At 66.9% G+C, this 99793-nt stretch carries 104 protein-coding genes and 1 tRNA gene (1 of these 105 cut by a window edge); 52 read left to right on the top strand and 53 right to left on the bottom strand.

The features are described from left to right. Positions 1-110: 110 nt before the first annotated feature. The 6 genes from BM113_RS14935 to BM113_RS14910 all read left to right on the top strand — a co-directional run bounded on the left by BM113_RS14935 (position 111) and on the right by BM113_RS14910 (position 5935). A complete protein-coding gene (locus tag BM113_RS14935) occupies positions 111-842 on the top strand; it encodes a hypothetical protein (RefSeq protein ID WP_245758068.1) in 732 nt (243 codons plus the stop codon). 92 nt (positions 843-934) lie between these two features. Next, on the top strand, positions 935-1924 hold the full coding sequence (locus BM113_RS14930) for a DUF7983 family protein (protein WP_089788849.1): 990 nt from the start codon (positions 935-937) through the stop codon (positions 1922-1924). A gap of 184 nt (positions 1925-2108) precedes the next feature. Beyond that, positions 2109-3803 (top strand): DUF262 domain-containing protein, encoded by a 1695-nt coding sequence (locus tag BM113_RS14925; RefSeq protein WP_089788848.1) that lies wholly within the window; start codon positions 2109-2111, stop codon positions 3801-3803. 134 nt (positions 3804-3937) lie between these two features. Then, positions 3938-4018 (top strand) — tRNA-Leu (locus BM113_RS14920). Between the two features lie 338 nt (positions 4019-4356). Next, positions 4357-5169, top strand: a complete 813-nt coding sequence (gene dacZ / locus BM113_RS14915) for a diadenylate cyclase DacZ (protein ID WP_089788847.1) — start codon at positions 4357-4359, stop codon at positions 5167-5169. Between the two features lies 1 nt (position 5170). Further along, positions 5171-5935, top strand: a complete 765-nt coding sequence (locus BM113_RS14910) for a mechanosensitive ion channel family protein (protein ID WP_007141683.1) — start codon at positions 5171-5173, stop codon at positions 5933-5935. A 101-nt stretch (positions 5936-6036) separates the two neighbouring features. Here the strand turns inward: BM113_RS14910 and BM113_RS14905 are convergent, their stop codons facing one another. After that, positions 6037-6870 carry a nucleoside phosphorylase gene (locus BM113_RS14905; protein WP_089788846.1) on the bottom strand — a complete coding sequence of 278 codons (834 nt, stop codon included), beginning with the start codon at positions 6868-6870 and terminating at the stop codon, positions 6037-6039. Positions 6871-6928: 58 nt separating this feature from the next. On the opposite strand from BM113_RS14905, the gene BM113_RS14900 reads away from it, so the two are divergent. Next, entirely contained in the window at positions 6929-7381 is a 453-nt protein-coding gene (locus BM113_RS14900; RefSeq protein WP_089788845.1) for a DUF488 domain-containing protein, read from the top strand. Positions 7382-7393: 12 nt separating this feature from the next. Here the strand turns inward: BM113_RS14900 and cdd are convergent, their stop codons facing one another. The 7 genes from cdd to BM113_RS14865 form a co-directional block, all read right to left on the bottom strand. Beyond that, positions 7394-7867 (bottom strand): cytidine deaminase, encoded by a 474-nt coding sequence (gene cdd, locus BM113_RS14895; protein ID WP_281244027.1) that lies wholly within the window; start codon positions 7865-7867, stop codon positions 7394-7396. 37 nt (positions 7868-7904) lie between these two features. Beyond that, on the bottom strand, positions 7905-8906 hold the full coding sequence (locus BM113_RS14890) for an ABC transporter permease (RefSeq protein ID WP_245758070.1): 1002 nt from the start codon (positions 8904-8906) through the stop codon (positions 7905-7907). Positions 8907-8934: 28 nt separating this feature from the next. Further along, positions 8935-10185 carry an ABC transporter permease gene (locus tag BM113_RS14885; protein WP_089788842.1) on the bottom strand — a complete coding sequence of 417 codons (1251 nt, stop codon included), beginning with the start codon at positions 10183-10185 and terminating at the stop codon, positions 8935-8937. Next, complete coding sequence (locus BM113_RS14880; RefSeq protein WP_089788841.1) at positions 10182-11879, bottom strand: ABC transporter ATP-binding protein; 1698 nt, start codon at positions 11877-11879, stop codon at positions 10182-10184. The genes BM113_RS14885 and BM113_RS14880 overlap by 4 nt, the downstream gene beginning before the upstream one ends. 4 nt (positions 11880-11883) lie before the next feature. Further along, entirely contained in the window at positions 11884-12939 is a 1056-nt protein-coding gene (locus tag BM113_RS14875; protein ID WP_089788840.1) for a BMP family lipoprotein, read from the bottom strand. Between the two features lie 129 nt (positions 12940-13068). Beyond that, the gene (locus BM113_RS14870; protein ID WP_089788839.1) at positions 13069-14454 is read right to left on the bottom strand and encodes a phosphohexomutase domain-containing protein; all 1386 of its coding nucleotides are present in this window, start codon (positions 14452-14454) and stop codon (positions 13069-13071) included. 162 nt (positions 14455-14616) lie between these two features. Then, positions 14617-15288, bottom strand: a complete 672-nt coding sequence (locus BM113_RS14865; protein ID WP_089788838.1) for a MaoC family dehydratase — start codon at positions 15286-15288, stop codon at positions 14617-14619. Between the two features lie 236 nt (positions 15289-15524). Between BM113_RS14865 and BM113_RS14860 the strand changes: the two genes are divergently transcribed. From BM113_RS14860 to BM113_RS14830, 7 genes are all read left to right on the top strand, one after another. Next, positions 15525-15854, top strand: a complete 330-nt coding sequence (locus BM113_RS14860; protein ID WP_007141692.1) for an AbrB/MazE/SpoVT family DNA-binding domain-containing protein — start codon at positions 15525-15527, stop codon at positions 15852-15854. Between the two features lie 81 nt (positions 15855-15935). Beyond that, on the top strand, positions 15936-16421 hold the full coding sequence (locus BM113_RS14855) for a hypothetical protein (RefSeq protein ID WP_089788837.1): 486 nt from the start codon (positions 15936-15938) through the stop codon (positions 16419-16421). Between the two features lie 43 nt (positions 16422-16464). Continuing rightward, positions 16465-17055, top strand: coding sequence for a poly(R)-hydroxyalkanoic acid synthase subunit PhaE (locus BM113_RS14850; protein ID WP_089788836.1), 591 nt, complete (start codon positions 16465-16467; stop codon positions 17053-17055). After that, the gene (gene phaC, locus BM113_RS14845; RefSeq protein WP_089788835.1) at positions 17052-18491 is read left to right on the top strand and encodes a class III poly(R)-hydroxyalkanoic acid synthase subunit PhaC; all 1440 of its coding nucleotides are present in this window, start codon (positions 17052-17054) and stop codon (positions 18489-18491) included. Before BM113_RS14850 ends, phaC begins: the two co-directional genes overlap by 4 nt. A gap of 84 nt (positions 18492-18575) precedes the next feature. Then, positions 18576-19319, top strand: coding sequence for a beta-ketoacyl-ACP reductase (locus BM113_RS14840; RefSeq protein WP_089788834.1), 744 nt, complete (start codon positions 18576-18578; stop codon positions 19317-19319). 112 nt (positions 19320-19431) lie between these two features. Further along, positions 19432-20172, top strand: coding sequence for an Ntn hydrolase family protein (locus BM113_RS14835; RefSeq protein ID WP_177209183.1), 741 nt, complete (start codon positions 19432-19434; stop codon positions 20170-20172). A gap of 1 nt (position 20173) precedes the next feature. After that, on the top strand, positions 20174-20944 hold the full coding sequence (locus BM113_RS14830) for an archaeal proteasome endopeptidase complex subunit alpha (protein WP_089788833.1): 771 nt from the start codon (positions 20174-20176) through the stop codon (positions 20942-20944). Positions 20945-20950: 6 nt separating this feature from the next. Here BM113_RS14830 and BM113_RS14825 read toward each other — a convergent pair whose 3' ends face one another. From BM113_RS14825 to BM113_RS14815, 3 genes are all read right to left on the bottom strand, one after another. Next, positions 20951-21931 (bottom strand): DUF7351 domain-containing protein, encoded by a 981-nt coding sequence (locus BM113_RS14825; RefSeq protein WP_089788832.1) that lies wholly within the window; start codon positions 21929-21931, stop codon positions 20951-20953. Positions 21932-22013: 82 nt separating this feature from the next. Next, positions 22014-22529, bottom strand: a complete 516-nt coding sequence (moaC, locus tag BM113_RS14820) for a cyclic pyranopterin monophosphate synthase MoaC (protein WP_177209182.1) — start codon at positions 22527-22529, stop codon at positions 22014-22016. Further along, on the bottom strand, positions 22522-24000 hold the full coding sequence (locus BM113_RS14815; RefSeq protein WP_177209185.1) for an NAD(P)H-hydrate dehydratase: 1479 nt from the start codon (positions 23998-24000) through the stop codon (positions 22522-22524). The genes moaC and BM113_RS14815 overlap by 8 nt, the downstream gene beginning before the upstream one ends. 75 nt (positions 24001-24075) lie before the next feature. Here BM113_RS14815 and BM113_RS14810 point away from each other — a divergent pair, with 75 nt between their 5' ends. Next, the gene (locus tag BM113_RS14810; protein ID WP_089788829.1) at positions 24076-24591 is read left to right on the top strand and encodes a hypothetical protein; all 516 of its coding nucleotides are present in this window, start codon (positions 24076-24078) and stop codon (positions 24589-24591) included. Here the strand turns inward: BM113_RS14810 and BM113_RS14805 are convergent. After that, a complete protein-coding gene (locus BM113_RS14805) occupies positions 24588-24866 on the bottom strand; it encodes an acylphosphatase (RefSeq protein WP_089788828.1) in 279 nt (92 codons plus the stop codon). The two genes, BM113_RS14810 and BM113_RS14805, sit on opposite strands and share 4 nt — an antisense overlap. Before the next feature lie 104 nt (positions 24867-24970). Here BM113_RS14805 and BM113_RS14800 point away from each other — a divergent pair, with 104 nt between their 5' ends. Beyond that, positions 24971-26011 carry an MBL fold metallo-hydrolase gene (locus tag BM113_RS14800; RefSeq protein ID WP_089788827.1) on the top strand — a complete coding sequence of 347 codons (1041 nt, stop codon included), beginning with the start codon at positions 24971-24973 and terminating at the stop codon, positions 26009-26011. Continuing rightward, positions 26011-26259 (top strand): hypothetical protein, encoded by a 249-nt coding sequence (locus BM113_RS14795; RefSeq protein ID WP_089788826.1) that lies wholly within the window; start codon positions 26011-26013, stop codon positions 26257-26259. Before BM113_RS14800 ends, BM113_RS14795 begins: the two co-directional genes overlap by 1 nt. Before the next feature lie 11 nt (positions 26260-26270). On the opposite strand, the gene BM113_RS14790 is transcribed toward BM113_RS14795, so the two are convergent. Beyond that, positions 26271-27176 (bottom strand): DNA-3-methyladenine glycosylase family protein, encoded by a 906-nt coding sequence (locus BM113_RS14790; protein ID WP_089788825.1) that lies wholly within the window; start codon positions 27174-27176, stop codon positions 26271-26273. Positions 27177-27382: 206 nt separating this feature from the next. Here BM113_RS14790 and BM113_RS14785 point away from each other — a divergent pair, with 206 nt between their 5' ends. Beyond that, positions 27383-27889 carry a DUF555 domain-containing protein gene (locus BM113_RS14785; RefSeq protein WP_089788824.1) on the top strand — a complete coding sequence of 169 codons (507 nt, stop codon included), beginning with the start codon at positions 27383-27385 and terminating at the stop codon, positions 27887-27889. A 297-nt stretch (positions 27890-28186) separates the two neighbouring features. Here the strand turns inward: BM113_RS14785 and BM113_RS14780 are convergent, their stop codons facing one another. From BM113_RS14780 to BM113_RS14770, 3 genes are all read right to left on the bottom strand, one after another. Then, complete coding sequence (locus BM113_RS14780; protein WP_007141708.1) at positions 28187-28423, bottom strand: UPF0058 family protein; 237 nt, start codon at positions 28421-28423, stop codon at positions 28187-28189. 361 nt (positions 28424-28784) lie between these two features. Then, positions 28785-28964, bottom strand: coding sequence for a DUF7836 family putative zinc-binding protein (locus BM113_RS14775; RefSeq protein ID WP_029601642.1), 180 nt, complete (start codon positions 28962-28964; stop codon positions 28785-28787). A gap of 125 nt (positions 28965-29089) precedes the next feature. After that, complete coding sequence (locus tag BM113_RS14770) at positions 29090-30067, bottom strand: transcription initiation factor IIB (protein ID WP_089788823.1); 978 nt, start codon at positions 30065-30067, stop codon at positions 29090-29092. 240 nt (positions 30068-30307) lie between these two features. On the opposite strand from BM113_RS14770, the gene BM113_RS14765 reads away from it, so the two are divergent. Then, positions 30308-31015 (top strand): MBL fold metallo-hydrolase, encoded by a 708-nt coding sequence (locus tag BM113_RS14765; protein ID WP_089788822.1) that lies wholly within the window; start codon positions 30308-30310, stop codon positions 31013-31015. Between the two features lie 186 nt (positions 31016-31201). Next, positions 31202-32548, top strand: coding sequence for an Nramp family divalent metal transporter (locus BM113_RS14760; protein ID WP_089788821.1), 1347 nt, complete (start codon positions 31202-31204; stop codon positions 32546-32548). A gap of 165 nt (positions 32549-32713) precedes the next feature. Here the strand turns inward: BM113_RS14760 and BM113_RS14755 are convergent, their stop codons facing one another. After that, the gene (locus BM113_RS14755; protein WP_089788820.1) at positions 32714-33805 is read right to left on the bottom strand and encodes a DNA topoisomerase IV subunit A; all 1092 of its coding nucleotides are present in this window, start codon (positions 33803-33805) and stop codon (positions 32714-32716) included. Further along, positions 33802-36279, bottom strand: coding sequence for a DNA topoisomerase VI subunit B (locus BM113_RS14750; protein ID WP_089788819.1), 2478 nt, complete (start codon positions 36277-36279; stop codon positions 33802-33804). Before BM113_RS14750 ends, BM113_RS14755 begins: the two co-directional genes overlap by 4 nt. 143 nt (positions 36280-36422) lie before the next feature. Here BM113_RS14750 and BM113_RS14745 point away from each other — a divergent pair, with 143 nt between their 5' ends. Beyond that, a complete protein-coding gene (locus tag BM113_RS14745; protein ID WP_089788818.1) occupies positions 36423-37154 on the top strand; it encodes a helix-turn-helix domain-containing protein in 732 nt (243 codons plus the stop codon). Between the two features lies 1 nt (position 37155). On the opposite strand, the gene BM113_RS14740 is transcribed toward BM113_RS14745, so the two are convergent. Continuing rightward, positions 37156-38385, bottom strand: coding sequence for a M24 family metallopeptidase (locus tag BM113_RS14740; protein WP_089788817.1), 1230 nt, complete (start codon positions 38383-38385; stop codon positions 37156-37158). A 226-nt stretch (positions 38386-38611) separates the two neighbouring features. Here BM113_RS14740 and BM113_RS14735 point away from each other — a divergent pair, with 226 nt between their 5' ends. Further along, the gene (locus tag BM113_RS14735; RefSeq protein ID WP_245758067.1) at positions 38612-39475 is read left to right on the top strand and encodes a COX15/CtaA family protein; all 864 of its coding nucleotides are present in this window, start codon (positions 38612-38614) and stop codon (positions 39473-39475) included. 24 nt (positions 39476-39499) lie between these two features. On the opposite strand, the gene BM113_RS14730 is transcribed toward BM113_RS14735, so the two are convergent. Next, positions 39500-39991 carry a metal-dependent hydrolase gene (locus BM113_RS14730; RefSeq protein ID WP_089788816.1) on the bottom strand — a complete coding sequence of 164 codons (492 nt, stop codon included), beginning with the start codon at positions 39989-39991 and terminating at the stop codon, positions 39500-39502. A 98-nt stretch (positions 39992-40089) separates the two neighbouring features. Between BM113_RS14730 and BM113_RS14725 the strand changes: the two genes are divergently transcribed. The 3 genes from BM113_RS14725 (at position 40090) to BM113_RS14715 (ending at position 42097) form a co-directional block, all read left to right on the top strand. Continuing rightward, positions 40090-40485 carry a CopG family ribbon-helix-helix protein gene (locus BM113_RS14725; RefSeq protein WP_089788815.1) on the top strand — a complete coding sequence of 132 codons (396 nt, stop codon included), beginning with the start codon at positions 40090-40092 and terminating at the stop codon, positions 40483-40485. A gap of 190 nt (positions 40486-40675) precedes the next feature. Continuing rightward, entirely contained in the window at positions 40676-41392 is a 717-nt protein-coding gene (locus BM113_RS14720; RefSeq protein ID WP_089788814.1) for a helix-turn-helix domain-containing protein, read from the top strand. Between the two features lie 66 nt (positions 41393-41458). Beyond that, positions 41459-42097: a uracil-DNA glycosylase family protein gene (locus tag BM113_RS14715; RefSeq protein WP_089788813.1), complete on the top strand. Its 639-nt coding sequence runs from the start codon at positions 41459-41461 to the stop codon at positions 42095-42097. Positions 42098-42113: 16 nt separating this feature from the next. On the opposite strand, the gene BM113_RS14710 is transcribed toward BM113_RS14715, so the two are convergent. From BM113_RS14710 to BM113_RS14675, 8 genes are all read right to left on the bottom strand, one after another. After that, entirely contained in the window at positions 42114-43520 is a 1407-nt protein-coding gene (locus tag BM113_RS14710; RefSeq protein WP_089788812.1) for a J domain-containing protein, read from the bottom strand. A gap of 139 nt (positions 43521-43659) precedes the next feature. Beyond that, a complete protein-coding gene (locus BM113_RS14705; RefSeq protein WP_089788811.1) occupies positions 43660-45015 on the bottom strand; it encodes a DNA polymerase Y family protein in 1356 nt (451 codons plus the stop codon). A gap of 299 nt (positions 45016-45314) precedes the next feature. Then, positions 45315-45644, bottom strand: a complete 330-nt coding sequence (locus tag BM113_RS14700) for a transcription factor S (RefSeq protein WP_007141724.1) — start codon at positions 45642-45644, stop codon at positions 45315-45317. A 51-nt stretch (positions 45645-45695) separates the two neighbouring features. Further along, a complete protein-coding gene (locus tag BM113_RS14695) occupies positions 45696-46286 on the bottom strand; it encodes a DUF8135 domain-containing protein (RefSeq protein WP_089788810.1) in 591 nt (196 codons plus the stop codon). Positions 46287-46336: 50 nt separating this feature from the next. Next, positions 46337-47272, bottom strand: coding sequence for a hypothetical protein (locus BM113_RS14690; RefSeq protein WP_089788809.1), 936 nt, complete (start codon positions 47270-47272; stop codon positions 46337-46339). 92 nt (positions 47273-47364) lie between these two features. Next, positions 47365-48201, bottom strand: coding sequence for an RAD55 family ATPase (locus tag BM113_RS14685; RefSeq protein WP_089788808.1), 837 nt, complete (start codon positions 48199-48201; stop codon positions 47365-47367). Positions 48202-48264: 63 nt separating this feature from the next. Next, positions 48265-49368: a beta-ribofuranosylaminobenzene 5'-phosphate synthase family protein gene (locus BM113_RS14680; RefSeq protein WP_089788807.1), complete on the bottom strand. Its 1104-nt coding sequence runs from the start codon at positions 49366-49368 to the stop codon at positions 48265-48267. 107 nt (positions 49369-49475) lie between these two features. Continuing rightward, positions 49476-49835, bottom strand: a complete 360-nt coding sequence (locus tag BM113_RS14675; protein WP_089788806.1) for a hypothetical protein — start codon at positions 49833-49835, stop codon at positions 49476-49478. 241 nt (positions 49836-50076) lie between these two features. On the opposite strand from BM113_RS14675, the gene mobA reads away from it, so the two are divergent. The 3 genes from mobA to BM113_RS22365 all read left to right on the top strand — a co-directional run bounded on the left by mobA (position 50077) and on the right by BM113_RS22365 (position 52932). Then, positions 50077-50706 (top strand): molybdenum cofactor guanylyltransferase, encoded by a 630-nt coding sequence (mobA, locus tag BM113_RS14670; protein WP_089788805.1) that lies wholly within the window; start codon positions 50077-50079, stop codon positions 50704-50706. Between the two features lie 84 nt (positions 50707-50790). Continuing rightward, a complete protein-coding gene (ilvD, locus tag BM113_RS14665) occupies positions 50791-52527 on the top strand; it encodes a dihydroxy-acid dehydratase (protein ID WP_089788804.1) in 1737 nt (578 codons plus the stop codon). A gap of 249 nt (positions 52528-52776) precedes the next feature. Continuing rightward, positions 52777-52932 (top strand): hypothetical protein, encoded by a 156-nt coding sequence (locus BM113_RS22365; protein WP_177209181.1) that lies wholly within the window; start codon positions 52777-52779, stop codon positions 52930-52932. 19 nt (positions 52933-52951) lie between these two features. On the opposite strand, the gene BM113_RS14660 is transcribed toward BM113_RS22365, so the two are convergent. Together BM113_RS14660 and BM113_RS14655 are read right to left on the bottom strand one after the other, a co-directional pair. Continuing rightward, complete coding sequence (locus tag BM113_RS14660) at positions 52952-53389, bottom strand: FAD synthase family protein (protein ID WP_089788803.1); 438 nt, start codon at positions 53387-53389, stop codon at positions 52952-52954. 103 nt (positions 53390-53492) lie between these two features. Next, on the bottom strand, positions 53493-53990 hold the full coding sequence (locus tag BM113_RS14655) for a Mov34/MPN/PAD-1 family protein (protein ID WP_089788802.1): 498 nt from the start codon (positions 53988-53990) through the stop codon (positions 53493-53495). A gap of 249 nt (positions 53991-54239) precedes the next feature. Here BM113_RS14655 and BM113_RS14650 point away from each other — a divergent pair, with 249 nt between their 5' ends. Both BM113_RS14650 and BM113_RS14645 read left to right on the top strand, forming a co-directional pair. Then, the gene (locus tag BM113_RS14650; RefSeq protein ID WP_143095845.1) at positions 54240-54917 is read left to right on the top strand and encodes a hypothetical protein; all 678 of its coding nucleotides are present in this window, start codon (positions 54240-54242) and stop codon (positions 54915-54917) included. 118 nt (positions 54918-55035) lie between these two features. Next, complete coding sequence (locus BM113_RS14645; protein WP_089788800.1) at positions 55036-56952, top strand: Hef-associated nuclease; 1917 nt, start codon at positions 55036-55038, stop codon at positions 56950-56952. Positions 56953-57056: 104 nt separating this feature from the next. Here BM113_RS14645 and BM113_RS22885 read toward each other — a convergent pair whose 3' ends face one another. The 8 genes from BM113_RS22885 to BM113_RS14610 form a co-directional block, all read right to left on the bottom strand. Then, entirely contained in the window at positions 57057-57185 is a 129-nt protein-coding gene (locus tag BM113_RS22885; RefSeq protein WP_281244025.1) for a hypothetical protein, read from the bottom strand. A gap of 138 nt (positions 57186-57323) precedes the next feature. Next, the gene (locus BM113_RS14640) at positions 57324-57647 is read right to left on the bottom strand and encodes a ribbon-helix-helix protein (RefSeq protein WP_089788799.1); all 324 of its coding nucleotides are present in this window, start codon (positions 57645-57647) and stop codon (positions 57324-57326) included. 172 nt (positions 57648-57819) lie between these two features. Continuing rightward, on the bottom strand, positions 57820-58827 hold the full coding sequence (locus tag BM113_RS14635) for an arsenic resistance protein (protein ID WP_089788798.1): 1008 nt from the start codon (positions 58825-58827) through the stop codon (positions 57820-57822). Positions 58828-59047: 220 nt separating this feature from the next. Further along, positions 59048-59791: a tRNA-dihydrouridine synthase gene (locus BM113_RS14630; RefSeq protein ID WP_089788797.1), complete on the bottom strand. Its 744-nt coding sequence runs from the start codon at positions 59789-59791 to the stop codon at positions 59048-59050. 9 nt (positions 59792-59800) lie between these two features. After that, positions 59801-60799, bottom strand: coding sequence for a 2-phospho-L-lactate transferase (gene cofD / locus BM113_RS14625; protein ID WP_089788796.1), 999 nt, complete (start codon positions 60797-60799; stop codon positions 59801-59803). Positions 60800-60863: 64 nt separating this feature from the next. After that, a complete protein-coding gene (locus BM113_RS14620; protein WP_089788795.1) occupies positions 60864-61658 on the bottom strand; it encodes an aldo/keto reductase in 795 nt (264 codons plus the stop codon). Between the two features lie 58 nt (positions 61659-61716). Then, complete coding sequence (locus tag BM113_RS14615; protein WP_089788794.1) at positions 61717-63285, bottom strand: glutamate-cysteine ligase family protein; 1569 nt, start codon at positions 63283-63285, stop codon at positions 61717-61719. A 93-nt stretch (positions 63286-63378) separates the two neighbouring features. Beyond that, positions 63379-64056, bottom strand: a complete 678-nt coding sequence (locus BM113_RS14610; RefSeq protein ID WP_089788793.1) for a proteasome subunit beta — start codon at positions 64054-64056, stop codon at positions 63379-63381. Positions 64057-64166: 110 nt separating this feature from the next. On the opposite strand from BM113_RS14610, the gene BM113_RS14605 reads away from it, so the two are divergent. After that, the gene (locus BM113_RS14605) at positions 64167-64796 is read left to right on the top strand and encodes a class I SAM-dependent methyltransferase (protein ID WP_089788792.1); all 630 of its coding nucleotides are present in this window, start codon (positions 64167-64169) and stop codon (positions 64794-64796) included. A gap of 82 nt (positions 64797-64878) precedes the next feature. Beyond that, complete coding sequence (ligA, locus tag BM113_RS14600; RefSeq protein WP_089788791.1) at positions 64879-66642, top strand: ATP-dependent DNA ligase LigA; 1764 nt, start codon at positions 64879-64881, stop codon at positions 66640-66642. Positions 66643-66682: 40 nt separating this feature from the next. Here ligA and BM113_RS14595 read toward each other — a convergent pair whose 3' ends face one another. The 3 genes from BM113_RS14595 to BM113_RS14585 all read right to left on the bottom strand — a co-directional run bounded on the left by BM113_RS14595 (position 66683) and on the right by BM113_RS14585 (position 69233). Beyond that, positions 66683-68104, bottom strand: coding sequence for an FAD-binding oxidoreductase (locus BM113_RS14595; RefSeq protein WP_089788790.1), 1422 nt, complete (start codon positions 68102-68104; stop codon positions 66683-66685). A 371-nt stretch (positions 68105-68475) separates the two neighbouring features. Next, entirely contained in the window at positions 68476-68670 is a 195-nt protein-coding gene (locus BM113_RS14590) for a cold-shock protein (RefSeq protein ID WP_007141746.1), read from the bottom strand. A 98-nt stretch (positions 68671-68768) separates the two neighbouring features. Further along, positions 68769-69233, bottom strand: coding sequence for a pyridoxamine 5'-phosphate oxidase family protein (locus BM113_RS14585; RefSeq protein WP_089788789.1), 465 nt, complete (start codon positions 69231-69233; stop codon positions 68769-68771). Between the two features lie 119 nt (positions 69234-69352). On the opposite strand from BM113_RS14585, the gene hisC reads away from it, so the two are divergent. From hisC to BM113_RS14550, 7 genes are all read left to right on the top strand, one after another. Then, positions 69353-70513, top strand: a complete 1161-nt coding sequence (gene hisC / locus BM113_RS14580) for a histidinol-phosphate transaminase (RefSeq protein WP_089788788.1) — start codon at positions 69353-69355, stop codon at positions 70511-70513. Continuing rightward, the gene (locus BM113_RS14575; RefSeq protein ID WP_089788787.1) at positions 70510-71043 is read left to right on the top strand and encodes an adenylate kinase family protein; all 534 of its coding nucleotides are present in this window, start codon (positions 70510-70512) and stop codon (positions 71041-71043) included. The genes hisC and BM113_RS14575 overlap by 4 nt, the downstream gene beginning before the upstream one ends. Continuing rightward, a complete protein-coding gene (locus tag BM113_RS14570; RefSeq protein WP_089788786.1) occupies positions 71040-71651 on the top strand; it encodes a CDP-alcohol phosphatidyltransferase family protein in 612 nt (203 codons plus the stop codon). Before BM113_RS14575 ends, BM113_RS14570 begins: the two co-directional genes overlap by 4 nt. Before the next feature lie 67 nt (positions 71652-71718). Further along, a complete protein-coding gene (locus BM113_RS14565) occupies positions 71719-72285 on the top strand; it encodes a multiprotein bridging factor aMBF1 (RefSeq protein ID WP_089788785.1) in 567 nt (188 codons plus the stop codon). Positions 72286-72406: 121 nt separating this feature from the next. After that, positions 72407-73051, top strand: a complete 645-nt coding sequence (gene tpiA, locus BM113_RS14560) for a triose-phosphate isomerase (RefSeq protein WP_089788784.1) — start codon at positions 72407-72409, stop codon at positions 73049-73051. Between the two features lie 67 nt (positions 73052-73118). Further along, the gene (locus BM113_RS14555; RefSeq protein ID WP_089788783.1) at positions 73119-73550 is read left to right on the top strand and encodes a DUF8159 domain-containing protein; all 432 of its coding nucleotides are present in this window, start codon (positions 73119-73121) and stop codon (positions 73548-73550) included. A 27-nt stretch (positions 73551-73577) separates the two neighbouring features. Next, entirely contained in the window at positions 73578-74198 is a 621-nt protein-coding gene (locus tag BM113_RS14550) for a toll/interleukin-1 receptor domain-containing protein (protein ID WP_089788782.1), read from the top strand. Between the two features lie 111 nt (positions 74199-74309). Here the strand turns inward: BM113_RS14550 and BM113_RS14545 are convergent, their stop codons facing one another. Further along, positions 74310-75299 carry a J domain-containing protein gene (locus BM113_RS14545; RefSeq protein ID WP_089788781.1) on the bottom strand — a complete coding sequence of 330 codons (990 nt, stop codon included), beginning with the start codon at positions 75297-75299 and terminating at the stop codon, positions 74310-74312. 342 nt (positions 75300-75641) lie between these two features. Between BM113_RS14545 and BM113_RS14535 the strand changes: the two genes are divergently transcribed. From BM113_RS14535 to BM113_RS14525, 3 genes are all read left to right on the top strand, one after another. Beyond that, positions 75642-76070 (top strand): DUF3054 domain-containing protein, encoded by a 429-nt coding sequence (locus BM113_RS14535; RefSeq protein WP_089788779.1) that lies wholly within the window; start codon positions 75642-75644, stop codon positions 76068-76070. A 369-nt stretch (positions 76071-76439) separates the two neighbouring features. Then, positions 76440-76655 (top strand): DUF8015 family protein, encoded by a 216-nt coding sequence (locus tag BM113_RS14530; protein WP_089788778.1) that lies wholly within the window; start codon positions 76440-76442, stop codon positions 76653-76655. Positions 76656-76838: 183 nt separating this feature from the next. Continuing rightward, complete coding sequence (locus BM113_RS14525; RefSeq protein ID WP_089788777.1) at positions 76839-77528, top strand: helix-turn-helix domain-containing protein; 690 nt, start codon at positions 76839-76841, stop codon at positions 77526-77528. A 157-nt stretch (positions 77529-77685) separates the two neighbouring features. On the opposite strand, the gene BM113_RS14520 is transcribed toward BM113_RS14525, so the two are convergent. Next, on the bottom strand, positions 77686-78069 hold the full coding sequence (locus BM113_RS14520) for a helix-turn-helix domain-containing protein (RefSeq protein ID WP_089788776.1): 384 nt from the start codon (positions 78067-78069) through the stop codon (positions 77686-77688). A 352-nt stretch (positions 78070-78421) separates the two neighbouring features. Between BM113_RS14520 and BM113_RS14515 the strand changes: the two genes are divergently transcribed. Next, positions 78422-80902 (top strand): heavy metal translocating P-type ATPase, encoded by a 2481-nt coding sequence (locus BM113_RS14515; protein WP_089788775.1) that lies wholly within the window; start codon positions 78422-78424, stop codon positions 80900-80902. Positions 80903-80930: 28 nt separating this feature from the next. Here BM113_RS14515 and BM113_RS14510 read toward each other — a convergent pair whose 3' ends face one another. The 6 genes from BM113_RS14510 to BM113_RS14490 form a co-directional block, all read right to left on the bottom strand. Beyond that, positions 80931-81656: an alanyl-tRNA editing protein gene (locus BM113_RS14510; protein ID WP_177209180.1), complete on the bottom strand. Its 726-nt coding sequence runs from the start codon at positions 81654-81656 to the stop codon at positions 80931-80933. A gap of 217 nt (positions 81657-81873) precedes the next feature. Beyond that, on the bottom strand, positions 81874-82581 hold the full coding sequence (locus tag BM113_RS14505; RefSeq protein WP_089788773.1) for a hypothetical protein: 708 nt from the start codon (positions 82579-82581) through the stop codon (positions 81874-81876). 307 nt (positions 82582-82888) lie between these two features. Beyond that, positions 82889-84637, bottom strand: a complete 1749-nt coding sequence (locus BM113_RS14500; protein WP_089788772.1) for a cytochrome c oxidase subunit I — start codon at positions 84635-84637, stop codon at positions 82889-82891. Further along, positions 84634-85185 (bottom strand): cupredoxin domain-containing protein, encoded by a 552-nt coding sequence (locus tag BM113_RS14495; RefSeq protein ID WP_089788771.1) that lies wholly within the window; start codon positions 85183-85185, stop codon positions 84634-84636. The genes BM113_RS14500 and BM113_RS14495 overlap by 4 nt, the downstream gene beginning before the upstream one ends. Positions 85186-85470: 285 nt before the next feature. Next, positions 85471-85599, bottom strand: a complete 129-nt coding sequence (locus BM113_RS22880) for a hypothetical protein (protein WP_281244024.1) — start codon at positions 85597-85599, stop codon at positions 85471-85473. A 40-nt stretch (positions 85600-85639) separates the two neighbouring features. Continuing rightward, entirely contained in the window at positions 85640-86359 is a 720-nt protein-coding gene (locus BM113_RS14490; protein WP_089788770.1) for an SCO family protein, read from the bottom strand. 402 nt (positions 86360-86761) lie between these two features. Between BM113_RS14490 and BM113_RS14485 the strand changes: the two genes are divergently transcribed. The 6 genes from BM113_RS14485 to BM113_RS14460 all read left to right on the top strand — a co-directional run bounded on the left by BM113_RS14485 (position 86762) and on the right by BM113_RS14460 (position 94132). Then, positions 86762-88612, top strand: coding sequence for a cytochrome D1 domain-containing protein (locus BM113_RS14485; RefSeq protein ID WP_089788769.1), 1851 nt, complete (start codon positions 86762-86764; stop codon positions 88610-88612). Positions 88613-88685: 73 nt separating this feature from the next. Beyond that, entirely contained in the window at positions 88686-89858 is a 1173-nt protein-coding gene (locus tag BM113_RS14480) for a beta-propeller fold lactonase family protein (RefSeq protein WP_089788768.1), read from the top strand. Continuing rightward, positions 89855-91033: a YncE family protein gene (locus tag BM113_RS14475; RefSeq protein WP_089788767.1), complete on the top strand. Its 1179-nt coding sequence runs from the start codon at positions 89855-89857 to the stop codon at positions 91031-91033. The genes BM113_RS14480 and BM113_RS14475 overlap by 4 nt, the downstream gene beginning before the upstream one ends. Further along, positions 91030-92316, top strand: a complete 1287-nt coding sequence (locus BM113_RS14470) for a radical SAM/SPASM domain-containing protein (RefSeq protein WP_089788766.1) — start codon at positions 91030-91032, stop codon at positions 92314-92316. Before BM113_RS14475 ends, BM113_RS14470 begins: the two co-directional genes overlap by 4 nt. Positions 92317-92321: 5 nt before the next feature. Next, the gene (gene hemA / locus BM113_RS14465; RefSeq protein WP_089788765.1) at positions 92322-93782 is read left to right on the top strand and encodes a glutamyl-tRNA reductase; all 1461 of its coding nucleotides are present in this window, start codon (positions 92322-92324) and stop codon (positions 93780-93782) included. An 11-nt stretch (positions 93783-93793) separates the two neighbouring features. Next, entirely contained in the window at positions 93794-94132 is a 339-nt protein-coding gene (locus BM113_RS14460; RefSeq protein ID WP_089788764.1) for a 2Fe-2S iron-sulfur cluster-binding protein, read from the top strand. 108 nt (positions 94133-94240) lie between these two features. On the opposite strand, the gene BM113_RS14455 is transcribed toward BM113_RS14460, so the two are convergent. The 3 genes from BM113_RS14455 to BM113_RS14445 form a co-directional block, all read right to left on the bottom strand. Beyond that, positions 94241-94612 (bottom strand): ArsR/SmtB family transcription factor, encoded by a 372-nt coding sequence (locus tag BM113_RS14455; RefSeq protein ID WP_245758066.1) that lies wholly within the window; start codon positions 94610-94612, stop codon positions 94241-94243. Between the two features lie 140 nt (positions 94613-94752). After that, a complete protein-coding gene (gene cyoE / locus BM113_RS14450; RefSeq protein WP_089788762.1) occupies positions 94753-96219 on the bottom strand; it encodes a heme o synthase in 1467 nt (488 codons plus the stop codon). Between the two features lie 315 nt (positions 96220-96534). Next, a complete protein-coding gene (locus BM113_RS14445; RefSeq protein ID WP_218149964.1) occupies positions 96535-97095 on the bottom strand; it encodes a GNAT family N-acetyltransferase in 561 nt (186 codons plus the stop codon). Positions 97096-97149: 54 nt separating this feature from the next. Between BM113_RS14445 and BM113_RS14440 the strand changes: the two genes are divergently transcribed. Continuing rightward, positions 97150-98163, top strand: a complete 1014-nt coding sequence (locus BM113_RS14440; protein WP_089788761.1) for a DHH family phosphoesterase — start codon at positions 97150-97152, stop codon at positions 98161-98163. Between the two features lie 56 nt (positions 98164-98219). Here BM113_RS14440 and BM113_RS14435 read toward each other — a convergent pair whose 3' ends face one another. Next, positions 98220-98723 (bottom strand): Hsp20/alpha crystallin family protein, encoded by a 504-nt coding sequence (locus BM113_RS14435; RefSeq protein WP_089788760.1) that lies wholly within the window; start codon positions 98721-98723, stop codon positions 98220-98222. Positions 98724-98888: 165 nt separating this feature from the next. Between BM113_RS14435 and BM113_RS14430 the strand changes: the two genes are divergently transcribed. Then, a complete protein-coding gene (locus BM113_RS14430) occupies positions 98889-99569 on the top strand; it encodes a type 1 glutamine amidotransferase domain-containing protein (protein WP_089788759.1) in 681 nt (226 codons plus the stop codon). Positions 99570-99683: 114 nt separating this feature from the next. Next, on the top strand, positions 99684-99793 hold the 5' portion of the coding sequence (locus BM113_RS14425) for a hypothetical protein (protein WP_007141782.1). Its footprint extends 85 nt past the window's final position; the window shows 110 of its 195 coding nt (coding positions 1-110); the start codon lies at positions 99684-99686; the stop codon falls past the right edge of the window.

Below are 99793 nucleotides of genomic sequence, written 5' to 3'. Positions count from 1 at the left end.
CGAGGATATCGATTTCCATAGACAGAATCGAATTCCTCGGCTTCATCCTTCTAAGCTAGTGATATCGGCGGATTAGATCGCTATTCAACAGAGCACAAGATGCTACTTTCATGCTTGACGAGGTCGGGACATGGTACTTCTCGACAGCATATTCAGTCCTCCTCTCAGACGATTATCGGGACCTTACGGAGGAGATGGTTTGCCAACTCAACTCCAAGGCTCTCGACTTCTACTTCAAGCACATCACGACGGTCAAGATGGGAGGCTACTACGAGTATCGCTCCCAGTACGTCGAGAAGCTCCCTTGTGTGACCGAAGACAACGCAGATGTCTTCGGAACGATGCGTGAGACTGCTGGAGAAATCGTTGACACCATCGACCTCGACAGCAAGACCGACCGCTTCCCCGAGGCGTACCTCGGCGACTACGACGGTGAACTCGATTACATCACCTACGAGTGGCAGACGCGACGGTATCCGGTCAACGCCGATGTACAAGCTGACGTGGACGACAACTTCACGGTCCAGGCCGGCCGGTCGGACACCATCAACGACCCGGCGATGTACTCCGATGACCGGGAGGCACGGAAGCGTCGTGCCGAGTACGTCCACGCAGCCGTCGATGGGCGGAACGTCAAGAGTGGAGAGGAGATGACTATCCCGATTCCGCGAAGCGATGCCGGCGTCGAGGAACTGCTCGACCGGCTCGAAGCAGACCGTAACGAGGTCCAGCAGACCGACATCGAAGAACTTGAGGCCGAGATTGACGACGCAGTGTACGACCTGTTCGACCTGACTGCGGACGAGCGCGAGGTCGTGGAAGACTACCTCGAAGTGTTCTGACGACCACCGGCCTCATCGGAGAATTTCCCTTCGTATTCGTCGCCACAGCAGCCGTCCGCAACCTTTTGCCACGAGAGCGCCAATAGACCGGTATGCCGTTCAACACGAGCTGGCACACGCTTCTCGATAATCTTGAGGACCTGTCCTCGGACGCGACGCTCGTGACGCCACTCTCTCGGAAGCCGTTCCAGGTCACGGACGTGCAGGAACACCGCGTCCTCATCGAGTATCGAGACGACGATGGAACGATTCCACTGCAACGCGACCAGTTCGAGACGCTGTTTCAGCGCGTGCAGGACGCCCACGGGGAGTTCGACCTCGACCGGCTGCCTCCCGAGGCCGAACCCTACGCGACGGTTCTCAGCCTCCACCCACGGTTCGAGGTTGACGACCGCGAAGGGACGCTAACCGAAAACGAAACGCCGACCGGCTCCCCACTGGTCGATGCGTCCCTTGGCTTCGACGCCGATGAGGATAGCCGCGAAGAACCGGACATTGCGGTCTACGCCGATGCACTGCTCCTGATTGATGCTCTGGAGCGTCACGACCCGACCGACCTCGACGGGATGGAAACGGCGGCACTCGTGAACCTCTACACGCTCCTGTCGGACGTGCAGCGCAACGCCAACGACCTTCGCCAGGACGTGAGCAGCGTTCTCCTCGACCGTCTGCACCACGACCAACCCGTCAGCGGACAGTACGGCTCGGTGCAGCGGACGGCCCGGCGGAACCGGTCGCTCAAAGACGACGACGAGGTGCTGACTATGTTGGAGGAGGCGGGCATCGACCGTGAACGCGTGACCAGCGTCGATTCCAGCAAAGTAGATGAGGCGCTCGAAGTCACGGAACTCGCCGAGTCCGACGTGTATGAAGTTGAACAGAGAGAGTACATTCGAAAGGCAGAGGTGGACGAGGACGTGAAGGAGTCGCGGCTCCAGGGACTGAAAGACCAACTCGCCGCGACGGACGAAGATACCGAGGACCTGCAACAGGAAGTCGAGGAATTAGAGGCGCGGATTGACGACCTCACGAGCTTCGACTCCGGGACATCCCTTCGTACTCCTTCGGGAAGTGAATCGTAGCTATCGAGGTTCTTCGCACTGTGCGATTATCCACCGTTCTGTTGAAACAGGTGTTACGGCTCCTGGGTATCCGAACTCGAAGCGTCTTTGACCTGCCCACCTCATCGGCGCGAAAGGCATCTAATAGATTCTGTGGGGTAATTGAACAGAAATACCTATTAATATCTCTTGTCTCCGAAAACGTATGAGCGGTAACCTCGGTATCTCTGCTAACGAAGATACCATCGAGAGTGTCCTTTCCCGGAACTATCGGTACACCGTTCCGGACTACCAGCGTCAATACTCGTGGGGCGAAGAACAGTGGCGAGCGTTGTGGGAAGACCTACAGTCGTTGGAAGACGGACAAACCCACTTTCTCGGCTCGATAGTGGTGATTGAGCGTTCAGCGGGACTCAACGAGTTAGACCGTCTGGAGGTGGTTGACGGACAACAGCGCTTAGCGACTATCCTGACGATGCTATCCGTGATGCGTCAGAAGTACCTCGATGAGGGAGAAAGCGCCCAAGCGGATGCAATCCGCGATGAGTATCTCTTTGAGCAAGACCTCGACCAGCGGGAATATCAGAACCTCTCTCTGAGCAAGTACGACAACGACTCGTTCTCCTCTATCTTGGACTGCGATTTCGGACAGGTCGATAAGGAAAACCTGACCGAAGCCCTCGAATTCTACGGCTCGCGGATTCACAGTCTCAGCGTAGATGAAACAGACACGCTCAGGAAGAAACTGTTGAGTTCCGTCACGCTCGTCACTATCGAGTGTACCGAGGAGCAGTCGGCGTTCCGACTTTTCGAGACGCTAAACGAACGCGGACTGGAACTATCTTCGGTTGACTTGATGAAAAACCACGTCTTCAGCATTGCTGCCCAAGATGACGAAGTGGATTATGAGGCAGTACGGCAGTCATGGCAGACGACTATTGACAACACGGTTCCGAACCTAAACAAACCGAGCCGCTTCTTCCGACACTACATTATGTCCGCTCCCGAGCCGGACTTCTCCGATGCCGTTTCCGATTACAAGCTCTACGACATCTTCCAAGATATCATCGAGGAGGTGCGCTCCTCACCCGACATCACTCTGGAATCCTATCTGACGGATGTCACAGAACAGTCCGAACTGTACATGCGGATAGTGAACGCAGACATCAACCGGTTTGACCGCAGTGGCAATGAAGCAATCAACGAGAAACTGACGCACCTTCACTACGTCAAGTCCGTTCAGGCCCGTACGCTACTGCTGCGCATCTTCCGCGAGTTTGACAACCCGAACAAAGTGATGGAAGCGCTCGGCGTCCTCGAACGCTTCCTGGTTCGCTGGAAAGTCGCCAACTATGCCACTGGTAGCCAGTTGGACCGCATCTATTCCGAACTTTGCTCCACTGTTTTCGACGGAAGCGAACCGGTGGAACAGATGGCAGACTACCTACGAGAAAAGTACCCGAGCGACGCCGAGTTCAAAGCGGGTATTGAGAACAAGCGCGTCAAGTTGAACAACCGGACGAAGTATATGCTAAAGCGCATTGAGGAAGTCCACTACAACGGGAACATTGACCGAATGGACGACTACGAGTTAGAACACATCGCTCCTCGGTCCGCTTACACCGCGACAAAACACAGTGCTTGGGTCACCACGCTGGATACTACTCAGGCAACGTTTGAACAGCACCGTGACAGGCTCGGGAATCTAACCCTCCTCGAAACGGACAAGAACATCCGAGCGAGCAATAACCCGTTTGAGACGAAAAAGAGTGAGTACGCCACCTCAGATGTCGTTATGACTCAGCGGCTCGCTGACGACTACAACGACTGGAACCTCGACTCTATCCAGGAGCGTACGTCTGAACTCGCAGATATTGCCGCGAACACTTGGTCGCTGTAGGTTCGTGAGATAGTAACACCTTCCCCGCGTCATCGGTGCGAGAACGAAGGTAGCGGCTGGCGCTGTAACTCAGGTACTTTTATAATTCTTGCCCCCATTTTGCACCCTGTCGGAAGCAGAAACGGGCGAAATTCGGGGTCTTAGCCGGTCTGTGAACCGCGACGCTTAGGACGCTGTCCCGTAGGGGTCCGCCGGTTCGAATCCGGTCCCGCGCATGAGCGAACGAAGTGAGCGAAGAGCAGGACCGGTTCGAACGAGAGAAGACGCGCACAACGGAGTGAGCACGTCTTCGCGTTGTTCGAATCCGGTCCGCGCCTTTTCCAGTCGAAGGGGTTCCCTCGAGCGTGCCGGCACCCTCACCACCCTCACCACCCTCACCACCCGGGACACCATCCGTCTCGTCTACTCGAGTCCGAACCAGCGGGATCACGTTGTCAACAACGTATCACGACCGGCACGAGATCAATAAACGCAGCCTACGGGAGAGAAAAGCGACAGACGAACGTCAGACGTCCCAAAACGCTTATTCGCGCGGAACCAACTTGTAAAAGCAATGGACGGGTTAGACGACGTGTTCGGGGATCTCTTCTCGAGTGTCGACGGCGTGTTGTTGTTCTCGCCGAGCGGATCCTACTACGAGCGGTTCGCGACGATCGACGACGTCGACGTCATCGTCGTCGGCACCGACAACGACGTCGGTGCGGATACATTCGTCGAACTTCCGCTCGCGTTCGACGACGTCTCCGACCGGATCAAGTTCGGCCTCGAGGGTGCGTTCGAAGAGGGGGTGATCGAGGACGGCGACGAACTCGCCTGCGCGACGCGGCTTTTCGACAACGAGATCGATACCGTCTCCCGCGTGCGGGCGAGCGCCGACGACCACACGGGGATCTACGATCTCTTCGCCAAGTCGCGGGCCGAACCCGACGTCATCAAGGCCGTCCTCGAGTTGGCGATCGAACTCGGCAAGAAGGGCCAGAAGGGCAAACCCGTCGGCGCGCTGTTCGTCGTCGGCGACGCGGGCAAGGTGATGAACAAGTCCCGACCGCTGTCGTACAACCCCTTCGAGAAGTCCCACGTCCACGTCGGTGATCCGATCGTCAACGTAATGTTGAAGGAGTTCTCCCGGCTCGACGGCGCGTTCGTCATCTCCGACGCGGGCAAGATCGTCTCGGCGTATCGCTACCTCGAGCCGTCGGCGGAGGGGGTCGACATTCCGAAGGGGCTGGGTGCGCGCCACATGGCCGGCGGCGCGATCACCAGGGACACGAACGCGATCGCGATCGTACTCTCGGAGAGCGACGGGCTCGTCCGGGCGTTCAAGGGCGGCGAGATGATCCTGGAGGTCGACCCGGAGGCCTACTGACATGGACTGGCAGACGTTCATCGAGGAGCCGGCGGTCATCGCCGCCGCAGTCCTCGCGCTCGGCCTCGTCGTCGGCTACCTCGTCGGGCGGCTCAACAAGGAGTTGCTCACGGCGGCGGGAGTGCCCGACGCGGTCGAGGGGACGCCGTTCGAGCGGACGGCCCAGTCGCTCGGTACGTCCACCGTCGAGATCGTCGCTCGACTGAGTTCGTGGTTCATCTACGGGATCGCGATCCTGACGGCGATCCACATCGCCCAGTTGCTGAACACCGACGCGTTCTGGTTCCGGGTGACGGAGTTCATCCCGCAGGTCTTCGTCGCCGTCCTGGTGCTCATCCTCGGGTTCATCATCGCGGACAAGTCCGAACTCGCGGTCAGCGAGTATCTACGGGGGGTCAAGCTCCCCGAAATTTCACTGCTTCCGCGACTGATCAAGTACTCCGTTCTCTACGTCACGTTCATCATCGCACTGGGACAGATCGGCGTCCACGTTCTCGCGCTGTTGATCCTACTGACGGTGTACGCCGTCGGCGTCGTAATCGTCTTCACGGTCGCGTTCAAGGACTTCCTCGTCTCGAGTGCTGCAGGGATCTACCTCCTGTTGAACCAGCCCTACGGGATCGGCGACGAGGTCCGGATCGGCGACCAGTCGGGGATCGTCCAGGAGGTCGATCTGTTCGTCACGAAGATCGAGAACGACTCCGAGGAGTACATCGTGCCGAACCGGAAGGTCCTGGACGAAGGCGTCGTTCGAAATCGAGAGTAGGGACGGCGTCGTTCTCGGGCCGCCCGCTCGACGTGTTTCACGTAGTGGCGGCCGCGGGGCCGCTTCCTTCCCGGCGTCGGGGTCGATTTCGACCGTCCGGTTCAGACGTCCTCGAGATCCAGCGAGAGTCCCGCGTGCCAGCGGTCGACGCCGGCCTCGCGCTTGGCCTCGTCCATCTTCGCCAGCAGGTGCGTCGCGAGCGTCGCCGTCTCGGCGGCCCGGGACTCGCCTTTGGTGCGGAACTCGCCGCCGTCGCGGTCGGCGTAGACCGTACAGACCGCGCCGCCGCGCAGCCCGTAGAGGTTCGCGAGCGTGAGGATGGCGCTTGCCTCCATCTCGATGTTCTTGACGTTTGCCTCCACGAGCTGGTCGACGAGGTCTTCGGAGCTGGCTGCCTCGAAGCCGTCGTAGCCGGACCGGCCCTGGCCCGCGTAGAAGGAGTCGGCGCTCATGGTGACGCCGGTGTGGTAGTCGTAGCCCAGTCGCTCGGCTGCGGCGACGAGCGCGCTGACGACCTCGTGGTCGGCGACGGCCGGGTAGTCCTCACGGACGTACTCGTCGCTGGTGCCCTCCTGGCGGACCCCGCCGGTCGTGATGACGAGGTCGCCGACCTCCATCTCGGGCTGGAGCGCGCCACAGGACCCGACCCGGATGAACGTGTCCGTGCCCACGCGGGCCAGTTCCTCGACCGCGATGGCGGCCGAGGGGCTGCCGATCCCCGTCGAGGTGACCGAGATCGGCGTCCCTTCGTAGCTGCCCGTCGCGGTCCGGTACTCGCGGTGGTGGGCGCGGATCTCGTGGTCGTCCCAGTGGGCGACGATCTTCTCGAGGCGCTCCGGGTTCCCGGGCAGGAGGACGGTGTCCGCGACGTCCTCGGGGGCGACCTCGAGGTGGTACTGTACGTCCGCGTTCGGATCTTCGCTGTCGGCTGGCATTCGACGCGGGGGTTCGGGCCGGCACCGTATATAAATGCGGGGCACGCGTACCGCCGGTATGGCACGCGGTACCGAATCCGGATCGCTCGCTGACACCTACGTCGCCGCCCTCCAGCACGACCGGGCCGACCTGCCGCCGGAGACGACGCTCGTCGGGGTCGTCCGAACGCCCGCGCCGTGGTTTCACGCCGCGGTCGACGAGAACCGCCCCGCGCTGGGGCCGCCCGCCGACCTCCTCGAGGCCGCCAAGGCGGCCGAGGAGGAGTTCAAGATGCAAGGACTGTGCGAGGAAGGAGCCCACGACGCGGCCTGGGATCGGGTCGACTTCGCCGACGCGTACCGCGATCACATCGAGACGGACCCGAAGGCACGGGCGGCCCTGGCGGACCTCGAGGCACGCATCGAGTCCGGCGAGTCGCTCGCGCTGGTCTGTTACGAGAACACCGACAAGAAGCGGTGTCACCGGACGATCCTCCGGGAACGGCTCGAGGAACGGATCGAGGCGGAATAGGGCCGAAACGCGCTACTCGAGCGTCTCCTCGCTGATCGTGTTCGGGAGGAGCTCTCCCAGCGCGTACTCCGTCGGTTCCACTCCCTCGCCCTCGCCCTCGCCCTCGTCACAGATGACCCGCAGGTCGTCGTCGCAGAACTCCGCGAGCGTCTGGCGACACATCCCGCAGGGGGTGACGCCGTCCCGGCGGTCCGAACTGACCGCGAGCCGCGTGAACTCGCCGTGGCCGTTCTTGACCGCCTCGGCGATCGCCACCTCCTCGGCGTGGAGGCTGTTGCTGAAGTTCGCGTTCTCGAGGTTGCAGCCGACGAACACCTCGCCGTCTACGGTCTCGATCGCCGCGCCGACCGCGTACTCGGAGTAGGGAACGTGAGCCTGCGACTGGATCTCGCGGGCGCGCTCGATGAGGGCCCGGTCGTCGCGGTCGCCGGCGTCGTTCGATTTTTCGCCACTCATGGTGACCTGTACTGCCTCGAGGAGGGGCAAGAAGGCATCGACCGGCGATCGCCTCGCCGGAAGGCAGTCAGTCCTCGCCGGACTCGTAGTTCTCGCCGGCCGCCTCGGGCAGTCTGGTCTTGCCGACGAAGACCAGGACGATGATCACCGTCACGTACGGGATCGTCCGGATCAGCTCCGTCGGCACGGCGTAGCCGGCCGCCTGGAGCCGGACCTGGATCGCGTCGAGGCCGGCAAAGAGGAACGAGCCCGCAAGCGCGCCGATCGGGTGGTAGTTCGCGAACAGGTAGGTCGCGATGGCGATGAACCCTCGCCCGCCGATGTCGGTCTCGCCGCCGCCGGCGAACGTGCCCAGCTGGCCGAGCGCGAAGCCGGCCCCGCCGAGCCCGGCGAACACGCCCGAGAGGAGGACCGCCGCGTAGCGGACCTTCCGGACGTCGACGCCGGCGGTGTCCAGCGCCTTCGGGTTCTCGCCGCTCGCGACGACCCACCGGCCGAAGCTCGTCCGCGAGAGCAGGTACCAGCCGAGGACGGCCGAGATCAGCATGATCCAGACCTGCGGCGGGGTGTCGAACAGCAGGTAGCCCACGAGCGGGAGCTCGGAGAGCACCGGTACCGTCACGTTGTCGAACGTCCCGACGGTGGCCGTGTTGGGGCTCTCGAAGACGATCCGCGAGACGAACGGCGCGAGCCCGAGCGCGATCAGCCAGACCGCCAGGCCGGCGATGATCTGGTCGGCCTTGAACTCGATGCAGACGACCGCGAACACGAGCGCGAACAGCGTGCTCACGAGCACGCCCGCGAGCAGCCCCCACCAGTGGTGAGAGATCAGCAGCGTGGATTCGCCGGAGCCGAGCCGGAACGTGACCACGACGCCGGTAAACGCCGAGACGATCAGCAGCCCCTCGATACCGATGTTGATGACCCCGCTTTTCTCGGCGAAGATGCCGCCGATGGCCGCCAGCGCGATCGGGACCGCCAGCCGCAGCGTCGCCGTGTGCGTGCTCGGACTGGCGAGCGCGAGGAAGAGGACGGTCGCGACCAGCCCGCCGCCGACGACTGCCTGCATGTAGCCCGATTCGGGGATCGGCAGTCGATCACGCATCGGCATCACCTCCGTCGTCGCTTCCGGCTTCCCCGCCGTCCGCTCGAGCGGGCCGCTCCCGCTCGACGCCGACGTACCGCGAGCCGATCATCCGGAAGAACTCCGGCATCGCCACGAAGAGGATGATGAGCCCGCTGAGCACGCCGACCAGTTCCGGCGGCACGTCCGTCGCGGTACCGATCGACCGGCTCCCGCTCTGGAGGATGCCAAACAGGAACGCCGCGGCGCCGACCCCGAGCGGGTTGTTCCCCGCCAGGATCGAGACGGCGATCCCGTCGAACCCGAGTTCCGGTACGTTCTCGAGCCAGCGCCCGTGGACCATCAGCACCCAGAAGGCGCCGCCGATCCCGCCGAGCGCGCCCGAGAGCGTCATGCTCGAGACGACCATGCGCTTGTCGTCGACGCCGCCGTAGGCGGCGGCCTCGGGCTGGACGCCGCTTGTCCGGAGTTCGTACCCGAACGAGGTGCGGGCGAGCAGCCAGGCGACGCCGACCATGAGCGCGACCGCGAAGGCAAACGCTAGCAGCGAGAAGTCCATCCGGCCCCCGAAGCCGACGTACGGGATGGTCGGAATCTCGGCGTACTCCGGCACGGGCTGAGTCTGGGGATTGCTGCTGTTGGGGTCCTGGAACTGCCAGGACAGCAGCGTCGAGGTGACCCCGACCGCGACGAAGTTGAGCATGATCGTCGTGATCACCTCGTTCGCGTCGGCGTAAGCTTTCAGCGCGCCGGGAATCGCCCCGAACAGGCCGCCGAAGATCGCGCCGACGAGGACGCCAATCGGAATGAGGACGATCGTCCCGACGAGCCCGCCGGGGACGATCGCCGCCGCGTAGACGACGCTGACGGCCGTCGCGAGCCCACCGACGACTAACTGTCCCTGCGTCCCGATGTTGAACAGTCCCGCGCGGAAGGCCACGGCGACCGACAGCCCCGTGAAGATCAGCAGCGTCGTCTGCTGGAGCGTCGTCGCCAGGCTGTAGTTCATCGGCGACCAGCCGCCCTGAAGCGGGTGGCCCATCGCGCCGAGGAACAGCTCGTAGTAGACCTGGACCGGGTTGTAACAGAACGTCCAGCCGGCCAGTTCGAGCCCCGTTCGGCACGAGGCGAACCCGCCGGAGACGAACACGAGGACGGCGCCGACGAGGATCGAGGCGAACAGCGCGGCGACGCTGACCGCGATCCGTTCGACGGCCGAGGCGCGAACGAGTCGCTCGAGCAGCCGTTCGACCCGGTCCCTCATGCCGAATCACCCGTAGGTTCGTCGCGTCCGTCGCCCCCACGGCCTCCGGAAGCGCCGGACCCGTCGCCGCGGAAGCTCGCATCCGCGTCGGCGTTCTCCGACGGGCGCTGGCCCGCCATCAGCAGTCCCAGTTCCTCCTCGGTGAGATCGTCGGGATCGGTCACGTCCATGAACTCGCCCTCGTAGATAACTCCCAGTCGGTCCGAGAGGCTCCGCACCTCGTCGAGTTTGGAGGAGACGAGCAGGATGGCGACCCCCTCCTGGCGGAGTTCGAGCAGTCGGTCGTGGATGAACTCCGTCGAACCGATGTCGACCCCTCGAGTGGGGTGAGTCGCGACCACGAGGTCGGGATCGCGTTCGAACTCGCGGCCGACGATGAACTTCTGCTGGTTGCCGCCCGACAGCGACACCGCGTCGGCATCCGGGTTGGGCGGCCGCACGTCGTAGGTTTCGATGATCTCTTCGGAGTGATCGCGGACGGCGTTCCAGTCGATCCGCCCGGAGTTGGCGAACTCCTCGGAGCGCTGACTGCCGAGCACGCCGTTCTCGACGAGATCGAACGGCATGACCAGTCCCTGTTTGTGGCGATCCTCGGGAACGTACGCCATCCCGGCGTCGATCCGCTCGCGGCGGGACCAGTCAGTCACGTCCTCGCCGTCGAAGGTGATCGTCCCCTCGTCGGGGGTCCGGAGTCCGGTGATGGCTTCGATCAGTTCCCCCTGGCCGTTGCCGTCGACGCCCGCGATGCCGAAGATCTCGCCGCTCCGGATCTCGAGATCGATCCCGGAGACGACCTCGACGTCGCGTTCGTCTTCGACGACGACGTCGTCCGCCGACAGGACCACGTCGCCCGTCTCGCAGGGGTCGGCCTCGGCTTCCAGCAGCACCTCGCGGCCGACCATGTACTCGGCGAGTTCGTCCTGGGTCGTCCCCTCGGGGTCGACCGTGCCGACGGATTTCCCGTCCCGGAGGACCGTGATCTCGTCGGCCGCGTGGGTCGCCTCGCCGAGTTTGTGCGTGATGAAGATGATCGTCTTCCCCTGGGCCGTAAGCTCCTCGAGGACGTCGTACAGCCCCTCGACCTCCTGGGGCGTGAGGACGGCCGTCGGCTCGTCGAGGATGAGCACGTCCGCCCCGCGGTACAGCGCCTTGAGGATCTCGACGCGTTGCTGTGCGCCGACGCTGAGGTCGGCGACCGTCGCTCCCGGATCGACGTCGAACCCGTACCGGTCGCAGAGGTCACGGATCTCGCGGTTGATCCGTTTGCGGTCGACCGCGAGTCCGAACCACTTCCGGGGTTCGTTGCCGAGCGCGATGTTCTCCGCGACGGTCATCGTGTCGACCAGCATGAAGTGCTGGTGGATCATCCCGATCCCCGCGTCGATGGCGTCCCGCGGGGAGTCGAAGGAGCGTTCCTCGCCGTCGACGACGACCCGCCCCCCTTCGGGCTGATAGAGCCCGTAGAGGACGTTCATCAGCGTCGTCTTCCCTGCCCCGTTCTCCCCGAGTAACGCGTGGACGGACCCCCGTTCGACGCGGAGGTCGACGTCGTCGTTGGCAACGACGCCCGGGAACCGCTTCGTGATCCCGTCGAGGTGGACGGCCAGATCGGCCGTCCGCCTCGAGCCGGGATCGGTGCCCCCTCGAGCGGCTTCCCCTTCCTCGGTAGTGGTGCCTGTGCCGGAGTCGGTCATGCGATTACAGTTCCTGTGGGACGTCGATCTCGCCGTCGATGATCGCCTGCCTGGACTCGTCGAGTGCGCCCTTGACGTCGTCGGGGATCTCGTCCCCGATCGTGTCACCGTAGACTGCCCTGACGCCCTCTTCCTCGAGGCCGAGGCGTTCGGTTTCCCCGCCCTCGAACTCGTCGTTGACGACGGATTCGACCGCGGAGTAGACCGCGGTGTCGACCTGCTTGACCATGCTCGCGAGGATGACGTCAGCGTAGTCGGGTTCGGTCAGCGACTGGTCGGCGTCGACGCCGATCGCGAACCGACCCTCGGACTGTGCGGCCTGGAGCACGCCGACGCCGGTTCGGCCCGCCGCGTGGAAGACGATGTCGGCGTCCTGGTCCTGGTACATCGACAGCGCGGCCTCCTGACCGCCGGCGGTGTCGTTGAAGTCGCCGACGTAGGAGGTGACGACCTCCGCGTCCTCGTTCGCGTACTCGACGCCGGCTTTGAATCCGGCCTCGAACGACTCGATCAGCGGCGATTCGACGCCGCCGACGAACCCGACCGTGTTCGCGTCGGGGTTCGTCTCGCTTTCGGCCGCGGCGAACTCCATGTCCGTCAGCAGTCCAGCGAGGTGACCGACCTGGAACGACCCCTCCGGCTCGCCGAAGATGTAGCTTCGGACGTTGTCCACTTCGAGGACCTCGTCGATGATGATGAAGTCCTGTTCGGGGTAGGCATCCGCGTTCTCCTCGAGCGCATCGAGCTGTGCGAAGCCGATACAGGAGACGAGGTCGTAGTCGCCGGACTCGGCGAAGTCCCGCTGTGCACCGGTGAACTCGCCTTCCGTCTCCGGCTCACGTTCGTCGAACGCGATGTCGAAGTCGTCCTCGGCGTCCAACAGCCCCTGCTGGGCCATGTCGTTGAACGAGTTGTCGCCGAGGCCGCCGGTTGCGTACACCATGCCGATCCGTGCTTCGGAATCGCCGCCGTCGTCGCCGAATCCACCGACGCAGCCAGCCAGCCCCGCGAGCCCAGCGGCACCAGCACCTGTCAAGAACGTCCGCCTGTTTCGTGGCATTAGACACGGCTAGTGAGGAGACAGGGTTTATAGCCGTCGGAATCGACGGACGTCCTCACGCGAACCGGCGCGTGGGCTCTCGGAACACCGATTTACTACGAGCGAAGGAACGGATCGTCGCTCGAGCGGTTAGCTCCGGTCGGCGACGGTCGCCTCGACGACCTCACGAGCGTCCCCGATCAGGGTATCGACGTCGTCGCTCTCGGCGTAGATGCGTACGTACGGCTCCGTCCCGCTGGGCCGGACGAGCACCCAGAACGCGTCCTCGAACGTGAGGCGGACCCCGTAGTCGGTGTCGACGGCGGCTTCGGGGAACGCGGCCGGCAGTTCGGACTCGAGGCCGGCCATGACGTCGGCTTTGGCGTCGTCGGGGCAGTCGACGCTGACCTTCCGGTAGGGGCGTTCGGTGACGGGTTCGCGCAGCCGATCGGTGTCGCCGGCCTCGGCGACGAGTGCGGAGACGGCCGCGGCGCTGGCGACGCCGTCGATCCAGCCGCCGAAGGCGGTGTGGATGTGCTTCCAGGGTTCGGCCGCGAAGACGACTTCGGTGTCCGCGTCGCCGGCGCGGCGTTCGCGGGCGATTCCCTCGTGGAGCGCGCCCAGTCGGACGCGTTCGACGCGACCGCCGGCCTCCCGGACCTGCTCGTCGATCCGTGCGGAGGCGTTCGGCGTCGTGACCACGACCGGATCGTCGGCGTCGCTCTCGGCCGCGTAGTGTGCCGCCACGACCGCGAGGACGGTATCCTCGTGGATCACGTCGCCGTCTGGGCCGAGGACCACGAGGCGGTCGGCGTCGCCGTCGTGGGCGAGTCCCAGGTCGAACGCGGAGCCGTCCTCGCGCGCGGCCGAAAGAAAGGTCGAGAAGTCCGAGAGCGTCTCCGGCGTCGGCTTGCTCTCGCGGGCCGGGAAGTGGCCGTCGACGCTTGCGTTGACCGCGACGACCTCCGCGCCCAGTCGCTCGAGCACCTGCGGCGTCGCCACCGAGGCCATGCCGTTGCCACAGTCGACGGCAACGGAGAGTCCTTCGAGAGGTGCTCCATCGGCGTCGCCGAACCGCGCGGCGACGTAGTCGGCGACCGCGTCGCGGTAGTCGTCGAGGACCTCGACCCGTTCGGAATCGCCCCACTGCTCCCAGGAAGCGAGAGGGGCACCCTCGGCGACCCCGTCTTCGATCCCGCGTTCGGCCTCTCGGTCGTACTCGACGCCGTCGGCGAACAGTTTGATCCCGTTGTCCGTCGGCGGGTTGTGACTCGCGGTAATCATCGCGCCGCGGCGGCCCTGCGAGGCGAACGCCAGCGCGGGCGTCGGCACCTGGCCGAGGCGGTAGACGTCGGCTCCGGCGCTCTCGAGGCCGGCCTCCATCGCGGCGGCCAGCGCCGCACCGGTTTCGCGGCCGTCACGGCCGACGACGAACGTTTCTCCCGGCCGGCCCGCGGCCTGGCCGACCTCGAGCGCGAGCGCGGGCGTGATCTCTTCGACCGGGCCGCGGATCCCGGCTGTCCCGAACAGTGACATGGCCGTCCCTTTCCGGAGGACGCACTTATACTATCTGAGACGGACTCGCGGGTCGTCCTCGGCGGGGTCGACGAGAAAGAGAGACAGGACTGGGATCGGGATCGGAACCGCAGGCCGTGAACGGACACTGCGTTTCGAACCGGGCGGACGACGGAACGGGCGTTACGACCCGTCGGGCATTTCGTCGATCAGGACGACCGCTTCGCCGTCAATGACGGTCGCATCGTCGTCCTCGTCGCGGATGACCGTCTCGAGGCGGTACTGGTCGTTGCCAAGCGCTTCGACGATTTCGACGCGCGCGGAGACGCGGTCGCCGATCCCGACCGGACCGCTGAACTCGAGGTCCTGGGAAAGGTAGATCGTCAGCCCCGGAAGGCGCGCGAGCGCGGCGCTGATGAGCCCGGAGACGAGCGTCCCGTGAACGATTCGCTCGCCGAACCGGGTGCCGGCGGCGAACTCGTCGTCGAGGTGGAGTCGGTTGGTGTCGCCGCTGATCGTCGCGAACGCGCGAACGTCCTCGTCGGTCAGGGACTTCTCGAACGTGACGGTATCCCCGACGGAGATCTCGTCGCGGTCGTCGACCGTGCGGTCGAACTCCCAGTCGAGGTCGGAGTGATCGACCGATGGGATCGACGCGGGGACGGTTTCGTCACCCGAGCGGCCGCTCGAGGGCGACGCGGACGCCGACGAACGCTGGTCGTCGGTCGTGGGCATCATCGCCGATACTGCCGCCCGGTTTGCAGCGGTCGCACTCTGGAAGAAGCTCTGCGTCATCGTCGTCCAGGCGTCCGTCACGGCGGCGAAATCGGGTGTCCCGGAGTTCTGGTGAGACATCTACGACCGAACTAGGGTGGGGGAGGTTATCACTTCTTTGGCTCATCCAATCGGTTTTTACTATCCCTCGGATGCCGTAAGATCTGGTTACACCCCGTTTCGATGTGTGGGAATCGGAAGCATGAGGGAATCGAGAGCGTCGGTCACCGTCGGTATCGTCCCGACCGACCCATCTGATGCCATCAAATGGTATCTAGTGGAAACGCTTATTAGCGACGCCGTCGTTGGTACGGGTGATGACGGACGACTCCGACCGCTCGCCGTGGTTTCCGCCCGCGATGTTCACCCAGGGAATGCAGGAAGCCGGCGAGCAGGTTGCTCAGTCCCAGCAGGAGATGATGAAGCAGTTGCTGGAGGCGACCTCCGCGTCGTCGAACCCCTTCGAGGAACTGTCGGCGTTCGGGCCGATGAACATGGGGACGGCGACGTTCAAGGCTCGCGTCCAGAGCGGCGGTCGGATCAGCATTCCCGGCCCCGAACGGGAAGCCCTCGACATCGAAGAGGGCGATATCGTCCAGACGATCGTCGTGCCGGTCAAACGCGACCGGGACGATGACGACGAGTAACGTCGCGATCCCGTTACCCACCCGACACACGGCAGACCCCGAATCCGATCACACCCGACACACCACGACACCACACCAACCATGACCCAGAACCCACTCACCGCCGTCTTCGACGCACAGCGCACCGCCCTCGAACAATCCCAGCGTTTCGCCCACGACGCCCTCGAGGCCCAGAAGACCTCGATGAGCGCGATGGCCGACGCCCTCGAGACCTCCGAATCGCTGGCCGAGTCCAACGCCGAGTTTACTCGCAGCGCGCTCCACGCGTACTTCGACGCGCTCGAGTCCACGATGCCCGAGGAGGCCGCCGAGTTCGACGACATGCGCGACCTCGTCGACGAGGGCGTCGACTCCGCGACGGAAGCCCAGATGCAGTCGATGGAGGCCATGATCGAGGCGGTCCACGAGTCCGAGGACGCCTACGACGAGTTCGCCGACAACTACGCCGAGATGATCGACACGTCCTTCGACACCGCGCTCGAGGCCCACGAGCAGATGGAACGCAACGTCTCGGCCGTCGCCGAGAACGTCGAGGAGACCGCCGACGAGTTCGACGTGTCGGCCTGACGCCGGGGCCAGACTTTTTACACTACTTACACAATTTTCGCCAATGTCGGACTCACAACCTCCCCAGGCGGGGAACTGGAACGCGTTCGTCGAACAGTGGAACGAACAGTTCCTCGAGGCGCTCGAGGACAACATGGAGGCCCAGGCCCAGTTCGTCGAGAGCTGGTCGGACGCGGTCGGCGAGATGAGCGAGGAAGAGGAGATCTCGGACGGCGTCGAGGGGTACGCGCGGGCCTACGAGTCCTGGATGGGGGCCTCCGAGCAGATGGTCGAGCGGATGAACGACGTGCTCGAGGGCGAGGACGTCGACGTCGAGGAGTTCCGCGACATCTGGCTCAACACGGCCAACGAGGCGTTCAAGGAGGTCATGTCGACGACCGCCTTCGCGAAGATGACCGGCGAGACCGTCGGCGACGTCCTCGAACTCCAGCAGCAGGCCGACGAGGCCTCCCAGGAGACGCTGCGGTCGCTCGGTTTCGCGACCGAGGAGGACGTCGTCGAGGTCGGCGACCGACTCGTCGAACTCGAGCGCCGCCAGCACGACGTCGAGCGGAAACTCGACCGCGTACTCGAGCACCTCGAGCACCTCGAGCACCTCGAGGGAAGCGAGACGGAGGGCGATAGCGAGCAATGAACAACCCGTACGCAACCGCACTGGACTTCCAGCGGAAAGCCTGGGAAGCGACGGCCGACCTGGCCGAGAAGAGCCAGGTCGCGCCCGAGCGGACCGAGACCCTCGAGAACGTCGACGTCGGGAAGACGCCCAGCGAGGTCGTCTACGAGGAGAACAAGCTCGAACTGCTCCACTACGAGTCCCGGACCGACGAGCAGTACGACGTCCCGATCCTCATCGTCTACGCGCTGATCAACAAGCCGTACATCCTCGACCTGCAGCCGGACCGCTCGGTCGTCCAGACGCTGCTCGAGGCCGGGTTCGACGTCTACCTGATCGACTGGGGCGAGCCCTCGAAGCTCGATCGCTCCCTCGGACTCGAGGACTACGTCGACCGGTACATCGACAACTGCGTCGACGTCGTCCGCGACCGCTCCGGCCAGGACGCGATCAACGTCCTCGGCTACTGTATGGGCGGGACGATGTCCGCGATGTACACCGCCCTCCACCCCGAGAAGGTCCGTAACCTCGGGCTGATGGCCGCCGGGCTCTGTTTCGCCGGCGACGGCGGCGTCCTCGAACTGTGGGGTGCCGAGGACTACTACGACCCCGAGAAGGTCACGGAGACGTTCGACAACGTCCCCGCGGAGTTCCTGGACGTCGGGTTCGCGCTGATGGACCCCGTCGCGAACAACGTGACGAAGTACGTCCGGTTCTACGACAACGTCGAGGACGAGGACTTCGTCGAGAACTTCGCCCGGATGGAACGGTGGCTCTCGGAGGGGATCGACGTCGCGGGCCGGGCCTACGAGCAGTTCATCGAGGACATCTACCAGGAGAACAAGCTGATCGACAACGAACTCCACCTGGACGGGAAACACGTCGACATCGAGAACATCGACGTGCCGGTCCTCCAGATCGTCGCGGAGTACGACCACCTCATCCCGCCGGGGGCCTCGAAGCCGTTCAACGAGGCCATCCCGGCCGAGGACACCGAGATCATGGAGTTCGCGACGGGCCACATCGGCATGTCGGTCTCCTCGCGGAGCCACGACGAACTCTGGCCGGACGTCTGCGAGTGGTTCGAGGAGCGATCCCGGGTCGACGAAGACCTCGAGGCGGAAGCCGAGACCGTCACCCGATCGGACGAGGAGATCGAGGCCCGCGGCGAAGACGACGTTCAGGAAACGCCCGCGGAGCCGGGCGAAATGACGGTCGACGAGGAGGTCGTCGACGAGGTCACCGAGGGCGACGGCGGGGAAACCGCCCTCGAGGCCGAACCCGACGATCTCACGGAACTGAACGGCGTTGGACAGGCTTACGCCGAGGACCTCTCGGCGGCCGGCATCGAGACGTTCGACGACCTCGCGGACGCGGACGCCGCGGAACTCGCCGCCGAGACGGGAATCTCGCCGAGCCGAATCGAGAACTGGATCGACCAGGCTGCCGAACGGTAAGGCTCGCCCGCCCCCCGACGCTCGTCTTGTTAGTTCATTCCACATGTCGTTATTTATCAGTGGCCGTAGAACATGTCACCGAACATGTCTATGGAGGGACGAACCTGCGTCATAACGGGCTCAGCGCGCGGTATCGGTCGGGGGATCGCGGAACGTCTCGGCAGCGAGGGTGCGAGCGTGGTCATCAACTACCGGTCCTCAGAGGAAGCGGCCCGGGAGGCGGTCGACGCCGTCGAGACTGCCGGCGGGTCGGCGGTCGCCGCCCAGGCCGACGTCTCGGACCGCGAGGACGTCGAGCGGCTGCGCGAGATCTGTCACGAGGCGTTCGGCCCGGCGGACGTGCTGGTGAACAACGCGGGCATCACGGCCGACAAGCAGTTTACCGAGATGAGCCGCGAGGAGTGGGATCGCGTCATGGACGTCAACCTCGGCGGGATGTTCAACTGCACTCAGGAGTTCTACGACGACATCTGGAACGCCGAGGAGGGCCGGCTGATCAACATCTCGAGCGTCGTCGGCAAACAGGGGAACTTCGGGCAGGCGAACTACGCCACCGCAAAGAGCGGCATGTTCGGGTTCACGCGAACGATCGCGCTCGAGTTCGCCCAGGGCGGGTCGACGGCCAACTGCGTCGCACCCGGGTTCACGCGGACGGACATGGTCGAGAGCGTCCCCGACGAAGTCCTCGACCGGATCGTCTCGGGGATTCCGCTCGAGCGGCTGGCGGAGGTCGAGGACATCGCCTCTGTCGTCCGGTTCCTCGCGAGCGAGGAGTCGTCGTACGTGACGGGCGAAGTGATCGACGTCAACGGCGGGATGGACCTCTAAGGTCGCTCGTTGCGGGTCCGATTCACAGCAGCGCCGAGCCGGGTTCGTACGCACCCGCAGCTAAAATATATTTTAGCTAACAGTTAATCCGGCGGGGCCGCTCGTACGGTGTATGCGACGAACAACCGACGATCGGTTCCGTCCCGGACGCGAGCCGGAATCGATCAGTCCTGCGACTGACGGGTTTCAGGCCCCTCTCGGGGAAGGAACGGCGGACGACTCGAGTAGAATCGTCGAAACTGGCACGACGACAGTCGGCGTCGTCGGACCGAACGGTGTCGTTCTCGCCGCCGACAGGCGAGCGAGCCTGGGTGGTCGCTTCGTAACCAGCAAACGGGCTCGAAAGATCGAGCCTGTCGCCGACCGGACGGCCCTCACGTTCTCGGGCAGCGTCGGCGAGGCCCAGACGTTCGTCCGACAGCTTCGGTCCGAGCGACGACTGTACGAACTGCGCGGCGAGCGGGCCGCGTCGGTCGAGACGATAGCGACGGTCGCCGGCGACCTGATTCAGCAGGGGCCATACCGCGCGCTCGAGCTCGTGCTCGCGGGCGTCGACGACGAGCCGTCGCTGTACCAGATCGGTCGCGGTGGCGGGGTCATGCGTGCGGACTACGCGGCGAGCGGAAGCGGGATGCAACTGGCCTATGGCAACCTCGAGGACGCCTACGAGCCCGACCTCCCGCTGTCGGCGCTCCGGGAAGCTGCGGCCGTTGCGGTCCACAGCGCGACCGAGCGGGACACTGCGAGCGGCGACGGCGCGACCCTCGCGACGATCACGGACGACGGCATCGACCTCGAGACGTTCGACACCCCGAACGCAGCGGTCGCCGCGACGACCGAGGAGGTGGCCTGAGATGGACTCGACCGCCCACCAGGGAGCCTACGACCGCGGGAGCACGATTTTCTCGCCGGACGGCCGGCTCTACCAGGTCGAGTACGCACGGGAGGCCGTCGACCGGGGTGCGCCGAGCGTCGGCGTCGTCGCCGACGACTGCACTGTCCTCGCGGCACGAAAACGCGTCCGGTCGCCGCTGCTCGAGCCGACATCGGTCGAGAAAGTCCACGCCGTCGACGACCAGCTCGCAATCGCGTCCGCGGGACACGCGGCCGACGCCAGACAGCTCGTCGACGTCGCCCGTCGGGCGAGCCAGCACCACCGGCTGCGATACGACGAACAGATCGGCGTCGAAACGCTGGCGAAGCGGCTGGCCGATCACGTCCAGGAACGCACACAGAACGGCGGGTCACGGCCGTACGGGGCTGCGCTGCTGGTCGGCGGGGCCGATCCCATTGGTGGGGCAACTCGACCGCGGCTGTTCGAGGTCGACCCGAGCGGAACGCCGTACGGCTGGAACGCGACTGCGGTCGGCGACGGGGCAAACGACGTCAGGCGGTTCTTCGAAGCGCAGTTCGCCGATGGGGACGAGGACCGAGACCGAGACCGGGACCGGGACGGGAGCGGACGCCGGTGGGCGATCGAGACCGCACTCGAGGGACTCGAGGCGACGACCGGTGACGACCTCGAACCCGAAACGCTGGAAGTCCGAACGATCGACTCCCGCGACGGCGTCGAGGCGCTTTCCTCGGCCCGCATCGGGGACGCCCTCGCCGAAATCGGCTCGTAGCGACCGTCACTCGTCGGCCGACGAACGCTGTACGTCGACGACCGATGCGTGCTCGTCGACGTAGAGCGCGAGCACGTCCCCCTCGAGTTCGGCGACGACGCGAACGGCGAGTGGCTCCTCCGAGAGGATCGTCTCGGCCCACTCGTGGCCGACGTTCCAGATCGGCCGCTCCGAGACGTCTTCACCGTGTTCGTGATAGAAGGAGACGATGGCTGGATGATCGAGAACGGCGAGCGTCACGGGACACCGCAACTCGATGCCGCAACTGTGACACGAGAACTCCACCTGGACGTGCTCGGCGTACTCCGTGGGGAGTTCGTCGGCGACGGCGGCCCTCGGGGTTACGAGCCGTCCGGAGACGTCGCCGCTACAGTCGGGACAGACCCCGTCGGCGGCGAGTCCGAGTCGGTGGCGATGATATCGGTCGAACGCGGCGGGGAACTCGTCGCCGTGGGCCTCGGCGCCTGCAGGCGGGACGCCGAGTCGCAACAGCGATCGGCCACAGTCGCCACAGGTAATCGTCACGACGTTGTCGGCCGACCGGGCCTCGAGGTCCCGCCGATCACAGAACGGGCAGGGGCCCTCGAGTTCGACCGGCGGTTGATCGACGCGGTGGGTGTACGTTCCCGTCGCGATGGTCCTTGCAATCCGTTCGCCGGCGTAGGTTAGCTCGTAGCCGTCGTCGTGTCGGTGGAGGTAGAGGCCGACGAGTTGCTCGAGGTGGTAGGCGAACCCGGCGGAGGTATCGACGTCCGATGCCTCGAACAGCGTCGAGAACGAGACCCGGGACGGGCCGTCGCCGTCGGTCCGCTCGAGCATCGTATCCAGGATACTCATCCGGATCTCGTTGCCGAGGGCCTGGAACGCGTCGCTCGGGTCGGACACGCGTTCCGCCCCCGCCGGTTCCGCGGCCGGCGGAGCGATCGAGGGACTCGAGTCCGTCCCGCCGTCCCGGGATCCGATCGACGGCTCGTCGACCTCGTCCATAGAGACGCTTTGTCACGGACGGAGAAGTAAGTTCTCAAACTGACGATCGTAATCCGCGGTCGTCGTGGGCCGAGGCCGGCGGCTACGGCGTCCGTTTCTCCTTCTCGAGCACCCGGACGTTCTCGATGCCCGTCTCGGGGTACTGTCCGTCCTCGTCCTTCTCGACTGCCTTGACCATGTCCCAGACGACGTTCAGCCCGGTCGTGACGCCCTCGAGAGCTTCCATCTCGCAGCCGGTCTTGCCGGTCGTCTCGACGGCGATCTCGCACTCGACGCGGTCCTCGCCCAGTGAAAAGTCGGTGTCGACGTTCGTGATCGGGATCTGGTGGCACATGGGGATCGTCTCCCAGGTGTGCTTGACGGCCTGGACGGCGCCGATCCGGGCGGTCGCGAGCACGTCGCCCTTGCCGATCTCGTCCTCGCGGATGGCTTCGACCGTCGAGGGCTGCAGGCGGATCTCGCCCGCCGCGACGGCACGGCGCTCGCTGTCGGGTTTGTCCCCGACGTCGACCATCTGGACGTCGCCGTCGTCGGTCGTGTGGGTGAGGTCCCCCGTCTCCGCGTTGTCGTCGGCGTCGGCGTCGGTCTCCTCAGACATTCGCACCACCCCACAGGACCGCGGGAATCTCCCCGAGCAGTTCGGAGGCGAGGAACCCGCGTCCGTCGGCGTCGGCGAGCCGTTCCCCGGCGAGGCCGTTGACGTGGGCTCCCGCCGCGGCGGCCTCGAGCGGGTCCGCCTCCTCGAGCAGCGCGGCGACGATTCCGGCGAGCGTGTCGCCGGTGCCGCCGACCTTCATGCCGACCGTCCCCGAGCGGCTGATCCGGGTCCGCTCGCCGTCCGTGATCACGTCGTCTGCCCCTTTCGCGAGGAGGACGTGGCCGAGGTCCGCGGCGAACGACTCGATCTCGTCGGCGACCGCCCGGAGGTCGTCGGCGTCCGGTCCGCCCATCCGCGCGAGCTCGGCCCGGTTGGGCGTACAGACCAGCGTGGCGTCGGTCTCGACGTCGGGAACGACCTCGAGCGCGTCGGCGTCGACGACCACACGGCCGTCGTAGGACTCGAGGAAACGCGCGGCGGCCTCGAGGGTCTCGTCGGCGGTGCCGAGCCCGGGGCCGAGCACGACGGGGTTGTCGTACCGTCGGGCCGTCTCGAGGAGGTCCTCGGCCCGCTCGGGCGTGAGCACGTCCTCCTCGTAGGGCTGGACGATGAGGTCCTCGGCGTAGCCCTGGATCTCGCCGGCGACCGACTCGGGTGCGGCGACGAAGGAGAGTTCGGCGCCGGCCCGCAGGGCTGCCTGGGCGGCGAGCGCGGGTGCGCCCGTGTACGGCCCCCCGCCGATGACGTAGGGGCGACCGTCGCGGCCGTCCGGCCGAGCCAGCGAGAGGTCGCCGGGGCCGACGAACCGCTCCGCCGCGGCGGGGATGCCGATGTCCGCGACCGTCACCTCGGCGGCGAGGTCCTCGAGGCCGGGTTTGGCGTCGTGGAAGGTGACCACGCGGTCCGCCTCGACGCGGTTCCCGGCGTGGTCGCCCCCGTCGGCGTCGAACCCGGTGGGGACGTCGACGGCCACGACGGTCGCGTCGGCGTCGTTGATCGCCTCGGCGGCGGTGGCGACCGGTTCCCGGAGGTCGCCGCTGATCCCCGTTCCGAGCATCGCGTCGACGATCACGTCGGCCTCGGGCAGGTCGAACCCGCTCGAGTCCCGGACCTCCCGGACGTCGTAGTCGGCCCGCTCGAGGGCCGCCCAGTTCTCCCGGGCGATCCCGGTCCCGATGTTGTCGGCGCGGCCGAGCAACAGCGTCGTGACGTCGTACCCACGCCCGAGACGCGATGCGTCTCGGCCTGCTTCCGGACGTAGACCGGCACCGTCCAAGAAGCGGGCGGCGACGAACGCGTCCCCGCCGTTGTTCCCGCGTCCGGCGACGATCGCCACGCTCGCGCCCGGCTCGGCGACGTCCCGGACCGCGCGAGCGACCGCGTTCCCGCTCGACTCCATGAGCTGCTTGCGCGCCACGCCAAGCGCCGCGGCGTTCTCGTCGACGGCGGCCATCCGCCTGCCTGTGATCATGTAGGGGGGTTCGACCGGCCGGCCGTTCAAGATTGCGGACGATACGCTCATGGCCCGGGAGCGGCTAGAGCCGGCGTGAACGTCTTCTGGCTCGACGAGGAACCCCGGCTCGCCGCGCGGTACCACTGCGACCAGCACGTCAACAAGATGCTGCTCGAGGCAGCCCAGGTCCTCTGTACCGCGGCCCGCGAGCACGGGTACGACCCGGAGTTCCTCTACGGGTCGACCCACGTCGGCCACCCGGTGACGCGCTGGGCCGCCGAGTCGCGGGCCAACTGGCTCCGGCTTCGCGAGCACGCCGCGGCGCTCAACGCGGAGTTCGTCGAGCGATACGGGAAGGACGACGACCACGCGAGCTGGCGGGTGATCGAGCGGATCGAGCCCGACGAGATCGAATTCCCTGCCGAGGAGCCGACGCCACGGCCGCAGGCGATGCCCGACGAGTACAAACGGCCCGGCGATCCGGTGGCGGCCTACCGGGCCTACTACGCCGGCGAAAAGGCCGAGTGGGCCGAGTGGAACTACACCGAGGAGCCGCCGTGGCTCGAGGAGTATCGGGAGTCGGTCGCCGACGCGAGCAGCCAGGGTTAGTACCGGATCTCGAACCCGTCCTCGCCCTGTGGCTCCTCGTACTCGACCTCGACGTCCTCGACCTCCGCGGCGGGGCTGCCCGTGTGACACCACTGGACCATCCCCTCGACGGCCTCCTCTGGCCCCTCGAAGACCGCCTCCACGCGGCCGTCGGCGAGGTTCTTCACCCAGCCGTCGACGCCCTTCTCGCGGGCGGTGTCGCGAGTGTTCGCGCGGTAGTAGACGCCCTGTACGGTCCCCGAAACGAAGACGTGCGCGCGGGTGCGTTCGGACATCGTGTATCGTGTTCGGGGAATCGACCGCGAGTGTCAAAAATCCCGCCCGTTACGGATCGGAACCGGGCGACAACGCAAGGTGCCTCGAGTCCGTACCGCCAGCAGTGACCGGAACCGGAACTGGGACCGTCCGCCGCCGGGACGGCATCCACTTCGACCGCGGGGAGCGGGGTCGCGTCGTCGCCGACGCCAGAAGCGCCGTCGGCGCGGTCAACGTCGTCAGCCACGCCCACGCCGACCACACCTTTCGATCGGCACCCGAGGCCGTCGTCTGCTCGGCCGAAACGGCGGCGATCGCGGAGGCGCGCACGGGGACCGGCTTCGAGTTCGTCGAGACCGCGCCGGGGGTCGAACTCGTCCCGGCGGGCCACGTCGTCGGCTCGAGAGCGGCGCTCCTCGATGTCGATCTCGGCCGCGAGTCAGCGAACGGACCGCGGCGGTACTGCTACACGGGCGACTTCTCGATCCGCGACCGGTGCTACCTCGAGGGGTTCGATCCCGACGCCGTCGACGCCGACGCGCTCGTGATGGAGACGACCTACGGACGGCCGACGTACCGGTTCCCGCCACAGGACGCCCTCGAGGCCGAGATCCTGGACTGGCTCGCGGACAACGACGACCGCCCGCTCTTTCTCTTCGGCTACTCGCTGGGTCGCGCCCAGAAGCTCCAGTGGCTCGCCCGCGAGGCGCTCGAGGGACGGGGCGGCGACCGTGAGATCCTCGTCTCGGCGTCGATCCGCGAGGTCAACCGCGCTATCGAGTTCGCGACCGACCTCTCCTTTCCCGGCCGGCCGTACGACTCCCTGCGGGACCTGACCGACGAGATCGTCGTCCTCCCCTCGAACCAGGCGCGAGCGGACTGGGTCGAGACCGCGGCCGACCGCGAGGACGCCCTGGAGGCCGGCTTCTCCGGCTGGGCTGTCGACGACTCCTTCCGGTACCGGGGCGGCTACGACGCGACCTTCCCGCTGACCGACCACTGCGACTACGACGAACTGCTCGAGACGGTGCAGGCGATCGACCCCGAGGTCGTCTACACCCACCACGGATTCGCCGAGGAGTTCGCGGACACAGTCGCCACCGAGTACGGCTACCGGGCGCGGCCGCTGAAACGCGACCAGCGAACGCTGGGGGAGTTCCGCTGATGGGTGTTCTCGACCGACTCGAGGACGAGTTCGTCGACCTCTCGACGAGCCGCGCGACCGTCCGCGAGCTGTTCGAACTCGCGTTCGGATCGGTCCTGTTCGTCCTCTTCGCCGGCGGGCTCGCGTACTACCTCCTCGGGCGCACCGCCGCGCTGGCTGTCGTCGCGGTCCTCGCGGTGGTTTTCGCGGTTACGATCGTCTCGCAGGCCTACTGGGCACTGACGGGTCGTACCGACTACGAGGACTGATCCTCAGGCGCTCACTCCCCGGTTCGCAGGTGATGGAAGACGTACGTCTGGGCGTATCCCGCGTACTCGCCGCCGAACCGTTCGCGGATCGCCCGCGACGTGGCGGCGTAGGACCCCCGATCGCACTCCGGGTAGTAGTCCTCGATCGCCGACCTGATCCAGGTGTCGAGCGGCACGGCCTCGTCGAACCCGAGCGAGAACAGAAGCACGCAGTCGGCCACCTTGTCGCCGACGCCGACGAACCGGCCGAGGTAGTCCCGCGCCGCCTCGTACTCGAGGTCGCGCGCGTCCTCCGGGTGGGCCTCGCCCTCGGCGACCATCTCCGCCGTACGGACGACGTACGGCGCGCGGTAGCCGAGGCCTAACTCGCGGAGTTCGTCCTCGGTCGCGGCCGCGAGCCGTTCGGGCGTCGGGAACGCGTGATAGGTCCGGCCGTCGAACTCGACCGGATCGCCGTACTCCCGGGCCAGCGCCGACACCATCGAGTGGATGCGGCTCACGCGCATCTGGGCCGAGCAAATAAACGAGATCAGACAGCCGAAGGCCGAATCGGCGACCAGCCGCAACCCGCGGTGGGCCTCGTAGGCGTCGGTCAGCAGCGGATCGTCGGGTGCGGCGGCGACGATCGACTCGAGGTCGTCGTCGAGCCGCAGGAGTCGGCGGACGGTCGCCTCGGCGTCGTCGGCCGTCGACTCCCACTCGAGGCGACCGTCACGGGTTCGGACGCGGATCACGTCCGGCTCCGACCCGCTCGAGGCGTCGTCGACGACGGTGTAGTACCAGGCGTCGCCGGGCCGCTCCCCGGCGTACATTCCGCCGTCTTCGCGCCGCCAGAGGTAGCTCTGTCCGCTCTCGAGCGTCAGGTAGAGATCGAGGCCGCCGGAGAGGTCCGCAAGCGGGATCGTTCCGGTTTCCATTCGTGGGGTGCTTCGAGGGCGGCGGCTTGGACCTTTCGAAGCCGAGCGAAAGCGGGTCGAGCGCGGTTTCGCCCGCTCACAGTGGGGTCGAAAATGGGAGACGGGGATGGGAAGTCGGAGACACGCTCGAGGCTGATGCCCGCCTCGCCCACGAAAATGGGGGGTCGAGGCGAACCTTGATACTGTAGGCGACACAATGTCTAGGTATGAACTGCAGGGTTGTCGTCGAAGCTGCCGTGCCGGTATTCGACGTTGAGACGGAAGACGAGGCGATTCGCATCGCCATCTCGAAGACGGGAGAGATGTTGAACCCTGACTTGAACTACGTCGAGATCAACATGGGCGAACGGACCTCCCCATCCGGGGAGGAACTGCCGCCCGCGTTCATCGCGGCCGACGAGGCACTGGTCGCACTCGAGCTCGAGATGACCGTCTTCAACGTCGAGCGCGAGGAACACGCCTCGCGCATCGCACGCAAGGAGATCGGCCAACGGCTCGAGAACATTCCACTCGAGGTCACGGAAGTCGAGGTACTGGAAGAGGAAGAAATCGAAGACGAAACGGAAACTGAAACTGAAACCGAAGCGGAACCGGAGTCCGAAACCGAGGACGAGGAGTCGGAGTCCGGGGGATCCGACGAGGCCGACGACGCCGGTAATGCGGACGAGGAAGACGACGAAGTCCTCCCGGAGTTCGAAGACCTGGTCGAATAACCGGCCGTCTCCGGGACTCGAGCATCGACTCGTCGACACGAGAGCGACGACCGATACCCGCGACCTTCGGACCGCCTTCTCCTGCAGCGGACTCCCCGTCTCGCCGAAGGATTCGCGTCGGGTGATTTCCCTGTTGACAGTGCAGTGGTGCCCCCACCATCGAGACCCGACGAAATAACAACTGGTTACCGGGTGCACTATCGGACGTTTCGTTTTCAACCAGTAGTAGAGAGCGAAACAGCGGTGACAGTCTCGCCAGTTATGGGTTTGTTAGGACCGCAGGATACGTCGGGATACTCAGTCGGCAGTAGCGGCGACGGCTTCCTGTTCGTCCTCGCGCATGTTGGTCGTGATTCCGCTGGCGAGGGCGAAAACAGCAGCTTTGTGGTCAGTCTTCGATTTGTGAATCGATGTCGGTCGAATACCGAGGGATTCGTACTCGTCGAGGTCGATCTCACAGTCCTCCCACTCTGCACACTGGTTGGATACTTCGGCGAGAAGACCGTGAAGGTGGATGAGTTCCTGCTTCTTCATAACCATGCTCTCCTATCCACTGCAGGGTTATATTATTATCTTGAGTCGCGTTACCATACGACCCGTATGAGCGGTCGAGACTATCGTTTTCGCTAACCCTTCGAAGAGGGTCTCTAACGAATCGAAACTCGTGGAAGAAACGGCTATACTCGACCAACGGTAGGGTAAGGATCGATTTATCGTTCCCTTCCGGTCGGAAGTCCAGTGTTTCCCCGGGCTCGGACGAGCGAAGCCGGGCCACCCCTCGAGGCATTCGAATCGAAGCGGTTACTTTGCCGGCGCCCGTAGGCCGCGCCCTTCGGTCGGCGTTCGAGTATGCTCGACCCCGGTTTCAGGCGTCAAAATCGCACTGGAAAAGAAGTCAACCGAGTTGCTTCAGCGTCTGGAGGTCACGATCGGTCCGCATGAACTCGGCCATCCGCCGAGATGCGTGACAGTTCGGGCAGTGAAACATCGCCGTGGACTCCGGAAGTTCGCCGGGCGCGGTCTGCCAATCTTTCGCACATTCCGGACACAACAGTTGCACTGTCGTTTCATCCATGTTATGGAGTTACACACCAGGCGTGAAAAACTTTGTCGCACTCGTACGCAGGGAAAATCGCATCCTACAACTCCGACGTCACCGCATCGACCCGACTACAACGGCACCGAACCGACGTCTCCCCCTTAGGCCGGGGCGGCCGTGTCCGAGGCCTCGAGAAGCTCCTTGTATCGGTTGCGGATGGTCACTTCCGAGATGCTGGCGACTTCGCTGACCTCGTTCTGGGTGACCTTCTCGTTGGTCAGCAGGGCGGCAGCGTAGACGCCGGCGGCCGCGAGGCCGACGGGCGACTTGCCGCTGTGGACGCCCTCCTTGCGGGCCGAGTCGAGGAGTTCGCGGGCCATGCGCTCGGTCTCGTCCGAGAGGTCGAGATCGCTGACGAACCGCGGTACGTAGCTCTCGGGGTCGGCCGGCTGAACCTCGAGGCCGAGTTCCCGGATGACGTAGCGGTACGTCCGGGTCAGTTCCATCTTGTCGACGCGGCTGACCGCCGAGATCTCGTCGAGGCTGCGCGGGGTGCCGGCCTGGCGGGCGGCGGCGTACAGCGACGCCGTCGCGACGCCCTCGATCGAACGGCCCGGCAGGAGGTCCTCCTCGAGGGCGCGGCGGTAGATCACCGACGCGGTCTCGCGGACGTTCTCCGGGAGGCCGAGCGCCGAGGCCATGCGGTCGATCTCGCCGAGTGCCTGCTTGAGGTTGCGCTCCTTCGAGTCGCGGGTTCGGAACCGCTCGTTCCAGGTGCGCAGGCGCTGCATCTTCTGGCGCTGGCGGCTCGAGAGGGCCTTCCCGTAGGCGTCTTTGTCCTGCCAGCCGATGTTCGTCGACAGGCCCTGGTCGTGCATCATGTTCGTCGTCGGGGCGCCGACGCGGCTCTTCTCGTCCTTCTCGGCGGCGTCGAACGCGCGCCATTCGGGGCCACGGTCGATCTCGTCCTCTTCGACGACGAGCCCACAGTCCGCACAGACCGTTTCGGCGTGCTCGGCGTCCGATACGAGGCGGCCGCCACACTCGGGGCAGTGCTCTTGCTCCTCGGCTCGCTCCTGCCGTTCCGTTTCCTCACTCTCCTTCTCTCGTTCGTTGGTATAGGTTCGGATGTTCGTCATGATGTATTGGGTCGGTTACTCGGGGCTCCCGGGTGGGGTAACCAGAAGAAACCCGGTCGCCTCGGCTAACATAGGGTAAGGCCGTAACGCATATAAAGCTTTCGCCTTCTTTATAAAACAACCGGGATTGCTATTATATATGTTCCGGTTATATGTCTATTAATCATTGACGATCCCTGGGCCGCGAGTCCGGTCGCAGCGAAGCCAACGCTTTTCGGAACCTCGGTAGAACCGACCTCCATGAGCGTTCGCTTCGGCGCAGTAACAGTCGACTGGTTCGGCCACGCGGCCGTCCGTCTCGAGGGACGGACCGGCGCTGTCATCTACATCGATCCAGGTCCGGAACGGTACGGCGTGCTCGAGGGACAAGAGCCCCGGGACGGCGACCTGATCCTGGTCTCGCACGGGCACCACTACGATCCCGACTCGATCCGTCGAGTCGCACACGAGGACGCGATCGTCGTCGTCCACGAGTCCGTCGACGCGGCGGCGATCGACGGGGTCGAGACCCAACCCGAACGCCTCCCGTACGACGTCGAACGCGTCCGCGCGGACGAATCGTTCGTCCTGGGCCCGCTCGACCTGTACACGACGCCGGCGTACAACGATCCGGCGGGCCCCCACACCGACGACGAGGGGACGCCGTACCACCCGGAGGGTGAAGGATGTGGCTTCGGCGTCACGGTCGACGGCGTCACGGCGTTCTGGCCAGGCGACACCGACGTTCTGCCGTTCCACGATGAGGTGGCCGCCGACCTCCTGCTCCCGCCGATCGGCGGCACGGTCACAATGGATCGCCACGAAGCGGCGGACTTCGCCGAGCGCGTCGAACCGGACCTCGTGGTACCGGTCCACTACGACACCGACGCCGAGACCGAGGCCGACGAGGAGGCGTTCGTCCTCGACCTCGCGAAGCGCGGCGTCCCGGTCGTTCTCGACACCCCCTGAGCAGGGAGTGATGAACACACCTGTACACTCGAGGGCAAATCCGCGGATATAAGTAACGTGTCACAAATTACCGCATAGAACCCATGCGGTATTCCAACATTCGTACAAAGCGTAACGCGTTGTCACAGAGCGCAGGGCAGGCGTCGGCTATCGGAACGTCCACCACGGACACGAGCGCCGAGACGGGTGAGCGGCGTGTCCACTGAGACGACCGACGAACCGGATCTCACCTACCCGTCCTCGGAGTGGGCCGGTTTCTTCAAGAACCACTTCGGGCCGTCGATGCTCTGGGCGCTGATCGGCATCGGCGGGAGTCACATCGTCCTCGCACCGACGCTCGGAGGGACGTTCGGCCTCTTCGCGATCTGGGTGTTCGCCATCATCTACCTCGCGAAGTACGGCGGCTGGGAACTCGGGATCCGCTACAACTACGGGGTCGGCGGGAACCCCGTCGAGGCGTACGGCGACATCCCTGGCCCCAAAAACTGGATGCAGTGGTTCACCGTCGCAGTCTTTACGGTCGCTTACACCGGGATCACGGCCGCCGTCGGGATGAGCACCGCGGCCTTCGTCGAGGCCCTGACCCCGCTTTCGTTCCCGCAGGCGTTCGTCGCCTGCGTCGGCCTCGCGGGTGCGCTCGTACTATTCGCACGGTACAGCCTCCTCGAGAAACTTTTAATGGGGTTTACGATCGCGCTCGGTGTGCTCGTCCTGGTGGGCGTCCTGGTCGGCCCACCCTCGGGCGAGGTCGTCGTCGAGACGACGTTTACCGCCCCGGACCTCACCGGGCCGCTGTTCGTCGGCCTCTTCGCCGCCGCAGCCGGGTTCGCCCCGACCGGATTCAGCACGAGCGTCCTCATCGGTAGCTGGAGCATGGCCAAGGGGGAAGGGGCGGGCGAACTCCGGGAACGGGGCCTCGATCCGGACGACGAGCGGCATCACGATTACATCCGTGCCTGGATTCGAACCGGACGGCGTGACTTCAACATCGGCTACGTATTCAGTTTCGTACTCATCGTCGCGATGGTGCTCCTGGCGTCGAACGTCCTCTACCCCAACCCACCCGAAGACGCGAACCTCGCGGTCGCGATCGGTGACATTCTAAGCGAGTCCTTCGGCGAGTGGTCCTACTACGCGATGGTCCTCGGTGCGTTCGCCGCGCTCTACTCGACGGTCATCACGCTGCTCGACGGCGCGTCGCGTGCGACTGCCGACGTCCTCCCGATGGCGCTCGAGCGCGAGGACCTGGACAGCGAACCGATCCGGAAGTTGGTCGTCGTCGGTATCGTCGCGGTCAGTTGCGGCGTCGTCCTCACCGTCGGGACCGTACCGGTGACGTTCCTGATCTGGATCTCCGCACTGCTTGCGGTCACCGAAATCCTGTTCTACCCCGCGAACTGGTACGTCGTCAGGGAGCATCTGCCCGAACCGTTCCAGCCCTCCCGCAAGTGGATCGCCTACTACAGCGTCGGCCTGGCCCTGGTGCTTTTGTTCGGCCTCATGGGCGCAGCCCACGAGTTCGGCTACCTGTAGCGGATCCGAAACCCGATTCTCCGCTTTCGATCCCGTCGAAAACCGGTGACGTCCCGTTCCCGTCTACAGACGGAACAGGCCGAGTGCCTCGGAGTCGTACGGAAGACTTCGTCTTCCGTGATGACGAGAGAGGAAGTCTCTCGAACCACTTGACCCCGAGGCGGTTCACAGGACGCCCATCTCGTCGAGTCGCTCCGGCAGGTACGTCTCCGTCACGAAGTCCAGGCCGTGGGACGCCAGCGACTGCTGTTCGGACTTCTTCTCGATCTCGAGTTGGAGTTCGATCTGTTCCTCCCAGTAGTCGGTCTGGAAGCGTGGGTCCTCGAGTTCGCTCTCTAAGGCGTTGACGTCCGAGTCCGAGAGCGGGTCGGTCGGCAGTTCGTACTCGACGATGTCGGCCGGCTGGATACCGATGAACTGGGCCTCGGGCGTCGCCAGGTACTCTGAGAGGTGGGCCGACTTGATCGACCCGTAGGCGACGGAGCCGTAGATCCGGTACGACCACGGGTCACCGTCCGTAAAGACCGTCACGGGGAGATCGAGTTCGTCGTGGAGTCGCTTGGTGATGCGGCGGGTCGCCCGTGCGGGCTGGCCCTTGAGGTGGACGATCAGGGCGTTGTACTCGTCGTCGAACCCGTTCTCGACGAGCCGGTCGCGCATCCCACCGGTCTCGACGGCGAGGATGAAGTCGGCGTCACAGTCGAGGAACTCGATCGTATCCGGGTTGTTCGGGATCTGGTAGCCGCCCTCGCCGACGTCCTTCTGGCAGTGGATCTCGCGTTCCCCCCGGCGAGTCTGCTCGCGCAGGTGCAGCGGACCCATGATCGTCGCACCCGACTCCTCGGGGCGCATGTGGAAGTCCTCGCGGGTCGCGCCCGACACGATCTCTAAGTCCTCGACGAGCTGGTTCGACTCGTCCTGATCCGAGAACTGGGCCTCCTCGTTGTCCCAGCTCTCCGAGAGGTAGTAGAGTTCACGCAGGGTCGACGACCGGCCTTCGTCGAGCTGGTCGGCGAGGAACTCGATCGTGTACACGGCCTTCAACAGCTTCCGTGCGCCGCGGACGGAGTTCGCCGAACGGGTCGACTCCCGGTCGCCGTAGACCCAGACGTCCTTCTCCTCGTCGTACTCGATGTTGTTCTTCGTCCGCGTCGGCACGGACATGTGAGGGATCTCGCCCAGTTCGAACTGGTCGTAGAACTGCGCCGCGAGATCGATCAACTGTTCTCTGGCTTCTTGCTCGTTGTCCGCGCTCATTGTTCGTTCACCGTGAGTTTCTCGCTTTCGACACCCTTCACGTCGAGATCACAGCTCGCGCCGTCGGGCACCTCGTACTCCAGGGTCGCCTCGTCGTCGCTCGAGACCTCGGGCTCCCACTTGACGAACCACTCGCCGTCCATCTCGACGACCGTCGCGCCGTCCGAGAGGTCGGTCGGTTCGGCCGAGACGATGTCCGTGATCTCGAGGCTCTCGTTCGTTCCGGAGTTGTTCTCGACGACGACGGAGACGGCCTTCGAGTCGCCGTTCTCCTCGACCTGGCGCTCGACGAGCACGTTGTTCATGATACGCGCGATGGCGTCGTCGATGTCGGGTTCCTCGCGGCCGGTCACTTCGGCGACCTTCTCGGCCATCTCGGGCAGGATCTTGCCGAGGACGTTCTGTTTCTTCCGGCGTTTCTGCATCGACCGTCGCTTGTTGAGGTAGCTCTTGAGTTCGCGGGCCGCCTCGCGGATCGCGAGTTCGATCTCGTCCTCGATCTCGGGAACGTTCGCGACGGCGTCCTTCGATTCGCTGGTGAAGGGGACGTTCGTCGAGGCGACGTGGACCATGATGACGGCCGGCCCCTTCGGCAGGCCGGAGCCGCCGGGCTGGTCGAGCCCGTAGTTGCGCCAGCCGATCGACTTGACCACGTCCGTGGTCGCACACGCGCCGCGCTGGTAGACAAGCGGGACGCGGTTCGCGAACCGCATCACGTCCGCGCCGCCCTCCGACTCGAGTTCGCCGCCGTAGGCGATGCCGGCCTCGACGATGAACGGGTCGCCGCCCGAAACCTCGGCGTCGCGGGTCGCGGAGGCGTAGAAGTCGGCGTCGAACTCCTTCTCGAGGCCGGCCTCGATCAGATCGGCGGAGATGGGCGAGAGACACCGCGTCGGCGGCGCCATGATGTCGGTCGCGCGCATCCCGTCGACGAGGTCGCTGGTCGCGTCGCGGTCGCCGTTGAGTTCGCGCACGAGCGGCGGGTCGTCGGGCACGGTCGCCATCACGTCCCAGATCGCCTCGACGACGTTCTCGCGGGCCGTGTCGCCGAAGGCGACGTCGTCGTACTCCTCGGTGAGGTCCGCGGCGCGGTCGACGTACGCCACGAGGTCGTCTCGAGTGAGCCGGTGGCGAACGTCGTCCTCGGTGGCGTCGTCGAACTTGCCGGCGAGCCGTTCGGCGAACGCGCGGACGACCTCGTCGTCTTTGCGCGTGCTCGTCGCCTCGTCGGCGAGGTCGTAGAGGTCGGCGACGAGTCGGGATTCCCCGGGTTCGTCCGCCCCTGCGTCGCCGTCGCCGTCGGCGGCTTCATCCTCCGACGTTGCATCGACGAGGTCGCGCCAGACCGCGGCGACCGCGTTCTCGCGGACCGTGTCGCCGAAGGTGGTGCCGTGATCGTCCTCGACCGCTTCGGCCGCCTCGTCGACGACCTCGAGGAGTTCGTGGTGGGCGATCCGGTCGTAGCCGTCGACCTCCTCGGCGATGGCCTCGGCGAAGGCGGCGGTCGCGTCCGCGCCCTTGTTCGCCGTCGCGTCCTCGACGGCGGCGTGGAGGTCGACGTCCTCGTGGACCGCGGGCGGGCGCCAGCGCATCTCCCGGCCGTAGTGGCGGTCCCGGAAGGCGTCGATGATCGAGTCGGCGGTCTTTTTCCCGACGCGGGTGAACTCCTCCTGGAGGAACCCCGAGACCGTCTGGGAGTCTGTCGCCGTCAGCATCTTCATCACGGTCCCGAGTTCGACCCCGTGGGGGTGGGGTCGGATCTCCTCGGTCTCCTCGGGGAGCTGGTCGGTCGCGCGCTCGAATTTGAAGTGGGCCTGTGGCTCGCGCAGCTCGAGGCGCGCGTGGGGGTTGACGACCGCCGTGTGCTTGATGTAGTCGTGAAGCTGCTGGCGGGCGCGCATGTTCGCCTCCATCTCGAGTTCGATGCGCGTGCCGTGCGGGCGGTCCCACGTGGTCGTCTCCTCGACGCTGATCTCGGGCTCGTTGTCGTCGGTGTCGACGATCAGTTCGAAGTACTGTGCCTCGCTCGAGCCCTCGGTGCGGCTGGTGATCTTCGCGGGTTTGCCGCTGGTCAGCTGTGAGTAGAGGACGGCGGCGGAGATCCCGATCCCCTGCTGACCGCGGGACTGTTCGCGCGCGTGGAAACGAGAACCGTAGAGCAGTTTCCCGAAGACCTTGGGCAGCGATTCCTTCGTCAGCCCGGGGCCGTTGTCCTCGACGATCAGCCGGTAGTAGTCACCCTCCTCCTGGATTTCGACGTAGATATCGGGGAGAATACCGGCTTCCTCGGCGGCGTCCAGGGCGTTGTCGACGGCCTCCTTGACGGCCGTGACGAGGCCTCGAGCGCCGCTGTCGAAGCCGAGCATGTGCTTGTTCTTCTCGAAGAACTCGGCGATAGAGATCGCCTGCTGGCTCTCCGCCAGCTCCTCGGCGATCCCCGGTTCCTCACCGAGTGTCGACTGGAACGACGTCATCACTCTCCCTGTACTAACGGGGAGGCTAAAAGGTGTGTGCAACCGGAGTGAAAGTAGACGCCGATCGAACGACGGCGAATCCCTCGTAGACGCCTCACAAAGGTTTAACCTCGCGCGAAACTTCGTCCTATACGAGAGGACACATGAATCCGGACGACACCGACGAGCGCCGGGTGGACGACGACGAGGGTGAGAGCGAAAGCGAGGGCGACGTCGATCCGACCGACGACTCGAACCGCGACCCGCTCGAGGACGGCGACGGGTTCGACGACGAGTTCGATGACGGGTTCGACGGCGAGTTCGACGAGGAGGACCTCGAAGACGGAATCCGTACTACGGCGGACGAGGTCGACCAGCGGATCGTCGACCTGCTCTCGTGGATCCTCGACACCGAGACGCGGGCGAAGATCTACGTCTTCCTGCTCGCGAACCCGGGCAGCACCTCCGAGGAGGTCGCGAAAGGCACCGGCCTCTACCCGAGCACCGTCCGCGAGGCGCTCGCCGAACTCCACGACGAGGAACGCGTCACACGCGAGAAACGCGAGAGCCAGGGGGCCGGCAACAACCCCTACGAGTACACGGCGATCCAGCCCAGCGAACTGGTCGGCGGCGTCGTCGACCAGGTCCAGCAGGAACTGAACGCGATCTTCACGCTGGACAGAGTCCTCGACCGCGAGCGCGATGGCGCGGGCGCGGACACGGGTGAACCCGCCTTCGCGGACGACGTCGAACCCGTCACGATCACCGTCGAAGAGACCGATCCGCTGGCGGGCGAGGACGACGGCGACGGCGACGGCGACCGCGACGGCAACGGTGACGACGCCGACACGGGAGACGGAACGGAAGCAGACGACGACACCGCCGGCGACCGGTAGCTCAGTCCCCGAGGTCCAGAATCCCTGGCCGTTCGATTTCGAGAGCGAGTCTACCCTCACCGTCGTCGCCGGCGTCGATCCCGCCCACGCGCTCGAGTTCGACCGCCTCGACGGTCGTCGTCGGCCAGTCGCCGGTCGCGGTCAGCGCCTCGACGTGCTCGTCGGTCACGAGCACAGTATCTTCGCTTTTTGCGCCCTGTACCGTCGGATTCCAGGCGTACGCCATCGGCGCCGTAACGGGCGCCTCGTGGTCGGGCGTGGCGACCCACTCGCGGCCGTCGAAGCCGGCGGCCCCGCCCTGGTGGTGGTGTTCCCACTCGCCGTCGTGGCCGACGGCGTCGTAGGCGGCCTGGATCGCCGCGAATACGTCGCCGGCGGTGCCCGCGCTGGCGCTGGCGCCGGTGCCGGCGTCGACGTCGACGTCCGTGTCGGTGCCGGCCTCGCTCCCGCCGGAAGTCGCGGCCATCTGCGTCGCCGCCAGCGCCGTCGCCTCGACCCTGGCGGCGGCCTCGTGGCGCTCCTCGAGCCACGCCGGCGGGTCGAAGGCCACGGTTCGGGTACAACTCGCGTGGAGACCGGCCCGCTCGGCCGTCACCGAGACGAGCGCGTAGTCGCCGAGTTCCGCCTCCGTCGGCGTGTAGTGGCGGTACCGACGGGCGCGTTCCCCGCCGCCGACCAGTACGACCGGCGCCTCGATCCCGCGGGCCGAAAGCGCCACCCGCAGCGCCGACGCGACCTCGTGTTCGGTGTCGCCGGACTGGAGCTCCCGACAGACCGATTCGACGGCTCTCGCGGTCTCCCGTCCGAGCGCTCGATACCGCTCGAGGTCGGCCTCGGTCAGCGGCTGTCGAAGCCGACTCGCGTCGACGGTCACGGTCTCGCGGCCGGGCAACTCGACGTCCGTGGCGACGCTTTCGTCCTCGTCGACGCGGGCGGCGATCTGCTCGGGTAGCGACGATTCGTACCAGGGATCGCGCTCGACGACGACCTCGTCGGGCTCCAAGTCCGGCAGCTCCTCGGCGACGAGCCGGTCGGCTTCGACGTTGTTGGTCACGAGCCGCAGCGTCGACCCGTCCCGTTCGTATCCGATCGCCGCGATGCCGGTGTCGCCCTCGCGGTCGACCACGTTCGAGCCGCCGGTCAGCCAGGCAAAACTGTTCGGCCGGGCGAACCAGACGGCGTCGAGCCCCTCCGCCTCGAGGTAGGCCTCGAGTCGCTCGCGTTTCTCCATGGCGGGTGCTGGGGCAGGGGTTATCTTGAATGCGGCGAACGCCGTTCCGGCACGTTCTCGCCCACGCCGGCTCCGTCGCCGTCGCCGGTCGAAATGATCCACTGGCCGGTCGGTGGGACGGTCGCGAGTTTCCGAACCGGAACCCTCTGGCGGGGACGACTCCCACCGACCGAACATGACACGGGAAACCTAAATATGCCCGCTCCTAACCCCCGGCTGAACGACCGTGCCGTCCAACAGTCACTTCCGGCGTCGGACCTCTCGCTCGCTGATCGATCGGTTCGGGTACCCCCACCTGCTCGCGGGAACGCTGGCGCTCGTCACCGCGACGATCCTGCTCGGCGTCGCCGCGAAGGCGACCGGTTCGGGCCTGGCCTGCCAGGCCAACTGGCCCCAGTGTGACGCGGGACCGTTCAACCTGCTGCCCGCGAACCTGCCGAGTTTCTACGAGTGGTTCCACCGCTTCGTCGCCATGTTCGCCGGCTTCGCGATCATCGGCTCCGCGCTTGCGGCCTGGCGGTCCTCGAGCGTCGACAAGCGCGTTACCGCCCTCGTCGTCCTCGGGATGCTCCTGACTCCGATTCAGGTCACGCTCGGCCGCGAGACCGTCACCCAGTACACGATGGACATCCTGTCGCTGCACTTCTGGACGGCCGTCCTCATCTTCAGTCTGTTCGTCGTCGCGACGGTACTCGTCTGGCAGTCGACGCTGACCGCGAGCCACGTCACCGGCGCCCTCGCCCTCGGATTCGTCGCGTTGCCGCTGCACGTCGCACTCAGCCCGACCGACCTCGGGGTCGTGACGGAGTACACCCCGACGATTCAGTTGCTCCAGTACGGCGTGACCCTCGCCCTGCTCGCGTCCCCCATCGTCGCCACGATGGTCGGTCGCTGGCGACTCGAGGACCGGAGAGTCGTCCCGCTTTTCTCCGTCTCGGTCGTCCTGGCGTTCGCCGTCGCCTACCTCGGGCGGCAGGCGGTGATGAACTTCAGTTCGACCCTCGACGTGGTCTACCTCGCGGCCGTGGCCCTTCTTGCAATCGCGTTCGCCGCGGGACTGGGCCTGACCCGCTCCGCCTCGAGCGCCTGACGACCCGCGTCGCGATCGTTCGTGTCAGGCGACCAGAAATACGACCCCGCAAGCCACAGCCGTCGCCGCGACGCCGACTCCAAGCAGCGCGTAGTTCGCGACCGGATTCGCGGCACGGGTCGCCTCGAGCGAGTAGTGACGCCCCGAGAACGGCCAGAAGGGGCGAACTCCCATCGGCGTCAGCGCGTCGGCGAGCAGGTGCGAGCCGATCGAGACCGTGCCGACGACGAAGGCGAACCCGACGAACCCGACGTCGACGAGCGGGGACGACGACTCGACGAGGATCGCCGCGGCGGCGGCGAGGGCCGCCCCGACGAGAAAGGCGAAGGCGACGGTGTGGGTCGGGCCACGGTGATCGACCAGTGGGAGTCGGTGATCGACGTCGGGCAGCGTCGACAGCCCCACACAGAGGAGTCCGCCGACGAGCGCGCCGCCGGGGTAGCCAGCCAGCGCGACGACGATCCCGAGCGGGGCGTACGCGAGGAGGGCAGCGCCGTAGTGACCAGCCTGGTACATCGCTCTCGGTACGAGTGACCCCGTTCCGACCCATAAATCCACCGCGACGGAGCCGTTCGACCGCCGAACCTTTTTCGCCCGCGAGCGAACGGGAGGGTATGCGGACGAGTCTCAATGTTCCCGAAGAGATGCTGGCCGAGTTCGACCGGACCTGGAAAGCGGAGGGACTGGACTCCCGGTCCCGGGCGCTCCGGGAGGCCATCCAGGAGTACGTCGAATCCCACCACACCCTAGAGCGGGCGCGGGGCACCGTCGCCGCGACGGTCGTCTTCGACTACGTCCACGACGAGATCATCGAGGACCTCCACGAGATCCAACACGAGTTCCAGGCGGCGATCGACACGACCTGTCACGTCCATCACGGCGAGTGGTGTCTCGAGGCGGTGTTCTGTCACGGCGCGGCCGAGGGGATCAGGTCGCTGGTCTACCGCCTGAAGGACTTCGATGCCGTCGGACGGGTCTCGGTGACGATGTTGCGCTCCGAGGAGTACTGACGCTCCCGGAGGCCACTTAAATACCTTCGACATCTAACCGGTCGCTTCTTACAGATTCCACCGATATCTTACTGGACAGGTTCGACATGTATCGGCGCGAGCGCGGACGGCGACGATCCGTATCGTCTCGAGAACGAACGATCACAAAGGATATTGTCGGTAGCCACGCGACCGATATCGAGAGTAGCAAATGAGCGTCATCGCAACAGTCGCGATTCCCGCGTCGGAGTTTCCGCTGGGATCGTTGCTCGAACCCGTACCTGACGCGACGGTAACCGTCGAGACGACGGTCCCCACGAGCGACGGCGTCGTCCCCTACCTCTGGGTCCCCGACGAGGCCGCCGACGAGATACTCGCGGCCCTCGAGGCCTCGACCGACGTCGACGACGCGACACCGATCGACGAGGTCGACGACAGCGTGCTCGTAAAGATCGAGTGGGACCAGCGGGTCAACGGCGTGCTCGCGGCCATCCGGGAGAGCGACGCGATCGTCACCAGCGCGGTCGGGACCGCCTCCCGGTGGACGCTCCGACTCCGGTTTCCGGCCTACGAGGACCTTTCGCAGTTCTACACGGACTGCGTCGACGGCGACGTCTCCCTCGAGTTGGTCCAGCTCCACGAGGCGGTCGATCCCGACAGCGAGTTCCGGTTCGGTCTCACCCGCGCCCAGCGCGAACTCGTGATCGCCGCCTACGAGGCAGGGTACTTCGAGGTTCCACGGAAGACGACGCTCGTCGAACTCGCGGAGCAACTCGAGATCTCCGACTCGGCGGTCTCCCAGCGGCTCCGTCGCGGGCTCGCCGCCCTGATCAACGCGACGTTGCTCGTCGATTCCCAGCGAGCCGACGGAACCGGCCGAACGGCCGTCGGGACCGATGCCCAGCCGCGCTCCGATCGCGACGGCTGACGCGGGCTGGCGTCCCTGTCGGCGTCAACCGCGCCCGTTATTTGTCGGGGCCTCCTCCCGATACCCGTGAAAAACGTCACCGACAGGACGAGCAATCCGTTCGGTCTCCGCCCGCCCTGCGACCGCGCTCCCGAGGAGGGACGCGACGCCGTCTTCGGGTACGGTGACGCCAACGGCGACTTCCACGTCATCGGCGACCACCCGGGCGTCCACGGCGGGAAGCGTACCGGCGTCCCGTTCACCGGGACCGACGCCGGACGGGCCGTTCAGGACGTCTTCCGCGAGGCCGAGTTCGTGACCGGCCCGGCGGACGATCCCGACTGTGAGAACCTCTACTGCAGTTACCTCCACATGTGCTGTCTCCCCAACGGCCACGAGCCGACCGAGCGGGAGTACGACGACCTCGAGCGGTACTTCGACGCCGAGTTGCGCGCGATCAACGCGCACATCCTGCTTCCCGTCGGCGAGACGGCGACCGATCACGTCCTCCGGGCGTACACGACACAGCGCCGGCGATTCGACCACGATCTGGACATGGCCGACCTCCACGCCCGCGAACTCCGCGGGCGCGGCTTCATGGTCGTCCCGATCCGGAACCCCGACGAGTGGACGGCCGGCGACCGGGAGACGATCGTCTCGACGCTCGAGTCGATCCTCGAGAGCGATTATCGGCAGACGAAAGGCGTGGCGACGCGGGTCGGCTAACCGGACGACGCGGTGGTCAGCGATCGAAGTGTTTCCTGATCGTCGCGCGCAGCGGCAGGCCGAGCGCCCCAGCGAGCGGCAACACGACGTACGCGAGCAGGTCGACGACCAGCGTGACCTCGCCGACGACGCCCGCGGCGCCGACGGCGACGCCGGTCGCCGGCGCGAGCACCGGCAGGACGTAGAGGTACGACGGCTTCCAGCCCGGCCCCAGCCTGGTCCGGTGGACGATCACGGTAAACAGGAACGGCATGAGGACCGCGCCGGCGAGGACGGGCCCGCCGGCCAGCGTCGCCGCCGCCCCGAGCGCGAGCGCGAGCAGGATCGTCTCGTCGATCGAGATCGTTCCCCAGGTGTCCTCCCGCCTGACGACGCGGTCGACCAGGGCGATCACGACGGCGACGCCGACGAGTCCGGCGAGCGCCGCGTACCACCCTGGCGGCTCGAGCGGCGGCGAAACGGGTTCGAAGCCGACGACGAACCCGGACATCGTCTCGACGCCGTGTCGGCTGGTCGTGAGGTACGCCCAGAGGGCCCCCGGGTCCGCGCCGACGGCGGTCGCGTCGGCGACGACGGCCTCGAGAGCGTCCTGGTTCGCGAGTCCGAACTGGACGATCCCGGTCAGGTAGACCAGCAGGGAGGCCCAGATCAGGGGAAGCGAGAAGTTCCGCCGTCGCCACCACGAGAGGACGGCGTTGCCGGAGTCCGTGTCGGTGCCGATGCCGGTACCGGTCGTGGTTTTTGAAGTCCCAGAACGGTTCGTCGCTGTACCGGCGCTCGTCGTCCCGGCGGCGCCCGCGTCGGCGGCGTTCGCCGTCGTTCCGCCGTCGCTGGTGGCGGTCGCGTTTCCGGTCCCGGTCCCGGCCCCGGTCCCGGCTCCAGCCGCACTCGCGGTTTCCGTTCCGGCCGTCCCGGTCGCGCCACCGTCACCCGCCGACGTATTCCGCGAGTCGGTTCCGGACCCCGAAGACGTAGACGTCGACGAGGTCCCCGCTCCCGTGGCTCCCGTCGAGCCAGTTCCGGAGGGCGACCCCGTCCGCGACTGCGTTCTCGTTCGGCCGCCCGACGAACTCGAGGTGGCGGTTCTCGAGGCCTCTGCCGTCGATCCGGAACTGGACGTCGAGGTCGTCGAACTCGAGGTCCCGTCCGATCCGCTATCGCTGCTCCAGACGTCGGGCGACGGGATGCCGCTGGTTCGTTTGGCGACGTAATTTTCGTGGCCCAGCCGGTCGTAGGCCTGGCGCTCGACCGGATCGCCGAGGATGTCGTAGGCTTTCTTGACCGCCGTGAACTGCGCTCGAGCGCGGTCGTCGTCGTTCACGTCGGGGTGATAAACCCGGACCTTCTCGCGGTAGGCCTCCTTGATCTCGTCCTGGGAGGCGTCGGAGGGAATCTCGAGAAGGTCGTAGAAGTCGTCTGTCATGTGAAAGTCCGGGGACGGATCCGTCTGGCGAATCGTTACCAACGGAGGGTTATAATTTCAATGTTCCGGCCCATCGATCCGGAACGAGACGAAAACCGTCCCGTTGCCGTCGCTGTGTCCTGCGATCGACGGATCCGCGTCACCGCGAACGCGACGTGAAATCGGCCAGCGAGGTCTGGCCCGGCGGGAGGTCGTCCCGACCTGTCGGGCGACCGACGCTCCCCTCGTCGTTCTTCTCCTCCTCGGCGTCCTGGCTCTCGGACTCGAGGTCCTCGCCGCCGTCGGACCCGGTTCCCATCGCGTCGGTCGACGACTCGCCGTCACTGCCCCACCCCTCGAGGCTCGCCTGATCGGCCGACGCGAACTCGAGGTTCGCCACGCGGACGCCGACCTTCCGGACGGGGTCGTCCTCGAACTCCCCGAACAGGTCGCGGGCGATCCGGTCGACGAGGTCGGGGTCGTCGACAGGCCCCGGCAGCGAGCGCTCGCGCGTGTTGACGTCGTACGGCGGCGTGACGGCCTTGACGCCGACGGTCCGGTAGAGCGCGCCCTCCCGGCGGGCCCGGTCGGCGACCGCGGCCGCGAGCGTCTCGATCTGTTCGTACTTCGGCTCGGGCTCCGCGACGGGTTCGGCGAAGGCCGACTCACGCGAGAAGCTCTTTGGATCGCCCTTCGGCTCGACGCGGCGGTCGTCCTCGCCGCGCGCACGGTCGTACAGTTCCCGGCCGCGCTCGCCGAACCGTTCGACCAGCGGCCCGGGATCGGCGGCGGCGACGTCGCCCGCCGTCTCGAGGCCCATCTCGCGGAGCTCCCGGGCCGTCACGGGGCCGACGCCGTGGAGCAGGTCCACCTCGAGCGGCGCGAGGAACTCCCGGAGTTCGTCGGGGCGGACGACTGTCAGCCCGTCGGGTTTGTCGTAGTCGCTGGCGATCTTGGCAGCGCTCATCGTGGGCGCGACGCCGACGCTGACGACGACGCCGACCTCGCGACGGATTCGGTCCTTGACGTGGCGGGCGAACCCGTCGGCGACTTCCCAGGCGGTGCGGTCGGTGACGTCGAGGTAGGCCTCGTCGATGCTGACCTCCCGGACGACGTCGGCGCAGTCGTGGAGGATCGACTGTACGTCCTCGGCGATCGACTCGTAGTAGTCCATGTCGACGGGCCGGTAGTGACCGGTCTCCTCGCGGGTCAGGTCGGGGTCGTGATCCGGCGCACCCGGGTCGAGGGCCGCACGGCGGGGGAGTCGTTCCAGGGCCGTGGAGATCGCTTGCGCGCTCTCGACGCCGAACTCGCGGGCCTCGTAGCTGGCGGTGGCGACCGCACCGACGGTGTCGCCGGGTTCGTACCCCATGCCGACGACGACCGGTTCGCCCTCGAGTTCGGGCTCGCGCAGCCGCTCACAGGAGGCGTAGAAGCAATCCGCGTCGACGTGGAGGACGATCCGGTCCTCGTCGTCCTCGCGTTCGACGCCGGGAAGGCGCGGCCCGTCGGACATACCTGTGCCTACGGATCGATTCGCGCGGACGGTTGTGAACGTTGCGTCCGGTCCCCGCCGTCAGAAACGGTGGGGCAAACGCCCCGTGGTGGTTGGAGACGGTCCAGAACGGTCCGACGGGTCCGGAGCGCGGCGACTCCCCGACGCGATGGCGTCGGACCGTAGCGGTCTCGGTGGCTGTAAGAGGTGAATACCGCATCCTCGAGTTCGGTCGGGGGAGGGATAACCGTCGTCGTTCGTTACTCGAAAAGTGGAAGACTCGAAGGGGATAAACCGCTCGAGACACGAATCGGGCGGCGTCAGTTGTAGCCGCGCCAGCGGTGACCGCACTCGGTACACTTGAAAAAGCGCGTCGGCGGCTCGTCGGCCGAGGCAGTCTGTTTGAGCGTGTACCACGCCTCCTGGTTGCCACACTCGTCACAGATCACGTCGGTGGCCTTCGGTTTGCCCTCGAAGTTCGCGTCCTCGCTGGACTCGATGACGTCGTCTTCGGACTGGGACTCCGTCGTAACGAACTCGTCTTCCAGGTCGCTGTCCCGCTCGCTCGAGGCACCGCAGTCCTCGTTCGTACAGACCATGCGGTCGCCGTCGGCTTTCATCATCGAACCGCATTCGTCGCAAAACTGCATGTCGGGCGGTACGGGATCGAGCGCAAAAACACCCAGGTCCTCGGTTCCCGTCTAGTAGCGGCGCTCGAGTTCCTCGTCCTCGAGAACCACGGGGCAGTCGGCGACCCGGAACTGGTCGAGCCTGGGCATGTCGAGGACGTCGGTTCCCTCGAGGGTGCAACCGACGTTCGGCGGCGTCGCGAAGTGCTCGCACTGGTGGCAGTACTCCCGCTTGTCGACCGTGCGGATTTCCCGTTCCTCCTCGAAGAGGTCCGCCGGCGGCGCGTCGTCCTCGAGTCGCTCCCAGAGTCGATCGGGATCGAGTTCGGCGACGTCCTCGCGGTCGAACAGGTCGTCGAACTCGTCGCTCGAGGCGCCGGTTGCGGGATCCGCGGCCTCGGTTCGGCGCCGTTCGACGGTCGCGGCGAGATCACCGAGCGGGCCGGTAGCGCTGCTGCCTTCCGGACGCGAGTCGGAGACTGCGTCGGGGTCGGTCCACGCGCTCCCGTCGCGGTCCGCCGGCGATCGGCCCGGTTCCGTCCCGGAATCGTCCCGCAGGGTCGGGCGGACGGTTCTCGAGTTGGCGTTCTCGTTCCCGTCTCCATCCTCGCTTTCGTCGCTCGGGGAACGCTCGATCCCGTCGTCCGCGTCGCGGTCGGTCATGCGTTCTCGCTCGCCACCTTGGTCTCTCTCACCCTCGGTGTTTCGGTCGCTCACTGGTTCCCACCACCGAGTCCGAGCCCGCGACGGTCGTCGTCCCGGTCGTCTTCGCCCGTTCCGTCCGCGTCGGCCTCGACGGCCTCGAACACGCCCTCCGGCGTCGTCTCGACTTCGCTCCCTCGCCCCTCGAGCGCGGGCGGGTTACCGGTCTCGAGCGTGTGAGAGCCGAAGAAAGACGTCCGCTCCCGGACGTCGGCGAAGGGACTGGCACAGTGGGGACACTCCGGCGCGGTCAACAGGGCGAGATCGACCGACGCGTCACACTCCTCGCAGGCCGCGGACCGGATCCCGAGCCGGTTCGCGGCCAGTTTGAGGTCTTCGACCTGGGCTCGCTGTCGTTCGCGCTCGACGAGATCGTCCCACCGATCCCGCAGATCGACGACGGCCGTCGCGAGGACCGTCGACCGCTCCTCGAGGCGATCCGTCCGTTCGAGGAGGTAATCGAGCACCTCCTCGAAGTTGTCGAAGCCGCCGTCGACGGTCTCTTCGAGGGCCTCGAGGTCCGCCTGGAGGCGCTCGAGGGTCTCGGCCTCGGCGTACTCCGGGTGCCCGTGGTCCGCCGGTGCCTTCGCGTCGGTCTCGCGTTTGACCTGGACGACCCGCGAGCGGACGTCCTCCAGCAGTTCCCGAAATTCCTCGCGGCTGGCCTCGAGTTCGCCCTGCAGGGCCTCGAGGTCGTCGCGGACGACGGGGTCGAACGCGTACTCGCCTTCGCCCCCCTCTCCGTCCCCGTCTTCGCTCTCGGCCTCGACGTCGGCCTCGAGCACTCCGTTCTCGGCAGCCGCGACGGCGCGGGCAGCGGTAAGCAGGCGGCGACAGAACTCGTCGCGCGACTCGTCGCGCCGCTCGGCGGCGTCGGCGATCCAGTCGTCGACGTCGGCCGGTAACGCGAACGAAACCCCCCCGTTCTCGTTTTCCTCACCCGCCATCTACCACACATAGCGGCGAGCGCCGCATAAGGATTATTGCCCATTTTCCGGGCATCGGAGCGATCCCGGGACCGATATCGGTGGGACGCCTGTCAGCGAATCTTCCGAACGTTGCTGATATCGAAGCCGGCGTCGCCGATCTCGGTTTCGAAGCGGACGACGTCCTCGTCCTCGAGTCGGGAGAGGACCCCGCGGAACTGTTCGACGACGAGCGTCCGGGCGCGCTCGGAGCCGCCGCTCTCCCACTCGAAGAGCAAGGTACCGTCGGTCGACTCTTTCAGCCGGCCGAGCTCGGTCGACGTGAGCGGCTCGGAGTTGACGAGCAGGAGGATCACGCCGCCCCAGCGGTGGGAGGCGCGGGCAAGCCCCTTCAGCAGGACCGTCAGGTCCGCCCAGTCGAGCCGGTCGTCGGCCGCCGCGGCCAGGTCGGTGATCGAGTCGACGACGACGAGGTTCCCCGCGGCGTGTTCGGTCAGGTAGTCGCCGAACGCCTCGAGGACGTCTCCCCGATCGGTCTTGTTGCCGAGGTTCGTGATGTCGGTGGTCCGCTCCGCGTACCAGTCGGTCGGCACGGGGGTCAGCTGGAAGTACTCCTCGGCCAACTCGACGAACTCGATGGTCTCCATTCCGTCCTCGACGAGTTGCTCCTCGACGACGAACGACATCTCGTTCTCGACGGCGTCGCGCTCGTCGGTGAACGAAACGTAGTGGATCTCTTCGGGGAGCCTCGTCCCCTCCTCGAGCGCGCCGTAGTGGAGGTCGAACCGGTCGGAGCCGACCCTGGCGAGGCCGTTCATCAGCGCGCTGGTGTAGCAAAACTCCCGCGCCCCGGCACCCGACTCCCCCGCGAGTAACACGACGCTGCCGGCAGGCGCGCCGCCGCCGATGATGCGATCGAGTCGCGAGATTCCGAGCGGCAGCCGTTCCATGGCTGATCGTTGGAGTCGACCGGTTTACCTGTTGTGGCGCGGGCGTCGTCGTCGAGTCCGGTGCTACGTATCGTCCTCGAGGGTGACGCGAGCGCCGCCGGTCGTTCGTGGTTCCGGATTCGGGTCCGGGTCCGGGTCCGGGTCCGGGTCCGGGTCATGATCCGAATTTGCGCTCCCGTTTGCGTTCGCGTTCGTACCGCCCCCCGCCGGCGCGGAGAGCAACACCCGGCCGTCGCAGCCCAGGTCTGCGAGCGCGTCCTCCGCGGCCGCTTTCGCCTCGCTGGCGTGGCTCCGATCCGTGACCCCGTAGACGACCGGCCCCCACGAGGACTGCCCGATCCCCGTCAGCACCGGACACTCCTCGAGCGATTCGACGAGCGCGCCGGCCGGCGGCCGGAAGACACCGCCCTGGGCGTCCGCGTACCAGGAGCCGTTCTTCCGGCCGATCTCGGCGACCGCGTCGCCGAATGCCTCGAGTCGCCCCTCCGCGGCCGCCGGCAACAGCTTCCGGGTGACGACGCCGGCGATCTCGTCGGAAACGGTCGGATCGGCCCGTTCGACGACTTCGCGCATGCTCGCGTCCTCGTCGTCCCCGTTGCGGCCGGGTTCCGCTTCGGGGACGGCGACGAGGAACCGCCAGCGGTCGGGGAGGTCGTGCCGGGCGACGACCGGCGGCACCGTCCAGTCGCCCTCGGCGGGCGGTTCCGTCGTGAACCGGTTCGTCGGGTGGCCGGCGTCGACGACGAACCCGCCGGCCTCGAAGGTGGCGACGCCGACGCCGCTGCGGCCGCCACGGCCCAGCGCCGGCGCGCGCTCGCGGACCCGCGGCTCGAGGCCGTAGGCGTGGGCGGTCGCGGCGAGAACCGACAGCGCGAGTTGCGTCCCGCTGCCGAGGCCGACGTGACGGGGGAGGGCCGTCTCGAGGTCGACCGCGACACCGGGAACGTCGAGAACCGCGACGGCGCGGCGCGCGTACTCCTCCACCAGCGGGTCGTCGGCCTCGAGACCGTCGGCGGGTTCGGCGGTGACGGTCACCCGCGGCTGCTCGAGACCGACGCCGATCCCGCCGTAGAGCCGTTCGCGGGCCAGCGAGAGGTTCTGGAACCCGACGTGGAGGCGGGCACCCGCGCTGACGGTCGCTCTGGTCGTCGGCTGTCCTCCCGACATTCCGTTCTGCCGGGGGTAGGAAACCCCTCCGGAAGGGGGTTTCGACGGTGGCAACGACTGACGCCGTCGGGGGGAGAAGAAACGAGTCCCGGGCGCAGTCGTCGCGCCTACCGGCCGGGAACGCCGTAGTCGACGTGGACGTTCGGCGTACTGGCGGATTCGGGTGCCGGGACGCCGTTCCAGTCGACGACGCGGACGTTCGCCATCTCGCCGGAGAAGCGGAACCGCTGGACGCCGACGTCGATCGAACCCTCGGCCACTTTCTCGGTGACGACCGTCGCTTCCCGTTCTGGGTCGCCCCCGACCATCTCGATCTCGCCGTCGACGGCGATCTCGAACCGGGAGGGGACGCCCCGACCGACGATCGTCACGAGGTTAGGGAGGGCATCGGTGTCGGCTTCGTTTCCGTTCGTGTTCGCGTTCTTGATCGATGCTGTCTGGCTGGGTACCGGATCGTCGCGTGCCATGCTTCGATGAGTCGAACGGTGAGGTATAAGCTTTTTTCCTCAGGGAACGGTCGGATCGGACGAATTAGCCCAGTTAGCGTATAAAATTCCGTGATCGTTCGACCCTGCTCGAGGGGTCGATCGGACCGCCGTCGGGGGGCGAACCGGGGCGGAGTCGGTGCCGGATCGACGGGGTCCGGTCGATTGCCGCCACGTGGGATGGTCCAACAGGTATAATCCCGGCTCGTGCGTACCGACGACCGTGCCGACGAACCAAACGCTTGCAGGGGTCGTCATCGCGGGCGGCTACTCGACCCGGTTCGGGGACGCGGACAAGGCCGTCGCCGACCTCGCTGGAACGCCGATGATCCGGCGCGTCGTCGACCGGCTCGCGACGGTGACCGACGAGATCGTGGTCAACTGCCGCGAGGACCAGCTCGAGGCGATCGACGCGGCCCTCGAGGGCTGTGACGCCTCGGTCCGGTTCGCGACCGATCCCGTCGAGGATCGGGGCCCGCTGGCCGGCATCCGCGTCGGCCTCGAGACCGCCACCCGCGAGTACGCCGCGGTGGTCGCCTGCGACATGCCGTTCGTCGACCCGGCGCTGCTCGAACTCCTGCTCGAGCGCGCACAGGGGAGCGACGGTGCCGTCGTCCGCCTCGAGGACGGCTGGTACCAGACGACGCAGGCGGTGTACCGGACCGACGCGATGGCAGAGGCGTGCGCGGCCGCGCTCGAGGGTGACGACGGGCGAATCCTCGCGGCGATCGATCGGATCGACTGCGTTACCGTCGCCGAGTCCGAACTCGAGGCCGCTGGCGTCGACGACGCGACTTTTGAAAGCGTCGACACGCAGGCGGAACTCGAGGACGCGGCCGACCGACTGGGGTAACCGAAGCGGTTCGGCCGATCCGGCCAGTGTCGCACGATACGCCGGGAAAGGGTGACTTATGGCGACGCGTCCCAAGATCCGTGCATGAGCAGCGACGAGTTCGATTTCGGTAAAGACGAGCGGCTCCGGAGCCGCGACGTGACAGAGGGCGCGGAGAAAGCCCCACACCGGGCGATGTTCCGCGCGATGGGATTCGACGACGAGGACTTCTCCTCCCCGATGATCGGCGTGCCCAACCCCGCGGCCGACATCACGCCGTGTAACGTTCACTTAGACGAGGTCGCCGAGTCGGCGCTCGAGGGCGCGGACGAGGCCGGCGGGATGCCCATCGAGTTCGGCACGATCACCATCTCCGACGCCATCTCGATGGGGACCGAGGGGATGAAGGCCTCGCTGATCTCGCGGGAGGTCATCGCGGACAGCGTCGAACTCGTCTCCTTCGGGGAACGGATGGACGGGCTGGTCACCGTCGCGGGCTGTGACAAGAACCTGCCCGGGATGATGATGGCCGCGATCCGCACGGATCTCCCCTCGGTCTTCCTCTACGGCGGCTCGATCATGCCCGGCGAGCACGAGGGTCGCGACGTGACGATCGTCCAGGTGTTCGAGGGCGTCGGGACCTACGGCACCGGCGACATGGACGCCGACGAACTCGACGACCTCGAGCGCAACGCCTGTCCGGGCGCGGGCTCCTGTGGCGGGATGTTCACCGCGAACACGATGGCCTCCATTTCGGAGGCGCTCGGGATGGCCCCCCTGGGCAGCGCCTCGCCGCCGGCCGAACACCACGAGCGGTACGCCGTCGCCCGTCGGGCCGGCGAACTCGCCGTCGAGGTCGTCGAGGAGGACCGCCGGCCGTCGGATATCCTCTCGCGAAAGTCCTTCGAGAACGCCATCGCGCTCCAGACCGCGATCGGCGGCTCGACCAACGGGGTGCTCCACCTGCTCGCGCTCGCCCGCGAGGCGGACGTCGATCTCGAGATCGAGGACTTCGACGAGATCTCGAAGCGAACGCCCAAGATCGCCGACATGCAGCCCGGCGGCGACAGCGTGATGAACGACCTCCACGAACTCGGCGGCGTCCCGGTCGTCATCCGGCGACTGCTCGAGGCCGACCTGTTCCACGGCGACGCGATGACCGTGACGGGGCGGACGATCGCGGAGGAACTCGCGTTCCTCGAGGAGGAACACGGACTGCCGAGCGACGACGAGATCGAGGCCGACTTCCTTTACCCCGTCGACGACCCCAAGGAGGATGAAGGCGCGATCAAGATCCTCACCGGTAACCTCGCGCCCGACGGCGCGGTGCTGAAGGTGACCGGCGACGACGAGTTCTACCACCAGGGGCCGGCCCGGATCTTCGAGAACGAGGAGGACGCGATGGCCTACGTCCAGGAGGGACACATCGAGTCCGGCGACGTGATCGTCATCCGCAACGAGGGGCCGAAAGGTGGGCCCGGCATGCGCGAGATGCTGGGCGTGACCGCGGCGGTCGTCGGCGCCGGCCACGAGGACGACGTCGCCCTGATCACCGACGGGCGGTTCTCCGGCGGCACGCGCGGCCCGATGATCGGCCACGTCGCCCCCGAGGCGTTCGTCGGCGGCCCCATCGGCCTGCTCGAGGACGGGGACGAGATCACGGTCGACATCCCGGACCGCACCCTCGAGGTCGACGTCGACGAGGACGAACTCGAGACTCGTCGCGAGGAGTGGGACCGGCCGGAGCCAGCCTACGAGGGCGGCGTGCTCGCGAAGTTCGGCCGCGACTTCGGTTCCGCGGCCGACGGCGCGGTGACGAATCCGGGCGTCAAACGGGAGTGAACGAAGGGCGAACTCTCACGATCGGAGTCGATCGTCTCGCCCCGCTGTCCCGCTGTCCCGCTGTCCCGCGGACCCGGCCGGCGCGGCGAGAGCTACGTTCGTGCCCGAGTTCGTAACGCAAGCGGGTGAATTCCGCACGTGTCAAATCGAGACGAGAACCGACACGGGTCGCGGGCGACTCTCGACCGCTGCGCTCCCTTCTATTTCTTGCACGGTTCTTTCCCCCGCTTACCACGGAAGTCGGTACGAATGTATAAATACTGTCTCGACTGCGATTGGCACGCCGGCACCGACGAGGGGTTAACGGAACGGGAGGTCTCCAAGGCGGCCATCGAACACTTCGTCGAAACCGGCCACACCGTCGATTCACTGCGGTTGCCGCCGCCGATCGTGATCGAGAACTGAGGGTGGGGCTCCGACGGCCTCAGCCCCGGCGCTCGAGAATGCGCTCGACGATCAGCCGGGTCGAGAGGAGTTCCTCGTCGCGTTTCGGCTCTCGGGCGCTGGCCCGTTCGACGGCACAGTCGATCCCTCGACGCTCGAGTTCGGCCGCGATGGCGTCGTCGTCGTGGTGCTGGTCGTGGCCGAGCGCGATCACGTCCGGGTCGATCTCCTCGATGGGGACGAAGATGTCCTCCTCGTGGCCGAGGATCGCCTCGTCGACGGCCTCGAGGGCGTCGACCACGTCCCGGCGCTGGGTGGCGGGACAGATCGGTTTCGCCTTGTGGTCGACGTTCGCCTTCCGGGCGACGATCACGTACAGTTCGTCGCCCATCGCGGCCGCCTCCTCGAGGTAGTGGACGTGTCCCGGATGGAGGATGTCGAACGTTCCCTGTGCGATGACGGTTCGGGTCGAACTCATGCGTCGCTTGCCTCTGTCGGTTGTATCGGTGGTTTCGTCGGTCTCATCCTCGTCCTCGTCCTCGTCCTCGTCCTCGTCCTCGTCTCCCTCGTCATCGTCGGTCTCATCCTCGCAAATCCTCGTCGATATCCGCCTGCGTGAAATCGAAGAACTCCTCCGTCTCGGGAAGGTCGACGTCGAGCACGTTCAGGTTCGTCGGCTTCCCCTGGGAGTCGAACGCCTGCCAGTCGGTCCGGCGGTAGGGCGCGCCGATGATGATGTGCACGCTTCCCCGGCCGAACGTATCCAGGTCCGCGTTGCTCGGCTGGATGACCCCGTTCGGGTGCGAGTGGACGCTGCCCAACGCCTTCACGTCGTTCGGGATCTGGTTCGTCTTGACCGTGGCGCTGACGCTGTTCGTCTCGGTCCCCGGCACCACCAGGACGTCGGTGATGACGAGGCCGTCCTGCTCGAGTCCGAGCCGATCGGCCTCGGTGCCGCGAAGGAACCCCATGTACTCGCGGGGGTGGGCCGCCTCCGAGGATTCGATCGCGAACTCGAGGGTCTCCTCGGCGATGCCGAGGATCTCGTTCGAGCGAAACAAGGCGTCGAGCAGCCCCATGTCCGTACCTGTGGGCTTGCGGTTGCTAAACGTTCCGAAAGGGGCCCCGGTCATGATTTGGACCCGATCCGGACCCGGACCCCGATCCCGATCCCGACCTCGAGATCAACGACGGCCCGGGCCCCGGCCCGTCCTCGACGGCCCGCACGATCGTACCCCCTTTGTGACGGTTCCAATCCACGAAATACTGTTTATATGGGCAGAGAGCGTATATACTAGCGATTCTACACGGTAGAGTCGGTGAGTCAGATGTTTGGATACAACGGACAGTCACTCGTATCGTCCTCGAGCAGGTGGACCCCGCGCCGGATCGGAATGGCGGGGCTCGCGGCCATCGCCGGGGCCCTCGTCCTGCTGGTCCACGTTACCTACGGGACCGCCCTCCAGCTACAGGGGGTCGTTCCCGGATACGAGACGATCGGCAGTTCCGCCTACTACCTGAGCGAAGGGGTGCTCTTCCTCGCGTGGGCGGGAATGTTCCTTGGATTCGCGGCCCTACGGGCCCGGATGGTCGGCCTCGAGAGCCGGCTCTGGGACGTCGGGAGCGCGCTGGCCGCCATCGGCGCGGCGCTGGCGACGATCGGCTTCTTCGTCGTGACCGTCGTCCCGGCGATCGGAGCGATGGGAATCGTCGACCCCGGAAACATGGTCATCGGGCTGGGGCTCATGGTCGCCATCACGATCGGAACCTTCCTCATGGGCGTCTCGCTGCTCCGAACGGGCGCGATGGCGCGGTCGGTCGCCGCCCTGTTCCTCTTGGTACTGCCGACGACCCTGGTCGCCGGACCCGTCGGCGAGGCCCTCGGCGTCGGTCCCGTAATCGGCCTGATCACGTTCCTCCCGTTCATCGCAGCGGTGATCGCCGTCGGCCGCTGGCTGCGGCGCGAACCGCGCGCGACGATACCCGACGCCGACCCCTCGGCGTAAACTCCACTTTTCGTAAGGCCGCCTCGAGAGCGGTGCGGCGGCGAATCACGGGCTCGGACCCCTACCCGTCGCTTCTTGATAAGGGTTATACGCGGCCACCCCCAAACGATGAATCAAGATGACACGAGCCTCTGCCGGGGAACCCGGCGCGGATGACGGGGATTCCGTCGTCTACGATCTCGACTCCGACTGTACCGCAGAAGACGTCGAAAAAGGACAGCCATATCTCGCCGAAATCAACGGCATCGTCGACTACGGCGTCTTCGTCGATCTCTCCGAATCGGTCTCCGGTCTCGTTCACGAATCCGTCCTCGAGGGCACCTTCGCCGTCGGCGACGAACTCGTCGTCGAACTCGAGAGCGTCCGCGACAACGGAGATATGGCCTTCGAGCCGGTCGACACCGAGGTCGACGTCGACGACCTCACCCTCCGGAACGTCTCCCACGACTACGCGCTGACCGGCACCGACCGCCTCGAGGCCAACGTCGGCGACCAGATCCACCTCGAGGGCGAGGTCGTCCAGGTCAAACAGACCGCCGGCCCGACGATCTTCCACATCGCCGACGAGTACGGCGTCGTCCCCTGTGCAGCGTTCGAGGAGGCCGGCGTCCGTGCCTATCCGAGCGTCGAGGTCGGCGACGTCGTCCGCGTCACCGGTACCCCCGAACACCGCGAGGGAACCGTCCAGATCGAAGTCGACGGTCTCTCGAAACTCGATGGCGACGACGCCGAGGCCGCCCGCGAGCGGATCGAAACCGCCCTCGAGTCCCGCTCCGAGCCCCACGACGTCGAGCCGCTGATCGACTGGCCCGCCTTCGAGAAACTCCGACCGAACCTCCGGGACGTCGCGAAGCGACTCCGCCGTGCGGTGCTCGAGGGGCGTCCCGTCCGCGTGCGTCACCACGCCGACGGCGACGGGATGTGCGCCGCGGTCCCGGTCCAGGTCGCCCTCGAGAAGTTCATCGCCGACGTCCACGAGGACGACGACGCGCCGCGACACCTCATCAAGCGCCTGCCCGCGAAGGCCCCGTTCTACGAGATGGAGGACGCGACGCGTGACCTGAACTTCGCACTCGAGGACCGGGAGAAACACGGCCAGCAGCTCCCCCTGCTGCTCATGCTCGACAACGGCTCGACGGCCGAGGACGTCCCGGCCTACGAGACGCTTGCCCACTACGACATCCCGATCATCGCCGTCGACCACCACCACCCCGACCCCGACGCGGTCGGGGACCTGCTGGACGCCCACGTCAACCCCTACCTCCACGACGAGGACTACCGCATCACGACGGGGATGCTCTGTGTCGAACTCGCGCGGATGATCTACCCCGACCTCACCGACGAACTGCGACACGTCCCCGCCGTCGCCGGCCTTTCGGACCGCTCGAAGGCCGACGCGATGGACGACTACCTCCAGCTGGCCGCCGAGGAGGGGTACGACGAGGACCGTCTGCAGGACGTCAGCGAGGCGCTCGACTACGCCGCCTTCTGGCTGCGCTACGATTCGGGCGACCAGCTCATTCAGGACCTGCTTCAGGTCGACGGCGACGAACAGCGCCACGGCGAACTCGTGGACTTCTTCGCGGAGCGGGCACGCGAGGAGGTCGACGAGCAACTCGAGGCCGCGACCCCCCACCTCGAACACGAGGAACTGGACAACGGCGCGCACCTCTACCGGATCGACGTCGAGAACTACGCTCATCGCTTTACCTACCCCGCCCCGGGCAAGACGACCGGCGAGATCCACGACCGCAAAATCGAGGAGACCGGCGATCCCGTCATTACCGTGGGCTATGGCCCGGACTTCGCCGTTCTGCGCTCCGACGGCGTCCGACTCGACATCCCGCAGATGGTCTCCGAACTCGAGGCGGAGGTGCCGGGCGGCGGCGTCTCCGGCGGAGGCCACCTCGTCGTCGGCTCGATCAAGTTCGTCAAGGGCAAACGCGAGGAAGTGATCGAGGCCCTGGTCGACAAGATGGAGGACGCCGAGATCGACGAGGAACTCTCGAGTGCGGCGCCGATCGACGACGACTGACGATCGATTACCGATTCCTCACGCGGTACGTCGTTCGATCGGGCGAAGAAAGGTACAACCGGCCACCGAATAGCGTTTTACTGTCGATTCTCCATGCCTCCGGCTCAGTCCGCGCCGTGTCGCGGCGTGTAGCCGCAGTCGTCACACTCGAGGGACTGGTGTCGAACGAGAAGCGTTCCGTCACAGTCCGGACAGCGATACTCGACGTCGGTCGGGGATTGACTGATTGCCATACTCGAGGCGGAGCGTCGGAGACTAATAAGCTCACCTATTATACAACTCGAAGAGTTGGTTGGTCCTTATACACATACTCACCCAATGTGAACGATCCGGCTCACCGATACTAGTGTGTGAGACGGAAGCTCGAGAGGTTAGAACTGGTACCGCCGCTCGTCGTCCATCGAGGGGTACTGATCCGCCCCCGTCATCTCGTCGAAGGTCATTCCAGATAGATACTCGTCGTAGGTGACGTCGAACCCGGACCGGAGGTGGAAGTCGAGTTTCCCGGTGTCGACGCTGGTCTGGAAGAGCATGTGGATCGCCCGCCGGACGAGTTCGTCGGTCTCGTCGGGCTCGAGTGCCGTCTCGAGCAGGGCGAGTTCGTTTCGGGTCTCGCGGTCGAGCGAGATCGAGAGTTCGTCGCCGAACGCGGAGTACGATTCCTGGACGTCCTCGTTGAGATCCTCGAGGCTCATGCGAGAGAGCAAGCGAGCCGGCTGGATAGGCTTTTCGTGGTCGCCTCGTCCGGGGATCGGAACCGAGACGTACCCGCACGGAAGTTATACCGCTCGAGGTCGCTACCGCCCGGTCCGTTCGTGACGCCAGTAAGGTCCGAAAGGGTCGTTGCCAGTCGAACGGAGTCGGGGGTCAATCGCCCCGGGCGACGCCCGGGAAGGGAAGCGGGTCCGGCGAATCGGGCACGAGCCACCCGGGGACGACCCGGGTGAGAACGACCATCCCCGTCAGTTCGACGAGCGTCTGGGTCACGACGACCGCCGGCGCGAGGGCGTATTCCGGCGGCAGTGCGAGCGCCAGCGGAAGGACGACGAGCGAGTTCCGGGTCACGGACGTGAACACGAGCGCGCGACTCTCGCCGACGTCCATCCGGAACAGTCCCGCCGCGAGCCGCCCGAGCAGCGGCATGACGATCAAGAACGTGACGTACACCGGGACCACAGCAGCGATCTGCTCGATCGAATCCCGGACGCGAGGGAGCTGTGAAGCGATCACCACGAACAGGGTGGCCCCCATCATCGGAACCGGCAGCCACCCCATCGCACCCTGCCACCGGGAACCCGTCGTGGACCGCTCAGCCCGGAGTTCCGTGAGCCACGCGAGCGCCAGCGGGAGCGCGATGATGACGACGAACGCCTCGACGAACGGCCCGGCCTCGATGAACTCGGCGACCTGCGGCCCCATGAACAGCCAGAGGTAGATCGGCAACAACAGCAACTGGACGATCATCAGCGCCGGTGTCGCCGCAGTGATCTGTTCGGCGTCCCCGTCCGCGAGTTCCGTGAACGTGATGACGTAGTCGATACAGGGGGTCAACAATACCATGAACGCCCCCACGAGGATGACCGGCTCCCGGGGCAGGAATCGGCTGAGACCGAAGACGACGACGGGAACGACCAGGAAGTTCATCCCCAGTGCGGCCAGCATGAACCGCCCGTTCCGGAACGCTCGCCGGATCCGGACGAACGGGATCTCGAGGAAGGTGACGTACAGAAGGACCGCGAGCACGGGATTGATGAACCGTTCGACGGTCGAACCCGCGTCCGGTCGGCCCAGTCCCACTCCGATCGCGAGGAGAACGGCGACAGCGTAGATACCGACTTGGTTGTGCTGGATCCACCGTTTCGAAATCCGAGTCATAGTGAGGGATCGAGTACTGGGGAGTTCAGCGCCGACGAGACCGGTTCGAGTTTCCGTCCGCCCCTAGACGTGCCACGTGTAAGTCCATGTCGGAGTATCGAGCCACACCGAAGCCCGGCGACGGCGTACCTGAATAGCCCCTCGCGGAACGCGATCGGGGCGGGGAGTCCCGAACCCCGACCCGGACGACGACGCTGACCTGCGATACAGTCCCGATCCGTTACGGCGTTCCGACCGCGAGCCGCCGCCGAACCGCGTCGTGGACCCGCTCGAGCACGACCGGGTTGTCGCTCGGCCGGCCGACGCTGACGGCGTCGGCCCCGTACTCGACGTACTCCCGGACCGACGCGTCGTCGCGGACCCCATTGTTGGCGATCACGAACAGGTCCGCGGCGTCGGCGACGTCGGCGACGACCGACTCGGAGTCCATCGCGTCGACGTGGACGAACGACGCGCCGGCGTCGTCGATCGCTCGCGCGACCGCTGGCAGGTCGACGCCCGGCACCTCCGTCCGGACCTTCACGCCGACGGTCGCGCCGGCGTCGGCGGCCGTCCGGACGTAGTCGGCGAGCCGATCGGCGTCCTGCAGCAACGTTTCCCCGCAGCCGACCGCACACAGTTCCGCCTGCCGACAGTGGGCGTTGATCTCGAGGAAGGCGTCGCGCTCCCGACAGATCCGCGCGGCGTCGGCGACCGGGTCGACGGTCGCGCTGCGGACGTTGAACGCCGGCTGGAGGGGAACGTCCTCGAGGGCGGCGAGTTCCCGGTCGACGAACGCGAGGGGGTCCTCGGGCAGGAACTCCTCGCGGTCGCGCTCGACCAGTTTCCGGGCGGCCGCCCGCGACTCCGGATCGATCGCGATCCCGCCGAGGAAGGCCGCGCCGGCGTAGTCGGCCCCGTTCCGGGCCCAGTCGGCGTCCGCGGCCCCGCTCAGGCTCGCGAGCGCCAGGCGTGGTTCGAACATGGTCGATGATCACTCCCGGTCGACGCGGCCGATCGCGTCGTCGATCGTCCGGGCTACCCGCCTGGCGTCCTCCGGGCCGTCGATCCGGATGTCGGTCCGCACCGTCGGCTGGTCGAAGGTCGCGTCGTCGCCCTCGTCGATCACGAACGCGTCGGCGAAGGGGTAGGCCGTCGTCAGCCCCTCCGTACTCGGTTCGGCGTTGACCGCCGCCATCAGGTCCTCGGCCGGCCCGGAGAACGCCTCGTCCCCGAGGAACGGCGAGACGGCGACGACGGTCGTCTTCGCCAGGGCGTCCGCGACGCCGGGCAAAGCGAGCATCGGCCCGATGCTGGTGACGGGGTTCGAGGGGCCGATGACCACGGTGTCCTCGAGCGCCTCGAGGACGCCCGGCGCGGGTTCGGCCCTCGAGGACCCGCGGAACTCGACGGTCTCGACGGAGGGCTCGCCGCGGTGGCCGACCCAGTACTCCTGGAAGTGCATCATCCCGTCCTCGGTGTGGACGAGGCTGGCGACGGGGTCGTCGCTCATCGGCAGGAGGTCGACGGAGAGGCCGAAGGCGTCGGCCAGCGTCTCGGTCGCCTCGCTCAGCGTGTACCCCCGATCCAGCAGGCTCGTCCGCGTGATGTGAACGGCCCGGTCGCGGTCGCCGATGGTCATGAACTCGGCGATTCCAGAAAAGCGCCGCCAGTTCGCGAGCCGTCGGCCCTCGGTCTGTTTCTCCTCGGGGAGGTACTGCGGGCCCTCGGGGAGGTCCGCGGCGTCCGCGAGGTCCATCAGCGCCGCGTTGGTCCGGTGCGTGTCGCCGTCGATCCCCCACCACGTGTCCCGATCGAGAACTCCGCCGCCCTGAAAGAGTAGCGTGTCGACGTCCGGCGAGACGAAGAGACCGCCGAGTTCGATGTCGTCGCCCGTATTGGCGACGATCGTCGTCTCCTCCGGCGAAAACACCGCGCCGGCACCGTCCAGAAGCTTCGGGGTTCCGGTGCCTCCGGAGAGGAAAGTAACCATACGCAACACTCTCGCCCGTGGCCACTTAATCGCTTGTGGCCGGCGCCTGCGGCCGCCGGGGCAGTTACCGGTTCCAGGCCGCCCGATCCGGGTCGACCAGCCGTTCGCCGTCCTCGAGGCCGGCGATCCGCCGGCGTTCGTCGTCGGACAACTCGAGGTCGAGCGCCGCGTAGTTCTCCCGGACGTGGTCGCCGGTGCCTTTCGGGATCGGGACGACGCCGTCCCGTCCGTAATGCCAGGCCAGCGCGACCTGTACCGGCGTCGCGTCGTGTGCGTCGGCGATCTCCTGAAGAGCGTCGATGTCGGCCACGTCGCCCTGGGCGATCGGACAGTACGCGACCGTCTCGATGTCGTGTTCGCGGGCGACCGAGACGAGGTCGTCCTGCTGGAGCCGCGGGTGGAGTTCGATCTGGTGGGCCGCGATCGGCGACTCGAGGACGTCGACGGCCTCCTCGAGCAGGTCGACCGTGAAGTTGCTCACGCCGACGTGGCGTGTCCAGCCGCGGTCGCGGACCTCGTCGAACGCCGGCAGGGTCTCCTCGGGGTCGTAGGCGTCGACGGGCCAGTGGACGTACAGCAGGTCGACGGCGTCGACGCCGAGTCGCTCGAGGCTCTCCTCGGTCGTCTCGATCACGTCGTCGTACGCGAGGTTCGAGGGGTGAACCTTCGTCGCGAGGAAGACGTCCTCGCGAGCGACGTCGGCGTGCTCGAGCGCGCGACCCACCGCGCGCTCGTTGTCGTACATCTGTGCAGTGTCGACGTGTCGGTAGCCGGTCTCGAGCGCGGTCCGGACCGCGTTCGTGCAGGACTCGCCCTCGTGACCGGAGGTACCGAAACCGGGTTGCGGGAGTCGTGTCATGCCCGCGGGTTCGAAGGGCGGGTACTCGTGAGTGAGGGAAGCGGCAAGCCGGCCGCCGTTACTCCCGATCCCACTCGCGGTCGTTCTCGACGATCCAGTCCGCGAAACTCCCGTCGAGCAGCGTCTCGCTCTGTCGTTCGACGTACCGGCGCTGCATCCGCCCGACCGCGTCGGGGAGGTCCGCGCCGTCCTCGAGCGCCGACCGCACCTGGGCGCGTTTCCACCTGGCCGGCGTCATCCGCTGTCGCACGCGTCGGCGCAGCGGGTAGAGGTACTTCGCGGCCTGTTCCTCCGAGAGGCCGCGGTTCGTCAGCCCGTCCTCCGCGTGGGCGAGCAGGTCCTCGTAGAGGTCGAGCGGATCGGTCGTTTCCTTCCCGTCGTTGGTGATCCAGGTGAGGTCGGCCTCGAGCCCCTCCCGCATCGCGGCGTAGAAGTTCTCGCGGGCGACCTGCCAGTCGAGTTCGTGGACCGGGTGCTCGAGTCGGACCAGGCTCTCGAGCAGGCCGGCGAAGGCCGCGAGGAAGGAGACGGAGTCCCGCACCGTCGGCTGGGCGGGGATCGGGCGGAACTCGATGCGGGCGTTGGCGGCCGACCGGGTCGGGCCGCCGAAGACCGGGCGCACCCACCGCCAGTAGGTGCCGTGCTTGCGCCGGAAGTGAGGGAACTCGTCGTCGAACCGCTCGCCGGCCTCGACCGGCATCGGCACCATCGTGTCGTCGGTCGCGACCCGGTCGATGGCCTCGTCGACGCTCCCCAGGTCCCGCGGGAACCGGACTTTCCCCTCGCCGGTGGAGGGGTCGTTGAGGACGGTCTCGAAGACGCTGATCCGGTGTTCCATCCAGCCGTCCTCGAGGATAGCCTCGGGAGTCGCGTCATCGTCGTAGAGGTCGGCCGGGAAGAACGGGGAGTTGACCCCCAGCGCGAGCAGCGGGCCGGCGACTCGCAGCGCGTAGTTGAAGTAGGTGGGCAGGTCGATGGCGTGGGCGACCTGGTAGTGGGGCTGGATCGAAGTGATGAGGCTCTCGGGCATGACCGTATCGCCCTGCAACGAGACGTTCGGAGCCTCGATGCACATCCCCGCGGCGCTGGCCTGGTCGGTGTTGGCCATCGCGTGGTAGCGGGCGGAATCGCTCATGTTGGTCGCGATCCGGATCGTCCGCTCGGTGTCGCCGACCGTGCGCTCGACGCTGTCGGTCAGGTACGTCCCCGCGTCCTCGCCTTCCGGCGGCAGCGTCCAGAGCGCGTCGCTGACCAGCCGCATGCGCTCGGACTGGGTCACGTCCAGGGCAGTCCGCAGCCGGGCCTTGACCTCCGACTCCTGGGCGAGGATCCCGTCGGCGTTCAGCGGCTGGGGGCTGGTCGTCATCTCGGCGTTGTGCAGCCCCAGTTCCTTCTCGAATCCGATGAGTTCGAGCAGCCGGCGCGGAACCCGCCGGAGCGCGCAGTCGTCGTCCTTGACGGCGTAGAACTCGTACTCGAGGCCGACGATCGCCTGCGGGTTGTCGAACACGCCGTCCTCGACGGCGTCTTTGATCACCTCGGCGTCCTCCTCGGCCCGCCGCCGGAATTCGTCGGCGTCGACGGACAGGACGTCCGCGACCCGCGTTGCGAGTTCCGCTTCTGGCATACCTCCGAGTGTGCGCCCGACGGACTTGAAAGCACGTCTCCTGGAGATGTCAGGGAAACGATCCCGGGGAGTGGCGCGGGTCCGCCGAGGACCCTATCGAAGCTCCGCGATCGACTCCCGCTCCTTCAGGTCGACCCCCTCCGCCGTGATCTCCGCGACGTACACGCCGAACCCCGTCCCCGTGTCGCGTTCGGCGCCGCTCTCGAGGGCTCGTGCGACAATCTCTCTCGCCTCGGTCATCGCGAGCGAATCCGTCGTCTCGGCCTCGAGAACGCCCGCGGCGACCTCGCGGCCGCTTCCGATCGCAACGTGGTCCTCCTCGAAGACGCCCCCGTCGGGGTGCAGGTGGAAGACCTGCGGCCCGTCGTCGTCGACGCCACCGAGGACGAACGCTCCGGCGTCCGACTCGGACCGGATCTCCGCGGCCGCGGCGTTCCCGAGCGCCGGCATCGTCATCGGGCGGCCTCGCTCGCTCTCGTAGCGGTCGGCGGCGGAACGGACCGCCCGGACGATCGATCGCACGCTCCCGAGGCCGTCCGCCGATCCCATCGCGGCGGTCGGGTGAACCTTCTCGAGCTTTCGGGCGCGCTCGCCGGTGACGACGGTGCCGTCGCTCACACGCGTGTCGGCCGCCATGAGGACGCCGTCCCGGGAGGCGAGGGCGACGAGCGTACCGCCTCCCTCGTCCCCGGAGCCGGCACCGTCGGTCGCCAGCCGCTTTTCGGCCGATCGGTCGGATTCGGGTCTCGATCGGAATTCGGTCGGGTCCATCTTCGGACCGTTCCACGTCCAGGATCAAAACGGCGGGCCCTGCCGCGGGAAGCCGACTCGGATCGGATACGGGCCCAACGTTAGTGATGGTTCGCGTCCTATCGTCGAGTATGCCCACGACGGCTCCGTTCGAGGAACACGCCGAGCGCTACGAGGGCTGGTTCGAGGAACACGAGGACGCCTATCGGTCCGAACTCGAGGCGCTCGACCGACTCGTGCCGTCGACCGGTCGGGGGCTCGAGATCGGCGTCGGCAGCGCGCGGTTCGCCGCGCCCCTCGGGATCGAGGTCGGCGTCGATCCGGCCGAGGCGATGCTCGAGCGCGCCCGCGATCGGGACGTGGACGCGGTTCGCGGTGTCGCCGAATCCCTCCCGTTCCGGGACGGAAGTTTCGACACCGCGTTGATCGTGACGTCCATCTGTTTCGTCGACGATATCCCGACGACGCTGGCCGAGGCCGATCGCGTCCTCCGGCCGTCGGGGAGCCTCGTGATCGGGTACATCGACAGGGAGAGCCCCGTCGGCCGCAAATACCAGGAGACGAAGGAGCACAACCCGTTCTACCGGGACGCGACGTTCGTCTCGACGGACGAACTCGTCGAGCAACTCGAGGCGGCCGGCTTCACCGACTTCGAGTTCGTCCAGACGATCTACCACTGGCTCGACGAGATCGACGGCCCGGAACCGGTCGAGGAGGGGTACGGCGAGGGCTCGTTCGTCGGGATCAGGGCGACCCGATAGGGGAAAGCGTCGCCTCGAGCGGACCGTACGAGGGTCGTGCATCTCAGAACCGTTTTACTTCCCCCGGCGATAGACACCGCCGATGGAGTTCGCCACGTTCGCCGACCGAGCCGCCGCGATCGAAGCCGAGCCCGCGGATTTAGAGATCGTCGCTCACGTGCGGGACCTCCTCGAGGACGCTGGGGATCCAGAGAGTACCGATAACGGAGCCGACGACCGAATCGCGACCGTCGAGATCGTCGCCCGCTTCGTCCAGGGACGGGTGTTCCCCGCGTGGGACTCGACCACCCTCGATATCGGACCCAGCGCCTGCTACGAGGCGATCGCCCGCGCCGCCGGGCAGAACGTCGACGCCGACGACGTCGAGGAGCGCCTCGCCGACGTGGGCGAGATCGGCGACGTGGCCGCGAGCTACGACTTCGGCGGCCAGCGCGGGCTGAGCGCCTTCGCCGCCGGCCAGGGGGTCGGCGACAACGATCTCACCGTGCGCGAGGTCCACGACGAACTCGTCGACCTCGCCGCCGCCGAGGGCGAGGGCAGCGAGGACCGCAAGGTCGACATCCTCTTCGGCCTCTTCAACCGCTGCTCGAGCGACGAGGCCCGATATCTCGCCCGCCTCGTCCTCTCGGAGATGCGGATCGGCGTCGGCGAGGGCACCGTCCGCGACGCCGTCGCCGCGGCTTTCGACGTCCCCGAGGAGCGCGTCGAGCGAGCCCTGCAGGTCTCGAACGACTACGGCGAGGTCGCCCGCGTCGCCCGCGACGAAGGGCTCGAGGGGCTGGACGCGATGGAACTGGCGGTCGGCCGTCCCGTCCAGGCGATGCTCGCACAGGCCGGGACCGTGACCGACGCCCTGGAGGAGTGGGAGCAGGCCGCAGTCGAGTGGAAGTACGACGGCGCACGGATCCAGTTGCACTACGACCCGGACGGCCTCGAGTCGGCCGCCGGCGAGGCGTCCGACGCGACGACCCGCGTCTTCTCCCGGAACATGGAGGACGTCACCGGGGCGCTCCCCGAAGTCGTCGAGTTCGCCGAGGGGACGCTGGAGGGGCCGGCCATCCTGGACGGCGAGGTCGTCGCTGTCGACGAGGACGGCGACCCGCTCCCGTTCCAGGAGGTCCTCAAGCGGTTCCGCCGGAAACACGACGTCGCGAAGGCCCGCGAGGACGTTTCCGTCCGGCCGGTCTTCTTCGACTGTCTGCACGCCGACGGCGACGACCTGCTCGAGGAGCCCCTGACCGCGAGACACGACCGACTCGAGGGCGTGCTGGCCGACGGTCCACAACAGGACCCCGACGACGTCGACGGCCTCTCCCTGCTGTGGCTCGCCGACGACCCCGACGAGATCGAGTCGATCGACGCCGCGGCGCTCGAGGCGGGCCACGAGGGGATCATGCTCAAGAACCCCGACTCGGCGTACTCGCCCGGCCGACGCGGGAAGCACTGGCGCAAGCGCAAACCCGACGTGGAGACGCTGGACTGCGTGGTGACGGGTGCGGAGTGGGGCGAGGGCCGACGGGCGACCTTCCTCGGTACCTTCGAACTCTCCGTGCGCGACGAGGCGACCGGCGACCTGGAAACCGTCGGCAAGGTCGCGACCGGGATTACCGACGAGAAACTGGCCGACCTGACGGAGCGGCTCGAGCCCCACATCGCCGCGGAGGAGGGCCAGGAGGTCGATCTCGAGCCCGCCGTCGTCTTCGAGGTCGGCTACGAGGAGATCCAGACCTCGCCGACGTACTCGTCGGGGTACGCGCTGCGATTCCCGCGGTTCATCGCGGTCCGGGACGACAAGGAACCCGGGGACGCGGACACGCTCGAGCGCGTCGAGCGGTTGCGGTCGTAGCGCCGTCGACGACGGGAGCGGGATCGGTGTCGGATCGTCGCTACGCGTCGTCGGGATCGACCGTGACGTTGCGGCTGAAGACGTTCTCCGGATCGTACTCGGCTTTCACTTCGGCGAGGCGCGCGTAGCTATCGCCGTAGACCTGGTTCGTCCAGTCCTCCCAGTTGCGCTCTTCGACGCCGGTGAAACCGGCGTAAGCCCCTTCGGCTCCTTCGCGGCGGAGGCGGCGTTCGGTCTCGGCAGCCCAGTCGAGGGTCGGCCGGTTCTCGAACGCCTCCCAGTTGCCCTCGATCGTAATCATGTACTCCTTGTCGTCCCACGCGTAGGCCGCGTCGGGACCGTGGCCGACGTTGCCGCCGAGCCGCCAGATCGCGATCGCGGACATCGGGGTCGGCGCCGCCTCGGTCCGCTCGAGGACGAGGTCGTGAACGTCGTCGGTGAGGTCGTCGACGAAGACGGAGCGGTGGGTGTACTTGCGACCCCACGGGTACATCTGCGTCCCGAGGTCGTGGAGCGTCTCGTAGGGCATCACGTCGCTCATGTCGATCAGCGGCTCGGTCACGTTCCGCAGCGGCTCGATGACCTCCGCGCCTTCCTCGGGATCGCCGGCGTAACAGCCGAGGATGCCGACGGCGCTCTCGCCGGCGAGTTCGTCCGGCATCGGCGGCAGTCCGGGGACGTGACCGCTGAGGAGGATCGTCGTCAACTCCTCGGGCGCGTCGCTCATGACCTGCCGGTGGGTCTCGAGAACCGCCTCGGCCGCGTCGTACGGGTAGAAGACCCCCAGCCCCTGGACCATCGGCCCGACCTCGTAGAGGTCGAACTCGAAGCCGGTGACGACGCCGAAGTTGCCGCCGCCTCCGCGGACCGCCCAGAACAGGTCCTCGTTGCGGTCGGGCGTGGCCGTCACGAGCGTCCCGTCGGCGGTGACGACGTCGACGCTCCGGAGCGCGTCGATCCCGAGACCGTGCTTGCGCCGGATCCAGCCGATGCCGCCGCCCAGCGTCGAGCCGGGGATCCCGACGTCGCCCGCGCTGCCGGTCGGACACGCCAGTCCGTACTGCTGCGTCTCGGCGAGCACGTCTTCGACACGCGTCCCGGGTTCGACGCGGGCGACCTGGTCCCCGGGGTCGACCTGCACCGAGTCCAGCTCCGCGAGGTCGACGACGAGGCCGCCCTCGACGATCGCGCTGCCGGTCTGGTTGTGGGCACCACCGCGGACGGCGATCTCGAGGTCGTTGTCCCGCGCGAACGAGACGGCCTTGGCGACGTCCGCCGCCCCCTCGACGCGGGCGACGATCGCCGGATACTCGTTGATCAGCCCGTTCCATACGTTGCGAGCGTCCTCGTACGCCTCGCTATCCGGAAGTACGAGGTCGCCCCGCAGATCGTCGTCGAACGCCGCGATATCGTCGTCGTCGAGCCGTGCGATTACCCCTAGCGGATGCGTGTTCTCCCCCATGGTAGCAGACGTTCACATGTTCAGTACACTATTTATATTTGACGGACATGTAATGGATCGGGGCTTTCTGGGTCGCCCATTATCGGACCACTGTACTCCCGAACCCACGATTTCCCGAATACAGCCTAGCTTATTTTATCTTTCCGAATGCTGAATACACGGGCGTACGGGAGTGAAGAACGCGCTACCGATTCCGCACGGCCGACCCGCCTCTCGGCGAGGACGGCACTCCGGACGCTCGACTCCGGACCCTCGTGGAGTCGAGTACCGGCCACGTCGGTCGAACCGATTCGAGGCCGTCGCTCGCTATCGTAGGTTACAAAAAACGGAATCGCGTCGGAAATGCCGTTAAACGGCAGTTCGAAACGAGATTAGTTGCGGACGAGGTTCGTCGCGCGGGGGCCCTTGGGGGCCTGTTCGATGTCGAATTCGACGTCCTGTCCTTCCTCGAGGTCCGGGCCGCCAACGTCTTCCATGTGGAAGAATACGTCGTCGTCCGCGTCGTCCGTCGAGATGAAACCGTAGCCGCCAGTGTCGTTGAAGAAATCAACGTTACCGTTTGCCATTACAAACAAACGTATGGTCGATACCCGGATAAGTCTTCCGAGGGTAACGGTACCACGATCGATAGTATTCGAACGTCGATCCCGTCTACCGGAGCGGCTTACGCGTCGTCTCCCGGCTCGAGCCCCGGAACGAACGACTGGTCGCGGGCCACGACCGTCCCCGGCTCGAAGCGAACGAACCGCCAGCGGTCGGGATCGAGGCCCCTGAACCGGGGATCCCACTCGTTCTCCTCGGGGCCGAGATACCGTCCCAGGAGTCGCTCGGCGCGGTCCTCGTCGAACGGGACGACGTCGGCGCGGCCGCGCATCCCGACGTGATGGACGCGCCCGGTGGCGACGTCGAAGTCGACGACGGCGAGCGCGGTCCGTGGGTCCGCGGCGACGCGGTCGACGTAGGACTTCCCGGTGTCGGCGATGATCCAGATCCGCTCGTCCTCCCAGAGGTACCACAGCGGGGAGATTCTGGGTGCTGCGTCCGACGAGACGGTCCCGAAGAAACAGAACAGCGGCCGCTCGAGGACGTCCTCGAGCGGGCACTCGAGGGTGTTTTCGACGATGTCCATACGCGTCCTGCTCGCGGCCCCTACTTAGCGATTGGTGACCGGGCCGGGATCGGTCCGATCGCCCACGGCCCTCGAGAGAGGTGAGCACCCTTAAGAGCCATCGGCAACAGGGTTCCCGTATGCAACCGCGAGACCTCTCCGACCACGTCGCGTACGAAGCGGGTCGGGGGATCGAGGAAGTCGCCCGGGAACTCGACCGGGACCCCTCCGAGTTCGTCAAACTCGCCTCGAACGAGAACCCCCACGGCCCCTCCCCCGCGGCTGCCGTCGCGATCCGCGAGACCGCTTCCAGCGTCAGTTCCTACCCGAAAGCCGCCCACGCCGATCTCACCGCCGCCATCGCCGAGCAGTGGGACGTCGACGACGAGCAGGTGTGGCTTGCAAACGGCGGCGACGGCGCGATCGACTACCTCTCGCGGGCCGTCCTCGAACCCGGCGACGACGCCCTCGTTCCTGCGCCCGGCTTCGCCTACTACGGGATGAGCGCCCGCTTCCACCACGGCGACGTCCGGGAGTACGAACTCTCGAAGGGGAACGACTTCGCACAGGACGCCGAGACCGTCCTCGAGTCCTACGACGGCGACCGGATGGTGTATCTCACCAGCCCCCACAACCCGACGGGGTCGACGATCCCGCTCGAGGACGTCGCCGAGATCGCCGAGCGCACGGACGAAAGGACCCTGGTCGTCGTCGACGAGGCCTACGGCGAGTTCGCGGACCGGGACAGCGCAGTCGCGCTGATCGAGGGCCGGGACGGGTTCGACGCCCGCGACGACGTCGCCGTCCTCCGGACCTTCTCGAAGGCCTACGGGCTGGCCGGGATTCGGCTGGGGTACGCCATCGTTCCGGAAGAGTGGGGCGACGCCTACGCCCGCGTGAACACGCCGTTCGCCGCCAGCGAACTGGCTTGCCGGGCCGGGCTGGCCGCCATCGACGACGACGAACACGTCGAGCGGACGGTCGAGACGGCCCGCGAGTCCCGCACGTACATGCGGGAACACCTCGAGGCCCGCGTCTGGGAGAGCGAGGGGAACTTCGTCCTCGTCGACGTCGGCGACGCCGAGCGGGTCGCCGAGGAAGCACAGCGACGGGGCGTCATCGTCCGCGACTGCACGAGTTTCGGGCTGCCGGAGTGTATCCGGATCACCTGCGGTACCGAGGAGGAGACCGAACGCGCGGTCGAGACGGTCAACGCGGTGCTCGCGGAGGTCGACTCGGGAGCCGAATCCGAATCCGACCCCGAATCCGACCCCGATAGCCGGGAGGTGACCGACGCGTGAGAGTCGCCGTCACCGGCACCCCCGGTACCGGGAAGACAACCGCGACCGACCTCCTCGAGGAGCGCCTCGCCGAGGACGACTCCCTGCCGGACCTCGAGGTGATCCACCTCAACCGCGTCCTCGAGCGCGAGGGGCTGTACACCGAGGTCGACGCCGAGCGCGAGAGCAAGGTCGCCGACCTCGACGCCCTGGCGGAGTGGCTCGAGGGTCGGGAGGGGGTCGTCGAATCCCACCTCGCCCACCACTTCGAGGCGGACCGCGTGGCGGTCCTCCGGTGTGAACCCGAGCGACTCGAGGAGCGACTGCTCGAACGTGGCGAAACCGAGGCGAAAGCCGCGGAGAACGCCGAGAGCGAAGCCTTAGACGTCGTCCTCTCGGAAGCGGTCGAGGAGCACGGCCTCGAGTTGGTCTACGAGATCGACACGACCGACCGCGATCCCGACGGGGTCGCCGACGCGCTCGAGGCGGTCGTCACCGGGGATCGGGAACCGAGTGCCGGCGAGGTCGACTTCATGGGGTATCTCACATGACGCTGGATCAGCTTCGCCCGTACATCTCGCCGTTTCTCGACCCGTTCGTCGCGGGGTTCGACCGCGTCGGGTTGACGCCGAACGGGGTGAGCGTCCTCGCGTTCGGGACGGCGATCCTGGCCGGGGCCGCCTTCTTGCTCGGCGGCCGCGCCGATCCGATCTGGTACGTCGCCGGGGCGGTGCTGGTCTTTCTCAACGGCTGGCTCGACATCATCGACGGCGCGCTCGCCCGCGAGCAGGACGTCGCGTCGGCGGCCGGCGATCTGCTCGATCACGTCCTGGATCGCTACGCCGACATCGTCGTCATCGGCGGCCTCGCGGCCGGTATCGCCGACTACTTCCTCGGCTTCCTGGCCGTGACCGGCGTCGTGATGACCTCCTATCTCGGCACGCAGGCCCAGGCGGTCGGCCTCGAGCGGGTCTACGGCGGGGCCGTCGGCCGCGCGGATCGGCTCGCGATCATCGGGTTCGTCGGCTTCCTGGCGTACCCCTTTACGGGCACCTACGGCGGCTGGGGACTGATCGGCTGGCTGCTGGTCTTCCTCGCAGCCGTGGGCCACCTGACCGCCCTCCAGCGGTTCGCCTACTCCTGGTCGGCCCTGGACTGACCCGGAACCTCTCAATTCCGGGGACCGCGCCGCATCCTTTATGACTCGCCGCGATATAGCTTCGGGCATGGTTCAGTGCGAGATGTGTGGCGCCGAGACGTCGTCTCCGAAGACCATCAAAGTCGAGGGTGCGAAGTTAGACGTATGTTCGAACTGCACCGATTTCGGCACCGAGGTCACCCAGACCTCTAGCTCCGGCTCCTCGACGAAGTACTCGACCGGCTCGAGCAGTTCCTCGTCGGGTTCGGGCGGCTCGAGCTCGGGTGGCTCGACGGGCGGAAGCTCCTCGAGCCGATCCGGCGGCTCCGGTGGCTCCGGCGGTCGCTCCCGGTCGGACATGTTCGACGACATGGACGAACTCGCCACCGACTACGACGAGCGCGTCCGGAAGGCCCGCGAGCAGAAGGGGCTCAGCCAGTCCGATCTCGCCAACGAGTTGAACGAGAAGGCGAGTCTCATCCGGAAGATCGAGCGCGGGGACACCCTGCCCAGCGACGAGGTCCAGTCGAAACTCGAGCGGTTCCTCGAGATCGAACTCAGCGCCCAGAGCGGCTCCGGCGACGATTCGGAGTGGTCCGGCGGCTCCTCGTCGGGCAGCTACACGCTGGGCGACGTCGTCAAGCGCAAGGACTGAGTCGGCCCGGACCAGCCGGTTCGTCCGCGAGTTTTCCCGCGGTCTGTCGCTCTTCTCGGCCCACGTCCATCCTCGTCGATGACTCGCAAGCTATTTCTTTCGTGCGGGCCCTCTCACGCCCATGTTCGTCCTCGTCAACCTGAAGACGTATCCGTGTGATCCGGTCGACGTCGCGACGGCGGTACGCGACGTCGACGAAGCGACTGACGCCCGGCTGGCGGTCGCCCCGCAGGCGGCCCACCTCGAGCGCGTGGCCGAAACCGGCGTCGAAACCTGGGCCCAGCACGTCGACCCGATCGACTACGGGAGCAACACCGGTCACGCGCTCGCCGAGTCGCTCGCCGACGCGGGGGCGGACGGGACGCTGATCAACCACTCCGAACGACGGCTGAAACTCGCGGACATCGACGGCGCCGTCGAGGCTGCCGAGCGCGCAGGCCTCGAGACCGTCGTCTGCGCGAACAACCCCGAACAGATCGGTGCCGCGGCGGCGCTCGGCCCGGACGCCGTCGCCGTCGAACCGCCGGAACTCATCGGGACGGGGACCCCGGTCAGCCAGGCCGACCCCGAGGTCGTCGAGGATGCCGTCGAGGCCGCCCGGAACGTCGACCCGGACGTCTCCGTGCTCTGTGGCGCGGGGATCAGTACCGGTGACGACGTCGTCGCGGCCGGCGACCTCGGCGCCGAGGGCGTGTTGCTCGCCAGCGGGGTCGCCAAGGCCGACGATCCGCGGGCCGCGCTCGAGGATCTGGTCGATCCGCTCTGATCTTCGGCGCTGTCGTCCCGTCGTCCGACCACAATCACTTTTCTCGGTACTCGTCCAACGACCACCCATGACCGACGAGCGACCGGTGGCCGTCGCGCTCGAGAACCGACTCATGAGCCACGGGATCTACGTGCTGTCGTGCGAGCGACTGGACGAGGACGGCGAAGGGGAGGATGGCGAAGAGGAGGACGGCGAGATCGAGGCGAGCGGGGGCACACGTCCCGCGTTCGCCCTCGAATACGAGGCCGTCGCGGAACCCCCGGTCGTCACGAGCGACGAGGTCGGCGCGGTCGTCCGAACCCTGCTCTCGATCGCCGACGAGCGGGAGTGGACCCCCGGCCGACTCGAGGCGACCTCGCTGACGACGGACGGCGACCTGCGCGGGCGCTGGCACGTCGAGGCCGACTGGTTCGATCGGCTCGGGATCGGCCTCTCCGACGTCGAGTTCTCCGAGCGCGTCCTCGAGACCGTAACTACGGGTGAGGATCACGTAAATTAATGGTGGAGGGGTAACGTACCTCAGTCAATGCCGGGGGAACAGCTCTACGTCTCGCACGCGCCGGGCGACGTCGAACTCGTCCAGGAGCTGTTCGCTACGGTCAAGAACTTCCCAATCGGAGTCCACGTCGCCCTCGAGGAGGTCGAGTCGGGCCGCTCGCGGAAGCGACTCGAGGGCCGGATCGCCAACAGCGACGTCGTCGTCGCAGTATTGACCGACCGCTCGGAGCACAACCAGTGGATCCATCAGGAGATCGGCTACGCCCGAGCGAAGGGGATCCCGATCGTTCCGATGTACGACAGCGAAAAGCGACGCGCCGGCTTCGTCGACGACGCCGAGGGCGTCGCGATCGATCGGGAGAATCCCTCGGTGACGGTGTTCAACCTGCTCAGTCGGCTCCGCAGCGAACTCGCGCCCCTCGGCGCGCTGTCGGTGCCCAACTGGTACGTGCAGTTTCCCTGTACGGTTCCGAACTGTGATCAGCCGGTCGTCCTCGAGATCGACCGGGATCAGACGAAGCTCTGGAAACTCCACCGCAACGGCCACCGGCTGTCGGCCGACTGTGACGGCTGTGGCTCGCGGTACTATTTCGACCCGGGGACGATCGGCTACCTCGGTCGCGAGGAACCGAACGGCCGCCGGCAGTAACCCGCGCTCTGTCGCCAGTTACAGCGGTAGCGAGGCGAAAGCCCACTCGGTCACGGGTGGGATGAAGCCGACAACTGGGTAGCAAACCAGGGGAGTCGGCCAGCCTGATATTCACGCGTCGTCCTCGGCTTCTCGCAACCGCTCGTAGGCGTCGGTGACCAGCTGAAACGCCGAGCGGCTACCGCTCCGTCGATCGGGGTGCGCTCGCTTGACCTGCACCCGGTAGGCCTCGTGGATCTCCTCGAGCGTCGCGTCGTCCCCCACGCCGAGGACCTCGCGGGCCCGCGTCGTACGCATGGCCACCGACTCGAGGATGCCGTCTTCCTCGGCCTCGGCCTTGCAGGCGGGACAGAGCCACTCGGTTCGGCCGTCGATCGTCGTGACGCGGTAGCGTTCGACGGCGACGGCGTCGCGACACTGCGTGCACCGGTTTCGGTCCCGGTCGTAGTCGCGGTCGTCGGTCGGCAGGGAGCCGCCGCCATCGATACCGTCGTCGTCACTCGAGTCGGAGCGGGAACTCGAGCCGCCCGCCGTGTCCGTCGTCGTCCCCGTCTCGGTCCGGGTGCTCGAGTCGGGCCCGGATCCGCTATCGCGGTCCACGCCGCCCGGCCGGAACACGTCGTCCCGTTTCGCAGCCTCGATCGCACACGACCGACAACAGGAGAGCGTCGTCCCGTCGGTCACCATGAGCGTCTCGAGGTCCGTCTCGGGAACCGACTGGGCACACCCGTCGCAGGTGGCTCGCTGGTGATCGATCGAGGAGTTGCCGGTCGACTCCGTGACCCGGGTAGAACTCCCGGAGCGGGCGCTCGAGGAGCCGGTCCGCCCGGCGTTCGAGGAGTCGCCGGCCTGTGGTTCGGAGCCGCCGGAACCGGGGGAGGTAGCGGTCGACCGAGTACGGGAACCGGAACGGGTGCGGGCCGAATCGGACGACGCCGAGCGGTCGCCGGCCCGGTCCCTCACCGCCCGCGCGTGTTCGGCACACTCGGGACAGCAGGTCACCCGCTCCCCGCCGGGCATCGTCACCGTCGTCGCCTCCGCTTCGGGGACCGTCCGATCACAGCCGTCACACGCGGTTCGCGTTCGTCGTTGCCCCGACACGGTCGCAGTGGTTCGCAGCCATCCCTTATGAGTCCTGTGTGGTAATTACGGAACGCGAAAACGCCCGCCTGGACGTCCACGAGCGAAGCGTAAGACCGGTCTACGGCCCCTCGAGGGAGGCGAGTTCTTCGGACCGATCACCGATACGAATACCGAAGCGTCCCGAGAGGGACGCCCCGCCTGCACGGGGTCGGTTCGTCGGTCGCCCGTTCCGTCGAACGACGTCGTTCGGACAGCGGTCGTCCGGCAGGCGTTCGCTCCCCATCGTCCGGCCGCGAAAGGGCCGCGGGGGAAGCGTCGCGAACCGGGACACCGATAGTGCCGGGGCACCCATCGGTCGATATGGACACGGCAACTCGAGCCGGCACCGGACGCGGTCTCTTCGATCGAGACGCGCTAGCGCTCGGTGTCGCCGATCTCGCGGTCCTCGTCGCCTTGATCCTCGTCGGACAGCGTTCCCACGACGTCAATATCGTTACCGAGCCGCTGGCATCGCTGGAGACCATCGTTCCGTTCGCGATCGGCTGGATCGCGGCATCGATTCTGGTCGGGCTGTACGCCCGCGGCGTCGCGACGACTCCGTCTCGAGTCGCCCGCCTGACGGCTGTGAGCTGGATCGCGGCGGCGAACGTGGGGTTCATCCTGCGTGGGTCGCCAGTGTTCGCGGGCGACGCGCCGTGGACGTTTACGGTCGTCATGACCGGGACCGGACTCGTCGCGCTAGTCGGCTGGCGAGTCGCGTACGCCGTATACGCGACCCGATCGGCGTAACCCTCGGCCGGTCCGGTCCCGCCGGAGATGCCCGACCCTCGAGAGATGTATCACGAACAGAATACGAAAAATCCTCCGATGAAACAAACTACATTATAAAGCATTATATTTGTCCAGCCGTGGCAAGTCATTCGACGCTATCCGGCTCGCTCCCTTCTTGCGGTTAACAAATTACCATTGTCAGTTCCTACATGTTCCTTGCCACTAACCCGGCCCGGTACGCGAAATCTTTCGTGAGTATTCGTTACCTAATAACCAGCCTATAACTTATGAGAATTATATGCTGTGAATATGGATTAGAAACTGGTCAAGTACTGGCCGATTATGGGAAACACTTATATACGCATTTCTCATACTATTAGTTAGATTATGACTGGATATTACGACATCGTTCTCGGCCTCATCCCAGTCGCACTGCTCGGGATCACCGCAGCCCTCCTCGTCGTTGGCATGTCCTTTACCACGGCAGTCCCGATCGGCGCGTTCGTCGCGATGGGAATCATCGGCCATGCGATGTTCGTGAACACGCCTGCGGACGCCTCCGACGAGGCCCAGTCGGCCCGACCGCCGCTCAACGCGGACTAATCCAGTCATCCTTCGTCTCGGCATCCCTCGTCTCGTTTTCCTTCCGTTTCCGCTCGTTCGACAACCGTCCTCGGTCGCGCTCGTGTAGGGACGGGAAGCGTCTCTCCGCTACACCTGCCGTCGGTTCCCACCCAGTTGGAACGTGACCGATCATATATTCGCTCGAGTGCGGTGGATACGAACATGGCCACCGACGCTTCCACAGCGACGAGTCCGGAGTCGAGGGGCACTCCGCTCGAGGCGACGCTACTCGTCGACCCGCCGGATTGTCCGCTCGCCCGGAAGGCCCCGGACGCGGCGGAGGTCTCCCAGACACTGTCGTGTGCCGGTGACTGTCGCACCTGTCACAGCGAAGTGACGGTCGCGTCGCGAAACGGGACCGGGAACGGGGCCGGGGTCGGGACCGGGACCACGGGAAAGGGCAGCGGTGGCGAGCGGATCCACACCTCGGCAGACATCGGATCGGACTGTGTCTGCCCGGCGATCTCGGCCTTCGACTGCGTCTTCTCGCTCGAGTCCATCAGGGACGGATCGCTCGTCTTCACGATCGTCGTTCGCGACCGGGAGTTGATTACCGACATCGTCGCCGCGATCCGCGAAACCGGCGGCTCGGTGCGACTCGAGCGAATCACTACCGACGAAGCCGAAGCCGGAGCCGGAGCCGAGCGGGACGAGCCGTCGGTCGACGCAGCCGACATCACGGCCAAGCAGCGGGAGGCGATCGAACTGGCGGTGGAATTGGGCTACTACGACCGGCCCCGGCGGACGGACCTTCAGGAGCTTGCGGATAGACTGGAAATTTCGCGATCGGCCGTCTCACAGCGACTCAACGCGGCGGAGTCGAAGTTGCTCAGATCGTTTCTCTCGTCGTGAGTCGGCGGTCGGAGAGCACTATCGTCGGAGGATGAATGCACGGAGAGGACGACTCGTAGGGATTGCTGTCCCGATGTACCGGCGCGACCGCCGTCGGGTCGCGATTGTGCCGGAACTGACAACGAGTACGACGGGCTCCGTCTTCCAGCAAACCGTATCAGCCGTTCGACGCCGACATCGCTCCCTCGAGGACGCTCTCGACGACCGTAGCCTCGGCCGAGCGGAGCCGCTGGGAGACCGCCGATTTCGAGATATCGAGCTCCTCGGAGAGCGCCTGGAGGTCGACCGATCGGGGCTGGTCGTAGTATCCTCGCTTGAACGCCAACTCGAGGGCTTCCCACTGTTTCGGCGTCAGGTCGCGGAGATCGACCCGGACGCTCGAGGGACGGTTCTGTGGCGGGACGAGGTCGTCGGCCCCACCGTCGGGGACGACGCGGGCGTCGACGACGTCGTCGACGCGATCGACGAGGTCCAGAATCGTTTCCTCGTCAGTCACGGTGACGGTGATCCGGAACCGGTCGTCGATCGACTCGTCGCTCATCGGCGGTCACCCCCGTTCGCGGGACCGGCGGCTTCGAGAGGGCGAAAACCCGTTTCCGGAAGCCAGTCTCCGGCCTGGGTGGCGCATCCGGGGCGGGACCGCCGAGCGGTGGCCTCGAGCGCGACCCTCCGCCCGTTCTTGGGGCCCGAATGCCTGGTCGGCCCGTCCCGGATCGGATAATGGCTCATGCGTGTGAGAACGTACCCCGAACCGATTTAGCCACCTCTTTATATTACAGTTATTTATAAGCTCCTCGCGAGTCCTGCCGGTTTTCGGCGTCTCAGGTACGGTATCCGTCGAACATATTCGTCACCACGTCTATCGGCCGAGTGGTCCAACGGTCGGTCAGGGGATGACCACCTGTTCACTCTGTGAGTTGCCGACGCCGGAGCAGCCGGTGACCGAGGAGGGCGTCGACGGCACCTTCTGCTGTCGTGGCTGTCTCGAGGTCAGCCGAACGCTTTCGGCGAGCGACGACCTCGACGTCGACCGCGAGGCTGTCAGGGAACGCGCCCACGACTCCGACGGCGACGAGCACCGCGACGTCCCCGACGACGCCGAGGTGGCGTTTCTCTCGATCGACGGTATGCACTGCTCGACCTGCGAGGGGTTCGTTGGCCTGCTCGGTGAGCGAAGCGAGGGCATCCGCCGCGTCGAGGCCAGTTACGCCACCGACACCGCCCGCGTCGTCTACGATCCCGACGACCTCGAGCGGGCGGATCTCCCCGACACGCTGTCGGCACACGGCTACGACGCGCGGTTCCCCGACGAGGAGGTCGACGGGCGCACCCGGAACGACGACCTCGTCCAGCGACTGCTCGTCGGCGGATTCATGGCGATGTTGATCATGCCGTGGTACCTCTTCTACCTCTACCCCAGTTACGTCGGCCTCGAGACGGGAATTCTCACCGTCGACGCGACGACCTCGGTCGGGTTCTACCTGCCCATGGCCTTTATCGGTCTGATGACGGCCGTGGTCCTGTGCTACACCGGCTATCCCGTCCTCAGAGGCGCCTACGTCAGCCTCCGCGTCGGTCGGCCGAACATGGATCTGCTGATCGCGATCGCGGCGGTCGCAGCCTACGCCTACAGCACGGTCGCCCTCGCGATGGGCAGTATGCACCTCTACTACGACGTAACCGTCGCGGTGATCATGGTCGTCAGCCTCGGTACCTACTACGAGCGACGGATCAAAGGGCGGGCGACCGACCTCCTCTCGGATCTGACCGCCGCCCGGACGCGCGAGGCGACCCGTCGCACCGCGGGCGGCACGGAGACCGTCTCCGTCGACGACGTAGAGCCCGGCGACGAGGTCGTCGTCCGGCCGGGCGAACGGGTCCCGATCGACGGGCAGGTGCTCGAGGGCACCGCGGACGTCGACGAGTCGGTGCTGACGGGCGAGTCATTACCCGTAACCAAGACCGTCGGCGACGCGGTCGTCGGGGGCGCGGTCGTCACCGACAGCGCGCTCGTGATCGAGGTCGACGAGGACGCCGAGAGCACGCTCGACCGGATCGCCACGCTGCTGTGGGAGATCCAGAGCGAGTCGCCCGGCGTCCAGCGGTTCGCGGACAAGCTGGCGACGATCTTCGTTCCGTTCGTCCTCGTGCTCGCGACGGTCGTCACCGCCTACCGGCTCGCGACCGGGACGGCTCCAGCCGACGCCCTGCTGACCGGACTGACCGTGCTGGTCGTCTCCTGTCCCTGTGCGATGGGGCTTGCGACGCCGCTGGCGGTCGCGTCCGGGCTGCGCGATGCCCTCGAGCGCGGCGTCGTCGTCACGAATTCGGCACTGTTCGAGTCCGCGACCGCCGCGGACACGCTCGTCTTCGACAAGACCGGAACGCTGACCGAGGGCGAGATGGAGGTGCTCGCGGTCGACGGCGATCGGGATGCCGTCCGGAAGGCCGCGGCGGTCGAACGGCTCTCCGAGCACCCGGTCGCGGCCGCGATCACGGCGTACGCGGACGGACTCGAGGACGAAGATGCGGTGGCGACACCGGAGGCCGTCCGGGCCGACGGTGGCGTCGCCGACCCAGCCGTGGCGACGGAGCCGACCCCGCCAGGTGACTCGACCTCGAGCCCCCTGGGCCCCGTCGAGGAGTTCGAACGCCACCCCGGCGAGGGTGTCAGCGGCCGCGTCGACGGCGACCGCGTCGTCGTGGGTACGGTCGACCTCGTCGAACGGCTCGTCGGCTCCGTCCCCGACGACCTCGAGGCGACCGCGACGAAAGCGCGGGAGCGCGGCCGTCTACCCGTCGTCATTGGCTACGACGGCCGGGCACGGGCCGTCGCCGTCGTCGGGGACCGCGCCCGCGACGAGTGGCGCGACGTCCTCGAGGCGGTCGATGACCGCGAGGTCGTCGTCCTCACCGGCGACGACGAGTCGGCGGCCGAGGAGTTCCGCGACCACCCCGCTGTCGACCGGGTCTTCGCCGGCGTCCCGCCGGACGGCAAGGTCGAGACGGTCCGACGGCTCTCGAGGGGTGGCGTCACAGCTATGATCGGCGACGGGACCAACGATGCCCCGGCGCTGGCCGCGGCCGACCTCGGGATCGCGCTCGGCAACGGCACCGCGCGGGCGGCCGACGCCGCGGACGCGATCGTCACCGACAGCGACCTGCGGGACGTCCACACCGTGTTCGATCTGGCGGCGGGGACCCGACGGCGCATCCGCGAGAACATCGGCTGGGCCTTGCTGTACAACGCGGTCGCGATCCCGCTTGCCGCACTCGGGGCCATCAACCCGCTGTTCGCGGCGGTCGCGATGGCGACCAGCAGCCTGCTGGTGGTCAAGAACTCCTCGCGGCCCGTAATCGGCGGCGAGCCGTGACTCGAGGTCGAGCACCCCGTCTTCGCCCTTAGCCGTCCGACAGTTCGAACTCGAGTCGCTCGACGTCCGCTCCTTTCGACGTCGTGTCCGTGATCGTGATCCCGCCGAGTTCGCCGAGGCTGGAGGCGTGCGTGCCGCCACAGGGGCACATGTCGAAATCCTCGATCTCGACGACCCGCAGCGGATCGACGGAGTCGGGAATCATGTCAAGCAGCGCGCGCCCGTCGTCGACCTCTTCCTCGACGGCCGGTCGCGGTCGGTTCTCCTTGACCACCGGGAGGTCGCGCTCGATCGCCTCGTTGCTGCGGCGCTCGATGAGCGCGAGGTCGTCCTCGTCGAACGAGGCGGGCTCGAAGTCGATCCGCGACCGATCGGGATACACCTGGTTGCCGGCGGTGCTCGCGCCGAACTCGTCGAGCACTACCCGGGACACGACGTGCTGGGCAGTGTGCATCCGACTCAATCGTCGGCGACGCTCCTCGTCGATGCGACCCTCGACCGTCGTCCCTTCCGTCGGGGGCTCGCCGGATCGAAGTTCGATGTCGTGGCGCACGTCGCCGTGATCTTTCTCGACGTCGACGACGTCTGCGACCCCGCCGTCCCACTCGAGGACGCCCCGGTCGGACGGCTGTCCGCCGCCCTCGGGGTAGAAGTAGGTGCCGTCCAGGAACACGCTGTCCCGGCTCGCTTCGGTGACGGTGGCCGTGAACGTCGTCACGTCGTCCGCGTCGGGAAGGTATCGAAGCTCGGTCACGGGTCGGGGTTGGACCTCGAGAAGCAAAGACGCTACCGGTCCGCTCGAGTCGATGGGCGAACCGACCGTCCCGGACCGTCATCGACTCCTCACCGGCGTGGGGTCCTGGTCGTCGAGGGACAGCAGTCGGAACGGGACCGATAAAAGAAAGCGGAGAGGAGCGACGGAGAAGGCAGAAGACGTCCCCTCGAGCGACGGCTGCGATTTATAGCCCGTACTACCCGGACTCGGATTCGGACGGAATCGACCCGATCCGTTTGACGCGCCGGTCGACCATCTCGCCGTCCTCGTCGACGAGTTCGACGACGAACTGGTCGTGTCCCGCGGCATCGATCTCGAACTCGTAGGGCGGTTCGTCGACGGTCGTGATCTCGCCGTCGGCGTCGGAGACGACCACGCGGTCGTACCCCTCCTCGTGGGAGATCGAACACGTGACGAGTTCGTCGGTCTTCGAACACTCGAGCTCGGGGGGTGCGACGCTCTGCGTGCCGTCGGTCGACGACGGCTGGAAGTCGAGCACCATCGGGCCGAACGGCAAGCTCCCTAGCAGAATCACTAGGGCGAGGAACACGGCCAGGTTGATCTTGGAGCCGTGACGGGCGATCGTCCCGGTGACGCCAGTCGCCCCGGATCGACGGAGGCGGATGACCAGCGGCACGACGACGAAGTGGGTCAGCGGCCCCCACAGGATCAACACGAACCCGTAGGCCATCGTGTAGTACATGACCGTCAGGTCCGGCCGGTACGACAGCAGGAGGTTCGAGAAGGCCCAGAGCATGAGCCCGAACCACACCAGCGCGCCGCTTTTGAGGTAGCGCCAGACCGTCGTGTTGGTGTAGTAAACGTTCAACAGGTTGCGCCAGGCCTGTCTCGCTGTGCGTCGGACGATTCCGGGTCGTGAGGGAACGTGCTGCGAATCGGGCATGGATCGTCTGGTGATGTGTTGAGTGGATCGTATCGTGGCGAACGTCGCTCGAGTCGAGTCGGACGAGTTAGATCGGGTCAGTTCACGGTTCACGGTTCACGGTTCACGTACCGGCTCGCCACAACGACGGGTCGGTACGGCGTGTGACGGTCGGGAACGGGACGACCGAGCCGCCGTCAGCGAACGACGGCGGGAGGGGCGAACGGTGGGACCGGGACGGGTGTCGGGACCGGGTCCCGGTCGGAATCGGAATCCGATTCCGATCCCGGTTCCGAACCCGGATCCAAGGTCGGACCCACAGACGAGCTTACGCCCCGATCGACCACAGCTGCGTGAGCAGGAACCAGTTCAGCGCGTACGCGACGACGAACACCCCCAGGAAGAACAGACAGAGCACGAAGGTGCCACGCATCTCGTAGGCGTGAACCGGGTCCTCCGGATCGGTCGCCATCTCGAGGCCGCCGTCGGCCACGAGGTCGCCGTTTCCACCGGGCTCGATCCGGTCGCCGAACAGCAGCGAGCCGACGGCAAGCAGGACGAACAGCGCGCCGCCGGTGATCGCCAGCAGCGCGAAGACGCCGAAGACGTTGAACAGCGGCGCGGCCTCGATGAGGCTGAAGTCGGTCCGCGGGATGTTCCGGACGACTTCCGCGGTCCGGCGGGGGATCCCGTAGAGGATGCCGAGGTACATCATCATCAGCGCGGTGACCGCCATCGCGCTGCAGTAGAGGTACGGCTGGAACGAGGCCAGCTTCGAGGAGACGAACTCCCGCATGAACATCGTCCTGATGACGAAGTAGACGACGCCCATGAACGTGACCGTCGTCCCGAGCACGACCGTACTGTGGAAGTGGCCGACCGTCGCGAACGTGTTGTGCCAGCTCATGTTGAGCTGGAGCTGGCCCATCATCACGCCGGTGATGCCCCCGAGGAACCCGAAGAGGATGATCGCGAAGATCGAGGTCGAGAACATCGGGTTCTTCCAGGGTGCGGACGTGAGCCAGCCGAAGAGGCCGCCGCCCTTACCGCGCTTGCGGCGACCCGCCTCGAGGCCGGCCGGGATCGTGAAGGCGTGGACGAGGCTGGCGAAGGTCGCCCCGTAGAACGCGTAGGAGGTGTTCCAGACGCGCCAGCCGACCGAGAGCCCGGGGTCGACCATCAGGTGGTGGGCCGCGCCCAGGTTGATGAAGAACAGGTAGAGGATGAACGCGGTCCGGGAGACCTTCTCGCTGACGACTTCGGCACCGGCGAGGACGTGGGTGAAGAGGTACCAGACGACGATCATCGCCACGAGGTTGATCTGCTGGGTGCCGTGGCCGATGATCCAGAACCACTGTCGGTAGACGCCGGCGTCGAACCACTCCGCGAGACCGAAGTTGTAGGCCAGCGCGCCCGCGAAGGCGACGAGGCCGCCGACCAGCGCCTCGACGGCGATGATCCCGGTGACGAACGCGCCGAACGTGACCAGCGGCAGCGTGCCGCCGTTCTCGCGTTTCTCGTACCAGATCGTCAGGAAGAACGGCAGCGCCGCGACGACGATCCCGACGATGTAGACGATCGCACCGGCGTAGAACAGCGGGTTGACCTCGAGGGGGACGTACGCGGTCAGCAGCGGTGCGTTGTCGGCGACCGGGTTCCCGGAGGCCGTCCAGATGGCGTAGTAGATCGTCAGGACGCCGGCGATCATGACGACGTACCCGACCTTCGCCAGCGACGGCAGCGGCAGTTTGCGGCCGAGTACCATCGGGCCGCCGACGTAGAGGATCGCGACCTCCATGAACACGATCCAGAACAGGAGCATGCTCCAGGCGTGCATGCTCAGGTGCTTGTAGTAGTCGCCCGGCTCGAGGAGGCCGATGAGCTCCCACCGCGTGGTGGCGACGGTGGTCGCGAAGAGCCCCCCGATCAGCAGGAAGACGACCGCAGTCACCCCGAACAGTTTGACGTGGTTCTCGACGGTCCGGTGGACGTCGAAGCCGGTCACCGAACACGTGCGGAACCCGTCGTCGTCGTACTCGTTGTCGAACCAGCCGAAGACGTCGAGCGCGTGTGTCATTGTGACCCCTCCTCGACGATGATCGTTCCGTGCATGCCGCGGTGGCCCTCGCCACAGAACTCGTTACAGAGCACGTGGTAGGTCCCGGGTTCGTCGAACTCCATGGGGACGACCCACTCTTCGCCGGGCATCACGTGCAGGTTGATCTGCTGGCTCAGGGCGTGTTCCGGGCGGATCGAGAAGCCGTGCTGGACGTCGTACGAACTCAGGTGGAAGTCGTACTCCCTACCGGTCTCGAGGACGACCGGGAGCCCGTCCCAGTCGAAGCGCTGGCCGACGACGAAGACGTCGTCGCCGTCGGGGACGTACGCGCCGTCCTCGCGCTCCTCGGCGGCGTCTTTGAAGGCGTCGACTTTCTCCCGGAGTTCGTCCTCGGTGACGCGGTAGGTCTCGCCGATCGGGTTCTGGTCGCCGATCCGGGTGAACGCGCTCATCCACCCGAACAGTACCAGCGCCCAGCCGACGCCGAGCCCCAGCCAGATCGATTCACGTCTGTTGACGGGTTGGTCCCACCAGTTTCCTTTCGGCGGTTTGATCGGTGACGTCATACTGAATCACCCCGATGGAATCGTCAGTAGATCCAGCATCCCCCAACCGGAGTACGACAGCGCAAAAAACAGCAGCGCTGCCGCTGCGAGAAGCCAGATTCGGTTATACAACCGTTGCATGAACGGTATCTCCTCTCCGCTATCTGTGGTCGTCATAGCTCGCTCCAGGCGGAACTCGGTACCCCACCCCCCTATTCATTCTCCCGTACATATTCGATAGATCAGATAGCAGTAGTTATTGGATCAGCTACTATCTTTATTGAATTGATATAATTCGGTGAAGAATCACGGCGACGACGAGGCGACGTGTGGGTGTCCGGCGTCCGTCAGGATCGAAACGATCCTGCCGCCATCGACGAACCGATCGTCGGTCCCGAGCGGCTGATCCTCGCCCACGCCCGTGCCCTCGAGCACGGGAGCGGTGGGGTCTCGACTCTCTTCACCCCATCTCACCTCACCACTCCTCGAGCAGCGTTCGGACGTCGTCGACGACGTCCGCCGGTGTGGGCACGTCACCGGTGTAGGCGCGTTCGACGTGGCCGCCCTCGTTGACGACCAGCACCAGGTTGGTGTGCATGAACGCCATCCCGTCCGCGTCGTCCGTTTCCGCGAACGTGACCCCGAACGTGTCGTCGACGACGTCCGTGGCCGCTGCCGGCGTCTCCGGGCGCAGCGTGTACCAGTTTCCAGCGTCGTCGTCGACGCCGTGGTCCTCCTCGTACGCCGCCAGCACTTCCGGCGTGTCGTGTTCCGGGTCGAACGTGACCGGACACAGGGTTACGTCGTCCGCGTACCCCTCCTCGAGCGAGTCCGCCTGGACGTGCACGAGGTTCGCCATCAGGCCGGGACAGGCCGACGAGCACCGCGTGAACAGGAACGTGTACAGCGAGTGGCGCTCCCCGACGAAGTCGGTCGTGGTGACCTCCCGGTCGGCCAGCGGCGCGGGGATCGTCACCTCGGGCACCTCGTCGCCGTAGGTCGGGTGGGGAAGTTCCGCGGCGACGTCCTCGTCGTAGCCCTCCGGCGGCGACAGGACGACGTCGTCCCGGTCGGCAGCCCGGAGATCGGTACAGCCGGCGGTCGCCGCGACTGCGAGGGTTCCTCCGGTCCCGGTCGCTTTGAGGAACGACCGCCTGTCGAGGGCCGGCGTCGAAGGGACGTCGTCGGAGGCCATGGTCTCGAGCGAGAGTCGAGTCTTCGGTCGCTAATAGCCACCCTCGAGTTCCCGCTGGACAGGAAGGGACCGGAACGCGTTCGGGTCGGTATTGACGTGTTCGACTCGAGCCGTGACCGTGATCGGTGCTCGAGCGGGCCGGTAACGCCGGCGGGCACACGCGAAGACAACTACTGGGGCAAGCGCATGCCACCGCTGCTCTTGCGCGCGCGTGGCTCTTGCGGGGGTTATGAACCTCGAGGCGAACCGCTTCGCCACCCATCCCAGTGAGTGAGTATGGACGCGAATTGTTCCGCATCGGTTCTCAGCGGGTGGGGGTCGTGTTCCGATACCAAGTATTCGCTACGGTGATCGTCGTCTGTAGCGACCCGTACGACCGATCCGCGTTCGGAACCGACAGCCATGTCAGAGAGCGAACATCCATCAGACGACGCGAAGACGACGGCGGAACGAATCGAGCGAATCAAGAAAGCCTACGCGATGCGGGTAGACGACGCCGAGGAGATGGGGATCGACGAGCAGTTGGATTTCCCGGACTGGATCGACCTGGACCTTCCGGAGCGGCGTCGCTTCCTGGCCGGAACCGCTGCGGCCGGGACGGCGGCCGTCGCCGGCTGTATGGGGGACGAGGAGCCGACCGACGGGACCGAGACCGGCGACGGCGAGGACTCCGAAGGTGGGTCCGGGGGTGACGAAGACGCCGAGCTCTACGAGTTCGAGATGCGGGCCTACCAGTGGGGCTTCGAACCCCAGGAGATCCAGGTTCCCGAAGGAGCGAAGGTCAAGATCGACTTCGTCGAATCGACGTTCGAGGAGAACCCCGATTTCAACCTCCACGACTGGCACCTCCTCGAGCCCTACGACGAACACGTCGTTCTGGAGGAGGACACCGATCCGGATTCGGTCAGCCAGTCGGTCGAGTTCATCGCCGACGAACCCGGTCGTCACCTCTACGAGTGTACGCTGTACTGCGGTTCGGGCCACGCCCAGATGGAGGGGGAACTCTTCGTCGGCGACGAGGCCGCGGAGTTCGACTACCGAAAGATCGAGGACGTCCAGACGACCCACGAGATCCTCAAGGAGGAGAGCGAACTGCCCCAGGAGCCGCAGTTGGTCGACGACCTGACGGACATGTTCGCGGTCGTCGAGCGGGGGAACGCCTCCGTGTCCTACGTCGACATGGAGAACCACGAGAAACTCGGTCGGATCGAGGACGTCGGCCACGCGATCCACGTGACCGAGTTCCACCGCGACATCCCCGAGAACGAACGCGAGGGCGCGTACATGTACACGATGGCCCGCGACGGCTATCTGTACAAGCTCGACCTCTTCGGGCTCAACCGCGTCGCACGCGTCCGGGTCGGTACCGACGCCCGTGACCTCTCGCTCAACCGTACCAACGACTACCTGATCGCGGGGCTGTACAACCCCGGACAGCTGTTCGTCGTCGACGCGGACACGATGGAGCCGCTCAAGCAGATTACCACCAAGGGGATCGACCTCGACGGCCAGTTCGTCGAGAGTCGGGTCTGTGCGCTGTACGACGCGCCCCACTACGGGGTCTGGGTCGCCGCGCTCAAGGAACTCGGCCAGGTGTGGCTGATCGACTACACTCAGGACGACTTCCCCGTCGTCGAACAGATCGACTGCGCCCGGACCCTCCACGACGGCTTCTTCACCAAGGACGGCCGCTACTTCATGCTGGCCTCCCAGACCGACAACGTCATGTCGATCATCGACCTCGAGGAGCGGGAACTGGTGAAGAACCTCGAGGTCGGGGCGGTTCCCCATCCGGGACCGGGTGCGCTCGACGCCGAGCGCCACCGCGCGTTCACGACCCACATCGGCGACGACGTCGTCGCCGCCTGGGACACGGACACCTGGGAACTCGAGAAGCTGATCGACGTCCCCGGCGGCGGGCTGTTCCTGCGGGACCACCCGGACTGCGACTACATCTGGTGTGACGTCGCGCTCCGGGACGACCCCGAACTCGACCAGCTAGTGTACGCGATCGACCGCGAGACCCTCGAGGTCGCGTTCGAGGTAGAGACCGGCAGCGACCACGCCATCCACCCGATCTTCTCCAACGACGGCCAGGAGGTGTTCGTCAGCCACTGGGCCGAGGGGGAGATCCACGTCTACGACAGCCACACCGGCGAACACATCGAGGAGGTCGAGGGTGACTTCACCGACTGTACCGGGAAGTTCCCGATGCGACGCGCCGAGAAGTTCGCCATGGACTGGGACGCCTGACACAGAGAGCTGAACGATCGACTCGCACTGCACCACTCCCCCACCTACCCTCCATCTCAGCCACCGTCTTCCCATGACCCGATCCGAATCCGGACCCACCGCGACCGCCGAACCCGACTCGAGCGTACCGCCCGACGACCTGGCGTTCGTCAAACTGATGCGCGACACGGGCGTCGCCGCGATCGACGTCCGCAGCGGCGACCACGTCGCGACCGTCGGCGACGGACGCCACCCGCACGGACTGGCGGTCGCGCCGGGCGGCGGACGAGCCTACGTCGCGTTCGCGGGCTCGAGCACGGTCGAGGCCGTCGACCTCGGCTCGCTGTCGACGGTCGAGCGGACCGACGCCGTCGGGACCGCGCCGATCGGGATCGAAGCCTCCCGCGACGGGCGCTACCTGTTCGTCACCGGCTACGGCGAACTGCCCGACGGCGACGAGCCGGGGCTGACGGTCCTCCGGACGATCGAGTCGGCCGACGGGGAAGCTACCGCACTCGAGCCCGTCGCCACCCGCGCGATCGGGAAGTGCGCCGGCGCCGTCGTCGATCGATCGGGGGACCTCTGGGTGGCGCTGAAAGCCGACGACGCGGTGGTCCGGATGGACGCCGAACCCCCGTTCGAGGTCCGGGACCGGTTTTCCGTACCGGGGGATCCGCAGGACCTGGCGTACGCGCCGGCGGTGGGGCTGCTGGGGGTGAACAACGTCGAGGACGGGAGCGTCTCGTTCCTCGACCTCGAGCGGCGGGAACTCGTCGGGACCGTCGACGCGCCGAACCCGCGAGGGGGCGTCGTCTCCGCCGCGCACGATCGCTGGTTCGTCGGCGACACCGAGGGCGACGGCGTGACGGTGATCGACGTTGCCGGCGAGCCGACGCCGCTCGAGCGGGTATCGCTGGGCACGCCGACCGCGTTTCCCGACGTGACGCCCGACGGCGGCTACGCCGTCGTCGACGCCTACGAGGACGACCGCGTGACGTTCCTCGACGTCGAGACGCTCGAGCCCGTGGCGCGGGTACGGACGGGTCCGGAACCCCGCCATCCGCGATTCGGCGCGGACGGCCGTCGCTGCTACGTCCCGAACGTGAGCGGGGATTCTTTTTCAGTGCTAGACACGAGACCACTCGTTCGGACGACAGAACGATCGCCGACCGTCGAGACGACGATCGAACTTCCCGAGGACAGCGCCCCCTCGAGTTGTTTCCTGACCGAGGGCGCGACCGGTTTCGATTTCGGTGATTCGTCATGACACGATCCACGCAAACCACAACCGAGACGACCCGGGCGGACGCGCCGGACACGGAGACCGCGGACGAAGATCGGGACAGAGACGGCCTCGCCATCGTCAAAAACGCGGGTAGCAGCCACTTCAGCGCCGTCGACCTCACCGCCCGCGAGGTGGTTACCCAGGTCGGCGACGGCAGCTACCCCCACACGGCCGTCTTCCACCCGGACGGGAGACACGCGATCCTGCTTTACATCTCGAGTTCGCACCTCGAGGCGGTCGACCTCGAACGGATGGAGACGGTCCAGCGGGTCGACGACCTCGGGGTCGCGACCGTGGGGAGCGCGCTGACCGACGACGGGAAGCGGCTGTTCGTCGGGACGGCGGCGGAGTTGCCCGACGACGTCGACCCCGGAGTAGTGGCCTTCCGTGTCCACGGCGCGGACGCCGACGACGCGCTCCGACTCGAGCGGATCGGCACGACGACGGTCGGTCGCTGCGCCGGGATGTGTACCGGCCCGAACGGGCTCGTCTACGTCGCCGAGAAGAACGCCGGCGAACTGATCGCGCTGTCGCCGACGGCCGAGTTGACCGAACTCGAGCGCTACCAGGTCGGGGACGACCCCCACGACATCTACCCGGTGCCGGGGACCGACCTGATCGCGGTCAACAACGCGGGCGAGTCGTTCGCGACGTTCGTCGACGCCGCCCGGGGCGAGGTTCGCACGACGGCCCCGACGGGCGAGAACCCTCACGGCATCGCGTTCGCCGACGGACCCGGCGGGCGGCGGGCCTACGTCCCCGCCCGCGAGGACGACCGGCTCGCGGCGATCGACCTCGAGGCGGTCGCGGCCGGCGACGACGAGCCGACCGCGTTCGTCGACGTCGGCACGGCGACCGGCTTCGCCGCGACCGCGGCGGACGATCGGTACGTCCTGGTCGACTCCTACGACGAGGAGCACGTGACGATCGTCGACGCCGAGACGCTGTCGGTCGCCGGCCGGGTCGAGGTCGGCGGCGAACCACTGCACGTGGTCGTCTCGCCCGACGGCCGCGAGTGTTACGTCGGCAACATGGATCGCTCCTCGGTGGCCGTCCTCGACGTCGAACCGCTGCGGGCCGACCGCCCGGCGGACGTGACGGTCGTCGATCGAATCGACGGACTCGGCGAGATGCCGAGCGGAATCTTCCAGCCATGATCGACCTCACCAGATTCGTCAACGGCATCGACAACCGCCCCGAGGGGATGAAGTACGAGCGGACGTTCGGGGGAAGGGAGGGTGGCGAGCGGGGCGACCGCTCCGACGACGGGGGCGACGAGGACTCGCCGCTCGTCCCGCTGGTCGTCTGGAACACCACGCCCGCCTGCAACCTCCGGTGTCAGCACTGCTACTTCGGCGCGGTCGACAGCCGTTCGGACGAGGAGCTCTCGACCGCCGAGGCGAAGGCGTTCATCGACGACCTCGCCGACGCGAACGTCCCCGTGCTGGTCTTCAGCGGCGGTGAACCGTTCGTCCGCGAGGACATCGCCGAACTCGCAGCCTACGCCGACCGGCAGGGGATGCGGACCATCGCCTCGAGCAACGGCACCTATCTCACCCCCGAGCGCGCGGAGGCCGTCGCCGACGCGGGGATGGCCTACGTCGGCGTCTCGCTGGACGGCGTCGGCGACACCCACGACGAGTTCCGCGGCAAGGAGGGCTCGTTCGAGGCGGCCCTCGAGGGGATCGAGAACGCCCAGGACGCCGGGATGAGCACCGGGATCCGTTCGACGATGACCCGCGAGACGATCGAGGACCTCCCCGACCTCGTCGACCTGGCCGTCGACCTCGAGGTCGACCGGCTCAACGTCTTCCACCTGATCTACACGGGCCGGGGCGGGACGATCACCGACACCGATCTCCCGTTCGAGCGCACCCGAGAGATGGTCGACTACCTCTTCGAGCGCACGCTCGAGCTGGCCGAGACCGACCCCGGCATGCAGCTGCTCTCGGCGGGCAACTACGCCGACGCGGTCTACCTCTACCGGAAGATCCAGCGCGAGTTGCCCGAACGGGCCGACCGCGCCCGCGAGTTGCTGTTCGAGGACGGCCCCGGCCGCGTCGTCAAGAAGGGCGACGGCGGCCCGAAGGTGGTCAACGTCGACTACCGCGGCGACGTCCACCCGAGCATGTTCCTGCCGACGATCACGATGGGCAACATTCGCGAGCGGCCGCTCGAGGCGGTCCTCGAGGACAGCGACGTCTGGTCGAAACTCGCCGAACCGAGCCGCCACCTCGAGGGCCGGTGCGGCGAGTGTCCGTTCAAGGAGGTCTGCGGGGGCAACTCCCGGGCCCGCGCGGTCGCCGAGAACGGCGACCTCTGGGCCGAGGACCCGCGGTGTTACCTGACCGACGAGGAACTCGGCCTCGGCGAGAGAGGGGGAGAGAGCGGGACCGTCCGGGAGCCGACCGACGTCCCGACCGACACGCTTCGAACCTGAGAACCATGTCAGATCCGATCCAATCCCCGCGTTCGGGGCCGCACTCGAGATCGAGTTCACATTCACGGTCGCGTTCGCGGCCGCATCCACGAACGCAATCGCGCTCGAGTTCGAGCGAGAACGGGACGGCCGCTGCGTCGTCCACGTCAGCCTCGGCTTCGCCGACGAACGCGAACGAAGGGACAGCGAGCGACGCGGAGCCTCGATCGATCGAACGGCTCGCCTGCCTGACCGTCGCGGGCGACGACGGCTCGCTCGAACGGATCGGCGACCTCGCGCCCGAGGACCCGGTCGCGGCCGCGGAATCGGTCGTCGCGACGGATCGGATCACCGAGTGTTTCGTGCTCGCGACCTGCAACCGCGTCGAGGTCTACGTCGGCGGACGGTCGCCGTCGGATCTGCCGGCCGCCCTCGAGGCGGCCCGGCGGACGCTGTCGCTGCCCGCGGACGCCGAGAGCGGACGGATCTACACCGGCCTCGACGCCGTCGAACACCTGTCGCGGCTCGCGGCCGGACTCGAGAGCCCGATCCTCGGAGAGGACGAGATCATCGGGCAACTTCGCCGCGCCCTGGAGGCCGCCGACGAGGAAGGGCTGGTCGACGGCGTCGTCGGCCGGGCGGCGGAGTGCGGGCTGCGAGCCGGGCGGACCTGCCGGGCCGAGACCGGCATCGCCGACGGCCGCCTCGACTACGGAACGGCGGCTCGCGACCTGCTCGCCGGGAGCGTCGACGCGCCCGAACGGATCGCCGTCGTCGGCGCCGGCGAGGTGATCCGGGCGGCCGTCGAGGCGATCCGCGATCGCTGGCCGGCGGTCCGGATCGACGCCGCGAACCGCACCGTCGAGCGGGCGCGCGAACTCGCGACCGAGGCCGGCGTCGCCGTCGGCCTCGAGCGGGTCGACGAAATCGTCGTCCCGGCGGACGCGGTCGTCACGGCGACGGGGGCCGACGAGCCGGTCGTCGGGACCGACGCGCTCGCGACCGACGGCGAGGCGACGCCGACGGCCGTCGTCGACCTCGGTAACCCGGCGGACGTCGACCGGGCGCTCGCCGAACGGACGGCGATCGAGTACTGGTCGCTCGAGGACGTCCAGCGGCTCGCAAGCGACCGGACGAGCCGTCGACGGGCGGTGCCGGACGCCGAGGCCCTGATCGACGAGCATCTGGTCCGGTTCGTTCGGCGGGAACGCGAGAACCGCGCCGAGGAGACGCTGCGCGCGCTGCACGAACACGCCGCGGCGGTTCGCGAGGCCGAACTCGAGCGGGCCCGGAACCGACTCCGGGACGGCGAGGCCGACCCGGAGCAGGTCCTCGAGGAGTTCGCCACCTCCTTCGCCGGCCGGCTGTTCGGGCCGCCGACGGATCGGCTCCGCGAGGCGGCCCGGGAGGACGATCCCGAGTTGCTGCGGGCGGCACGCGAACTGTTCGAGCTATCGATCGCCGACGAAAGCGATGCGGACGACTGAAGATCGCAGCCATGCCAACGATACGCTTCGACGGCGAACGGATCGAGTGCGAGGACGGCCGCAACCTCCTGCGGGCGCTCCCCAGGGGTGCCCTCTCGAGTGCGACCCCCGTCTCGCTGTGCGGCAACGGCGTCTGCGGCATGTGTGCCGTCACCGTGGCGGGCGAGACCAACGAGTTGACGGAGGCGGAGCGGAATCGGCTGTCGGAGCCGTGCGAGGACAGTCCCTGCGAGGGAGAAGGAGGAGGCGGAGACGGAGACGGAGACGAAACCGACGCCGACCAATCTCGGCGTCGGTTGGCCTGTCAGACCGAAGTCCACGGCGATCTCGAGGTCACGACGGACGAGTAGCGCGGGTTGGTCGCGGGCCCGTCCGTCGGGTCCGCAGCGGCGATCGTGAACGGTAACGGTAACGTGAACGTGAACGTGATCGTGATCGTGATCGCGGTCCTGCGTCGCTCAGATGTCCGGGTTGCAGAACACGTTCTTGCCACCCTTGCGACAGTCGATACGGAGTTCGCCGTCGCTGGTCACGGAAACGCGGTCGATCCGCCGCACGTATCGGGCCGGCTGGTCGACGTTCGGCCCCTGATCTAGCTCGCGAATCAGGCCGGCCTCCTCGAGCTTCGAGAGCTTCCGGTAGGTCGTCGAATCCGGCAGATCGAGTTCCGCGGCTAGCTCTCGAGCGGTAGTCGGGAGCTCGATCGCCTCGTAGATGCGTCTGGCGGTCGGATCGGCGATCGTGTCGACGATCAGCGACGGGTCACAGCCCTGTTCCCACGCTCGCTCGGCACCGTTGCAGGGTTTCGCCGGATCGGTTGACTTGCTCATACGAGAGTATAGAACGTGAACGTGGTTTACGACCGTGTCCGGTTCCCAGTCTTCGGGATTCGACACGAATGGGTTCGTCCGCTAAAACGGGGGTGCGAGGCGGAATTCGGGATCGTCGGACGGGCCGTGAGGGTGTGTCCTCACGCGACGACGATCGTCTCGAGAACGATCGTGACGAGGATCGCCCCGAGGTAGTAGTTGGAAACGTAGAACGACCTGAGCGCCGCGTCGTCGGTGGACTCGCGGTACTGGCGGACGACCGATCGGAGGAAGACGGCCCCGAGCCCGACCGACGTCACCGTGTAGAGCCAGCCCAGGCCGGCGAGCCAGCCCAGCAGGCTCGCCGAGAGCAACGTCGCCCCGAGGAAGAGCAGGACGTGTCGCCGGGCTGTCAGCACGCCCTCGACGACGGGGAACATCGGGAAGCCGCCCCTGGCGTAATCCTCCCGGTAGGCGATCGCGAGGCTGTAGAAGTGGGCGGGGGTCCACCAGAAGATGACCGCGGCGAGCACCACGGCGGGGAGACCGACGCTGCCGGTGACCGCCGCCCAGCCGATCAGCGCCGGCAGGGCTCCCGCACCGCCGCCGAGTACCGTGTTCCAGGCCGTGTTCGGCTTCAGGACGGCGGTATAGAGGACCGAGTAGTACGCGATTGCAGCGAGGGTCAACCCCGCAGCCAGCGCGTTCACCCAGGTCAGCATGACGGCCATCGAGGCGGCGACGAGGCAGACGGCGAAGGCGACGGCATTGCGGACGGGAACGAGGTCGTGGACGAGCGGCCGATCGTTCGTCCGATCCATCTTTCGGTCGCGGTCGCGCTCGAGGACGTGGTTGAACGTCCCCGAGGCGCCGATCGCCAGCACGCCGCCGAGCAGCGTCGCGGCGACCGTGCTCACGGCGACCGACTCGCCGGTGACCGTCGCCAGCCCGACGCCCGCCAGCGCGACCAGACAGAGCAGCCACATGAGTTTGGGCTTGGTCAGCGTCAGGTACGCGCCGGCCGTTCGCCGGAGCCGTTCGACCGTTCCCAGGTCCTCGATCCGAACCTCGGTCGAGGCCCCCGATGCGGGTTCATCGGGGGAATCTCCGGCCCGGTCCGGGGCCAGCGTGGGGTCCGACGCGAGCGGTTCCGTGAGGTCGGTCTCCCCCTGCTCGCGCTCGAGCGCGCGGTTCTCCAGTGTCACCGCCAGCGCGCCCAGCAGGCCGCCGAAGATGGCCATCGCGAAGACGAGGTGCGCGACGCCGACGAGCGTCGAGGCACCGAGTACGAGCGCGGCCCCGAGCGCGACCTGGACCGGGAAGAGGACGACGGCGACCGCGATGCCGGCCTTCGCGCGGCGGTCGACGTCGAGTCGCCACGCGGCGAGGGCGGTTGCGACGACGAGGAGGCCGGCCGCGAGCGCGGCAGCGCGGTGGCCCCAGAACAGCAGGGCGTCGCCGGTCATCGGTCCGATCGTCCAGTCGCTCGAGCAACTGGGCCAGGTCGTACAGGAGGAACCGCTCCCGGTCGTTGACACGGCAGTTCCGAGGGCGATCAGCAGATAGGCGGCGATGGCAGTCGCCCCGAGCAAATCTCCGAACCGTCGACGATCGATTGGTGGCATCATAGTGTCCGTCCCTCGAGTCGCGGGTGTTCGAGCGTGCAAACGTCGCGTGTCGGTTTCCGTCGGCTGATCGGGCATCGATTCGCGTCGCTTTCGCTATCGCGCCGTCCTGCGAGTGCAGTCCCCCCATTGCCGACGGCGGTCGATCGGCCGGACCGCCGAAACCGACGGCACGGCGTCCGTATTCGAAGGGACGAACGGGGCTCCCCTATGTCTCCTCCCGAACCGGTTCGGGAGACGACACGGGCACCTGACGGCCGGGCACGGGAGAACTCCGGCGGCCGGTCGAGCGCTCGCCGGTCGACCCGAGCGGGCCGATCAGGAAAGCGTCGTCCGCATCAGCACGGCGGGAACGTCGACCCCCGCACCGGCGGGACCAGCGATGTCTATCTCCCGCACGCGCTCGAATCCGGCCACTTCGTAGAACCCGACGGCGTTGAGTGAGGCGTGGACCGTCACCGTCTCGTAGCCCTCCTCGCGGGCGACGGACAGCAGGTGATCGACGATTTCCCGCCCGACCCCGGACCTCGCATGTTCGGGGTCGACGAACGTCGCCGCGATGACGGCCGAACGGTCCTCGAGGTGGAGGCTGCCCCAGCCGACGACCGAGCCGTCGCGTTCGGCGACGACCGGCCGGGTTGCGTCGCCGTCGAACTCCTCGTCGGGGATCCCGTCGTCCGGAAGCAGGAGCCTCAGTTGCTCCCCGGTGTACCGGTCGGCCGCGCGCCGTCGGAGGGCGTCGGCCTCTATTCGTGCCATCTCGAGTGCGTCGTCGCGGATCGCGGTTCGGATCGAGACCACGGGTGTCCCCTCGTCGTCCGGCAGTATAGTGATTTCGTTGACACGTTCGCCGGTGCCGGCGAGCAGGGAATTCGCCACTTCCCGACTCACGCCGACGCTGGGTTGAAACCGCTGCTTCCCGTAGGTTCGAACATGAGCCGCGCGGCAGACCTCGCCGCGGTCCTCGAGTCGACCGAGTCGCTCGCGATCGTCTGTCACGACGATCCGGATCCCGACTGTCTCGCGAGCGCCCTCGCGCTCGAAGCGATCGCCCTCGATACCGGGGTCGACGGGGTGACGATCGGGTACGGCGGCGAGATATCTCACCAGCAAAACCGCGCGTTCGTCAACATGCTCGAGATAGACCTCGGGCACGTCTCCACGGTCGCGCTCGAGGACCACGAACGGGTCGCGTTCGTCGACCACACCCGAGCCGGCGGGAACACGGAAGTCTCCGAGGTCGAACCCGACATCGTCGTCGACCACCATCCGGATCCGAACGCGGACGGCTCGGACGAGGTCGCGTTCGCGGACGTCCGGACCGAGTCCGGCGCGACGGCGACCATCTTCGTCGAGTATCTCACCGATCTCGAGGTCGAGTTGACGACGCGGCTAGCTTCGGCCCTGCTGTTTGCCCTCCATCGGGAACGGCTCGACTTCGTCCGGGATCCGACGCGCCGGGAGTACGAGGCCGCGCTGGCGGTCTACCCCGAGGCGGACCTCGAGACCCTCGAGCAACTGTACGGCAGCGCGTTCTCACCGGCGACGCTCGACGCCATCGGCCGGGCGATCGCGACCCGGGACCGACGCGGCTCCTCGATGGTCGCGAGCGCGGGCAAGACGGCCGAGAGCGACGCGCTCCCACAGGCCGCGGACTACCTGCTCAACCTCGAGGGGGTCGACACCGTCCTCGTCTACGGCATCGTCGGCGACGCGATCAGAATAAGCGGCCGCTCGATCGACCCCCGCGTCCACATGGGCGAGACCCTCGTCGAGGCGTACGGAAAACTCGGAGAGGTCGGGGGGCACCACGACATGGCCGGCGGCCGGATCGAACTGGGGCTGTTCGCCGACGACGCCGACGACGCTGACGCGCTGCTCGAGTTCGCCGGCGATCGGCTCACCCGACGCTTCTTCGAGGCGCTGAACCTCGAACGCGAGGAGTGACGCGGGAACTTGACATCCTCCCACCCCTGGAGGGGTGGGCTCTCGCCCGCTACGTGTCAGTCGATATCGATTTCCGTCGGTTCCATCGTGGACGCGTACTTCGGGAGCCGGACGGTCAACACGCCGTCGTCCAGCGACGCCGTCGCGTCGTCGGCCGCGACCGGCTCCGGGAGGCGAACGCGGCGGGCGAACGACCGGGCGGTCCGCTCCCGTCGGAGGTAGGCGGGCGGTGTGCGGTCGCGGACCGATTCGGCTCCCGGTTCCCCACGGGAGCGATCTCCACTGATCGTCAGCGTCTCCCCCTCGAGCCGAACCGTCAGATCGTCGCGCTCGTATCCCGGGACGTCGGCCACGACGACCAGTTCGTCGCCCGCGTCGACGAGATCGAGCCGGATTCCCGTCCATCCCGCCGCGAGGTCGAGTCGGCTCCGCTCGTCGCCGGTCCGGGTGTACGTCCGCACGGCGTCCTCGAGTCGCTCACCGACCTCGGTCAGCAACGTTTCGACCGCCGCTTCACCCCGGTCTTCGAGATCGTCCGACGGCGCGGAACGCGGTAGCATGGGTATGGATTGCTACGTGCTGCCGGGTGAAAAGGGCGGGTGCGGTGGCCTCGCAGAGTCGCGCCGGGGACGATCGACCGTGGCTCGAGCGGGTTAGCTCCTCCGGAGGCGGCAGAGGCGAGGGCAGGGCTGGACGTTTTTACCGTGCTCGGCGTACCGATGGGTATGACATCGGCACTGTTCGTCGTCAGCGAGGAAGGCTACTGGGGAGAGGAGTGCGTCGAGCCCCTCGAGACGCTGTCGGATGCGGGGGTCGAGATCACGGTCGCGACGCCGTCCGGATCGCCGCCGGTAGTCGACGAGCGCTCGATCGATCCCGACGAGGTCGGCGAGGAGACCGCCGAACACGTCCGCGAGGTTCACGAGAACGACGAGCGGCTGAACGATCCGATCCCGACGGCTCGAGCCGACGCCGAGGCCTACGACGCCGTCGTCTTCCCCGGCGGCCACGGCACCGAGTGGGACGTCAACCAGGACAGCGACGCACGCCGTCTCCTGCGACACGCCGTCGAGGGCGACGACGGGAAGGCGCTGGTCGTCTGTCACGCAGTTGGTATCCTGGCGTTCGCCCGCGACAGCCACGGCGCGTTCATCGTCAACGGTCGCCACGTGACCGGCTTCCCCAACGAGTGGGAGGAGGGCATCGTCGACGAGAACGACTGTATGCCGAGCGGTCGCAAACTCCCCTACTGGGTCGAGGACGAGGTCAAAGCGGCCGGCGGCAACTGGGACGCCGAACTCGACAGCGACACGAGCGTCACGGTCGACGGCGACCTGATCACCGCTCGGGGGCCCGGTTCCTCGTCGGCGGCGGCGGAGACGCTGCTCGAGGAACTCGGCGTGTAAGGCGCGACACGGGCTGAGACGGCGGGATCGACCTATCGAACCGAAACCTGTCACTGGAGAGATGCGTCGATCCCGGAACGAGGACGTTATCCCCCTCGCGCTCCGAGGACGGTCGTGGCCCCTCCAAACCCGAACGCAGACGCCGCGGATCCGAACGCCGCCACCCCGACGTCCCTCGAGAGCCGAAGTTATCGTATCACCGTCGACGACGGCCGAGAATCGTT

The organism is Natronobacterium haloterrestre, from assembly GCF_900112205.1.
Classification (GTDB): domain Archaea; phylum Halobacteriota; class Halobacteria; order Halobacteriales; family Natrialbaceae; genus Natronobacterium; species Natronobacterium haloterrestre.
Note: the sequence above shows the minus strand (reverse complement) of the source record. Positions and strands in the feature narration are given on the sequence as shown.

Bases quoted from the DNA above. Each gene is read 5' to 3' on its own strand.
- BM113_RS14790 (WP_089788825.1), bottom strand. From the start codon at position 27,176: ATGGAAACCGGAACGATCCCGCTTGCGGACCTCTCCGGCGGCCTCGAT.
- BM113_RS14795 (WP_089788826.1), top strand. From the start codon at position 26,011: ATGGGTGTTCTCGACCGACTCGAGGACGAGTTCGTCGACCTCTCGACG.
- BM113_RS22365 (WP_177209181.1), top strand. From the start codon at position 52,777: ATGTATAAATACTGTCTCGACTGCGATTGGCACGCCGGCACCGACGAG.
- BM113_RS14490 (WP_089788770.1), bottom strand. From the start codon at position 86,359: ATGGCCTCCGACGACGTCCCTTCGACGCCGGCCCTCGACAGGCGGTCG.
- BM113_RS14850 (WP_089788836.1), top strand. From the start codon at position 16,465: ATGTCGGACTCACAACCTCCCCAGGCGGGGAACTGGAACGCGTTCGTC.
- BM113_RS14875 (WP_089788840.1), bottom strand. From the start codon at position 12,939: ATGCCACGAAACAGGCGGACGTTCTTGACAGGTGCTGGTGCCGCTGGG.
- BM113_RS14755 (WP_089788820.1), bottom strand. From the start codon at position 33,805: ATGAGCGCGGACAACGAGCAAGAAGCCAGAGAACAGTTGATCGATCTC.
- BM113_RS14855 (WP_089788837.1), top strand. From the start codon at position 15,936: ATGACCCAGAACCCACTCACCGCCGTCTTCGACGCACAGCGCACCGCC.
- BM113_RS14605 (WP_089788792.1), top strand. From the start codon at position 64,167: ATGCCCACGACGGCTCCGTTCGAGGAACACGCCGAGCGCTACGAGGGC.
- BM113_RS14435 (WP_089788760.1), bottom strand. From the start codon at position 98,723: ATGCTACCGCGTTCCGCGCCGTCGGACGATCTCGAAGACCGGGGTGAA.
- BM113_RS14515 (WP_089788775.1), top strand. From the start codon at position 78,422: ATGACCACCTGTTCACTCTGTGAGTTGCCGACGCCGGAGCAGCCGGTG.
- BM113_RS14555 (WP_089788783.1), top strand. From the start codon at position 73,119: ATGACCGACGAGCGACCGGTGGCCGTCGCGCTCGAGAACCGACTCATG.
- BM113_RS14525 (WP_089788777.1), top strand. From the start codon at position 76,839: ATGGCCACCGACGCTTCCACAGCGACGAGTCCGGAGTCGAGGGGCACT.
- BM113_RS14900 (WP_089788845.1), top strand. From the start codon at position 6,929: ATGGCACGCGGTACCGAATCCGGATCGCTCGCTGACACCTACGTCGCC.
- hisC (WP_089788788.1), top strand. From the start codon at position 69,353: ATGCAACCGCGAGACCTCTCCGACCACGTCGCGTACGAAGCGGGTCGG.
- BM113_RS14520 (WP_089788776.1), bottom strand. From the start codon at position 78,069: ATGAGCGACGAGTCGATCGACGACCGGTTCCGGATCACCGTCACCGTG.
- phaC (WP_089788835.1), top strand. From the start codon at position 17,052: ATGAACAACCCGTACGCAACCGCACTGGACTTCCAGCGGAAAGCCTGG.
- BM113_RS14620 (WP_089788795.1), bottom strand. From the start codon at position 61,658: ATGACACGACTCCCGCAACCCGGTTTCGGTACCTCCGGTCACGAGGGC.
- BM113_RS14885 (WP_089788842.1), bottom strand. From the start codon at position 10,185: ATGAGGGACCGGGTCGAACGGCTGCTCGAGCGACTCGTTCGCGCCTCG.
- BM113_RS14935 (WP_245758068.1), top strand. From the start codon at position 111: ATGCTTGACGAGGTCGGGACATGGTACTTCTCGACAGCATATTCAGTC.
- BM113_RS14675 (WP_089788806.1), bottom strand. From the start codon at position 49,835: ATGGCACGCGACGATCCGGTACCCAGCCAGACAGCATCGATCAAGAAC.
- ilvD (WP_089788804.1), top strand. From the start codon at position 50,791: ATGAGCAGCGACGAGTTCGATTTCGGTAAAGACGAGCGGCTCCGGAGC.
- BM113_RS14500 (WP_089788772.1), bottom strand. From the start codon at position 84,637: ATGACACACGCGCTCGACGTCTTCGGCTGGTTCGACAACGAGTACGAC.
- hemA (WP_089788765.1), top strand. From the start codon at position 92,322: ATGTCAGATCCGATCCAATCCCCGCGTTCGGGGCCGCACTCGAGATCG.
- BM113_RS14590 (WP_007141746.1), bottom strand. From the start codon at position 68,670: ATGGCAAACGGTAACGTTGATTTCTTCAACGACACTGGCGGCTACGGT.
- BM113_RS14440 (WP_089788761.1), top strand. From the start codon at position 97,150: ATGAGCCGCGCGGCAGACCTCGCCGCGGTCCTCGAGTCGACCGAGTCG.
- BM113_RS14455 (WP_245758066.1), bottom strand. From the start codon at position 94,612: ATGAGCAAGTCAACCGATCCGGCGAAACCCTGCAACGGTGCCGAGCGA.
- BM113_RS14595 (WP_089788790.1), bottom strand. From the start codon at position 68,104: ATGGGGGAGAACACGCATCCGCTAGGGGTAATCGCACGGCTCGACGAC.
- BM113_RS14690 (WP_089788809.1), bottom strand. From the start codon at position 47,272: ATGGCGGGTGAGGAAAACGAGAACGGGGGGGTTTCGTTCGCGTTACCG.
- BM113_RS14645 (WP_089788800.1), top strand. From the start codon at position 55,036: ATGACACGAGCCTCTGCCGGGGAACCCGGCGCGGATGACGGGGATTCC.
- BM113_RS14430 (WP_089788759.1), top strand. From the start codon at position 98,889: ATGACATCGGCACTGTTCGTCGTCAGCGAGGAAGGCTACTGGGGAGAG.
- BM113_RS14470 (WP_089788766.1), top strand. From the start codon at position 91,030: ATGATCGACCTCACCAGATTCGTCAACGGCATCGACAACCGCCCCGAG.
- BM113_RS14610 (WP_089788793.1), bottom strand. From the start codon at position 64,056: ATGGACCCGACCGAATTCCGATCGAGACCCGAATCCGACCGATCGGCC.
- BM113_RS14725 (WP_089788815.1), top strand. From the start codon at position 40,090: ATGCGGACGAGTCTCAATGTTCCCGAAGAGATGCTGGCCGAGTTCGAC.
- tpiA (WP_089788784.1), top strand. From the start codon at position 72,407: ATGTTCGTCCTCGTCAACCTGAAGACGTATCCGTGTGATCCGGTCGAC.
- BM113_RS14785 (WP_089788824.1), top strand. From the start codon at position 27,383: ATGAACTGCAGGGTTGTCGTCGAAGCTGCCGTGCCGGTATTCGACGTT.
- BM113_RS14615 (WP_089788794.1), bottom strand. From the start codon at position 63,285: ATGCCAGAAGCGGAACTCGCAACGCGGGTCGCGGACGTCCTGTCCGTC.
- BM113_RS14780 (WP_007141708.1), bottom strand. From the start codon at position 28,423: ATGAAGAAGCAGGAACTCATCCACCTTCACGGTCTTCTCGCCGAAGTA.
- BM113_RS14865 (WP_089788838.1), bottom strand. From the start codon at position 15,288: ATGTCTCACCAGAACTCCGGGACACCCGATTTCGCCGCCGTGACGGAC.
- BM113_RS14565 (WP_089788785.1), top strand. From the start codon at position 71,719: ATGGTTCAGTGCGAGATGTGTGGCGCCGAGACGTCGTCTCCGAAGACC.
- BM113_RS22885 (WP_281244025.1), bottom strand. From the start codon at position 57,185: ATGGCAATCAGTCAATCCCCGACCGACGTCGAGTATCGCTGTCCGGAC.
- BM113_RS14825 (WP_089788832.1), bottom strand. From the start codon at position 21,931: ATGGACGAGGTCGACGAGCCGTCGATCGGATCCCGGGACGGCGGGACG.
- BM113_RS14695 (WP_089788810.1), bottom strand. From the start codon at position 46,286: ATGACCGACCGCGACGCGGACGACGGGATCGAGCGTTCCCCGAGCGAC.
- BM113_RS14770 (WP_089788823.1), bottom strand. From the start codon at position 30,067: ATGACGAACATCCGAACCTATACCAACGAACGAGAGAAGGAGAGTGAG.
- BM113_RS14640 (WP_089788799.1), bottom strand. From the start codon at position 57,647: ATGAGCCTCGAGGATCTCAACGAGGACGTCCAGGAATCGTACTCCGCG.
- BM113_RS14890 (WP_245758070.1), bottom strand. From the start codon at position 8,906: ATGCAGGCAGTCGTCGGCGGCGGGCTGGTCGCGACCGTCCTCTTCCTC.
- BM113_RS14925 (WP_089788848.1), top strand. From the start codon at position 2,109: ATGAGCGGTAACCTCGGTATCTCTGCTAACGAAGATACCATCGAGAGT.
- BM113_RS14585 (WP_089788789.1), bottom strand. From the start codon at position 69,233: ATGGACATCGTCGAAAACACCCTCGAGTGCCCGCTCGAGGACGTCCTC.
- BM113_RS14655 (WP_089788802.1), bottom strand. From the start codon at position 53,990: ATGGGGCTGCTCGACGCCTTGTTTCGCTCGAACGAGATCCTCGGCATC.
- BM113_RS14830 (WP_089788833.1), top strand. From the start codon at position 20,174: ATGGACTCGACCGCCCACCAGGGAGCCTACGACCGCGGGAGCACGATT.
- BM113_RS14775 (WP_029601642.1), bottom strand. From the start codon at position 28,964: ATGGATGAAACGACAGTGCAACTGTTGTGTCCGGAATGTGCGAAAGAT.
- BM113_RS14650 (WP_143095845.1), top strand. From the start codon at position 54,240: ATGTTTGGATACAACGGACAGTCACTCGTATCGTCCTCGAGCAGGTGG.
- BM113_RS14710 (WP_089788812.1), bottom strand. From the start codon at position 43,520: ATGACAGACGACTTCTACGACCTTCTCGAGATTCCCTCCGACGCCTCC.
- BM113_RS14750 (WP_089788819.1), bottom strand. From the start codon at position 36,279: ATGACGTCGTTCCAGTCGACACTCGGTGAGGAACCGGGGATCGCCGAG.
- BM113_RS14930 (WP_089788849.1), top strand. From the start codon at position 935: ATGCCGTTCAACACGAGCTGGCACACGCTTCTCGATAATCTTGAGGAC.
- BM113_RS14910 (WP_007141683.1), top strand. From the start codon at position 5,171: ATGGACTGGCAGACGTTCATCGAGGAGCCGGCGGTCATCGCCGCCGCA.
- BM113_RS14905 (WP_089788846.1), bottom strand. From the start codon at position 6,870: ATGCCAGCCGACAGCGAAGATCCGAACGCGGACGTACAGTACCACCTC.
- BM113_RS14880 (WP_089788841.1), bottom strand. From the start codon at position 11,879: ATGACCGACTCCGGCACAGGCACCACTACCGAGGAAGGGGAAGCCGCT.
- BM113_RS14550 (WP_089788782.1), top strand. From the start codon at position 73,578: ATGCCGGGGGAACAGCTCTACGTCTCGCACGCGCCGGGCGACGTCGAA.
- BM113_RS14765 (WP_089788822.1), top strand. From the start codon at position 30,308: ATGAGCGTTCGCTTCGGCGCAGTAACAGTCGACTGGTTCGGCCACGCG.
- BM113_RS14740 (WP_089788817.1), bottom strand. From the start codon at position 38,385: ATGGAGAAACGCGAGCGACTCGAGGCCTACCTCGAGGCGGAGGGGCTC.
- BM113_RS14495 (WP_089788771.1), bottom strand. From the start codon at position 85,185: ATGACGTCACCGATCAAACCGCCGAAAGGAAACTGGTGGGACCAACCC.
- BM113_RS14745 (WP_089788818.1), top strand. From the start codon at position 36,423: ATGAATCCGGACGACACCGACGAGCGCCGGGTGGACGACGACGAGGGT.
- BM113_RS14535 (WP_089788779.1), top strand. From the start codon at position 75,642: ATGGACACGGCAACTCGAGCCGGCACCGGACGCGGTCTCTTCGATCGA.
- BM113_RS14485 (WP_089788769.1), top strand. From the start codon at position 86,762: ATGTCAGAGAGCGAACATCCATCAGACGACGCGAAGACGACGGCGGAA.
- ligA (WP_089788791.1), top strand. From the start codon at position 64,879: ATGGAGTTCGCCACGTTCGCCGACCGAGCCGCCGCGATCGAAGCCGAG.
- BM113_RS14805 (WP_089788828.1), bottom strand. From the start codon at position 24,866: ATGTCCGAACGCACCCGCGCGCACGTCTTCGTTTCGGGGACCGTACAG.
- BM113_RS14660 (WP_089788803.1), bottom strand. From the start codon at position 53,389: ATGAGTTCGACCCGAACCGTCATCGCACAGGGAACGTTCGACATCCTC.
- BM113_RS14530 (WP_089788778.1), top strand. From the start codon at position 76,440: ATGACTGGATATTACGACATCGTTCTCGGCCTCATCCCAGTCGCACTG.
- BM113_RS14700 (WP_007141724.1), bottom strand. From the start codon at position 45,644: ATGCAGTTTTGCGACGAATGCGGTTCGATGATGAAAGCCGACGGCGAC.
- moaC (WP_177209182.1), bottom strand. From the start codon at position 22,529: ATGTCTGAGGAGACCGACGCCGACGCCGACGACAACGCGGAGACGGGG.
- BM113_RS14460 (WP_089788764.1), top strand. From the start codon at position 93,794: ATGCCAACGATACGCTTCGACGGCGAACGGATCGAGTGCGAGGACGGC.
- BM113_RS14475 (WP_089788767.1), top strand. From the start codon at position 89,855: ATGACACGATCCACGCAAACCACAACCGAGACGACCCGGGCGGACGCG.
- BM113_RS14680 (WP_089788807.1), bottom strand. From the start codon at position 49,368: ATGTCGGGAGGACAGCCGACGACCAGAGCGACCGTCAGCGCGGGTGCC.
- BM113_RS14815 (WP_177209185.1), bottom strand. From the start codon at position 24,000: ATGATCACAGGCAGGCGGATGGCCGCCGTCGACGAGAACGCCGCGGCG.
- BM113_RS14870 (WP_089788839.1), bottom strand. From the start codon at position 14,454: ATGTCACTGTTCGGGACAGCCGGGATCCGCGGCCCGGTCGAAGAGATC.
- cofD (WP_089788796.1), bottom strand. From the start codon at position 60,799: ATGGTTACTTTCCTCTCCGGAGGCACCGGAACCCCGAAGCTTCTGGAC.
- BM113_RS14570 (WP_089788786.1), top strand. From the start codon at position 71,040: ATGACGCTGGATCAGCTTCGCCCGTACATCTCGCCGTTTCTCGACCCG.
- cyoE (WP_089788762.1), bottom strand. From the start codon at position 96,219: ATGATGCCACCAATCGATCGTCGACGGTTCGGAGATTTGCTCGGGGCG.
- BM113_RS14635 (WP_089788798.1), bottom strand. From the start codon at position 58,827: ATGACTCGGATTTCGAAACGGTGGATCCAGCACAACCAAGTCGGTATC.
- BM113_RS14720 (WP_089788814.1), top strand. From the start codon at position 40,676: ATGAGCGTCATCGCAACAGTCGCGATTCCCGCGTCGGAGTTTCCGCTG.
- BM113_RS14730 (WP_089788816.1), bottom strand. From the start codon at position 39,991: ATGTACCAGGCTGGTCACTACGGCGCTGCCCTCCTCGCGTACGCCCCG.
- BM113_RS14480 (WP_089788768.1), top strand. From the start codon at position 88,686: ATGACCCGATCCGAATCCGGACCCACCGCGACCGCCGAACCCGACTCG.
- BM113_RS14860 (WP_007141692.1), top strand. From the start codon at position 15,525: ATGACGGACGACTCCGACCGCTCGCCGTGGTTTCCGCCCGCGATGTTC.
- BM113_RS14630 (WP_089788797.1), bottom strand. From the start codon at position 59,791: ATGTTCGAACCACGCCTGGCGCTCGCGAGCCTGAGCGGGGCCGCGGAC.
- BM113_RS14705 (WP_089788811.1), bottom strand. From the start codon at position 45,015: ATGTCCGACGGGCCGCGCCTTCCCGGCGTCGAACGCGAGGACGACGAG.
- dacZ (WP_089788847.1), top strand. From the start codon at position 4,357: ATGGACGGGTTAGACGACGTGTTCGGGGATCTCTTCTCGAGTGTCGAC.
- BM113_RS14685 (WP_089788808.1), bottom strand. From the start codon at position 48,201: ATGGAACGGCTGCCGCTCGGAATCTCGCGACTCGATCGCATCATCGGC.
- BM113_RS14505 (WP_089788773.1), bottom strand. From the start codon at position 82,581: ATGCCCGATTCGCAGCACGTTCCCTCACGACCCGGAATCGTCCGACGC.
- BM113_RS14835 (WP_177209183.1), top strand. From the start codon at position 19,432: ATGCGACGAACAACCGACGATCGGTTCCGTCCCGGACGCGAGCCGGAA.
- BM113_RS14840 (WP_089788834.1), top strand. From the start codon at position 18,576: ATGTCTATGGAGGGACGAACCTGCGTCATAACGGGCTCAGCGCGCGGT.